Source organism: Paenibacillus aurantius (genome assembly GCF_032268605.1).
Classification (GTDB): Bacteria; Bacillota; Bacilli; order Paenibacillales; family NBRC-103111; genus Paenibacillus_AO; species Paenibacillus_AO aurantius.
In genome coordinates this window covers 5782501-5895891 of the sequence record NZ_CP130318.1, presented here as the reverse complement: position 1 = coordinate 5895891, position 113391 = coordinate 5782501, and the positions used below count along the sequence as shown (strand labels likewise).

The window sequence follows — 113391 nt, the reverse complement described above, 5'->3', positions numbered from 1 at the left end:
ATTCGTGAAGTTTTTCACAAAGTGGCGGCGGTTCCAGAGTGCACTTCATTTCCCTGGAGTCCTCCCGCCGCAGCCGTTCATACTAAACGCGTGAAGCGTATAAAGACAGGAGGCCTAAAGCCCATGAGCAAAGTCGCCTCATTCCTTAAAGTCACCCGTGCCAACGTCGTGTTCGTGATGATCGTCCCCGTCGCGCTGGCGGCGGTTGGGGCCTTGACCTGGAATCATACCTTTCATCCCTTGTTGTTTCTTCTGACCGTCGTCGGGGCGGCGGCGATCCATCTTTTCTCCAACATGATCAATGACCTGTGGGACTACCGGAACGAAGTGGATACGACAGCCCAGGAGACCGAAGGCTCGATCTCGACGAATTCGGGCTTTCTTACCCAAGGAATATGGTCGGAGAAGAGGTTCGCGGCCGTTACGTGGATCCTGTTCGCCGTCGCGCTCGTGTGCGGCCTTATCCTCGCTTATGCGAGCGGGTACATGATCCTGGTTTACGGCGTGCTGGGGGCTCTCATCGCGTACTATTACGTGGCGCCGCCCATCCGCTTCGGCTACCGCGGCAAAGGCTACAGCGAGGTGGCCATCCTGCTCGCCTTCGGAGTTCTGCCGGTGCTGGGCAGCTATTATGTGCAGACTTCCCAGTACGATAACCGGGCGCTGCTCGTTTCGCTTCCGGTCGGGATCCTGACCACCCTGGTTCTTTTTAACCATCATTTCCTACATTGGAGAGCCGACAAAGCGGCGGGCAAGAACACGCTCGTGGTCGTCTTCGGAGAAAACCGGGCCTTGCGGTTCTCGGCGTTCATGGTCATTCTCGCGTACCTGTCCTTGATTCTGGCGATCTTCTATGGAGCGCTGCCGGTGTACGCCTTGTTCGCTCTGCTTACCGCGTTTCCGCTTATCCGGCTCTACCGGAGCCTGCAGCCCACCAATCCGTCCGAAGCTTATCTTCCGCTGATGGGCGCTTCCGTTAACGCGGCCGTCAGCTGCGGGGCCGTGATGATCCTGGCACTGCTCGTTCAGTGGTGGGTGGAACGGATGTAGGACAGGGATCCGGGCCATAAGAATAACAAAAAGCTGACACCGAGAAGGATCGGGTGTCAGCTTTTCTTTTGGGTGCCGCTCAGAGATCAGAGGGACATACGGTAAATCTCCATGACGTCTTCCTTCGTCAGCTTCTTCAACTGCCCGAGCGTACCGCTCACGCCTTGGTCAATGGCTTTCTCGGCCATTTCCTCTATGCGGGAGCCGTCGATGTCGTAATCCGCCAGGCGGCTCGGGGCTCCGATGGACGTCCAGAAGGCGCGCAGCGCTTCAATGCCCTCAAGCGCCACTTCCCGGTCGTCCCGGCCTTCGGCTTGGATGCCGAATACGCGGACGGCAAAGTTGCGGTAACGCGGAAGGTTCTCCTCGAGCGTATGCTTCATCCAGTTCGGGAAGAGGATAGCCAGCCCGCCTCCGTGAGGAATGTCGTAGATGGCGGAGACGGCGTGCTCGATTCCATGGGTGGCCCAGTCGCCGGTTACGCCCATGGCCAAGGTGCCGTTCAGGGCCATCGTGCCGCTGTACAGTACCGTTTCGCGAAGCTCGTAGTTCTGCAGATCGTTAATAAGCTTAGGCGCCGTATCGATCATCGCGCGGAGGATGGATTCGGCGAAGCCGTCCTGCACGGGAGAGTTCTGCTCCTGGTGGAAATACTGCTCGAACACGTGCGACATGATGTCCACCATCCCGTAGACCGTCTGGTCCTTCGGAACCGTGTACGTGTTCTCGGGATCGAGAATCGAGAAGCGGGGGAAGACGTGGGGGCTGCCCCAGCCGCGTTTCTCGTTCGTCTCCCAGTTCGTAATGACCGAACCGGAGTTCATCTCGGAGCCGGTAGCGGCCAGTGTCAGCACCGTGCCGAACGGCAGGGCCTCCTCCACCGCCGCCTGGCGGGTGACGATGTCCCAGAAGCTGCCGTCGTATTTCGCGGAAGCCGCGATGGCCTTCACCGCATCGATCGTGCTTCCTCCGCCGACGGCGAGAAGAAAATCGATGTTATGCTCACGGCAGAGGCGGGCTCCTTCATGAACGGTGGTCAGCCTCGGGTTGGGCTCGACCCCGCCCATCTCGTGAACCGTGGCTCCGGCTTCCTTCAAGAGGGCCGTCACTTTATCATATAAACCGCTGCGTTTGATGCTTCCGCCCCCGTAGACCAGCAGGACATTGGTGCCGTATTTCCGGACTTCCTGAGGCAGCTGCTTCAGCTGGCCTTTCCCGAAAATCAGACGGGTGGGGTTGTGGTACACGAATGGATTCATCTAACGAACACTCCTTTTGTGGCGAGTATGGATTCTTAGGTGGTAAGGAAGGATCGAAAAGCAAAACCCACCGCAACGCATGACGCAGGTGGGCTTACTTATTTATAGTGTACCACAGCGGCGGGTTCCATCCAAATCGGTCGGCTTAAGCCAAGTCCTCGCTTGAGGTGACGGGGGCGGCGGACAGATCCTGCAGGTTCGCGATGACCGCTCCGCAGCGAAGGTCGTTCTGCAGACGTGTCAGCCCTGTCACGGTAGCGGCGGCCTGGAGCCCGTACCGCGGCTTGAGCTTTCCTTCCTCGACCCTTACAACATTGCCGATGACCCGATTATCCGAGCAGCTGCCCCATAAAGAAATCCCGTCGTAGGTCCCGTTTCCGGTTTGGCCCGGATTCAGGATCCGGTTGTTGGCCAGGTGAACTCCGGTTGAGTTGACCACCCGGACGCCTTCCTGCAGGGAGTCACGGATCAGGTTGCCGGAAATGATTACATGGCGGCTGTCGGTAAGGTAAATCCCATTCTTCTTGGCTCCTTCCAACACATTTCCTTCCACGGTACAGTAGACCCCGCGCAGGCTTATGGAGTGGCCTCCCGTATTCTTGATCACGTTGTGCCCGATGATGATCTTCTCCCCGCTTCCTTCGGGGAACCCTTCCACGTAGATCCCGTTGCTCGTCGCCGTGTCGATGATATTATGCTCGATCACAAGGGAGCTGGCCGGCTGGACCGGATGAACGACGCCGTTGTCGTCCTTCGAGGAGGCGGAGGTGGCGGAAGGCGTAGAAACGAACATTCCCCCGCTGGCCTTCTTGATCTGGTTGCCCGCGATGACGGAATTTCTCCACTTGAAGGGCCGGATGGCCCAATAGGTAGAGTTCTCCATGACGTTATCCCGAACAATGATGTGGTCGAAATAGGCATCGGGATAAGCTCCGTGCGCGCCCACCCCGCACGGCCAGGGAACGGTTCCCGGGGTTCCGCTCGCCCCGAAATAGCAGTTCTGGACCGTCACGTGGTGAGTGGGCGTATGATCGGCGGCTTGGCCCACAAAGCCGGCCTTCAGCGCCGGCTCAAGCTGAATGGCCTCGCAATAATACTGGGACGTATACATGAAGCCGACGAACCGGCACCGGTCGAACAGCACATGCCGGACCCCGGTAAGCTCCGCCCCATGTCCGCTTTGGGTGTCTTTCACCGTGACGTTCCGGAAGGTGATCCATTCCGCGTGGGCGAGGGCGATGCCGTTGCATACGCGCGTATAGTTAACGGCGTTGCTGTCCAATACCCCGCCCTCTATCGTGAGATGCCCGTTCCCCTCATAGCCGTAAAAGACGTCCGTCCGCCGGTAGTTGCGGATGAGGTTGCCGTCATGGCAGCGAAGCAGCACCGTGCCTTCGTCCATCTTCAAGTGCGTATTCCGGAAGAGATACAGCTCGTTCGTCATCTTGTATGTTCCTGCTGGCACCACCACGGTCACGGAAGGGCGCTGCAGGGCCTCGTCCAAGGCCAGCTGAAGAGGTGCCGTGTCGTCAGAGACGCCGTCTCCTTTGGCCCCGTACCATTTGGCGTTGACCTCATGGCCGTTAAGGACCCTTTTGAACCGGGCTCCCGAGGCGGCTGCCAGAACGGTACCGGTGTTGTCGGGGGAGGTGGTATCGGCAGGATCGTACAGAAAAAAGCCCTCCTGGTCCCGGTCGGTCACGAAGTAAACGCTGGAGGAGGGCTGCCCGTTCTGGCGAAGCTCGGCTATGGTGATGGGTACGCAGTAAGAGAGATCGAGGAGCTCGCCGGCATTCCAATTTTTGTTCGAATAAGCGGCTTCCGTGACCGATTGGCCATGGGCCTTCGTCCCGTAGGCGGACAGGGCGAGCCCCACCCCGGTCATGCCCATCCAGGCAAGCATTTTCCGGCGGCTTAAAGGACGGGGGACGGCGTGTTTCGATTCGTTTGTTCCGGGAGTTTCGACCATGGGTAAGGTTCCTCCTCTTGAAATGCGCGAAATGGATTGGGAAAGCTTGCTTGTTTATGCATTAAAATGTATTTCTTTGTTCGTTTGTTGTCAACGAGACTTTAGCCCTAGAAGCTCTTAAGATTTTGTAAAAGCTTGTAGAAAGCGTTTAAATAGCGGGGTTGCCGGAGGCTGTCCCGTTGACAGAACTTCCGACCCTCCCTTACCCTGTAAGGGCGGTTCCCTTGTAAACAAATGGAACCGCCTTGACCGGCACCCGCAGCAGCCAGGCGGCGTGATTATGAGAAGGGAGCACCCCGATGAAGCTGTTCCGCAGACCTCTGTCCATCAAGAAAAACCTGCTTCTTTTTTTTGTTGTCTTGTTTTGTATCCCCTTTCTTGCGTTTTGTTTAATCTGGTATGCCAAATCCGCCGAGATTGTGGAGAACAGCGGCATTTATTACAACGAACAGCTCATCCGGAAGGTCAATGCCCAGCTCGATGAATACTTTTCCGGCGTCCGTGCCGATTCCCTGGCCCTTCCGGGACATCCCCTGATCCAGGAATTCATCAAGGCTGACCCGCTCAACCCCTACGAGATGTACCAGCTCAAGGTCCGTCTTTCGAATGAGCTGGTCCCCAATCTGCGCAAGGACATGTACGGATTCACGGTGATTTCCTCCAAGGGCGGCTATTTCGGAGATTTTGCGACGCTCGAAATGCCGTTGTACGAGGACAATTTCAAAATTCTCGGGATCGGGGAGAAGAATGGAGTCCCGGTTATCCTGGTGTACCGCAAGATCATTGACAACGTGACCTATGCGCCGGCCGGGGCGCTGCTGATGAAGATGTCCCTCAACCAGATGCTGAAGATTGCCGACATCCGGCCGTACGGGAAGAACGGGAACATCGTGATTGCCAACGAAGAAGGGATGATTCTGTATCACACGGAACGGGACAAGTGGGGAACGCGACTTCCCGAAGCTTGGACGGACAAGATGAGCAAGGCTAACGGTCAATTTACGCTGAACGACCCGGAAGGCCGCAAAATGATGGTCTACGGGGTGTCCGAGCAGACTTCGTTCCGTATCGTCTCGGAAATGTCCAAAAGCGAGCAGCTCGCGGGGCTTCTGCATCTGCAGCTTCTCACCCTGTTCATCGGTGCTGTGATTCTGGTCCTGGCGTTCGCCGTCTTCTACCGCATGTTCCGCGAAATCCGGAGGCTGGTCAGCGAAGTCCACGCTACCCGGATGCACGAGAAGGAACTGGAGCTGCGAAACCGGGAGGCGGTGGTGGTGGCCCTGCAGTCCCGGATCAATCCCCACTTTCTCTACAACACGCTTGAGATTATCAACTCGTACGCGCTTCTCTTCAACATCAAGCCGATCAGCCAGATGGCGCTGCATTTGTCGAGTATCTTCCGCTACAGCGTGAGCGATCCCGATCAGGTGGTCAGCCTGCGCAAGGAACTGGATCATACCCTAAGCTATATTCAGATCCAGAAGGAACGCTTCGAGGATTTGGAATTTGTCATGGAGGTGGACGAAAGCATGCTGGATAGCGTGTACTTGCTCCGGCTGACGGTGCAGCCGCTGCTTGAGAATGCGTTTCACCATGCCTACGAAAGGCACGGGTTAACGCCGGGCCGCATTACGATCCGGGGCAGGGCGGAGCAGGGCGTATTCTCCCTCTCGGTCTGCGACGAAGGGCGGGGGATGCCGCCTGCTCTGCTCGCCCAATACAACGAGGCCTTCCGCTCGTGGAAGGAAGGGGATATGGGGCGTCCGGACAAGCAGCCCTTTCGGGGGATCGGGCTGTGGAACGTGCATACCCGACTTCGGCTCGCCTTCGGAGATCCCTACGGCCTAAGCATTGCCCGTTCCGGCGAAACGGGATCGGACATCCGGATGATGCTCCCCTACCTGAAAGGAGTGGTGAACCATGTACAAAGTGCTGATTGCGGATGACGAAAGGATGGTCCGCCTTACCCTGCGGACGCTAATTGAGAGGGAGGCCAAGGGCTTCTCGGTGCTGGCTGAGGCTAAGGACGGGGACCAGGCGTACCGGATATCCCTGGAATCCAAGCCCGATGTGATCATCACGGATATCCGGATGCCGGGGCTCACCGGGCTGGAGCTGATCCGTACGCTTTCGGCACATAAGCTTGAGCCGGAATACCTGGTCGTTTCGGGGCATGACGATTTCGGGTACGCCCAAGCGGCGATCCGCTCCGGGGTGGCGGATTACCTGCTGAAGCCGATTGATCCGGTGTATTTCTCCAACGCACTCGGAAGAATAGCCGCCCGGCTGAATTCCAAGTCGGGCAGACGGGCGAGCCGCGATTGGATGTGGGCGTGGAAAGGGTACGCGGAGCAGGCGGCCGAGGCCATCTGGGAGCTTAACGAAGACGGCCTTGCGGCCGAGACGGCTCGGCTCGGCTCTTACCTGGAGGCCGAGGGCAACCGTCCCGATACCGTTCCGGACGAGCGGCTCGATTACTACCGGATCGTGCTGAACGGAACGCTTCAAGAGCTGAACCGGAGCGGCCTCCCCCTCCCGGAATGGCGTCTGCCGGAGCAGCCCGCCGGTACTGCTGAGCTGAAGGAGGCCGTTCAGGCCGGGCTCGCAGGCCTGCTGGAGCATGTGAGGATGTCCCGGAACTGGAGCTACAACCGGGTCATCCAGACGGTGAAGGCCTTTCTGGAAGAGCATTACCGGAATCCCGGGCTCTCGCTGAAGGATGCGGCCGCCCACTTGGATCTATCGCCGAATTACTTCGGAGCGGTGTTCAAGCGGGAGCTCGGCCAGTCCTTTACCCAATACCTTACCGCCCTTCGCATGGAAAAGGCCAAGGAGGTCCTCCTGGACCCGAACCGGAAGGTTTACGAGGCGGGGGACGCGGTAGGATATGAAGACTACGCCTATTTCTCCAAAACCTTTAAGAAATATACCGGACTCTCCCCTTCGGACTACCGCAAATCCGCAATGCCCGAAGAGAGGGGCGGCTAAGGAATGCATGGGAAAACTACAAACTTTCGTTGATTATTCCATGGGAAGGGATTCCCTACCGGCCCTATAATGGGGGCAGATCCCCCGGCAGGGGGAGTAAGACGACCAGGAGGGATTGGGATGATAGGCAAACGAAAAAGGCCCGTGCATGCAGCAGTGGCGACCGTGCTGCTCTCCGCCGGTGTGTTGGCTGCCTGCGGAGGCGGGGAAGAGAGCCCTGCGGCAGGCTCCCCTACAGACGCAGCCGGAAAAAGCGGCAGGGAAATCAAGGTGCTGCTCTCCCATAACAACTCCGGATTTGCTTCCAAAGGCCCGGAGGAGAAGAAGCAGAAATACTATGACGAGCTGAGCCGCTTGTCCGGCAGCAAGCTGAACTTCGAGTTCCTCGGCCACGATATTGATTTCCGGCAGCAATTGTCCCTGCGTTTCGCTTCCGGAGAGCTGGCCGATCTGGTCAGAACCGGCAGCGTCGACTGGGAGGTTCACCAGGGAGCCGTGGACAAGGGCGTTTTCCTGGAGCTCGGCCCCTTGATCGATAAATACGCCCCGAACCTGAAGAAGAAGATTCCCGAAGTAGCCTGGAATAGCCCTAAGGTGACGAAGAACGGTAAAATCTACGGTATTCCCGTGCTGACGGGGACCAAAGCGGACCGGGTGATCTTCTACCGGCAAGACATTCTCGATCAGCTCGGCATGCCCGTTCCGAAGACCCTCGACGATTACCTGAAGTTCGCGGAGGGCGTCAAGACGAAAGATGTGAACGGAGACGGCGACCCGAATAATGAATGGGCCCTGTCGCTGACGGACGGCATGTCCTGGAACGATGTCTTTACCGGTTCTTTTGGAGTCAGACCAGGCACCTGGCATGTTCGGGGCGGCAAGCTGGAGCCGGACATCATTCAGCCCCAGATGAAGGAAGCGATCGCTTTCTACAAGAAGCTGTATGACAACGGATACATAGAGAAGGATTTCATTACCAAGAAGCAGGGTGACCGTGGAACGGATATCACCAAGGGGCTGGTGGCTTCCTGGGGTGCGGCTACCTACCAGTATGCGGCGGTGGCGGCCCAGCCTTATCCGAATCAGCCGAAAGCTGCCATTACGATGGCGGTTCCGCCAAAGGGGCCGAGAGGGGACAATTACCTGCAGATCGGAACGGACCAGGTCTACTTCGTCTGGACCATTCCGGCGAACACCAAGAATCCGGAGGACATCATCAAATTCCTCGACTGGGCCTGGAGCAGTCCGGAGGCTGACAAATTCTTTGCCTACGGAATCAAAGATTTCAACTATACCGAGGAGAACGGCCAAGTCAAATTCGATCCGAAAGGGCCTAACAATTCCGAGCTTAACGAGAAGGAATTCTTCCAGCTCTCTATCAACGTTCGCGAGAACGGGTTGAACAACCCCCTGGCTCTCAAAGTGCTCCCGAACAGCGATGTGATTCTGAAAGGCTACCAGGATGCGGAATCGACCATTATGAAGAACGATGCCATGTACATGCCGCCGCTTAAGTCGCTGGACGGACGTCCTGAGCTTAACCCGGCCTTCGTGGCGGGCAGCCTGTTCTACGACTGGTTTGTGAAGCTCGTGGTCGGCAAGGAAGACCTCGACAAAGGCTTCGATTCCTTCGTCGCCGAGTGGAAGAAGCGCGGCGGGGAGGCGGCCATCCAGGAGGCAACCGACTGGTACAACCGCTCCGGCCAGAAATAGAGCGGACCCGGCGCCTCGGGTGTCTTATTTTGGGGGCGGCCGGAGAAAGCAACGAAACAAGCCATTGGCCGCAGACCCTCTGCTTCAGCAGGCGGGGGGTCTTTTTACATCCTGGGTAAAGGGGGAAGTCATCTTGCTGCGCAAAGCCAAGTCGGTCGATTCCTGGGTGCTGCTGCTTATTGCCGTTCCCGGACTTCTGCACTTTCTGATCTTTAAATACATACCGCTTGCGGGGAACTGGATCGCTTTTCAGGATTACAATTTGTTCGCGGGTCTTTTTCACAGCAAGTGGGTGGGGCTCAAGCATTTCCGCTTCATGTTCGAATACCCGGAATTCCTGCTGGTGCTGAAGAATTCCCTGCGCCTAGGGCTGTATTCCATCGTATTCGGATTCCCCGCCCCTCTGATTCTGGCCCTTCTCTTAAACGAAATCCGGCTCAGCTGGTTCAAGCGGACGGCTCAAACCCTGCTGTATTTGCCGCATTTTCTGTCTTGGGTTATCGTAGGCGGGATTTTCACGGAGCTGCTTTCGAATAAGGGACTGGTTAATCAGCTTCTCGTGGGATACGGAGGAGAACCGGTGTCCTTCTTAACGGAGCCCCGGTATTTTCTTGGCATCCTCATCAGCCTCGGCATCTGGAAAGAGGTCGGCTGGTCGATGATCGTTTATCTGGCGGCGATGACGGGGATCAATCCCAACCTCTACGAGGCCGCCATGGTGGACGGGGCGGGGCGGTTCCGGCAAATGTGGAGCATCACCCTGCCATCCCTGCTGCCGGCCATCATCGTTCTGCTTCTTCTGCGGATCGGGCATCTTCTGGATGCTAACGTAGAGCAGGTTCTCTTCTTCCTAAATCCGCTTGTGCGGGAGGTAGGCGAAGTGTTTGATACGTATGTGTACCGGGTCGGTCTGATGGGTGGCCAGTACAGCTATACGACGGCGATCGGGATCTTCAAGGCACTGGTCGGCATCCTTCTGGTTATGGGGCTTAACAAGCTAAGCCGCCGGACAACCGGGGAAAGCATCTATTAGGAGGAGAGAGCATGATGATCACTCGCCGTTCCGACCGGCCGTTTCAATGGGCCAACGCTGCCTTTTTTATCGTTCTGTGCTTCACCATGATCGCCCCGATTCTGCATCTCGTTTCCGTCTCGGTCAGCTCTCCGGTCTATGCCAATAACAAGCTGGTTGTGCTTTGGCCAAAAGGCTTTCAGCTGAGCGTATACGAGACGCTGTTCGGGATGAAGGATATGTGGCGGGCTATGGGCGTAAGCATCTACATTTCGCTCATGGGGACGCTTCTGTGCTTGATCTTGACGTCAACGCTGGCCTACACGCTGACCCGTCCGATGATGCCCGGCCGGAGAATGATCACCCGGCTCATTCTGTTCACCTTCATCTTCCCGGTTCCGCTTATTCCGAGCTACCTGGTTGTCAAAGAGCTCGGCATGATCAATACGCTCTGGGCTCTGATCATCCCGGGAGCCCTCGGAGCGTATAACGTCTTCATCATGAAGACGTTCTTCCAGGGCATCTCCGCAGAGCTTGTCGATGCGATGAAGATTGACGGAAGCGGCGAGCTCGGCGTCTATGCCCGGCTGGTCCTGCCGCTGTCGGCGCCGGTTCTCGCCACCATCGCGCTGTTTCATTCGGTAGGAACATGGAATTCCTATTTCGGGGCGCTGATCTACCTGCGCTCCAAAGATCTGTTTCCGCTTCAGCTTAAGCTGAAGAACATGGTGGCGAGCAGCGGAACGGACTCCGGTCTCGATTCGATTGCCGTCGATTCGGGAATTCTGTCCAGTCCCGAAACGATCAAGGCGGCGGCCATCTTGTTCAGCACCCTTCCGATTCTGCTCGTCTATCCATTCCTTCAGAAATATTTTGTGAAAGGCGTCATGCTCGGCTCTCTTAAAGAATAGGTAAGGACCTCCACCCTTTCGCTTTCTCCTATCTTTTCCTTCTATTATAATGAAGCGAAAGGATAAGGCCAAGGACCTGCTTGAGCGGGAAGCCAGGCGGGAAGAGAGAAAGAGAGGCGGATTTTCGGGTGAAGGGCCGGAAGCTGATCAAGGGCTATATGGATAAAAAAGACAACCGCACCGCTCTCAATAAGCTGGCCGGCCGTGTCTTCGGGCTGTCGTTCGAGGAGTGGTACCAAGCCGGAGGGTGGGACGGACGCTACGTGCCGTATTCCTACCTGGAGGGGAACCGGCTCGCGGCGAATGTCTCGGTAAGCCGGCTGGAGCTGGTGATGAACGGGAAGCGGCACAAGGCCGTCCAGATCGGAACGGTCATGACGGCCCCGGAGTGCCGGGGGCAGGGCTTGGCGGCGGCTCTGATGCGGGAGGTGCTGGCCGACTACGAGACGGAATGCGACGTGTTCTATCTGTTCGCCAACCGGAACGTGCTGGAGTTCTATCCGAGGTTCGGGTTCCGGCCGATGGAGCAGCGGCAGTTCCGGCTTCCGGCGGACCGGACCGCGGCGTCACGCGATTATGCTTCGGGGCCAAGCGGAGCCGGCGAAGGGAGCGGTTTACCTGCCGGTTCCCCAGGGTCAGCTGACCGTCTTGATGGAGAGCCGCCAGGCGGCATGAAAACGGAATGCGGGGCCTGCTTAATATCTTCGCGAGCGGCTGCTCGCAGTCCTGCGGAACCGACAAGCGGGACAAGCCCGAGGAGTGCCGCCCCCGCTTTTTCCCGGGTCCGCAAGCTTGACCTTCGCTCCCCCGCGGATTGGACGCTCCTCAGGGCGTTTGCCCGGGAACGGGTGCCGAACTCCGAGCGGTTCGACACGTCCGGAACCTCCGGGCTGCTGATGTTCTACGGGCTGCTTGTGCTAACGGATCATTTCTACTTCCTGGAGGATCTCGACGTGATTGTCGTGTACGAGCAAAGGGAGGGCGTCACCCACCTCTACGATATCGTCGCCCGGGCTCCTTATGATACGGAGGAGGTACTGGCCTGCATTCCGGGGGCGGGTATGGATATCGTTTTTCATTTCACGCCGAATTTGGAGCCGGGCCGGCTCATCGCAGAGCCTTTCCACGGGACCGAGGTGCTGTTCGTTCGGACCCGGCAGGGAGTGGAGTGGCCCGAGTCGTTCAAGCACCCGATGACTTCCCAGGCTTAGAGGGAACACAGCCGGGACCCTTTAGAGGGTCCCCTGGGTTTCCATTATGACTTCCCACAGATAGCCGGACGCGTCCTTGCGTAGCAGCGTCTTGCTTTTAGAGTTAGCCGGCTCTTCCCTGTAACGAATCCTGGGAAGCTTATTAGATGGTTTTTGGCCCTTTTCGGGGACTAACGAATCCTCTTATCGTTAAAGGGCCTGTTTTTCATGAAAAGGCGCTTCCTGAAAGGGATTAACGATTCTACGATTCGTTAGTTTTGCAGAAGTGCCTATTTTGGGCCGATAACGCTATCCCGATTCGTTACGTTTTAATTCGCCATCAAGATTCGTTCAGCGTAGAGAAATCACATGTTCGCCCGGGTTCTTCAAATGCTAAGTATCCGGATAGGCCTTGAAGGCCGGCTTAGCTGAGAGAAAGCTTGGCGCCCCGGAAACAAGGACATGGCGGGCGGTTGGCGGTTGGAGTTGCCCTTGTAAAAAGGGAAACTCGAGCTTGTGCAAGTCTCTTGAAAAATCCCAAAGCTGCTATCCTAGCACGGCTGAGACCTGCCCATGGTTAGATGAATCGTATAGGCTCGGAAGGGCCCTTCTCCAGGGGTTTCTGTGATAGAATAGAGAACATTACCGTCACTACTAAGAAGAAGGTGCGTCATGGGGTATGTTCTCCTCCTTCTGGCTACGCTGGCATGGAGCTTTGTTGGCATTCTGGTCAAAACCGCGTCGACGATGGTGGACAGCTCCATCATCACCCTGTCGCGGTTTTTCTTTGGCGTTCTCTTTCTTATCCTCTTTCTTCTATGGAGAGACGGCCGCATCGTCATCCGGGTGGGGATGAAATGGATATGGCTCGGCGCCATCGGGAAAAGCTTGAATTACCTGTTGGAGAATTTGGCCCTCTCGATCGGCTACGCGTACGGCAATATTCTCGTGATGCCGGCCCAAACCGTGACCCTGCTGCTGGCGGCAAGATTCCTGTTCGGGGAGAAGGTGACGGCCAAAGGGTGGACCGCCGCGGTCCTTTGCCTGGCCGGCGTTCTGGTCATCGGCTGGAATGGCGAACCTCTGGGGGCGCTGCTGCAGGGCGGCGGCCTGACGACGCTGCTCTTTACGCTGGCCGGTATGGGGGCCGCCGTACATGTGCTGAGCCAGCGGCAATTGGTGAAGGAGATGGACAACGGGAACATGAACCTCTCGGTGTTCTCCTTGAGCACCCTGATCGTGGCCCTGCCGGTTCCGCTGCAGCAGCCGGCGTTCCATGGTCCCGTAACGGTGTGGGCGTGGGGAGCCCTCGTGCTGCTTGGCCTGATAACCGGCCTCAGCTTTTTTTGGCTGGCCGAGGCTCTGAAGCGGGTGCCCTTCATGGCGGCGGCGATCGTGAGCAACAGCTCGGTGCTGTTCAGCATCCTGTGGTCCTACCTGATCTTTCACGAGCCGATCACCCTTTACGTGGTCACCGGCACGCTGGTGTTCCTGGCCGGCTTCCTGCTGCTGAACCTTCCGGGCAGACGGCAGGCCCCTTTGCCCCAAACCGGTAAAGCGGTCCCGGGCAAATGATGTCCGGCGGGCTGGCGGGCCGGGCGGATAAGGCTGGCGAATCACGGAAGCGGATGCTCCTCTAGGTGTTAGGGAAACGGAACCAGGAGGAATCCGCCCGGCAAGGAAGACGCCCTACGGGAACGAAGCGGGGCAGCGCCGCCATGACCGGGATCCGGACCGCCACCATGGGCGTGTAACCCCCGCCGGCTACCCGCTTCCTTCCCCGCGAACAAGGAAACAGGTCCTCTGCAAGCTGCCGCTTGCGGAGGGCCTGTTTCCTTTAGGCGCCGTGGGAGGATACCGTCGCCTCAATCGTCTTTCTTTCCTTTGCCTTTCCCCTTGTCCTTCTTGTCGGGCTTGTCGTCCTTGGCCTCCTTGCCGCTGCCCCGGTCCTCGGGCGGAGGACCGTTTCCGCGAACCTCCCCGTTCCCGTTGTCCGCGGGGCCGGCCGGCTCCGGACGAGGGGAGACCGGGACATAAGGCCCTGCAGGGGGCTCGGACGGAGGCGCCTGGATAGCTCCTCCCGGAGGCTCCGGGAAGGCTTGAACCGGGGTGTTTATAAGCGCCCGGGTCATAATTTCCTTGAACACTTGAGCGGGATAAGCCGAGCCGGACGTGGTGAGGTAGTGGTTCTTGTCCGTGTTCTCATAGCCCATCCAGATGGCCGCCGTCAGCTCCGGGGTGTAGCCGACGAACCAGGCATCCTTCGACACCGCGCCCGAGATGCCGGCGAACTCCGGCGTGTCCGGCAGCTGCGTGGTGCCCGTCTTGCCCGCGGTCGGCCGGTCGAGCCCCGCCTCGGTGCCGGTCCCGACCCGCACGACGTTGCCGAGCAGTCCGGTAATGGTGTACGCCACCCGCGGCGTCGTCACCTTAACGGGCGGCTCCTTCGCTTCGACGAGCACGCTGCCGTCCCTCGTCGTGATCTTCGCAATGGCATGGGCGGGATGCATTTCCCCGAGATTGGGGAAAGCGCTGAACGCCTGCGCCATCTGAAGAGGGGAGACCCCGCGGCTCAGACCGCCCAGGGCGGTGGCGAGCTGGCGGTCCTCCTTCGTCAGCGGGATGCCCGCCCGCTTCGCGAAGGCCAGTCCCTCGTCGATCCCGATCTCGTTCAGCAGCCACACCGCCGGGATGTTCCACGACTTCGTCACCGCCTCGTCGAGCGTCACGTACCCCCGGGTCTGGTTATCCCAGTCCCGGGGCTGGTACCCGCCGATGTCGAGCGGACCGTCGAACAGGATCGACTGCGGGGTGTAGCCCTTCTCGAGAGCCGGGCCGTAGACAGCCAGCGGCTTGAAGGCCGAGCCCGGCTGGCGCACGAGCTGGGTCGCGTAGTTGAACCCGCGCACGACGCCTTCGCCGCGGTGGCCGACCAGGCCCCGGATCGAGCCGTCGTGGTGGTCCACGATGGCGGCTCCGCTCTGGATCAGCTGGTCGGGCTTGCTGGCCGGGAAGAAGGAGTCGGTGCGGTACACCTCCTCGGCCGCCTCCTGAACGACCGGATCCAGCGTGGTGTAGATCTCGAGCCCGCCGTTTCGAATCTGGTCCTCCGTGAAGCCGTAGACCGATTCCGCTTCCCTCAGCACGTAATCGACGAAGGACGGGTATTTGTCCTTCGTCTCTTCCTCAGACGGCTTCCGAACGGCGATGGGCATCGCCTGGGCTTTGGCGTATGCTTCCCCGGTGATGAAGTTCTGGTCCTTCATCAGGGAGAGGACCACGTTCCGCCGCTCCAGAGCCGCCGCCCGGTCCCGGTAAGGAGAGTAGCGGGAAGGGGCCTTCGGAAGGGCCGCCAGCATGGCGCACTCCTCGAGCGTCAGGTCCTCGACCTTTTTGTTGAAATAAACCTTGGCCGCGCCCTGCACGCCCCACGTTCCTTCTCCGAAATAGATGCTGTTCAGGTATAGCTCGAGAATTTCATCCTTGTCGTAGGTCAGGTCAATCTTGAGCGCATACCCCGCTTCCTTGAATTTTCGCGAAAGGGTTTTATCCGACTGGAGAAAAAGGTTTTTGGCCAGCTGCTGGGTGATCGTGCTCCCGCCTTCGGCGAAGCTCTGGGACCGCACATCCCGCCACAGCGCCCGCATAAGGGACTGGACATCCACCCCGGAGTGCTCATAGAACCTCCGGTCCTCCGTGGCAATGACGGCGTTCCGCAAGTCGAGCGGGATGCGGTCGAGAGCGACGGGCTCCACCTTGGAGGAGGAGAATTGGGCCACCGCCTTGCCGTTGCGGTCATAGACATTTGTCGGGTCGGGCAGCGGGTAGCCGGCTTTGGTTACATCCAGCTTGGACACGGCCATGGCGGCCAGTCCTCCGGTTACCAGCAATAGAAGAAGCACACCGGCGGAAAGAGACAGCCAGAGGCGTTTGGTTTTCCACAGAGGAACACGCTTGCGGGTTCCCGGTACAACAATCGTCCGAAGCTTTGGCCTTTGACGGCGGGCCGGACGCTTAACGGTTCGGGGGAGGTTCATGCCCATTCCTCGTTTCTTATGATTTAATCGGGGGGTCCCGTTATATATTCTTCGTAAGGCCCTTTCCATAAGAGGCCGCACAGCGGCATCGGGGCAGCCAAGGCTTCCGCTCTAAAATTAGGTAGTTATGAGTAAATAAACGCAATGCCGGGGCGATGAATCGACAAAAGAGGAGCCGCCGCTCGTTGGCATTAGGAAGAAACTACCAGAATCGCGGTTCAGCTGCCGGCTAACCGGGTAAAGATAGCCCATAGAGAAAGAGATTCACACCGAGGAAGGGGGACGAGAGGCATGAAGCGATTCGACAGAGACCCAAAGGTGGAAAAAAAGAAGCCTTTGACCATGGACCGGCTTCTCCAGGATCACCCTGAGCTGAGCTCGGTAGAACGGGAAGTGTACCAAGTCGTCGCCCACGGTCTGGCTCATTCCCGGGACATTGCTGAAATTGCCAGAAGGACCCAGCTGAGCGAACTGCAGGCAGGAGTAGCAGTCCAGCTGCTAACCTATAAAAATCTGCTCTGACCTTTACGGGAGGAGCAAACGAGAATCACAAAGGAATGAGCCAGGAACCGGTTCCCACTCCAAAAAGCCCTGCCGCCCGGCGGGGCTTTTTCTCTATCCGGCGGAGCAGGAAGGGCAGGGGAAGAGGGGGCGGAATTCCGGGCGGGAGGCAGGAGGACCTTAGGCTTCCGCCAGGAAGCGCCACAGCAAGTCCTTTCCTTTGGAAATGCCGATGCGTTCCGTACAGCGGTACGGAAGCGGCTCCCCGCGCCATAAGGTCATTTCCTGAAGGGGGTCGGCGAGGAGATCATAGCCGTTCAGCTCCCGGGTAACGCCTAGAGCCTGGCACAGCTTTCCCGGTCCGTTCATCAGCGTCTTGTCCGGGACCCCGGGACGCAGCGAGCGGATCGACTCCAGCCCGCTGACCGGACGGGCGGCCCTCAGAAGAACGGCACCGGGCGTGCCCGCTCCGTTCGTCACCACGTTCATGCAGCTGTGCATGCCGTAGATCAGGTAGACGTACAGCCGCCCCGGTTCCCCGAACATAAGCGAATTGCGCGGCGTCACCCCGCGGTGGGCATGGCTCGCCGGATCGTCGCCTCCGCGGTAAGCCTCCGTTTCCGTCAACTGCACCACGATCTCCTCTCCTCCCATGCGCCGCACCAGATAGCACCCGAGAAGCTCCCGGGCCACCTCCACGACATCCCTTTCGACAAAATCCTTTCCCAGCTTCTCCAAGTTCGATCCCTCCATCGGCAGGCAAGGCCAAAGTACTATTCGTATCCTAATCGGTTCGGTCCGAAGATGCAAATCGGCGAAGCGAGGAGGGTTCCCTCTCTTTTTGTCGAAAAAGGTACCCATGCCTTATCCGGGCTACCCCCATTAACGGAAGCTTCGTCATCAACCGATAAAATCTTCTATAGAAGTACGGCAAAGAGGGACCCCCTGCCGATCAACTGGGAATGGAGGGAAGCCATGAGCTATCCCCGGGTCAAAGGATCCGTCCTTAACATCGCCGCCGTGGCGCTTCTGCTGCTGGTCAGCCTGATCAGCTATGCGGCTTTTACCAATATGGAGAAAGAGACCGACCGGATCATGCTGGATACGATCCCCGTCACCAATGCCGTCCAGAGCCTGCTGACGGACGTGCTGAACGAGGAGACGGGAGTCCGCGCCTACGTCGCGCGCAACAACCGCTCGTTCCTGGACCCCTACTACCTGGGTCAAATCTCGCTTAACCGGAACGTGGAGTATTTGACGAACAACGCCGACCGCATCTCTCCGAACCTGGGGCCGATCCTCGAGAGGAAGCTGGTTCCTTCCCTGGAGGTGCTGAAGCGGTACTTCGAGGACCAGATCGCCCTTGTCGACTCCGGCAAAATCGAGGACGCCCGCGGCCGTATCAATGCGGGCAAAACCGACATGGACCAGTTCCGCAGCATTCATAATGAACTCTTGCTGCTGATTGGGGAAGACACACGAAGCGCGGGAAGCCAGATGAAGAAGGCGGCCGACCAGACCCGGCTTATTATTATGGTGAGCGGTCTTCTCGCCATCGCCGTAGGCGTCGTCTCCATCATCGTGTTCGGACGAGCCGGTCGGGCGGAGGCTGCCTTGCGGGTTAGCGAGGAAAAGTACCGGCTGACGGCCGAGACGCTCGAAGCGCATAACGAGGAAATTCTCGCCCAGCAGGAGGAGCAGGAGGCGACTCTCCTCAAGTTGACGGAGCGGGAGCAGGAGCTCGAATGGATCACCTCCTACCAGGAGAAGCTGACCGGATTCATGCAGCTCGAGCCGTTTCTCCGCGGCACCGTGCCGGCTCTTCTGGAAGCGCTGGAGCTGGATGCCGCACTGGTGCTGCTGCGCGAACCGGAGGAAGACGGCTTCCGCGTGGTGTACTCGATCGGGTATCCGTCCAATGCCTATCCGCGGCTAGAGCGGGAGCTTTACGGCTCCGCCGGGCGGGCTCTGGAGACACGGGAGCCGCTTAGAGTCCGGCGAACTCTGACGGAGCGTGAGAAGGGACTCCATGCCTCCTTCGAGCAAGCGACCGACTGGTATGTCCCGCTTCTTGACGACAAGCAGGAGATGATAGGCTTTCTGCTGCTGACCCTTTATGGAGCCGGCGAGCTTCACGACGCCCTGAAGGAGCGGCTTCTTTGGGGGTTAACCCGCCAATTCGGACTCGCTTTCTTCGCCCAGCTCGTGAACGAGGAAAGGCACAAGCAGTCGGAGCGGCTGAAGGAGCTGAACGCCGAGCTCGGCAACGAGAAGGAGCTGATCCGCGGCATCGTCGAATCGAGCCATGAGGGCATCCTGATGGCCGGTCTGGACGGCACCGCCCTCGTGGCGAACAGCCGGATCGGAGATTACTTCGGCTGGGAGAACACGCTCGGAACGGGCATGCTCCGCCTGTTCCGGCAGCTGGAGCAAGGGGCCGGCACCCCGCTGTCTCTGGTCGAGCCCGTCAAGGAATTCCTCGCCGGGGAGACGGACAGCGTTTCCCTGCGCTTCCCCTTCCGCCGCGCCGAGGGGCTGCGTTATTTGGAGCTGTATGCCACTCCGGTCCGGGGAAGGGACGGCGGCGTCCGGGGCTATCTCTTTGTCTTCCGCGACCGTTCGGAGGAAGAGCGCGTCGATGAGATGAAGAATGAGTTCATCAGCATTGTTTCTCATGAGCTCCGTACCCCGCTCGCCAGCGTTCTCGGCTTTGTGGAGATTCTGCTGAATCGGGAGGTGGCGCCGGATAAGCGGAAGCGTTACCTTCAGACGATTTATGACGAAGCCAACCGGCTGTCCACGTTGATTAACGATTTTCTCGATCTTCAGCGGATGGAGTCGGGGCAGCAGGTGTACCATTACGAGCCGGTCGAATGGAACGCCTTGGTCCGCGAAGTGGCGGAGCAGTGGAAGGGCAGGCCGACTCACGAGATCCGGCTGCATGTCCCGGGAGATAGCCTCGTGGTCCGGGGGGACCCCGACCGGCTTCGCCAGCTGCTGCATAATGTCATCAGCAACGCCGTGAAGTATTCCCCGGGAGCCGACCGTGTGGATTTGTATCTGGAGCGGGAGGGGGACCATGCGGTGCTTCGCGTCCAGGATTACGGCCTCGGCATTCCCGAGGAGGCGAAGGACAAGATGTTCACCAAATTTTACCGGGTGGACAACACGGACCGCCGCCAGATCGGAGGCACCGGCCTTGGGCTCGCCATCTGCAAGGAAATCGCCGAGGCGCATGACGGGTCCCTCCGCTTCGAATCGGAAATGGGGGCTGGAACCACGTTCTTCCTCGACCTGCCCTTGTACCGGGAGGAGGGGGTAGGGGGCAGCCTCGTTATTCTCGAGGACGACGTCAACCTGTCCCACCTGATGGCCGAGGCGGTCGGACGGCTGGGCCTTCCGGTCGTCAAGTTCCGGGCAGCGGAAGAGGCGCTCCGGGCCCTTTCCGCCCAAGGGGGAGCCCCCGCCCGCCTCTGGATCGTCGACATCATGCTGGAAGGCAAAAAAAGCGGCTGGGACTTTCTCGCCGCCCTCTCCCGCCATCCGCGTCACGGCGCGACACCGGTCATCGTGTCGACCGCGCTTGATCAGCCCGCGCACTATTACGAGACGGAAGCCGAGCGCTACCTGAAGAAGCCTTTTACGATGGAACGGCTGCTTGAGGTCGTCCGCGAGCTGCTGGAGAAAGAGCCGAAGGAAACGATCGTCTTCCCGGCCCGCAACGAGCAGGAAGTCGTCCGGATTCTTCGGGAGAACGGCATCGGCTTCGAGGAGCTGAAGGCCGGAGAAGACACCGTGGAGGTCAAGCTGAAGCGTACGGAGCCGGAGGAGGGGTGACAGAAGGGCAAAAGTCTCACACCTAGAGGTGAATGAGTAAACGATTAAAGGCATGGCAGGAGAGGCTCTGGTGAGGGGGCAGGCGGTAGCCCCTGGCAAGCGTAGAGATAGAGCGGTGGAATCAGCTGGGGCTGAGTTCGCTTAGTAAGGCTCCGGGACTGGCGGAAGGGGATCCTGCAAGAGGTGTCGCCTGGCCAAGCCTGGCGGAGTACGATAACCGGGAGGGATGGAAGTGTTTCGGTATACCATTTGTTTCATTCGCCGGGGTAACCGGATTTTGCTGCTGAACCGGAATGCCCCCGCCTGGATGGGGGCGTGGAACGGGGTAGGCGGCAAGCTGGAGCCGGGAGAAGCACCTCTTGCCTCCGTTCAGCGGGAGGTGCAGGAGGAGACCGGGCTGGTGCTCCCATTGGAGGCATTTCAGGACAAAGGCTGCGTGACCTGGACGGTGGATGGGGCATCCCGCGGAGGGATGTATCTTTTTCTGGTGGAGGTGGAGGAGGACCTGCCCTACGCCACTCCGCTCGGTACGGCAGAAGGCATTCTCGACTGGAAGGACATCGCCTGGATTCTCCATCCGGAGAACAAGGGCATTGCCCATAATGTTCCTTATTTCCTGCCCTTTCTTCTGGAGGAGGAGGCCGCCTACGAGCACTGCTGTTATTTCACCGGCGACTCGCTGACGGAGGTGGTATCCTCCCGGCTGGAGCCCGCCGCCGGCCAATAGACCGGTTAGGCGGAAGGCTGGCGGAGGGCCAGCAGTTGAAGTTGCAGGGGCGGGCGCAGGGGGAGCTGCCATTTGGGTTTCCGGCATGGCCTCCTCCCGGGTGACGCGCGCTCTTCTATCGCCCAACCCTCTTCTGTCCCCCGCCCCCGCCGGCCTGCCCTCTGCCGTCCGCCAGCCGTATCCCACCGGTCCCCGCCGTCGCGGCTGGCCAGCCGTTAGGAAGAAGGTAAGCATTCGAAGGGGGAAGACCGAGGCGGTTGGGTTGGGCAAGGATGCCCGAACCTCATCCCTTTCCCGCCCCCGCCGGATAGAGGAACACGGATCCTCTATTGGGTGGTTTTTAACGGGTTCCTCCCCATTAGAGGAACGCAGGTGCGTTATTTAGCGGCAAAAAGGCCGAAACCCGCCTTTTGGGCTCTGTTTTGAATAAAATAAGGAACCTGAGTTCCGCTAATTTTTTGGGCGACGCCCAAAAAGGGAGGATAGCGAACCTGGGTTCCTTTATTTTTGTCGCTCGCCAGAGCCAACTCGCTTGATCGGCGATTGAGTGGCTCTGGGGAGGGAGCTCGCGTGCGGGAAGAGGGATGGGAGTGCCTCGCGCAAGGCCGACACGTTCGATCGGTGGTTGAGTGGCTCCAGAAGGGATGCCCGCATGCTGGTAGTGGATCCGGAGCCGCCCACCGCCCGTCTTACGGCAGCGGGAAGGGAGACGGCGGCGGAATCGCCTTAGAGCATGGCTGGAATCGCTTATAGCGGCCGGTGCGTGGACGCAGGTGCCGTCGACAGCCTGCTCAGCCGCAACCACGCGGAGGCTCGGCAGACCGAGGAGCTGCTCATCCGCCGGGATCTGGCCCATACGCTCGCCAGCATCCTCGGCAAAATCCCGGAGACCACGGACAGCTCGCAGCAAGCCCCCGGCAAGCCCCCGGCAGGCCGCCGGCCTTAGCCCGTGGCCCACTCCCGCCGGAGCACGAACAGCTCGCGAAGCTCATCCGTGGACAGCTCCGTGATCCAGTGCTCGCCGGTTCCGACGATCTGCTGGCTCAGGTCGAGCTTGCGCTCGATCATCTCGTCGATCCGCTCCTCGAGCGTGCCGAGCGTGACGAACTTGTGCACCTGCACGTCGCGGGTTTGCCCGATCCGGTAGGCGCGGTCGGTGGCCTGGTTCTCCACCGCGGGGTTCCACCAGCGGTCGAAGTGGAAAACATGGTTCGCCGCGGTCAGGTTAAGCCCGGTTCCTCCTGCTTTAAGGGAGAGCAGGAAGATGCCGCACCGCTCCTCCTCCGGCAGCCCGTCGTCCTGGAAGCGGGCGATCATCGCATCCCGGGTCGCCTTCGGCGTACCGCCGTGGAGGAACTGGACCTTCTCGCCCAGTTCCTCCTCCAGCGCGTGCTGCAGAAGATGGCCCGTCTCGACGAACTGGGTGAACACCAGGCAGCGGTCGCCTTCCTGCCTCAGCTCCGTCACCATGTCGAGCAGCCGCTCGACCTTGTTGGAGCGGCTGCGCCAGTGTGCGTGCCCTTCCTTCAGAAGCAGGGCCGGGTGGTTGCACACCTGCTTCAGCTTCGTCAGGGCGGCGAGGATGAGGCCCCTCCGTTCCATGACGGTAAGCTTCTCCAGCCGCTCGAACATGTCGCGGATGTAATTCTCGTAGAGCGAGGCCTGCTCCGGCGTGAGCGAGATGTAGGTCTTGGCCTCGTTCTTGTCCGGCAGCTCGAGCTGGATGGCGGGATCCTTCTTCACCCGCCGGAGCAGGAAAGGCCGGATCAGCCGCTGCACCTGGGCGACCGCTTCGGGGTCCTTGGTCCGCTCGATCAGCGCGACGAACCGGTGGTTGAATTCGCGCAGGGTGCCCAGGTAACCGGGGTTGAGAAAGTCGAAAATCGACCACAGCTCGGTCAGCCGGTTCTCGATCGGCGTTCCGGTGAGGGCAATCCGGTGGTCTCCGTTCAGCCTCCGGATGGCCGCCGCCTGCTTGGTGTAGGCGTTCTTGATATTCTGCGCCTCATCGAGGCAGATGGCGCCCCACTGGACGCGTCCCAGCTCCTCCTCATCAAGATGAGAGAGCGTGTAGGAGGTGAGCAGAAGGTCGCATTCGGCGGCCGTCTCCTCGAACTCCGAGCCCTTCAGGCGCTGCGGACCGTAGTGCAGATGGACCTTGAGGTCAGGCGCGAAGCGCTGCAGCTCCTTTTGCCAGTTGCCGAGCACCGAGGTCGGGCAGATGAGCAGGGAAGGCGCCGGACGGGCCTCCTGTTCCTTCACGCCGAGCAGGTAAGTGATGAACTGGATGGTCTTCCCGAGCCCCATGTCGTCGGCCAGACAGCCTCCAAGGCCGAAGCGGCGCAGAAACAGCATCCAGGAGACCCCGTCCGTCTGGTAAGGCCGCAGCGAGCCGCGGAAGCCTTCGGGCGGAGCCATTCGAGGAATCTCCGCGCTGTGCTCCAGCTGGTGGATCAGCCCGCGGAGATGGTCGTTCAGCTCGACCTCCATCATGAGGCGCTCTTCGTTATCCGCTCCATCGAGGTTCTCTCCGGCCGGCACTCCTCCCAGCATGTGCATTTCGAGCACATCCCGGAAAGAAAGGCCGTCCTTGCCCCCGATCCGCTTCATGGCCCGCCGGATCTGCTCGAGCTGGTCCGGATCGAGCACGATCCATTCGCCGCGGAACTGGACGAGCCGGCGCTTCTCTTCGATGAGCTCGCGGAATTCGTCCTCGGTCAGCTCCATGTCCCCGACGGCGAGCCGCCAGTCGAACTGCATGAGCTGCCCGAGCCCGAACAGCGAGCCGCCGTCCGCCGCGCCGACGGACGACTTCAGCTTCGCCCGCAGGCGCGGCTTCACCCGGCGCACGCGCTGCCACCACGCGGGCAGCAGCACGGCGCTGCCGGCCTCCGCGAGCCGCAGGCTGCCCTGCGCGAGGAACTCCCACGCCTCATCGGCGGAGAGTTCCCCGCGCAGCCGCTCCGGCTCGCCCTCGTCGCGCAGCCACGGCAGGATGTGCAGCCAGCGCTGCACATCGCGCGGCACGCGGGCGAGGTCGTCCGCCCAAGCGGGCGGCAGCTCCTCGCCGGGGGCGGGCTCGCCTGCCGGGCTCACCGCGACGAGCGTGTCGGGCCGGCGGCGGTCCTGCAGCGCGACCTCGAGCCGCCAGCCGCCCGCGGGGCTGCGGCCGTCCCGGGCGGCTGGCGGCTCGACGAGCCGGAGGCAGGTGCGGAACGGGCTGGGATCCTGAACCCAGCCGATCGCGACCAGCCAATCCTCCTCGTCGAGCCACAGGTCCGCGCCCTCGGCCGGCGGCGCCGCGGTTTCGAGCCGGCGCAGCGCCTGGCGCAGCTCGGGCTGCTCGGCCGCCCACTCGGCCGCCAGCGCATCCGCCCACCGGCGGACGAGCGCCGCCGCCTCGGGCGCATCGGGCAGCCCGAGCTTCCAGCGGAGCCGGCCCTGCTTCCACTGCTCGTAGTCCGGCACGAACCGGCCCGCCTCCAGCGCCTCCAGCACCATCGGAGCCATCGCCTTCAGGCTGGCGAGCTCCCGGCCCGGCTTGGCTTCCGCGTGCCGGAGCGCCGGCGTGTCGCAGAAGTAGCGCAGCGCCTCCAGCGCCGGCAGGGCGACGCCGTCGCGGTCCTCGTGCTCGGCCGTGTCAATGAACGTGCCGTAGAAGGAAGGCTCGTGATAGGCGAAGAGATGGTTTTTCAGCTCCTCGGGGTCGAGAATTCCCCCGCCCGCCCGCACCCCCCAGAGAAAGAGGGCTCCTTCGGGGAGCCAGTCGGCATGAACCGTATAAGGACTCGGTGTGATCATGACAGCCATTTTCCTTTCTCCAGCTCCTCCTGAAAGGCGCGCAGCCTCGAGTATTTGTCCGCCAGCCGGTGAATGTACTCCTCCCAGCGGTCGAGACGCTTCAGCTTTTTGTAGCACGCATGAAGCTTTCTCAGCTGCCGCACGGCCGTGGTGTAGGACGCGCGGTTCTTTTCCTGGATGGAGCGTTCCACCGCCTGGGTGTAGAGGGGAAGCAGGAGGGCCGGATCATGGGCCTCCACGACCTTAAGATCGGCCGAATAGAGGTTGACCGGCAGCACCCGGTTGGACAGCTGCAGGTCGACCCACTGCCGGAAACGCTCCGTTTTCATCAGGTAGTCCGTGTAGTAGTAATAGCTGCGCGGCAGAAGGGTAAGCATGACCCGGATCCATTCCTCGTCCGTGGGCTGATGCTTGACCGCCTCCATCCAGAAGGCGCAGATGCGGTTGAAATCGTCCTGTTTGGCTTTCGGCATCACAGGCAGCAGCCAACGCAGCCAGCCGAGCAGCCTTTCCCACCGCTCCTCCTGCGAAAGCCGCTGAAGAACGGAGTAGAAATCGCCGGCATGCCGGGCATGCAGCCCTTCCATCTCGCGCATCGCTTGCTCGTCATCGCCTTCCATAATGGCAAAATGCGCGGAAGCGAGAAGAAGCACATCCCTCTTCCGGGGGGAAAGCCCTCCCTGGGCGAGCAGCGAGGCCAGCTTCTGCCGCTCCTTCGCCTGGGCCGATCCGTCGGCGAAGACGTCCCACCACAGAAGCCGGTAAATGTCGAGCCAGTCGATGCCGCCGGGGGCCATGCCGGTCAGGGACTGCCGGACCATATCGACCGTTTCCTTCCACGGCTTGGGATAGGCCTTCCCGGCTTTCTTCAGGGCAGGCGAGGCGGCCAGCTTGGCGAGCCGGGTCCGGCAGCTGTCCGTCACCGACTGGAAGCCCGCCTCATGATAATACGAATGGTAGGCGGAATGATTCGCTTCCCGGAACCGGTCCGCTCTTCGCAGAATGAAGAGGGTCACATGCAGCCGGTACAGCTCCCTAAGCGGCGGCTCCCAATCCGAGGCAAGCCCATCCAGGGTCTGAACGGCCGCCTGGTAGAAGCCCTCGATGGAGTTCTGGTGCGAGAGGGAGTAGCCGTGGAACTTCCGGTCGAAGAACGCCTGCCATTCCGCCGGAGAATCAGTAGGGGACAGATCGGTCTTGTAGGGCCGCTTCTCCGTTTTGGAGGGGCTTTTTGCGCTTCTCCGCTTGGACTCGATCGTTCTCTGCAGCTGAACGAGCAGCAGCTCCGGCCTCCCATGGGGCGCGTACACCTGAAACAGCACGGCTGCCATGTGCTTGCACCAGCCGTCATAAGGGCAGGTGCAGCGGCTTCGGCCGAACTGCTCGAGGTCGAGGGTGACCTCGTACCGCTTGCTTCCCGCCACCTGGGCGTGCAGCTCCGTTCCGCCGGCCAGCTCCGCCGGCGTGATGCGGCCCTGGTGGAAGTAGTCCCAGCCCCGCGCGAGAACAGCCGGCTGAAACCGCGATTCCGCCTCCCGGATCAGGTACTCTATTCGGTTTTTGGGGATTTTAATCGACGGCATAGGTAACCTCCGTACAGCTGAAAAGGCATTCTTTAATCATACCAGATTTTGCATGCCTTTGCCCATCCTCTAGTATGTATCCGGGCCCTCGGGGACATACCGGAACCCCCAGTTTTGCCAAATGGCGATGGCCGGGAGCGGAGGCCTGTGTTAAAATTTACCTGAACCTCGGATTCATTCCGGGGAATTCGATCGGATCGGCGGCCAGCCGCCGGAAGGGGAAGAACGGCCATGATGGGGAAACGTCCTAAGCATACGAAACGAAACAAGAGGATCTTCCGCTCCGCGGGAACGGCACTGCTCCTCGCAGCGGTAGGGGGAGGAGGAGTGGCCTCGGCTTTTCCGGGGCCTTATCATGCGCCTTATGCGGCTAATCCCATAGGAGCCATTCACCTCCTTTCAGAGGAGGAGAAGAGAATCGATCTGACCGGCGTGTTCGCCGACCTGGACGGGGATATCGACTGGGGGTCTTTCACGGTGGAAGGCGGAGGCTCGATGGCTGGCGTGGACCAGTCGGATCCGGCGCATCCCGAGCTCGTTCTCCGGGCTCCTTATGAGGGGATAGACGCCGTCCGCCTGTGGTTGAGGGGCCGGGATAAGGCCGGGCATGAAGCGGCGGAGGAGATTTATGTAGGGTACGGGGAGCTGACGGCTAAGCCAGGGGCGGGCGTGCTTGGCTTCCCGGCAGGCGGGATGGCCCCGTACCGGGTGGAGATGAGCAGGCTGTTCCAAAGCCTGGCCGGGCCGGAGATCACGCTAACGGCCGTTGACGGGGAGACGGTGACGCGCGCCACGTATTATGAGCTCGCACCGAGCGGCACCGCCGGCTTCCGGAAGGTCACGCTGACGGCGGCCGATCCGCTTGACCGGGAGGCGGTAGTCGAGCTGACGGCCCGCTTCGGCTCTGCGCCTTCGGCGGCCGGCTCCATCCCGGACCAGCTCATCGGGGAGCAGGGGGTGACCCTGCCTCTTTCCGAATGGTTCACCGATGCGGATCTGGCGGATCCAACTCTAGAAGACAGGCTGACCTATTCCGCCGAGCTTGTGGGCCGGGAGGAGGACCTGTACGGCTATAAGCCGGTTCCCGTGCAGCTGGAGGTGAACGGGGAAACCGGGCTGCTGGAGATGAGCGGAAGGTTCCCGGGAACCTCTCTGGTCCGGGTTACGGCGACGGACCAGGCGGGCTGGTCGGCATCCCTGCTCTTTACCGCCACCGTACCGCCGCTAACCGTTTACCGGGGGGATCGGCTGGAGTCCTCCGAGCTGCCCATGGGAACCGTCTATGTTGTTCCCGATGACGCGGTGGCGGACACCCCTCTGACGGAAGCCGATCTGATCCGCTGGCAGGTGGGCCGCTTGGAGGTGGAGGGCTGGGGAACCGTCCAGAGCTTCGATACGGGAGGACTCGCGGACGGCTTGTACCGCGCTTACCATGTTTATAACGGGACGATGCTTTCGAACCCGTATTATTTCCGGGTCCTCGAACTGAAGGACGACCCGGCCGCCGCCCCTGTCGATATTGAGGATGTCCTTACTTATTACAGCGCCCGGCAGGACGTAAACGGCGATCATCGGCCCACCCGGGAAGACCTGGCACTGCTCATGACCTATATCGGGATGGGGGAACGGGAGCCCAGGGTCTGGCAGGTCTACATTCCCGCGAATGTCACGAGCTGAGGATGGGGCTTGCGGCCAGACGGCCGCTTCCTCCTCCGGGAGCCTTTCCAACTTAAGAAGACCGGATAGGGTGTGGGCCCTTCCGGTCTTCCTTATTGGGGCCGCCTAAGGGGCCCGTCCAACCGGCAATTCGGCCGGGGGCAAAACTAGACCAAGGTCGGAATTCAAACGATCCTCCATCGTTTACCATGAAGACAAGGAATTTCTAGGGAAAGAGGGTAAACGCGTAATGACACTTAACAAGAACAGCGGGTTCGGCATTCTGTTTCTCCTGCTCGGGGCCGTGCTGCTCAGCACCAAATTCGGATTTCTGGAAGGCTTCTCCCTCCTGGATTCGGGGACGATTATCAGCTTGTTCTGGGCCTCGATCTTCATTCTTCCGCTCGGAATCGGCTTCCATCTGCTGTATTTCCTGACCGGACGCAAGTACCCCGGCCTGTTCATTCCGGGAGGCATCCTGCTCGTGGTGGCGGCGGTGTGCCAGCTGTCGACGCTGTTCGACGCCTGGGGGACGCTGTGGCCGGGCTTTCCGATGGCGGTGGCCTTCGGCCTGCTGGAGTTCTACCTGTTCGGAGGACGCAACAAATACATCCTGATCCCGGTCTTCATCCTGGGCAGCATCTCCGTTATTTTCTTCTCGATCTTTTCGGTCGGAACGCTGTTTCAGCTTCATATCGGACGGGTGAACGCCGCGATCCTCTTCCTCTTCATCGGAGCGATTCTGCTTCTCGACCGGAAACCCCGCCGGGCCTAAACGGCCTCCCCTTCCTCATACACCATGCAGTAAAAGTCAGCCGGCCCCGTCGGAGTCAGGCGCTCATAGGCGTCGGTCCGGCGGAAGCCGGCTTTTACGTATGCCCTCTGGGCCCGCTCGTTCCACACAAGCACCTCCAGGTCGATCTCATGCCCGGGGTTCAGGCGGACCGCTTCCCGGGCGATTGCCCGCACGAAAGCCGTCCCGCTCCCGCTTCCGCAGAGCTGGGGCTTCATCCCAAGCCCCAGACGGGTGACGCCAACCATCGGAAAGAACTGCGCGAATCCCGCCAGCTGCCCGTGCTCATCCAGTACCGCCCGGTACTGCTCCTTGCGGATGAACGGATCGGCGAATTCCTCCCCGTTCTCTTGCATCTCCTCCCATGCTTTCCAGTTATACAGATCATACGGCGGGTCATAGTGCCAGGTGCAGATCTCCCTTGCGTGCTCCTCTTCCATCGGGACCAGCCGAAAGGGTACCCCTGCTTTCATGAATGCTCCTCCTATCGGTTCGTCCCCCTATCCTACCATGCCGGAAAGGCTGCTTCCATCCGGAAAAAAAGTCGCCCCAACCTGTAAAAATTATGGTAAAGTAAGGTTTTGGAAAAGAAGGTTCAGCCATTCACCGTCATTTTATGGAAACCGTTGCCGGATTTCCTCGTAATAGTGTCCTGCCCGGCGACTAAACAGAAATTCAAGCCCGTGAAAGGACCGGATAAGCCCATGGCCTACCGGCCGGAAACAGCGAAGGAGGAAACCAGACATGGCACGAATGGAATACCGCAAGTTAGAAGACGGTTTTCCGGTGCTTTACCACTATGCTTCCATCACCCCCGATGAAATTTCGCTGCGGTTCGTCTGCGATTATTTGGTGAAGGAAGGCAAGGTTTACGAGAAAACGTCCTGCGCGGCGGAAGACGGCTGCTACGTGGTTTATGTGAAGGAGTCTACGGAAGAAAAAGCCATTCCGGGAGCTTCCTCCCGGCCGTCCTGGAGAGGGATTCGGGTAGAGCTTAGAAAATTCGATGAGTTCGCCCGCCATTATCCCGTCCTTCATCATTGGGATTTTGACCGGTTCGAAGAAGCGCTTCTTCAGCTCCAGAGCAATTATGTCTATTGGGGAGACAAGGAATGGGAACGAACCTCCACGGAGGTTGACGAGGACCGAAAGCTTTATGTCATCTATGCACAGGAGGCGACACCGTATGAAGGACAGCGATACTAGAACGGAGCAGCGGCCTGAAGGAAAGGCTCATCCGGCAGGGGGAGGGCGTACGGGTAAGCTAGCTGCCTTATTCCTTTCCGCAGCGCTGACGGTGGGGACGGTCGGATGCTCCAACAGCAGAGACTGCATGGATGAGAACCGGGACGGCTACTGCGACAATTCGTCGGGAAGCCACAGCAGCTATTATTACGGCGGCTCCGGTGGTTCTTCCAAGAGCGGTACGGTGGGCTCCGGCTCCTCAGACAGCGTCGGCTCCTCCAATGGGGTGACGTCGGGATCGCGCGGAGGGCTGGGAAGCTCGTCGAAGTCAAGCAGCAGCTAGTCCGGTGTCTCTATTGGTGGACAGTGGCCAGGAACGCGCGAGAATGAAAGGATAAGCAGAACTTCCTTCGCGGATAAGTTGCTGCCGGGAAGGCTGACGGGAGGTGTCGCAGATGAATTACCAAGCCATCCGTAATGACCTGTATGGGGCGATGCGCAAGGAAGGAATCTTTACGTGGGACTACATGTATGAGCAAGAATATGCCCTGGCCGGCGTCAAAAAAGTTTCCCGGGAAATATTTGTCGAACTGGCGGAGGCCACGGAGCGTCTCGGCGGCGTCTTTCAACGGGCGGTTGAAGTGCTTTCCCAGGCGGATGACGAGCTACTTCTCGGGCTGGGCATTCCGGAGTGTGCCCTGCGTGCGGTGAGGGTGCGCGTGCTGGAAGGGCTGCCGACGGCGATCGGGCGCTTTGATTTTGCCCAAACCACCGAAGGGATGAAAATGCTCGAATTGAACAGCGACACCCCTACGGGAATTGTCGAAGCGTATCATGTTAACGGCCGGGTCTGCTCCTATTACGGGCTCCAGGACCCGAACGAGGGCATGCGTGTGCATATCGCGGACGCCTTCCGGCAGGTGGTGGAGGCTTACCGGCGCCAAGGCTATCCGACCGAGCGAGTTTATTTCAGCTCTCTCGACTGGCACGAGGAGGATGCGGCCACGACCCGCTATCTGCTCGCCCAATCGGGGCTATCGGGGGAGTTCGTAGCTCTATCCGATCTCCGGGTGTACGAAGACCGTCTTCATGTATGGGAGAACGGGGAGCACAAGCCCGTCGACCTGCTGTACCGGCTGCACGCGCTGGAGAAGCTGGCGGAAGACCGGGACACGGACGGGTACGAGACGGGAGCGCACGTGCTGGACCTTATCGCCCGGCGGAGGCTGGGCATCATTAACCCGCCGTCCGCCTTTCTCGCTCAGACCAAAGCCCTTCAGGCCGTCATCTGGAGCCTCCATGAATCGGGAGCTTTCTTCGAACCGGAGGAACAGGAGGCGATCGAGAGGTTTATGCTGCCGACTTACCTGGAGAACCGGTTCGAAGGAACCGGCATCCCCTATGTAAGCAAACCTATCCTGGGAAGGGAAGGCGGAGGGGTCACCCTCTATAACGACAAGGGAGAGCTGTGGGAGAGGGACGGCGAGGAGTTTTATTGGGAGCAGCCCATGGTGTACCAGAAGGCCGTCGAGCTGCCCGAATGGACGGTGGATACAATCAACGGTCCGTACCGGGGGCGGCTGCTGTGGGGATCCTTCTGGATGGGAGGCCGGGCCTCCGCCGTTGTAGCCCGGATCGGAGAAAGAATTACCGGCAATCTGTCCTGCTACCTGCCGGTGGCGGTTGCCGAATAAGGCGGAAGAATAAGACGCGACTGCCCATAGAGCGGCGGAAGCGACGGGAACGGGCCGGCTTCCAGCTATAAGAACAGCCGGTACATAAGGATAGAGCTTAACTCTACCTTTAGAGATAAGCTCTTTAATACAGGAGGCATAGTATGGGTTCGCAATGGGAGTTAATCGTTAATTTTCTGCAATACCTTGGGGTGACGATCCCTCTGTTGCTGGTAGGATTACTGGTCTTTATCTTTACAACGCCTTATAACGAATTCCGCATTATTCAGAACGGCAAGGAAGCCGGTGACCCGCAGAAGGTGGCCGCCGCCAAAGCCGTCGCCTATGACCTGGGGGGAAAGCTGACCGGTCTTGCTCTCGTCATCGCGTCAGCCGTCTACCATTCGGTCGGGCTCATGGATTTGGTGATTTGGGGAGCGGTGGGCATTCTTTTTCAGGTTCTGGTGTTTTATTTTTTTGAGCTGGTCACCCCCTTCCGCGTCATCCGTGAAATCCCCGAAGGAAATGTGGCGGTCGGGATCTTTACTTCCCGGCTGAGCCTGGCTGCAGGCCTGTTGATGGCCGCACTGATCAGCTATTAATGGTCCTTCCGAAGCCAAAAAACAGCCGAAAGTCAAGCAAGCAGGCACTTGGGATTTTTTTGGTTGCTAGCGTTTAACTCCATTTTGGCCGGGGTAAATATACCGTGCGCCGGTACAAAGGCGACTTACCACAAACCCAAAAGGAGTGATTCATAATGGCACGCAGCAATCAAGACCGCATGAGCCGTGAAGAAGCAGGACGTATGGGTGGAGAAGCTACCGCTAAGAACCATGATAAAGATTTTTATCAGGAGATCGGTCGCAAAGGTGGAGAAGCTACTTCCGACAGCCATGACCGGGAGTTCTATCAGGAGATCGGACGCAAAGGCGGAGAAGCCACCTCTGACAACCATGATAAGAACTTCTACCAGGAAATTGGACGTAAGGGCGGCGAGTCCCGGTCCGATTCAAACAATAGCGGCAGAGGAAAAATGAGCCGTGAAGAGGCCGGACGCATGGGCGGCGAGGCCCGCTCCCGTCAACGGGACTAAGGACGACGACAACAACCAAACCAATAGCATAACCCAAGCAGAAAGAAGTCCGCCGGCTCCGGCGGGCTTCTTTCTTTATGTCCTCATGAGCCGGAATTGACATAACCGGCTGGTCCTCCTTTAACCGGAGGCGTCCGGCGGTCCTGCCAGCCGCGCCTTCTCGTCCATCTCCGCATCGCAGACGGACAAGGGCCGTCTCCTTTTTCTATCGTCTTTTCATAGAATAAGGCAGATCGATAGAGAGGGGAGAACCATGAAAGGAACAGAAGGGGTCACCATTGTGACGTGTACGAACCGTCCGGATTTCTTTTCTAACATTCTGGAGAACTACCGGTCGCAGCTGCACAAGAAGAAGGAATTGATCATTGTCCTTAACAAAGACAGCATGAAGCTGGCCGAGTACCGCCGGAAGGCCGCCGCTTACCGGAATGTGGCCGTATACCGGATGCCGGAGAAGGCTACCCTCGGGCAGTGCCTGAATTTTGGCTTCAGCAAGATGAAGTATGCCTATGCGGCCAAATTTGACGACGACGATTATTACTCTCCCTACTATTTAACCGGGCAGATGCAGGCCATGAAGGATTCGGGGGCGGATCTTGTGGGGAAACGGGCCTACCTGGCTTACCTCGAGAGCCGGAAGCTGCTCATCCTAAGATTTCCGCGGGAGCAGAACACGGTGGTCCGAAGAGTGGCCGGGGGAACCCTTCTCTTCCGCAAACGGGTGTTGGACAAGGTTCGCTTCGGCTCTCTTACCGTTGGGGAAGATGTCGATTTTCTGAACCGCTGCCGGAAAGCAGGATTCCGACTCTATGCCCCGGGGCCTTATAATTACGTTCAGATCCGCCGGGGGGATAAAAGCGGGCATACCTGGAGGGCCGGGGACCGTCGGCTGATGAAGGGGAGCCGTACGATTGCCCGAACCCGGGATTACCGGCGTTGGGCGGCGCACCGCTCGCCTTACGAGATGCTGTGAGCTTCCGGATCAGGGGCCGAGGGTCTCGCCGAAAGCCTCTCTATGTCCTATAATGAGGAGGAATCCAGGACAAGAAGAGAGGGAGGGATGGAACCTGCCGGATGTAGTGGTAAGAAAGGCGCAGGCCGTGGATCTGGTCCCGCTCGGCGGGCTGATGCGCGAATATATTACGGATTTCTATGGCTGTCCCGAGCCTCCCGAGGAGCGGCTCGAGGAATTGATGCGATTGCTTCTAGACGGAAAGCAGGGCATCCAATGGGTGGCGGAAGAAGACGGCTTGCTGTCGGGCTTCGCTACCCTGTATTTTACCTACAGTACGCTTCGGGCCCGCCCCGCCGTTATCTTGAATGACCTGTACGTCGTCGAGAAGAGCCGGGGAACCGGCGCGGCGGCGGCTTTGTTCGAGGCTTGTACCGCTTATGCGAGGGAAAACGGCTACGCGGCCATGAGCTGGGAAACGGCCCCCGACAATGAGCGGGCACAGCGCTTCTATGCCAAGATGGGCGGAACGCGAGGGGATTGGCTCAGCTACTCGATCGAACTATAAGAAGAGGGAGCGTGTGGACATGTCATCTGTCGTGAGCATGGAATGGGTGAAGGAGAACCTGGGGAAGGCGGATGTGGCGGTCGCCGATTGCCGGTTCGCTCTCGGCCACGGGGAATCCGGCCGTCAAGCCTACCGGGAAGGGCATCTGCCCGGAGCGGTGTATTTTCATCTGGAGGAGGATTTGTCGGCCCCGATCGGCGAGCACGGGGGAAGACACCCTCTGCCGGACACGGGAGAACTGTCCCGTAAGCTGGGCGAAGCGGGGATCGGACCGGGGACGACGGTGATCGCGTATGACGACCAAGGCGGGGCGATGGCTTCGCGGTTCTGGTGGCTTCTGCGCTACCTGGGCCATGAGCAGGTCTATCTCATGGACGGTGGTTACTCCGCCTGGAAGGCGGAAGGCTATCCGGTGACGCAGGAGGTCCCGCAGCCGGAAGGCCGCGCGTTCATTCCTCATGTACATAACGAGATGGTGGTAGGCGTCGAGGAAGTTAAAGCCGGGCTGGGCCGCCCGGACCGGGTGCTGATCGACTCCCGGGAAGCCCGCCGCTACCAGGGGCTGGAGGAAGCGATCGATCCGGTGGCCGGGCATATCCCGGGAGCGGTCAACCGCTTCTGGAAAGACGCCCTGGACGAGAACGGCCGCTGGAAGGACGCCGAGGCCATGAAGGAGCGCTTCCGCGATCTCCCGTCCGATAAGGAGATCGTCGTGTACTGCGGCTCCGGCGTGACGGCCTGCCCGAACATACTTGCGCTGCAGCAGGCCGGCTTCCCCAAGGTGAAGCTGTACGCGGGCAGCTGGAGCGATTGGGTGAGCTACCCGGACAACCCCGTGGCCACGGGGGAGGAGTAAGGGCGGAAACGCGCACGGCCGTAAGTTAACTTAAGCAGAGCAGCGTGGGATCATCGCCGTTCTGCATTTTTTTTGGAGAAGGGGTGTCACATGAAGACGATCCGTAACCCGTGGTTGAAGCTCAGAGAGGGAATCGGTCAAGCAGACTATGACTTGATTAACAGACTTCAGGAACGGTGCATTCGCGAAGATCAGACGACGCTGAAGCTGGAGTTGGACTACAAGCTTGGCGTATCTTCAGGGACAGACAGTGCGGGGATCCGCCAAATCAATGAATTCCTGTATTTCGATGAGCAGGAGTTGATTGGCTATATGGGGATTTGCGAATTTGGCGGCGCCGATACACCATTGGAAGCGAATGGCATGGTGCACCCGGAATACAGGCGCCAAGGAGTATTTGGGACATTAAGCAGGTTGGCTATAGCAGAGTGGAAGCGCCGATCTCCCAAAAGTATGCTTCTCTTAAGCGATCGGAAGTCAGAAGCCGGGCAAGCGTTTATTCAAGGAACCGGGGCAAGATACCATCATTCGGAGCATGAGATGTATCTTCGGGGGAATCGGCCGGCGATACCCAATGACTTAGAGAGCCTTATCTTCCGGAAGGCGACGAATGCCGATGCGCGGGAGATTCACCGGCAGAATGCGATATACTTTGGCGACCAGCCGGGGGAAGAGGAGACAAGCGATCCAACGGAAGGGATGATCCTGCCTGAGGAGGAAGAGAAGAGGGGCATGACCATCTATCTGGCAGAGGCTGACCAGCAGGTCATCGGGAAAGTCCATATCCAGCGGTCCCCCGGGATAGGGGGCATCTATGGTCTGGGAGTTCTGCCCGGGCATCGTGGCAAGGGATATGGAAGAGCGATTCTCCTGAAGGCGATAGATAAGTTGAAGGAAGCGGACGCAGGGGATATTATGCTGCAAGTGGCCGTGGAGAACGCGAACGCCCTTCGGCTTTATCAATCCTGCGGCTTCGTGGAGACCTCAACGATGGATTATTATGAGCTAAAATAACTTTCCCATAGGAAGCAGCGGACCATCCCCTAACGGATGGTCCGTTTTTCTTTGTAAAGCCTGCCCTTGCAGCCAGTGTAGAATGAGAGAGCCGTACCTAATAGGGATCTGATTTTGTTTGTAAAATAAGATTGACACGATGTAAAAAATATATTACATTATGTACATATTAAGCGACTTCATGTCAAGAATAATGGACAGGTGGTGCAGGGAATGACTTATCAGGAAAAGAAAAGCATCGTCACGTTAATCAGCGCCTTTCTCATTTTTGGAATTTATTGTGGGTACCGGTATACCCAGTATCCCGAAGGAACGTTGGAGCCGGCAGAGGCCTTTCGTTATTGGGGTTCGTTTGTCCTGGTTCTGACGTTGGTTTCCATCCTTGCGCATATCGTAATCAGTATTGTCTTTAACATCGTGTTCCGACTATCGACCGGAGAAAAGGAACCGGCCTTCCAGGATGAGCTGGACCGGCTCATTGAATTGAAAGCATTCCGCAATTCGTTTTTCGTGTTTGTCCTCGGTTTTCTTCTTGCTATGGGAGCCTTGACTATCAATCAGCCCTCGCAGGTAATGTTCCTGATCCTGATTTCTGCGGGTTTCCTTTCGGATGTAACCGGCTCGTTTACGAAGCTTTATCACTACCGGAGAGGAGTCTGACATGGGCAAAAATCTTGTCGGCAATCATATTCGAAAATTGCGCTTTAACCACAAGGAAATGACCCAGCAGCAGTTGGCTGACAAGGCGGGAGTAACCCGGCAAACCATTGTAGCTTTGGAAAAGGGGAGTTACTCCCCGTCTCTGGAACTGGCTTTTCGTATTGCGCAAGCCTTTGAAGTGCCGCTAGAAGAGGTGTTTTTTTATGGGGAGAACCGAGAGGAGAGGTAAGGGAATGAATTTCTCAACCAAAGCAGCTTCCAAAATAGTAGGTGTCTTGTTTATCTTAGCGGCGGTTTCAGCGGTAGTCGGCCTGATTTTATACGACCCCCTGCTAAACGGCCCGGATTACTTGATTCAAGGTTCCGCCCACTCCAACGAAGTGGTGCTTGGGGCGCTTATGGAGTTACTTCTTGTCGTTTCCGCGGTAGGAACGGCCACCACCATGTTTCCCATCTTAAGAAAATACAATGAGACGATAGCTCTTTGGCATCTTTGCTTCCGGTTTATGGAGGCTGTTGTGATCATGGTTGGGATCGTCAGCGTCTTGGCTCTATTGAGCTTAAGCCGGGAATATACAGCAGCGGGAGCACCGGATCTCGCCGCCTTTCAAGCCTCGGGCACCTTGCTGAAAGCCCTTCATGACTGGACCTTTTTGCTTGGCCCCAACTTCTTTCTGGGCATGAATACGATAATGTACAGCTACATCTTCTATAGATCGGGACTCGTCCCGAGGTTCATCCCTATCCTGGGAATGACAGGATCTGCCCTTATTGTTCTTTGTGCCCTTCTGGTCATGTTCGGAGTGATCGAGCAGCTATCCACTTGGGGAGGCCTTTTGGCGGTTCCGGTAGCCGCGAATGAAATGATCCTTGCCGTGTGGCTTCTAGCAAAAGGATTCCGTGTCTCTGCCAGTAAATAGAGCAGCCGCGAGTCATCCAATGGGAGGGGTGCTGAACCAGTCGGATGATTAAGTTTCCCCGTTTCCGGGTATAAACAAGGATGAACGTTCTGCGATCATGAAGCGAAAGGGTGAACAACCTTGTCGAATCCGAATACGGAATACCAGGAAGCTTTGGAGAAAGTTCGGGACTTAATCAAAGGCATCGAAACGGCCATGCTCACCACCGTGACCCCGGAAGGGCTGGTGTCGCGTCCTATGAAGACCCAGGAAGTCGAGTTCGACGGCGACCTGTGGTTCCTGACGATGAAGGACACGGATAAATTTCTGGAGCTGCGGCATAACCCCAACGTCAACGTCTCCTATGTGGGCAAGTCCTATGTATCGATCCGCGGGAAGGCGGAGCTGGTGGAGGACCGTGGGAAAATCAAGGAGTTCTGGAATCCGGCCTATGCTGCTTTTCTGGACACGACCAGCGACGATCCAAACCTGGTTTTGATCCGGGTGGAGGCCGAAGCAGCCGAGTATTGGGAGACCGGGAATAAAGCCAAACTGATGAAACGCATGCTTGCCAGGCTGACGGGCCACGACGCCTCCCATTCGGAGGTCAACCAAACCTTGGACCTGGAGCAGGAAAAAACCGAATAGACGGTAAGCCAAAACCATTCCGCTTGGCGGAGTGGTTTTTTGTTTGTGCCGAACAACCCTAGGAGGCTTTACTCAGGTGCGTTTGATTATGGGGGCGTCCTCATTGGCCCCAATATCGTTTATAATGGATGAATCCCTTGGGAGAAACCGTGAAGAGATTGATGAAGTAAGTCAGTAGTTTTGATGAAAATCGAGAGAGAAGGGTGTTAACGAATTGAAATTCTATGTGGCTTCCAGCTTTAAAAATATGGAGAGTGTTCAAGAAGTAGCAAGGCGGTTACAGGATAGAGGGTATAGGCAAACGTACGATTGGACAGTAAATCAAGACGTGACCACCATTGAACAACTCAAGGATATAGGAGAAAAAGAGAAAAATGCTGTCATGGAATCGGATTTTATTGTTGTTATCATCCCGGCAGGAAAGGGAAGCCATGTAGAACTGGGCATTGCTTTAGGATTAGGCAAGAAGGTCTATCTATATTCCCCGAATCATGAGGTCAACGATTTGGACACCACAAGTACGTTCTACCATCTTTCGGAAGTAGTGAAGTGTTGTGGAGGGATGGATGAACTAGTTAGCAGAATAGTATCGGAAAACCAGTAAACAGGAGGGGATTCAAATGATCCATTCGATGACGTTATTTGAAAGGCCATTCCACTCGATCAAAAGCGGAAGGAAAGTGGTTGAGGTCCGATTGAATGATGAACGAAGAAGAAAGGTCAAGATTGGCGATGTTATCGAATTTGCCAAATTACCCGATAAGAAAGAAACGATAAGGGCGGAAGTTTTAGAGTTAAGGGAATATAACACCTTTGAGGAAATGTACGAGGACATTCCCTTCCAGGACTTTGACTGTGAAAGCTGGACGATGGAAGAAATGATAGAAGCGACTTATAAAATATATACAAGAGAGCAAGAACAACAATGGGGGACTTTAGCTATCAAGATAAAAGAATTGGCCTAGAGCTGTCTGGGCTTCTTCCCGGATAAGCGCTTGGTCTACCCGCTTCCTAATGAGCTTGGAACCATTAGAAAGCAGTTGACGACGATTTTCGACAATGATATACTCCACTTAATTCATCGGAATAATATGAATAGGATCGACCGGACAACCGGAGATGCACGATTCATTCCTGCCAAGGCCATGGGAAGGCTTAAGGCATGGGGAATGGAGGTGTTTCCGGTTGTTTTCTTTTTTTACACGCAGACAAGGGGGCAAAGAGAGATGGAGTACAGATGGCTGGGAAGAACGGGCGTCCGGGTATCGGAGGTCAGCCTGGGCACGATGGCTTTCGGGAGATGGATAGATGAGGCGGCTTCGGCCGCCGTGCTGGACCAGGCGCTGGAGACAGGGGTCAACCTGATCGACACCGCCGATGTGTACGGCCGAGGCATGGACAACGGCGAGGTGTCCCAGCTCGGGGAATCGGAGCAGATTCTGGGGAGGCTGCTAAAGGCAAGACGCCAGAACATCCTGCTGGCTACGAAGCTGCACAACCCGATCGGGCCCGGCGTGAATGACCAGGGACAGAGCCGCTACCACCTGTACCGTGCCCTGGAAGGGAGCCTGCGCCGGCTGCAGACCGACTATATCGATCTGTACCAGGTGCACCGGTTTGATCCGCATACGCCGCTTGAGGAAACGCTTGAGGCGTTGAACGATCTGGTGCGGGAAGGGAAGATCCGCTACATCGGCTGCTCCAACTATGCGGCATGGCAGCTTGCCAAGGCTCACGGAATGAGCGCGCTTCATGGGCTTCGGCGGTTCGAGACGGTGCAGCCGGAGTACAGCCTCCTCACCCGCGATATCGAGCAGGAGCTGATTCCTTATGCCTTGTCGGAGCAGGTAGGGGTTATCGTCTACAGCCCGCTGGGGCGGGGAATCCTGACCGGCAAATACCGGGAGGGTGAGGCGCCGCCTTCCGGCTCCCGGCTTGCGGCAGGGGAACAGCGGCTGCAGGCCCTGCTCACCCGAAACCATCCGCTCCCGCTGGTGGAGGCTTTGCGGCCCTTGGCGGAACGCCGCGGATGGACGCTGCCGCAGTTCGCCTTGAGCTGGGTGCTCAGCCGTCCCGGCATCACTACGGCGATTGTGGGAGCGTCCAAGCCGGAGCATTTTCGGGAGACCACCCGGTTTGCATCAGAGCGGCTGAGCCCGGAGGAGCTGGCCGACATAGACCGGATTCAGGATGAACTATACCAATAGAAAGGGGATTATCACATGAAGGCACAACGGAGACAGCTTCATCTTGGTTTGTTTTTATTCGGGACGGGGTATCATCCGGCGGGATGGAGGCTCCCGGAAGGGCGGACGGACGGCGCCTATGATCCTCAATTCCTGAAGGAAACGGCGCAGAAGCTGGAGAAAGCCCATTTCGATTTCTTCTTCCTCGGGGACCGGCTGGCCACCAGCGTGGACATGCAGCACTTGTTCCCCTCGCAGATGACACGGCTCGAGCCGTTTACGATGCTGTCTTATCTGGCGGCGGCTACGGAGAAGATCGGGCTGATCGCCACGGTAAATACCACCTACGCCGAGCCTTACCATATTGCCCGCATGACGGCTTCGCTGGATCATCTGAGCAAGGGACGGGCGTCCTGGAACGTGGTCACGGGGTCGGATACGCGGGCGGCGCTTAACTTCAGCCGTGAGAAGCACTGGGATAACGCCAAGCGGTACGATTACGCCGAGGAGTTCATCGAGGTCGTCAGCGGCCTGTGGGATACGTGGGAAGATGAGTCGCTCCCGCGGGATAAGGCAGCCGGGCGCTTTGCCGATCCCGACCGGGTCCATGACTTGAACCACCACGGGGAACATTTCTCCGTAGCCGGTCCGCTGAACGTGGCCCGGCCGGTCCAGGGCCAGCTTCCGCTCATCACGGCGGGGACCTCGGCGAGGAGTCAGGGGCTTGCCGCGAAATATTCGGATATGGTCTTCACCGGCACGAACGTGAAAGAGACCGCTCAAGCTTTCTACCGGGAGGTGAAGGGGAGGCTGAAGGAGCATGGCCGCCAGCCTTCCGATTTGAAGGTGCTGCCCGGGCTCGTTCCGGTCGTGGGAAGAACGGAGGAGGAAGCCAGGGCGAAGTACAACGAGCTGAACGCGCTCGTGGTGACGGATTTCAACCTTCAGCCGTTGTCCGACAAGCTGGGCATCGATTTGACGGGCTATGAGCTGGATGCGCCGCTGCCCGACCTGTCCGCTTCGCAGACGGCGCTGCATTGGGCGGAGCTGGCCCGGAAAGCGAACGGCCGGGAAGACCTGACCGTCCGGGACTTGTTCTACTTCTTCACCGTGACGGTACGGGGGCACCTGCTCATCGTGGGCAGTGCCGGGCAGGTGGCGGACGTCATCGAAGAGTGGTTCGAGGACGAGGCGGCCGACGGCTTCAATGTGTGCCCGCCTTACATGCCGGGCGGGCTGGATCTGTTCCTGGAGCTCGTCGTGCCGGAGCTGCAGCGGAGAGGGATTTTCCGTACCGCCTATGACGGAAGCACCTTCCGCGACCATCTGGGGCTGGCTAAGCCGGCTAACCGCTTCGCGCTCCAGCTGAAGGGGTGACGGCCATGAGCAAGGCGAAACAGCCGGGGAAGTCCTCGGGGACCCTGCGGCTTGGTCAGCTGGGCCTGCTTGTTCTTTTGCTGGGCGTCTGCGAGGCTCTGGTCCGATCGGGCACGGTAAGCAGCCTCTACCTCCCGGCTCCGGTTCAAGTGATGAAGGAGCTCGGCAGGCTGTTCGCGGACGGCGGCCTATTCAAGGCGATTGGCGTTACGCTTGGCGAATTCCTGGCCGGCTACGGCCTGGCGGCGGCCGGGGGGATGGCGGTCGGGCTGTTCCTGGTGCTTGTGCCCTGGGCGGAAGCGTTCTTCCGGCCGTATCTTTCGGCCCTGATGGCCATTCCGAAGGTGACCATCATCCCGCTTCTCGCGCTCTGGCTCGGGATTGGGATGACGCATAAAATTTCGATTGTGTTCTTGTTTTGTTTCTTTACGATAGCCATCAATACGATGACGGGTGTGAAGCAGACGGCGGACCAGCATCTGAAGGTCGCCCGAGTATTTGAGGCGAGCCGAGCCCAGACGATTGTCAAGGTCATTCTCCCCTCGGCGGCCCCGACGATCTTTGCCGGTCTGCGCCTCTCGGCGGCCACGGGGCTTGTCGGGGCGCTTTTCGGGGAAATGCTGGGCTCCAAGGACGGCCTTGGCAACATTCTCGTCAAAGCGACGTCCCTCTACAATACCCCGCAGGCCTTCGGGATCGTGGTGCTGGTCACGCTGGTGTCAGTGCTCTTGATCGGGCTGATCGATTGGCTGGAGCGCAAAGTGTTTTTGAAGTGGAAATCCACCTACTAGTGCCTTATCCGGTAACTTTGTTGGAGAGAAAACATCTGTAGGCGCGCGGAAATCATTAGGGAAGCAGAACTTCCTTTGCGGATAAGGCACTAGAAGATTTTATGAAGAAGGTTTCAAGAAGGGAGAACAACTCTATGCCAATCACCAACCTACGCCGCATGGCCGCTTCCTTAGCGTTCCTCGCCCTTCTGGCGGGATGTGCCAACGGGGAGGCGGCAACCGAGAAGGCGGCTTCCTCCAAGGCGGCGGGAGAAACGCCGAAGCTGGAGAAGATCCGATACGCTCCGCTCTCCGGAGTCAGCGGCTTGGCGGTATCGTTCGGCGCGGAAAAAGGATTTTTCAAGGAGGAGGGGCTGGACGTCGAATTCATCTCGACCAAGGACCCAATCGCCGGGCTAACGAGTAAAGATATTGACGTGGTCGATGTCGCAACGACGACGGCCATCGTAGCCGCAGGCAAGGGGGCGCCGATCAAAATTGTTTCCTCGATGTTCCGCACCAAGGGACCGTTCTATCTGATCGCCTCCCCGAACATCAAGAGCATAGAAGACCTCAAAGGGAAAAAGGTCGGCGTGGGCGTATTCGGCAGCGGCCTCGACGTCTATACGAGGGTTATCCTCCAGAAGCACGGGCTGACCGACAAGGATGTGACGCTCGTGGCTAACGGGGCCCAGCAGGCGGCCTATGCCAGCCTCGAAACGAAGCAGGTAGACGCCACGATTATCCATGAGCCTTTCGCTTCCCTCGTAGAGAAAGAAGGCAAAGGCAAGCTTCTCGCAACGGGGTGGGACTACCTGCCTACGTTCCATACCGGCGTGCTCGCCGCACGGAACGGAATCCTGGAGGAGAAGCCGGAGCTCGTCAAGAAGCTGATCCGGGCGTACTTCAAGTCCCAGGAATACGCGAAAAGCCATCCCGAAGAATACAAGGCCTATTACCTGAAGAACAGCCCCATCGATCCCGAGGTGCTGGACAAGGCCTTGAAGCGGGAGGAAGGGCTGTGGGAGAACAAGCCGGATGTGGACATCCAGTCGCTCCAGGACACCCAGAAGATCCAGAAGGAATTGGGCTTCCAGGATCAGATCTATGACCTGGACAAAATTCTCGATCTCCGGTTCCTGCCTGCCAAATAGCTTATCGAGGAGGGATAGAGTATGGCCGGTTTTGCTGTTCGCGGCGTATCCAAAATCTATGAAGGACCCGAGCCGACGGTCACGCTTCAGGACATTCACCTGACGATCGAGCCAGGCGAATTTGTCTGTCTCCTCGGGCCGAGCGGCTGCGGCAAAAGCACCCTGCTGGAGCTGCTCGCCGGGCTGCAAGCTCCTACGGAGGGCGAGGTGCTGCTGGACGGGACCAAGCTTCAGGGGCCGAGCCGCAAGCTGGGAGTGGTTTTCCAGGATCCGTCCCTGTTTCCGTGGCGCACCATCGAGCAGAATGTCGGCCTCGGCTTGGAGCTGGCGGGCGTGGGCAAGGCCGAACGAAAGGAACGCGTTCAGGCGTTCCTGGAGATGGTGGGGCTGCAGGGCTTCGGTGGCAAATACCCGCATCAGCTGTCCGGCGGCATGAAGCAGCGCGCGGGAATTGCCCGGGCCCTGGTCGGCAGCCCGGAAATTCTCTTGATGGACGAGCCGTTCGGGGCGGTCGACCATCTGACCCGGCTCCAGCTGCAGAGCGACCTGCTCCGCATCTGGCAGGAAGCGAAGAAGACGGTCGTGTTCGTCACGCACGATGTCTCGGAGGCGGTGTTCCTCGCCGACCGCATCGTCCTGCTTTCCCCGCGTCCCGGACGCATCCAGCGCATCTTCCCGATCACGCTTCCGCGTCCGCGCAAACTGGACGACCTGAACCTGCTCAAGATTCAGAACGACATCTATTCCGCCATCTACGACGTAAAGACCGAGGAGGATCTCGAATTTACGATCTGATGCGCTTACGAATATTGGCTTAAAGGAGGCTTCGCGATGGCTATATCATCCAATCGGGTAAGCCGGGAATGGGTCGTCCGGCAGCTGAACCAGAACGCCGGAGGGTTCTCCATAGCGGATGTCCGCTTTCATCCGGATGATCCCGACTATGGACATAGGGTTTATAGGGAGAATCACCTGCCGGGGGCCGTCTTTGTGGACTTGAAACGAGACTTGACGGACCCGGCGGGAACGCATGGGGGACGAAGTCCCCTGCCTTCAGTGGAGCGGCTCGCGGACTTATTCGGCCGGCTCGGATTCGAGCGCAGCAAGCCGATCGTCGTCTATGACGACGACCTGCGGCCGGAGGCGGCCCGTTTGTGGTGGATTCTCCGCTATCTGGGCCACGAACAGGTCTATATTCTAGAAGGCGGCTACAGCGGCTGGGCGGCGGCGGGCCTGCCGGTCACGGAAGCGGAGACTAACCCGGCTCCCGCGAGCTTCGTGCCGGAGGTCCAAGCCGAACGGCTGGCCGACGTCGAAACGGTAAGAACGGCCGTAGCCCGCGGCACCGCCGCCCTCGTGGATTCCAGGGACCGCCGGCAGTTTCTCGGAGAGGCGGCGCCCTATGATCCCGTGGCGGGCCGCATCCCCGGCGCGGTACACGCCTTTTGGAAGGATGGGGTCAACGAAGAGGGCGGGTGGAAGTCTCCCGAGGCACAGCGGCTGCGCTTCTCGCTGCTGGACCAGGAGCAGGACGTGATCGTCTATTGCGGCTCCGGGTTATCTGCTTGTCCGAACGTACTGGCTCTGGAGGAAGCGGGCTTCCGCCGCGTAAAGCTGTACGCCGGAAGCTGGAGCGACTGGATCTCCTACGCGGACCATCCGGTTGCGACGGGAGAAGAGTAAGAACCGAGAGGCCGCGTCGGACGCGGAATAAAGGGCTGGGACAGCTGCCGGAAGGCAGGTTGTTGCGGCCCTTTTTTGCATTCAACGGTTTGTCCGCCTAGCACCTAAGGCCGACGCATGCTTGTCCGTCATGACCGATCGGATGCGAGCTTCTGGGAAAGCCCGTCAAGCAGGACGCGGAATCCAAAATCGAATTCCTGCTGCCAATCGGTGTTCACCGTGTAAGGGGCCAATCGGATGAGATGCGGGAACTGCTCGGGGGAGAGGCGGCTGTAGAACTCGTTATACTGCTCACTGAGCTGATCGGGGGTGGAGGCGCTGTCGGTGGCGGCAGTGGCAAACCGCGTTTCCTCGGCCACGAAGCCCAGCACATAGCTTTTCAGCATAGAGGCGATCCAGGGGATCTGCGGGTCCGGAAATCCCGCTTCCGCCAGCATATGATACAGCTTCTCGATCTGAGTAAGCCGGTGGTAGCCGAGTCCGATGGTGGCTTGAAAAAGCTCCGCGGCATCCCGGTACCGCCCGAGCACTTGCCGAAACTGCTCTCCCCAGCTCAGGAGCTGTACTTTCCACGGCAAGGAGGGATCCGGCCAATCCATTTCGGAGCTTATTTTATCGGTCAGCAGCTGGAGCAGCTGGTCTTTTCCTTGAACATGGTAATACAGAGAAGCGGTTTGAACCGATAAGGCATCCGCTACTTTCCGCATGCTTAACTCCTTCAGCCCCCGCTCATTCAATAACTGAAGGGCGGCTTGCGTAATCCTTGCCCGGCTTAACGGGGTATGCAGGCCTTCGTTGTCTTCCGGGCCGATCAGCTCGAGCGGCGGCCGGGTTCGTTTTCTCGCCATGTTATTTCACCGTCCTTGGTTGACAGTATAACACGATTAGAATAATCTAATGATGTTAGATTAAATGGATTTCGGTTAGTTTTGGTTCCATAAAAGGAGGAGCGTTCATGAGGCTTAATCATTTGAATTTATGCGTCGGCCATCTGGAGGAGGCTAGGGACTTTTTTGGCAAGGTGTTCCATTTCCAGCTGGTGGACCAGAAGGGGGATGCGGTGGCGGTGATGAAGGATGAGCAGGAGTTTACGCTTGTGCTGAGCAATCCCGTCGCTTTCGGAGGCGAACTTCCCGTATACCCTAAAGATTTTCATGTCGGGTTCTATGTCGAGACGACCGAGGAGGTGGATCGGCTGTGTGACCGTCTCGAAGAGGCCGGACTGGTGAAGGGAGAGCGGCCCAAACGGATAAGGGACGGGTATACGCTGTACTTTACGGCCCTCGGCGGCATTCTGTTTGAGGTGACCTGTTTTATACGGTAGAGGGGGGCAGTCTTGTTAAACTTGAAATGACCCTTAGAAGGCTTACACTTGTGGAAGATGGAGTGAGCCTTTTTTTATGCGGAAAATGAATAATAGCGCAGCAAACTTTGTAACGAATCTCCCTTATGTAAGTCTTATTTCTAAAGGAGGTGAGAATGTGACCGATTTTGAAACGATATACAATCAATATTTCAAGGATGTTTACCGATTTGTTTTTTCGTTAAGCAGAGATGCGGCCATCGCGGAAGAGGTAACGCAGGAAACTTTTTTTAAAGCATTAAGCAGCATTCATCAATTCAAGGGTCATTGCAAGATCCAGGTGTGGCTTTGCCAAATTGCCAAAAATACATACTTCTCCTATATGAATAAGCAAAAGCGGTTTGTGGTTCATGATACAACCGAAGCATCAAACGTGAACAGGATCGAAGAAACGCTGCTAGATAAGGAAGATGCTTTCAGAATCCATAAAGCCTTGCACGGTTTAGAGGAGCCTTACAAAGAAGTGTTCACTTTGAGGGTGTTTGGAGAACTTTCGTTTGCCCAGATCAGCCAAATCTTTGAGAGGACAGAAAGTTGGTCAAGGGTTACATTCCACCGCGCCAAACGAAAAGTACAAGATCTGCTGAGGGAGGATGAGTAGGATGGAAGAAAGAGCGTGTGAAATTATTAAAGACTTGATGCCCTTGTATTATGATAAGGTGTGCAGCTTGGAAAGCTCCAAGTGGGTGGAAGAGCATCTTGCCGAATGCCGGAGCTGCCGCCTGGAAATGGATAAAATCAAATTAGCTATCCGCTTGCCACAAGAAGTGATAGAACAAAATGATAGAGAGGGAGAGGCCTTAAAAGGGATAGCCGTTCTTTGGAATCGCTCCAAAGCCAAAGCGTTCGCCATCGGACTGCTCGGAGCCGCGCTTCTGTTTGGAGGATATGTGGGTCTGTTTCAATGGGAGGTCAGAAAAGTATCTGCTGGTGTGATTGAGCTTTCCGAGGTGAGTCAATTACCGGACGGCCGAATTGCTTACCATGCCAAATTAACCGACGGGTACAGCGTAAACCGGATAAAATATGAGATGGACAAGGACGGGAACTTTTATTTAACCCCCCTTCGGCCCATCATCAAAACGAAGCCTATATCGGAAACCTTTCTAAATCTGATTGATACCCTTGACCATGAAAAACTGGTCTATAAAGAGAAATACGGCGATAAGGCGGAGATCCAGGCGGTCTATTTCAGAACGTCAGATGAAGATATTCTAATCTGGAAAAAAGGAATGGAATTGAAGGCGGCTAGTGATGAACTAGAAGCAAAGCTCCGTCAATAGAAGAGAGGAATGGTTACATGGCAACGATTGATGATTTAATGAAACTGGATATTCGGGTGGGAACGATTAGGAAAGCGGAGTTTTTCGCAAAAGCCAAAGTACCGGCAATCAAACTTGAGATTGATTTTGGCCAAGAAATCGGAGTCAAAACGTCCAGTGCCCAAATTACAAAAAGATACACAGCTGAAGAGATTATAGGGCGGCAAGTAATCGGGGTAGTCAATTTTCCCCCGCGCCGGATAGCCGGGTTTGATTCCGAGGTGTTGGTGCTTGGGGGAGTTCCGGAGAAGGGCGATGTCGTTTTACTAAAGCCTGATTTACAGTTGCCCGATGGCACACCGATAGCGTAATCGGTAGGGGTTAAGAATATGGTACCATGGAAATAGCAGGAAACCCCTGCGTGACAAATTCAAACGAGGTGTGAAGAGGATATGGTCAAAGCAGTGGACGGTCCCTCCTAAAATCAAACCATTTTAGGAGGGGTAAACATGAATTTTCATCCGATCGATCTCGATACCTGGGCCCGAAAACCTTATTATGAGCACTATGGGAACCGCGTAAGATGCACCTACAGCATGACCGCCGATCTGGACATCACTCGGCTGCAGAGCGAACGGAAAAGCAGGGGAATCCGGCTGTATCCCGCTCTGATCTACATGATCGCGAAGGTCGTTAACCGCCACCGCGAATTTCGAACCTGCTTGGATGCGGAGGGAAGGCTGGGCGTCTGGGAGCAGATGTCTCCCGGCTTCACCATCTTCCATGAGGACGATAAGACTTTCTCCAGTATTTGGACTCCGTTCCACGAGGAGTTTGGACCATTCTACGAGGGTTACCTTCGACAGATGGAAGCGTACCGAAAGGCGAAGGGCCTCTTCCCGGATCCGGCCGAGCCGCCGAATACGTTTCCCATTTCCAGCATCCCTTGGGTGAGCTTCACGGGATTTAACCTGAATATTTACAATGAGGGAGCTTATCTGCTGCCCATCTTTACCGTTGGTCAGTTCCGCAGGCAGGACGACCGGATTAGGCTGCCTGTATCGGTGCAGTTCCATCATGCCGTTTGCGACGGCTACCATGCCGGGGTGTGCTTTCAGGAGCTTCAAGAATTAGCCGAGGGCTGTCCGAGCTGGCTGGCCGGTCCGTCCTCCCTGTAATAACGGCTAAAAGCTTTAAAGACAGTCAGGCGGCGTAAGCGCGCCGGACGCGGATTAGGGCTGCGATTCCTGCCGGGAGGCGGGGTTGCGGCCTTTTTGCTTTGTTTCTTTTATGGAGCTCTCCACTATGCGCCCTTCCGGGAAAACGTGTCATGCTTTCCATGTAAGAGGCAGGTAGGATGAGCCTGTGAAGAGTGCTGAGGCCATCCTTTTTTTCTTTTTGCAGGGATTGACTTGGAGTGGACTCCAGCGTTTACATTGGGAAGGAGAGGAGGTGGGGAAGGTGTATACGATCCGTCAGGCGGCGGAAATGACGGGGTTCAGCCCCGACACCTTGAGGTATTACGAGAAGATCGGGTTGGTGGAGTCTCCGGAAAGAGGGCCGGGCGGGGTGCGTTCCTACAGCTCCCATCAAGTTCAGCGGCTGGCCTCCCTGCACTGTCTTAAGAAGACCGGACTTTCTCTGGAGGAGATGAAGGAGTTTCTGGAGGAAGGTCAATGTCTCGCCAACCGCAGGTCGGGATGGAGCGAGGACGAGATTCGGTTGATACGCAGCCGCAGCCGAATTTTGGCTAAGCATTTGCGGAGCATGGAGAAGCAGCGGGAAGAGATGAATACGATCATCGAGCAAACGAAAGAGAAGCTGCGCTTCTATGAAGAGCGATTACCAACCGAACAAGAGGAAGAAAGAGAGGGATCCCTATGAAGATTGCCATCATCGGATCAGGCCGGATGGGAGGAACCTTGGGGAGAAAATGGGCGGAGCACGGCCATGCCGTCATGTTCGGCTCCCGCGATCCGGAAAGCGAAAGAGTCCTTTCCCTGCTGAAATCGGCACCTCGGGCGAAGGCCGGAACGGTCCAGGAAGCCGCTTCCTTCGGGGATGTCCTCGTACTGGCCGTTCCGCCGGAAGAGGTAGAGCGCACCCTCGGGTTGGCGGGGGATCTCAAGGATAAAATCCTGATCAATCTCACCAATCGGTACGACGGCCTGTCGGCTGACTCCGAGGTAATCCGGCTGGCTCCGAAAGCGCGGGTGGTCCGGGCTTTCCATACTCTCCCCTGGGAGGTGCTGGCCAACCCGCAATTCGGAGCCGCGGAAGCGACGGCTTTCCTGAGCGGTGAGGATTCCGAGGCGAAGGAAGTGGCAGCCTGTCTGGCACGGGATATCGGCCTCGATCCGGTGGATATCGGGGGGGCTGCCGAGATGAAGGAGCTCGAAGCTGTCAACGCCCGCCTGTGGGGGCTTCTTTCTCCGCGGTATGGGCGTGATTATGGTCTGCGAATCCTGCGGCGCCATGCGGAGGGGAACTGACCCTCAGGAAAAACTGGCTTCCTTAACATAATCCTGTGGGGATTTGCCGATCATGGCCTTGAAGTCCTTGCTGAAATGGGCCTGGTCGTAATACCCGAGGTCGAGGGACAAACGAGCCCAGTCCGGGGAGGTTCCCTTCTCCATGAGCTCGGCCGCCTCCTGGAGCCGGTACCGCTGGATGACCCACTTCGGGGTCACCCCTACGTACCGGTGGAACAGCCTCTGCAGCGACCGCGTGCTGAGCCCGAAGCCGGCCGCCATGTCCTCGACCCGCACCATGCTCCGGTTCTCGATGACCCTCTGCAGGACCGCCTGCACGAGCTCCATGTCCGGGTCCGCGGCCGGCAGGCGGTCCAGCAGGAATTGCTCGGCGGCCCGGACCCGGGCTTCCTCGCTGTCGAGCGCAAACAAGCGCTCGGCCAGCCCGCGTGCCTCCTCCCCGAACACCGCCTCCAAGGGGACGATCTCGCCCGTAAGCAGAGAGACCGGCTTCTCCCAGAACGGGTAGAAGCCGCCCGGGCGGAATTTCATCCCGAGGACCTGCCCTTCTCCTTCCAGGTGCCGCGTATAGGTGGCCTTCGGGATGCCGTAGAGGCCCGCGAACGTTCCGCCCTTCTCCCGCTCAAAGGACAAGTTCACGTTCGGGTAAGAAAGGATGGTCTGCCGGTACGGGGCTTGTCCCCGCAAATCCCAGCGGACGACCCAATAATGCTCGAGGAAAGAAGAGAGACGCGCATCCGGCTCAAACCGGGCCAGCGCAAAATGCTTAAAGCCTTCCTCGGCTTTCAGGATGCCTTTGTCGGACGGTTGGTTAAGAGGCTGCAAGACGATTCCCTCCCGAACGGGTGTTTGTTTTTGTCGCGTTTTTACAAGCCAATGCGGCTGGGGTGCTTTATAGTAAAGACTAGCGGCAGGAGGATGGATGTGCAAGACCCATTCGATAGAGCCGATGCTTATTTTTGCGGAGGAGGCTGTCTATTATGGAAGATCTCAAGTATGTGATGTATATCGGGGCTAAGCCTGAGAAGGTATGGGAAGCCTTCGTTTCGCCGGAAGGAGTCAAAGCGCTGTTCTTTGGCTGCCGGCTCGAATCCACCTTCGAGGTGGGGGCTCCGTACCGGTATGTCGGGCCTGGGAATGACGGGGACGAGACCGTTCATGTGTATGGCGAGGTGCTGGCCTTCGAGCCGGGGCGGATCATGAGCTATACGGAGCATGCGGGACCGTCCTACCGGGAGAATCATGCCGAGCTGGAGACACGGGTGACGCTGACCTTGGAAGAGGTTGGTGGCTGCACGAAGCTTACGCTCGTGAACGACCGGTGGCCGGACAGCCATCCTTCCTACGAGAACACGAAAGAAAGCTGGCCCATGATTCTGAGCAACGCCAAATCCTATGTGGAAACCGGCAAGACGCTCGATTTTGGCTGGTAGGAAGAGGCCATTCCCGTTCCGTTGGGGATTGAAAATGATTTTGGCACGGCCAGTGGGTTCCCTGTAGGGACCTTACTGGCTTTTTCTTGGTTTTAATAGGACATAAGACACCGCGGAAAGAATTGTGCCATAACTTGTTGACAAGACACCGAAAGGTGTCCTATACTAAAAGTGTCACCAGATGGTGTCCAATACTCAAACATCTTTGTTAAAACTTACGTTACACAAATAGGAGAGGGTGTTGTGAGCGAGAACAACCGGCTGCGGGATGTATTTGACGCGATTGCGGATCCGACCAGGCGCCGGCTGATTCGTCTGTTGGCCGAGGCGAAGGAGCTCCCGCTCCATGAGCTGACGGAACAGTTTCCGATGGGCCGCACGGCGGTATCCAAGCATTTGACCATTCTGAAAGAGGCCGGCCTGGTCGTAGACCGTAAGGTCGGCAGAGAAACGCGGTTCCGGCTGAACGCCGCGCCGCTCCGGGAAATCCAAGATTGGGTAAGTTTCTACAGCCAGTTCTGGAATGCGAATCTGCTGCGCTTAAACCAGTTATTAGAGGAGGAAGAAGAATGAGTATGACCTTGACCTTGGATTTTCAGTATAAAACCTCAATGGAGAAGCTGTGGACCGCTTTAACGGATTCCAGCAAGCTTGCCAAGTGGGTGTGCAACATTCATACCGGCCAGGCCATGGAGAATAATTTTGAACCTGTCGTGGGACACCGGTTTCAGTTCCGTACCGAGCCGAACCAATGGTGGGACGGCGTAGTGGAGGGAGAAGTGCTGATCGTGGAGGCGCCAAACCGGCTGTCCTATACGTGGGCGAGCGGGGGAGAGAAGCACACGGTCACCTGGACGCTTCAGGAGCTGGAGGACGGCAAGGTTAACCTTCATCTGGAGCAGGCCGGCCTTTCGAACGAGCAGGCCCTTCAGGGAGCCAAGTTTGGCTGGACCAAATGGTGCGGCGAGCTGGAGAAGGTAGTGGAAGCTTAACCGATTCCCTGGCGGGGAGTCATGGAGAGAGAAGGAGAGATGGACATGTCCTATGTCGTTGATTTCAAAAACGTGTCTACAGCTGGTTTGGAGTCTTCCCCTGTAGCCGAAGCGCTCGCGGGGCTGCGTGCTAACGAGGCCCGTTACTTTATGAACAAGTACAAGCATGAATTTACGGTCGTACCCGCTGACGAAAGCCAGGAGACCCTGGATTATGTGAACCGGATTCTGAAGGAAGAGCGGGGGCTGGAGTTTGCGGCCAAGCCTTTGGAAACGTCGTCTTTGCAAGTGGAAAATATTAAATGGACCTTCGTTTTTTATGAGGATGGCCTTGCGGTCAACGTCCTTTATACGGTGGATGACCCTAAGAAGCGGGCCGTCGGGTTTAAGCTTTCGGAGGGGATGGAGGTTCCCCAAGAGCTGGAAGGGAAGTTCAAGTTCGCCCGGCAGAAGTCCAAGCTGGCTGGAACGATCCGGGGTTCGTTTTTTGTCATTAAGGGTGAATATTAAAAGCAGGCGCATACGCAAGCGCGCGGCAGTCGGGACTATTATTCGGTCCAGGGCTGCCGTTTTTGCTGTGAGACGAGCCTGTCGAAGCCTAACCGGAAAAAGAAGCAAGAGCTAGTTGACTCTCCCCTTAGAGGAGGGTCTACACTGGGAACAGAATCGGAACCGACGGACTTAAGTAAGAAGCCGGAGCGGTGCCCGTTCAGGAAAGGAGGAGAGGATAATGCCCTACACCGTCAAGGAAGTCTCGGAGCTGTCCGGGGTGACGGTCAAAGCCTTGCACCATTACCATCGAATCGGGCTGCTGCTTCCGTCCGGGACGACGGAGGCGGGCTACCGGTTGTATGGAACCCCCGAGCTGGAGCGCCTGCAGCAGATTCTGTTCTACCGCGAGCTGGATTTTCCGCTCCCGGAGATCGGCCGGCTGCTGGAGGGCCAGCCGGAACGGGAAGGGATTCTGACCCGGCAGAGGAAGCTGCTGCTGGAACGAAAGAGCCGGCTGGAGCGGCTGATCGGCACGCTGGAGGCCACTCTCGCGTCCGCCAAGAAAGGAGAGTCTATGGAGAACCGTAACTTATTTGCAGGCTTTGAGAAGAAGGAGCAGTGGGAGGAAGCGCTTCAAGACCAGGTTTCCCACTTGAAGGAGACGTACGGCTACGACATGCTGGAGGAGAACCCGATCGACGTGGAGGAGATGAACGCCCAGGCGGCGGAAGCCGTCCGCTACATGAACGCCATGGCTGAGCTACTGCGGGAAGGCAGCCGCCACGACAGCGGGGAGGCCCGGGAGCTGATCCGCGGGCATCTAGCTTTTTTGGCCGATCACGGGCATGCCCTCACCCCGGCCGATTATGCGGCCCAGTGCCGGTTCTTCCTCGGAGACGATTTTCACCGGAGCATGCTCGAGGCCCAGCAGACCGGGCTTGCTTATTACCTCAGCGCGGCAGCCGAAGCTTATGCGGCCGCTTAACCGGATGGTTAGGGGCATCACCCCACGACGAGAAACCGCCTGCTTCGCAGGCGGTTTTTTGCATTCGCGAATATAAAGTGGGGCCAACTAAGCCTTGTCATCCGGCTTCTCCTGGCCGTTCGCCTGAAGCTCGCGGAGGTAATCGTCCAGCTGGTCGAAGCGGTCCTCCCAAAGGCGGCGGTAGGACTCCAGCCACGAATTCAGCTCGCTGAAGGGCTGCGGCTGCAGCCGGTAAATCCGGCGGTTGGCGCTTGGCTGCACGCCTACCAGGCCGGAGTCGCTCAGCACCCGCAGGTGCTTGGAGACTTGCGGCTGCTGCAGGCCCAGCTTATCGGTAATTTCCCCAACCGTGAGGGGGCCGTCTCGAAGGAGCTCCACAATGTGCAGTCGGTTGGGCTCGGCTAGCGCACTCAAGGTTGTCATTTTCACGCCCATGCTCTTCGTCTCCTTTCTGACGTGTCCAGGTTGGACTTGCGGGCAAACGCAGGAATTAAGTCGTGACGTGGGTCGGTCCCAGCATATGCAGGCGTTTCAATTGGGTCGCCATGTACTTGGGGGTATAAGGCATATCCGTTTCCAGCCACTGCATGATAATGCCGAGGTGGGCGGAGGTGGTGTAGCGGATAATCATCTCCCGCGGCACCTTCAGCCGGCTGTCGTTCGGAACGGCCAAGGTCGAGCGTTGGTAGAGCGCTTCGCGGATAACCTCCTCAAGCCGTCCGGCAAAACCGGGCAGGCCATTCGGGCCGAGCATAACCTTGTAGAAGCGGGACTGCTCCGCCATCACCTCGAACTGCCGGATAAAGGAAGGGGGAGGGGCGTCGGCATCCAGATTGAGATCGGCCCCGCCGAAGGACGGAGGAAGCTGCACCGCTTCACGGAATTCCTGCAGCCTCTCGTCCACGAGCTTCTCCAGGAGATCGTATTTGTCCTGGTAATGAAGGTAGAAGGTGGCCCGGTTGATCTGGGCCCGCCCGGTAATGTCACGGACAGAGGTTTGATCAAAGCCCTTCTCGTCGATCAGCGAGAGGAGGGCGTCTTTGATAACGGATAGGGTACGCTTCATTCTCGGGTCAATCGGTTTAATCGTTGGGGACATAAGGAGCTCCTTTGTCTAATAAATAAGCTTTGTTCGGCGCCGGGAGCATCAATTGTCGAGTATGCGACACTTCGAAGGAAAGTGACGGTTGCCGCTCTCCTCTCTTTCTTCTATTGTATACAACACGGCATTGCTTTTGCAACAGGATGTCGATTAAAAGGAGAAGGAGCGAAGGGAATGATGAAGGGGGAGTCAAAGCTCCGTCTGACGGGAGCCGGCCTGCTGACCGGGATGATGCTGGCCACACTGGACCAGACGATTGTGACCACCGCTATGCCGACCATTGTTCAAGAATGGGGAGGAGGGGACCGGTACAGCTGGGTGTTCGCCGTTTATATGCTGGCTTCCACCTCTTCCATTCCATTGTACGGGAAGCTTGCCGACCTGTTCGGGAGAAAAAGGATGTATCTCCTCGGGATGCTGCTCTTCCTAATCGGGTCCTGCCTGTGCGCCGCGGCGGATTCGATGACGGGCCTCATCGTCTTCCGGGCGGTTCAGGGACTGGGAGCCGGGGCGATTATGCCCGTTACGATCACCATTGCGGCGGATATTTATTCCCCGGAGGGCCGGGGGAGGTTCATGGGGTTGTTCGGGACACTTTTTGCCGTGTCCAGCCTGGCAGGCCCGACGGTAGGCGGCTTGATCGCCGATTACGGGCATTGGAGCTGGATTTTCCTGATTAACCTGCCGTTTGGCGCAGCCGCTATGGCCATGGTGGCGGCGGGGCTGAAGGAAAATGTACGCAGCGGGCACAAACCTTCCATCGACTGGTCCGGCGCCTTGACGGGGACAGCCGGGATCGTCTCCCTGCTGCTTGGGCTGGTCCGGAGCGGGGGCTCGGCGCCTTGGGGGTCTCCCGAGGTTATCGGGCTTCTGGCAGCGGGCATTCTCCTGCTGGGTCTCTTCGTCTGGAGCGAAAGCCGAGCGAAGGAGCCGATCCTTCCCCTCTCCCTGTTCCGAAACCGGGTCATTGCCTTCGGAAGCCTCACCGGCTTCTGGATGAGTGCCGCCATGTTCGGCGCCATCGCTTACCTTCCGCTGTTCGTTCAGGAGGTCATCGGGGTAAGCCCTTCGATGACCGGCTACATCCTCGTTCCCCTGATGCTGGCCTCGGTGGTCACCTCCACCCGGAGCGGGAGCCTAATGAGCCGGTTCTCTTACCGCACCATTCTGGTTGGCAGCCTCCTCGTGATGATGACCGGCCTGGTTCTGCTCGGAACCATGGGGACCGGAACGGCGAAGGCGCAGGTGATCGCCTTCATGATCGTCACCGGCCTCGGCATGGGCGCCGTCTACCCGGTACTCGGCACCTCGGCCGCCGGCGCGGTCGGCTGGGAGCAGCGGGGAGCGGCTTCCTCTTCCTCGCAGTTCTTCCGCTCCATCGGGGGCACGGTCGGGGTCAGCGTGCTCGGGAGCCTGCTGCCCGCCGGCATGGGAGGGGCCGAGGGGGCGGCCGGCGTGGACAAGGCCGTCTTGAGCGAGGCGTTGACCGGGATCTTCCAGCTGGGAGCGGTTTTCGCGGCGGCGGCCATGGCCGCTGCCCTGCTGATCGGCGGAGCACGGCTGGTCCCTTCCGGCGGCCGTACGGCGGTGGAGAAAGCGGAAGGGGGCCGACATAGTGAACCCGGCGGAACAGGGGTATAATGGAAAAATAAGCCGAAAGGAGAAGAGTCATGGAATGGAACTACTATAATACCTTCATTACCGTCTCGGCGGACTGTCCGGCGGAAGCGGGCACCGTTCCGGCCGGGAAGAAGGCGGGCCGGACCAAGCCGGAGATCGAATTCGAGCTGCTTTCCGCCGAGCCGTACCGGTACACGCAGGAGGAACTGCTGTATGAGGTTCATGTCCGGCACAAGGAGATTCCGGAAGAGGAGCAGGCCGCCCACGGGACCCGGCTCCGCGACGAGTTCTACCAGAAGCCTCAGCCCTGCCTCCGGGCCTCCATGCTTCCGAAGAAGTACGGGTGGGGGCTTCATTTCGATGGGGAGGGGCGGATTTCCCTGTATCCGGTGGAGTCGCCCGACTACCGGCAATTTGTCGAAGGGAAGAGGGGGACGGTACGGCTGCTTGCCGCTATGCGCAACAGCAGGAAATAGCGGGAAGGCTTGCCCCGGGCCAACTTAGTTAGCCCCCTCAAACGGTCTGGCGCCCAAGGAAAAAAGCTACGGACAGGCAAAACTGTTTCTCTAGACCCACCCGGACGCGGCTTTGTATAATGACACGGTACCGCCAAACCGAAGGGGGATCATCTTTATGGAGAAGCAGGAAGCCGGGCGCCTGGCCGAAACCGGTGCCTGGATCGGCACAGCGGCTTATCTCATTCTTTCCATATTTAAATTGACGGTAGGCTACGGGGGCCGGTCCGAGGCCCTTACGGCGGACGGTCTTAACAATACGACGGATATTATAGCCATGCTGGCGGTGATCATCGGTCTGAGAATCGCCCGGAAGCCGGCTGACCGCGACCACCGGTACGGGCATTCCCGGGCGGAGACGATCGCCTCGCTGGTCGCTTCCTTCATCATGGCCGCCGTGGGGATCGAGGTGCTGATTGGTGCCGTTTCGAAGCTGGCGGGCGGGGAAGTGGAGACGCCGGGCTGGACCGCGGCCTGGGTGGCGCTGCTCTGCGCGGGCGTCATGCTGGCCGTTTACCGCTTCAACCTCCTCCTGGCCCGCCGCACGAACAGCCATGCTTTGAAGGCGGCCGCCAAGGACAACCTGTCGGATGCCTGGGTCAGCCTGGGGACGGTGGCGGGGATTGCGGGTGCGGCTCTCGGCCTGCCTTGGCTCGACGGGGTTACCGCCGTTCTGGTCGGTCTGCTCATTTGCTGGACGGCGTGGACCATCTTCAAGGAGGCCTCTCACATGCTGAGCGACGGCTTCGACGAGACGGAACTCGAGAAGCTGAAGTCGACCGTGCTCGGGACGGACGGCGTGGAGAGGGTCAAGGACATCAAGGGGCGGATTCACGGCAACGAGGTGCTGGTCGATTTGGTGATCGAGGTGGACAAGGAAATGAGCGTGTGGGACAGCCACCTCATCACGGAGAAGGTCGAGCAGGTGCTGCAGGAGGAGCATAAGGTCAAGCAGGCTCATGTGCACATCGAGCCGCATTAAAGGCGGGGATACCTAACGCAGGTTTAGGGGCAGCGGGGGAAGATAAAGCACAGGACAGGACCGTTCCGGGGTGGAGCGGTTTTTCTTTTGCCCATTAAGAAAAATCGGGGTTGAGCCGTTGACAAAAAGGTGAATTGGTCATATAGTTAATTACATGAGTAACTAACCAGTTAGGTGGTGGGAAAATGGCCTCGTTGATGGAGGAGGGCCGCCCGATTTTTATGCAGATTGCCGAACGGATCGAAGATGACATCATACAGGGCGGACTGCCCGAGGAGTCGCAGGTTCCTTCCACGAATCAATTCGCCGCTTTTTACCAGATCAACCCGGCTACGGCGGCGAAGGGCGTTAATTTGCTGGTGGACGAAGGCATATTGTACAAGAAGAGAGGGATCGGCATGTTCGTGGCGGAGGGCGCGCGCTCGAAGCTAATCGAGAAGAGGAAGGACCAGTTCTACGAGCAGTATGTGGTCGCGATGATGAAGGAGGCGGAAAAGCTCGGCATTTCGGGCGAGCAGCTCGCCGATATGATTCTGAGAGGAGAGAGAAGCCGATGAACCCGGTCGTGGAAGTACGCCATCTAACCAAAACCTATGGGAAGATAGACGCGGTGAAGGATGTCAGCTTTAAACTCGAAGAGGGCAAGATTTATGGTCTGCTCGGCCGCAACGGAGCGGGCAAAACGACGATCATGCACATGCTCACCGCCCAGCTGTTTGCGACAAGCGGGGAGCTGAAGGTGTTCGGGCAGGCCCCGTACGAGAACGAGGAGGTGCTCCGGCGCCTGTGCTTCATCAAGGAAAGCCAGCGCTATCCGGACATCTTCCGCATTGTCGATGTGCTGGAGAGCGCGGCATCCTTCTTCCCGAACTGGGACCGGGCGTACGCCTATGCGCTGGTGGAGGATTTCCGGTTGCCGCTCGACCGCTGGATGAAGAAGCTCTCACGCGGGATGCTTTCCGCCGTCGGGGTCATCATCGGCCTGGCGAGCCGGGCCCCGCTTACGTTCTTCGACGAGCCGTATCTCGGCCTAGATGCCGTCACCCGCGCTTTGTTCTACGACCGGCTGCGCGAGGATTACACCGAGCATCCGCGGACCATCGTGCTCTCCACTCACCTGATCGACGAGGTCAGTCCGCTGCTTGAGCATGTGCTCGTGATCCGGGACGGCCGGCTGATTGTTGACGAAGACGCGGATAACCTCCGGGGACGGGCGGTTACGGTCATGGGGCCGGCTGCCGGGGTAGAAGCCTTTGCGACCGGCAAGGAAGTAATGGACCGCCAAGCGTTCGGCGGCATGCTCACGATGACGGTGATGGCCCCGGGCGGAGAAGCCGTCCGCCGGCAGGCCAAGGAGCTCGGTCTCGAGCTGTCTCCGGTTTCCCTTCAGCAGCTGATTGTCCGATTGACGGAATCCCCCACTCCAGCGAAGGCGGTGAAAACCCTATGAACCGGATGAACAGTGTGTTGCGGATGCATGCCCGGGACAAATGGTCGTGGATTTACATCCCGTGGCTTATTCTCATGAGCAGCTTTGTGATCAACCTGATCATCAGCTCCCTCGTTCAAGTGGAAGGCGGGATTACAACGGGAGGACTCGCCTCGATTTTCTGCTATATGCTGGTGGCGGGGATTATGACCATTAACAATACGTTTCCCTTCGCCCTCGGCATGAACGTCAGAAGGACGGATTATCTAATAGGCACCGCCGCCATGGCGCTGCTGGTCAGCGCAGGGACCGCTCTCGCGATCTTTCTGCTTGCTTATGTCGAAGGAAGGCTGATCCCCGGCTGGGGCGTTTCGCTGCACTTCTTCAGCCTGCCGTTTCTCGAAAGCCTGAGCCCCTTTACCCGTCTCGCCATTTTCTTCGTGCTGGTTCTCTATATGTTCTTCCAGGGCTTTGCCATTGCGAGCGTGCACCGGCGGTTCGGACGCAGCGGCATGATGGTTCTGTTCGGCGGGCTGCTGGCAGCCGGTACTCTCTTCTCGTACCTGGCTTCGGCTAACGGCTGGTGGGTGTCCATCGGAGGGTGGCTCGTTGACCATCACAGGGAATTGTTCTGGTGGACATTGCCGGTGACGATGCTGTATATGCTTGTCTCTTACGGGCTGCTTCGGCGGTCTACGGTGTAGAGCCTGGATCGGAACGGAGCTCGTCTCTAACAAGCGGTCTTTCTATAGACGGCTTGTTTTCTTTCTTGCAGGGGATGGGCCTGCATGGTACAAAAGGAAGACAAGCGGCCTCGAAGCGGCAAAAAAAAGAGAAAGCTCCTCTCCAACCCTGACATAAGGCTGTCAGGGTTCCCGGGTTAAGATGTAGAAGTAAAGCTTAACCAACTAACCAACTATTTTGAGGAGGCCTTTCCCATGACAACCGTTCCTTCCAATCGTACCGCAGCTGAAGCTGAAATCCGCCCATTCCGAGTAGACATTCCCCAGTCGGAGCTTGACGATCTCCGCCTGCGCCTGTCCTTGACCCGCTGGCCCGAAGCCCCGAAGGATGCCGGCTGGAAATATGGCGTCTCGCGGGACTATGTTAAAGAATTGGCCGCTTATTGGGAGCGCGGCTGAATGAATTCCCTCAATTCCTCACGACCCTGGACGGGGCGAACGTTCACTTTCTGCATGTCCGTTCCCCCGAGCCCCATGCGCTGCCTCTGCTGTTGATGCACGGATGGCCCAGCTCGGTAGTGGAGTTTCTCGAGATGATCGGGCCGCTCACCAACCCGCGGGCCTACGGCGGGAACCCGGAGGATGCCTTTCATGTGGTCATCCCCTCCGTACCCGGCTTCGGCTTCTCGGGACCGGAGGTCGAAGCCGGCTGGACGATTACCCGGATTGCCCGGGCATGGGATGAGCTGATGAGGCGCCTTGGGTATGAGCAGTACGGGGCTCATGGGAGCGACTGCGGAGCGCTGGTCGCCCGTGAGCTCGGAATCCTTAAGCCGGAGGGACTGCTCGGCATTCATGTGCTGCAGCTGTTCTCCTTTCCGTCCGGGGATCCGGCCGAAATGGCTGGTCTATCGGAAGAAGACCACAAACGGCTGCAATTTCTCGGAGCCTTTCAGGAAAGGGCCGGGTTCAACGCCATTCAGCAATCCCGGCCGCTTACGCTGTCCTACGGTTTGGCGGATTCCCCGGCCGGTCAGCTTGCCTGGATCGCCGATCTGTTCAACGGCTTCGGGGATCATGTCGATTTCATCGGCCGGGATGCCTTTCTGACGAACGTGATGCTGTACTGGCTCACCAATACGGCAGAGTCCTCGTCCCGCTTGTACTATGAGAATGCGCGCAATCCGGAAGCGGGGCAAGGGCCGAATACGGCTCCGACCGGTGTGGCGGTGTTCGGTCACGATTTCAAGACCATCCGGCCGTTTGCGGAGCGGGACAACCTCAACATCGTGCATTGGTCGGAGTTCGAGCGGGGAACCCACTTCGCGGCAATGGACGCTCCCGACCTGCTGGCGCCTGATATTCGCAAGTTTTACCGGCGCTTCCGCTAAAGGGCTGCTCTCCGCAATCCTATCCACTAAAAGGAGGCCTACGCATGAGCCGCGCTAAACCCGTCCGCCCTCAGGCGCATGAGAGTCCGAGCCTTAACCGGAAGGTCATGAGCCGCCGAGCCTTGAACCGCGCGCTGCTTGCCCGGCAGCTGCTGCTGGACCGTTCCCCGCTTTCCGCCCTGGAAGCGGTTGAACACTTGGCCGGGCTGCAGGCGCAGTCTCCGACCGCGCCGTATTATGCGCTTTGGGCAAGACTGCAGAACTTCCGCCACGAGGAGTTGAGCGGGCTTATCCAGGAGAGGAAGGCGGTCCGCCTCGCCCTGATGCGCTCCACCCTTCACCTGGTGTCCGCTGCGGACGCCAGGGAGCTGCGCCCCTGGGTGCAGGCCGCGCTGGACCGCGGCCTGAAGGGAAGCCAGCACAGCCGGTACCTCGAAGGGCTGGAGCGCGAGGAACTGGCCCGGGAGGGACGCCGCCGGGTCGAGGAGGAGCCGCTTTCCTTCCAGGAGCTGGGCAAGCGGCTCCAGGACCGGTGGCCCGGCCGGGATGCGGCCGCCCTCTGCGCGGCGGTGCGTACCTTCGTGCCGCTCGTTCAGCTCCCGCCGCGCGGCCTCTGGGGCCGGAGCGGCCAGGCCGTGCACACGTCCGCCGAATCGTGGCTGGGCAGGCCGCTTGCCGACGTACCGGACCCGGCCAGGTGGATTCTCCGGTACCTGGCGGCCTTCGGCCCAGCCTCCGTTAAGGATGTGCAGGCCTGGTCGGGTCTTGCCCGGCTCGGTCCGGAAATGGAGAAGCTGCGTCCGAGGCTGTCGGTCTTCCTGGATGAGAACGGCGTAGAGCTGTTCGACCTCCCGGACGCCCCTCGGCCGGAAGAGGATACGCCGGTTCCCGTCCGGTTTATGGGAGAGTTCGACAATAGTCTGCTTTCCCACGCCGACCGTTCGCGGATTATCGGGGAAGAGGAACGCAAGCGGGTGATTACCCGTAATGGACTCGTGCACTCCACCTTTCTGGTGGACGGGTTCGTTGCCGGAACGTGGCGGATTGAACGGGCCAAAGGAAAAGCCCTTCTCACCGTGGAGCCCTTCACTCCTCTCTGTTCAGGGCAGCGGGAGGCGATCGAAAGCGAGGGGCGCCGGCTGCTCGGTTGGGCAGCTGAGGAAGAAGCGCCGGAGTTCCTTTTGGCCAATCCCGTAAAGGAATAAACAACAGAACCCAATCCATACGTAAGGAGAAAGCCGCATGAAGCTAGACCGGCTGCTTGCCATCACGATGACTTTATTGAATAAGACCCGTGTGAGCGCTGCCGAGCTGGCCGAGCGCTTCGAAGTGACCCCTCGCACCATCTACCGGGATATGGAGGCGATTAACCTCGCGGGCATTCCGATTGTGTCGTTTGCCGGTTCGGACGGAGGCTATGAGATTATGCCGGGGTACCGCCTCGACAAGCAGCTCTTGTCCATGGACGACTTCTCCTCCATCATCAGCGCCCTTCGCGGAGCCCGGTCCGCGACCGAAAGCACCGAGCTCGACCGCCTGCTGGAGCGGATAGGAGCCCTGGCTTCGGGAGAAGGGGGCTCCGGCAAAGCGGGCAACGTGGATTTGGATTTTACCCCGGTTCCGAACGACAAGGAGAAGATAGGTCCGCTCCGGAAGGCGATGAAGGAGCTGCGTCTCGTGAGGTTCGGCTATTGGGATAACCGGGGAGCGGAAACGGTCCGCACGATGGAGCCGATGGGGCTTTTTCTGAAGGGCTACATCTGGTATCTGTACGGATACTGCCGGAGCCGCTCCGATTATCGGGTCTTCCGGCTGTCTCGGATGACGAACCTGGAGGTCCTGTCCGAAGCCTTCGTCCGCCGCGATTACACCCTGGAGGATGTCGAGAGGCAGTTTATGGCCAAGGCTGACTTCGCCAGGGTGAAGGCGGAGCTTCATTTTCATCCCTCTGTGAGAACCCGGGTCCGGGACGAGTTCGGTTATGATCCGGTGACCAGCCATCCGGACGGCTCCGTGTCGGTGAACGCGAGCTATTCTTCCCTGGACAAAGCGGTCCGGAGCATTCTCAGCTATAGTTCCTTGGTGACGGTGTTGGGACCGCCGGAGGTGCGGGAGGAAGTGCGCCGGCACGTGGCGGAGCTGGCGAAGTTGTATGAAGTGTGAATTTAAAATAATAACCCGAACGCTTCCACCAGGAGGCAATCGGGTTATGCAAGGTTATGGCGGCTTGGGGAGGCGTCCGGCTGGAAGGAACCCGAACCCGGACTGCCGGTGATCGGAGGAGCGCCGTCCCTTCGGCGTCTCTCCCACCTCCGCCGGCAGCCTATTCGGCGGGCCGCTCGAGCAGGCTGTCGAGATGCAGCGTGACCGCAGCCAGCATGTCCTCGGAGGTAACCCGCTCCGGAGCCGCCGCATGGTGAAGGACGAGCCCGTCGACCAGGGCATGAAGCCGCTTCGTCTCCGTCTCGAGGCGGAGACCCGGCTTCGCGAGCCCTACGGCGGCCAGTCCCTCCAGCATCCGGCGGAAGCCGGCGTACAGCTGCTCGTGCACCTCGCGGTACAGCTCTCCGATCGCCGGATCCGAGACGGCCTTGGCCGCGAACGCGAGCCACACCTCGGCTTCCTCCCGGCGCACCTCGTCGAGGGGCAGCAGCTCCGCGATGATCAGGAGAATGTCCGCCCGCGGCTCGCCGGTGTAGGGGAGGCCTTCGATGCGCCGGGTCGCCTGCTCGGAGACGAGCCGCATGGAGAAGGCGAGCAGCTCCGCCTGGCTGCCAAAGTAATGGCGCAGGGAGCCAAGCGACATCCCGGCCTCCTCGGCCACGGTCCGAACGGACAAGCCGTCGAGGCCGGCTCTTCTTATGACGCGCCAGGCCGCCTGGGCCAGGAGCTCTCTTCGTTTGCGGTGATCCACTAGTTTCGGCATGGCTTTATTGTAGCCTATTGTTTTTTAATACGGAAGTGCTATAATAAACCATGGCTTTTAATAATACGATTGTACTAAAAAGGAGGAAGCCCCTTGATTCCCGTTCTCCTGATTGGAAGTGAGATCGCCTTCTGGGTGTTCGTCGCCGCGGGTCTGGCCTGCCGGTACCTGCTCCGCCGCCCGAAGCTCGGGGTAGTGCTTCTCGCCTGCACCCCGGTTATCGACCTGGTTATTCTTCTTACGGCTTACGCCGATCTTCGGAACGGAGGAACCGCCGGCTGGGCACACGGGCTTTCGGCCGTCTATATCGGCGGGTCGCTTGCCTTCGGCAGCCGGATGATCCGCTGGGCCGACCTTCGCTTCGCGCACTGGTTCGCCGGCGGTCCCGCTCCCGTCAAGAAATACGGCGCGGAGCACGCCCGGTACGAAAGATCCGGGTGGCTGCTTCATGCGGCCGCCTGGATCATCGGCTGCGGCCTGCTGTACGGCATGATGCTCCTCGCCGATGAAGGCTCCACCGAATCTCTTCTGAAGGTGATCCGCATCTGGACCCTTGTGCTCGGTCTCGACTTCCTGATCTCTTTCAGCTACAGCCTGTGGCCGCGCCAGCCTAAGCCTAAAGCCGGCACCGGTAGGGTCTAATCCTTGTCGGAAGCCCTCCCCGCCGGAAGCAGTCCGTTTCCTCCTGGCCCTAATCTTGTTTATAGGAAAGCTCCTCCGTAAGGGTTGTTCACCCTGGCTTTACCGATTGACTCCATCCTCCCGCAGTCTCTACAATAAAGACAGGAAAGCGCCCGCGCTTTGCCTGTCTTTCTTTTTTTGCTTGTTCGGGGTAAACGCTTACGTCCGCCATCCGCCGGATGGTTAGGGGAAGAAGGGAGGAGCCGGATGCAGGGGCTTCGGTTTTCGTTCAACAAACGCAGTATCGTGCTGACCTGGTTCCTGTCCTACGCCGTTATTCTGCTTCTTCCCGTGATTATCGGGATCCTCGTCTATTTCGAATCCAGCCGGACGCTGAAGGAAGAGATTGACTCGGCGAACGAATCGCTGCTCAAGCAGGTACGCGAGGTCATGGACAACCAATTCCAGACGATGGAGCGGCTTAACCTCGAGATGACCTGGAACCTGAAGGTGCAGGAAGTGCTTTTTTCCAACAAATATGAGGTGTTCCCGAAGGATTACGAATACGACCTCTACCAGATTTCCCAGGAGCTTAAAGTCTACAAAACGTCTTACTCCTTCATCGACCTGTTCTATCTATACTTGAATGGGGACGACAAGGTCATTCTCCCGGGCACGGTCCGGGGAGGGGCGTTCGCCTATGCAACCCTCCATAAGACCGAAGGGTTTCCCTTTAGCGCTTGGAGCTCCCTGCTTAAGCGGACGAACAACCGGGGCTTCGTGCCCATGTACCGGATCACCGATGACGGCAAGCTGGAAAAAACGGTCGCCTATGTCAGCTCATATCCAATGGAGAAGGACGGGCCCTCGGCCTCCAATGTCATCATGATCGACCAGGCCCGTATTCTCGGGGCGATCCGCAACGTCGAGCTTTTTAACAAGGGCCATGTCTTTATTCTCAACCAAGAAAACCAGGTGCTCGTGTCGAACTCCGATACCGCCGGCGACAGCTGGCCGATCGACGCCTTGGCCGATTCTTCGAAGCTGCTGTATAAGAGTCCCGAAGGGGAAGAATTCGAGGTCATGAAGATCGGCTCGGCACGCTCCGGTCTCCAATATGTCTCGATGGTCCCGCGCAGCCTGTATTGGAGCAAGGCCGAGCATGTCCGCAGGCTGACGTTCATGAGCATGGCGGTCAGCCTGCTCGGGGGCGGTCTCCTCATGACCGTGTTCCTGAGGATGAACTATCATCCGGTGCGCCGGCTCGTTCAGGCCTTTTCCCGGCAGAGCGCATCCCAATCCACGCAGCCGTATAACGAATTCCGCTTTCTGCAGGAGGCGGTGGACCGTACGCTGCTCGAGGTGGATCAGATCCGGATGAGGATGGAGCAGCAGCGTCATGTGCTCCGGTCGAATTTCATCACCCGCCTTCTGCGCGGGAGGCCGGGGAGCGAGATTCCGGTCGCGGAGGCGCTGACAACCTTCGGCATGAAATTCGAATCCGGCGATTTCGGCGTCCTGCTCCTGGTCGTCGAGGAAAGCGCTGCTTTCTTCGAGCGCTTCCCGGACAGCGACGAAGGGAACCGGTGGAAGCTGCTGCATTTTATCGTGATGAACGTCATGGAGGAGTTGGCTAACCAGAACAATGCGGGCTATGCCGCCGAGGTGGACGAAATGCTCGCCTGCCTTGTGAATTTGACCATGGAGGACCGGAGCAAGCAACAGGAGGAGCTGCTCCGCATCGCCCGGGAAGCCCAGGCTTTCCTGGCGGCCCAGTACCACATTCACCTGACCGTCTCGATCAGCGGGATTCACAGCGGGCTGGCGGGCATAGCCCGCGCCTTCGGCGAAGCGGTGGATGCGATGGAATACAAGCTGGTGATGGGGCGCAAGGAGATCCTCTCCTATGGGGAGATCCGCCCCAACCGGACGCGCGAGACGGAGAACGGCTACTATTATCCCCTGCAGGTCGAGCGGCAGCTGATGGGCCATGTGAAGCTTGGGGAAACGGAGAAGGCGGAGGCCTTGCTCCATGACATCATTGAGCGCAACGTAAAGCGGCCGGGAGTCTCCGTTCTCCTTGCCCGGCTGCTCATGATGGACCTCGTCAGCACGATGCTGAAGACGATCGGCGAGACCGGAGAGCAGGGAGAGAGCTTCCTGCAGCGGGGGCCGAAGCCGCTGGAACCGCTTCTTACGGGCGGGACCGTGGGCGAAATGCACGAGGGGCTGACTCTGCTTCTGCGGGAGGTTTGCGAATTTACCGGAGAAAGACGGAGACAAGCGCTCCAGCAGTCCCGCCAGAAGGGCTTGAGCGAGCTGATTGAGGAAGTGAAGGCGTTTATCGAGGGCCATTACCGTGATCCGAACCTGAACGTGACGATGATCGGCCAGCAGTTCGACCGCAAGCCGACCTACCTGTCCAAGCTGTTCAAGGATGGAACGGGGGAGGGCCTCCTCGATTACATCAACAAGGTCCGGGTGGAGCAGGCGAAGGTGTTGATGAAGACCAAGAGCGTGGGGGAAGCCGCTTCCTGTGTCGGCTTCAACGACACGAACGCCTTCATCCGCGCCTTCAAAAAAACCGAGGGCCTTACCCCGGGGAAATACAAGGAGGCGCTGGAGTCCTACCACCATACGAAGGAATAGACGGGTGACGAGGCTGCATGGAAAGCGGCAAGAGGCCAGAGCGGCAGCAGAACCGAAAGGGCCGGAGAACCGCGGTGAGGCCGCGGTTTTTTTGGCGGTATTGCCGATGGAATTGGATATTTTGAAGAGGGGACCGGGAGATTTTTAAGACGGAATTGGCGAAATCGGCGATGGAATTTACGTAAGCGCTATCATAAAGTGGAGGCATGGGGGAGATCCCCGGACAACCGGTCCATCCCGGAACTACAGGAGGTCATAGAGATGAAGTCCAACCGACGCAAGCTCTTATCCATGCTTGTCCTCACTACCCTGACAGGTAGTCTGGCGGCCGCCTGCTCTTCTACCAAAAGCGCAGATCCTGCTCCTTCAACGGGTCCCGACAACAGCTCCGCACCGGCGGGCGCCACCAGCTATCCCTTGAAATCGGCCAAAACCCTCACCTACTGGAGCGAGCTCGCCGGCAACCTGACCGGGGTGAAATCGGCCCATGCCGACGTTCCATTCTTCCAAGACTGGCAGAAGAAGACCGGCGTTCCCCTGAAATTCTCGGCACCGCCGACGAACCAGGCGAAGGAAGCGCTGAACGTGCTGCTGGCGTCGGGCGAGCTTCCCGATATGATCGAATACGACTGGCTGGGGGCGTTCCCCGGAGGGCCGGAGAAGGCCATCAAGGACGGCTACATTCTCAAGCTGAACGATGTAATCGACAAGTACGCCCCCAACCTGAAAAAATATTTGAAGGAGCATCCCGAGATCGACAAGCAGGTCAAGACGGACAACGGCAGCTACTATGCGTTTCCTTTTATCCGCGGCGACGATTACCTGAGGGTGTACCAGGGGCCGATTCTCCGCAAGGACTGGCTGGATGAGCTCGGTCTTCCGATTCCGCAGACGATCGACGACTGGTACACCACCCTGAAGGCTTTCAAGGAGAAAAAAGGTGCGGCGGCCGCCTTCTCCGTCATCAGCGCGCCGCGCCCGTTCAATGAGCTGGGCAACGGGGCCTTTGCCGGGGCGTTCGGCGTCACCCGCGATTTCTATCTGGACAACGGCGCGATCAAGTTCGGGCCGGCGGAGAAGGGGTACAAGGAGTTCCTCGCGACCTTCCGCAAATGGTACGAGGAAGGCTTGATCGACAAGAACTTCGCCACGGTGGACCAGAAGGCTCTCGACGCCAACATATCGTCCGGCGCGACCGGCGCGACGGTTAACAATGCGGGCGGGGGCATCGGCAAATGGATGCCGATTCTCACAGCCAAGGACCCTAAAGCACTGCTCGTGGGAGCCCCTTATCCGGTGGTGAAGAAGGGGGATACCCCGTTCTACGGACAGAAGGACGCCGCCTACTCGCCGGGCGGCCAGGTGGCGATCACGGCCACCTCGAAGAACGCCGAGCTCGCCGCGAGAATGCTCGATTACGGCTATACCGAGGAAGGCCACATGTTCTTCAACTTCGGAACCGAAGGAACCTCCTACAAGATGGAGAACGGCTATCCGAAATATACCGATCTGCTTCTGAAGAATCCGGATAAGCTGGCTCCGGCCCAGGCGATGTCCCTCTATATCCGAGGCAACTACAATGGTCCGTTCGTGCAGGATAAACGGTACATTGAGCAGTATCTGGGCCTGCCTTCCCAACGGGAAGCGATCACCCAGTGGCAGAAGACCGACGTCGACAAGCATAAGCTGCCGGCCATCACCGCCACGCCGGAAGAGAGCACGGAGCTCGGCAAGATCATGACCGACCTGAACACACTGGTCGATGAAATGACGCTCAAGATCATCCTTGGCACCGAGCCGGTCGACGCCTTCGACAAATATGTAGAGAAATTCAAATCCGTTAAGCTGGACCGCGCCATTCAGATCAAGCAGGCCGCTCTGGACCGCTACAACAAACGTTAACAGCCGGAAGGCAGGGGCGGCTTCCGCCCCTTTGCCCCACGGCTGCCGGATAACGGAACGGGATGGGAGGGAGCAGCATGCAGAAGGAACTGAATTGGAATCCGCCGGGCAAGGAAGCCCTCGGCCGGGCCGCCAAGCCGCGCAGCCTGTCCTTCGGCGCCCGGTTCACGCGCGATTTTAAGCTTAACAAGTATTTGTATCTTATGATGATTCCCGTCATCGCCTACTATGTCATCTTCCACTATGCCCCCATGTACGGGGCGGTGATCGCCTTCAAGGAATACACCCCGATCAAGGGGATTATTGGAAGCGAGTGGGTGGGGCTGCGGCATTTTCAGGACTTCTTCGGCAGCTATTATTTCTGGAGGATTCTGAAGAATACGGTCATCATCTCGCTGTACGCACTCTGCTTCGAGTTTCCGATGCCCATCATCCTCGCCATCCTCATCAACGAGCTGAGGAACCGGAAGTTTCAGCGGTTCGTGCAGACGGTGACGTATATGCCGTACTTCATCTCCCTGATCGTCATCTGCGGGATGATCAAGGATTTTACGAACAGCGGCGGGATCATCAATACCTTGTTCACCTACCTCGGGTTCGACGACAAGGCCATGCTGCAGAAGCCGGAAATGTTCCGTTCCATCTACATCCTCTCCGAAATCTGGCAGAAGATCGGCTGGGAATCCATCATCTACATCGCGGCCCTTATGAGCATCGACCAGGAGCAGTACGAAGCCGCCCGCATCGACGGGGCCAGCCGCTGGAAGCAGATCTGGAACATTACCCTTCCGGGCATTCTGCCGACGATCGTCATCATGTTCATCCTCCGCATGGGGAACATGCTGAACGTCGGCTTCGAGAAGATCATTCTGCTCTATAACCCGAGCACCTACGACACGGCGGACGTCATTTCTTCGTTCGTGTACCGCAAAGGGCTTCTGGAGTTCGGCTGGAGCTACAGTTCGGCGGTGGGGCTGTTCAACTCGGTAATCAACCTGACCCTGCTCATTCTGGCCAACAAGATAAGCCGCCGGGTAAGCGAGAACAGCCTATGGTAAAGGGGGAACCGACATGACCACCCGCTACGGAGCCGGAGACTGGATATTCACCATTTTGGTGCACACCGTCCTGATCCTTCTCGTCATTGTCACGTTATATCCGCTTCTGTACGTCATCTTCGCTTCCTTAAGCGACGCCGGACAGCTGATCAGCCACAAGGGGCTTCTTATGAAGCCGCTAGGGTTCTCGCTGGACGCCTACAAGAGCGTGTTCGACAACCCGGCGATTCTGAAGGGCTACCGCAATACCTTGTTCATCCTCGTCTGCGGGGTGACTTTGAATCTGCTGGTGACGTCCCTCGGGGCTTACGTGCTTTCCCGCAAAAACGTCCTATGGAACAAAGTGTTCATCTTCGTCATCGTGCTCACCATGTTCTTCAGCGGAGGGCTGATCCCGCTCTACCTGGTGGTGAAGGGAGTGGGTCTGATCGATTCCTTATGGGCGACGATCATTCCGTTCACCGTGAACACCTTTAACCTGATCATCATGCGCACGGCATTCCAGGCGGTGCCGGAAAGTCTCGAGGAATCCGCCAAAATGGACGGAGCGAACCATTTCACCATTCTGTTCAAAATCATCATTCCGCTGTCCATGCCGGTGATCGCCGTTATGATTCTGTATTACTCGGTCGAGAAGTGGAACGGCTGGTTCTACGCCTCCATCTTCCTCAAGGACCGCGAGCTGTTTCCGCTGCAGCTGATCCTGCGGGAGATTCTGATCGCGAACAATACGGACACCATGTCGTCCGGAGCCGCGGCCGCCGAGCAGTTTCAGATCGGCGAGACGATCAAGTATGCGACGATCATGGTCGCCTCGGTGCCGATCCTCGTGCTGTATCCCTTTGTTCAGAAGTATTTCGTAAAAGGGGTTATGATCGGAGCGGTGAAGGGGTAATGGACGGGGTGGCGGTTGGCCGTGGTTGGACCACCGTCGGTTGATGTCGGACACCGGCCAGGTGACGTGGACAAACCGCTCTGGAAGAGGCGTGCAGCGCGAAACAAGGACTGGACATAGCAAAACCGCGCAAGGCTTGAGCCTTGCGCGGTTTTTTGTATTCGTATGGATCGGTCGCTGCTACAGAACGTTTTCGATCGCGGGCTCGAGCTCGGCCGGGGTGACCGGCGATTCGAAGCGCTTCACGACGTTTCCTTTGCGGTCGACCAGAAACTTCGTGAAGTTCCATTTGATGTCGTTGGTCTTCAACGCTTCGGGCATCCGCTGCTCGAACATGCCCTGCATTTTGCCGCCTCCGGGGGTGCTGACGTCGAAGCCTTCAAAAGGAGCCTCCTCCGTCAAGTAGGCGAACAGCGGATGCTTGTTCTCGCCCAGCACCTCGATCTTCTCGAACATGGGGAAGGTGACGCCGTAATTCACCTGGCAGAAGTCCTCGATCTCTTCGCGGCCGCCCGGCTCCTGTCCGCCGAACTGGTTGCAGGGAAAGCCGAGAATTTCAAGCCCTTGGTCCTTGTATTTCTCGTACAGCTCCTGAAGGCCGCTGTATTGAGGGGTAAAGCCGCACTTGCTCGCCGTGTTCACGATAAGCAGCGCCTTGCCCCGGTAAGCATCAAGCGATACCTCGTCGCCTTTTAGCGACACGGCTTTGTAATCGTACACTCCCATAGGTTATTCCTCCTCGTTGGCAGGGGCGCCCGACGCATCGGCAGCCCCGCGAATAGGTGGAAGCAGCGCCGCAAGCTGCCGGCAAAGCTCCGCTGACTCTTCTGCGTCTATGCCCGAATTTTAACGAATGCGGCTGCAATGGTCAAACGAGAACCGGTGCTCATGCCAAAAACCACGACCTTTCCAAGTCGATCGCGGTTTCAACGGCTGGAGCAGGAACGGGAGGACTTACGGAAATCTATCCCTGTGGCCCTTTTGCGGCCGGAACCCGGGCTTCCCGAACGGGGATGTAGATGTCCATCTGAAGCCGCTCGTGCTTGTCTTGATGGCAGCGTTCGTCATAGAGCTCGAACTCGACGCCCCCGGCGTGCTCGTAGCCCGAGTGGGGGAACCATTCGGAGAAGATGGCTCCCCACGTGCTCTGGATGGACGAGGGAAACTGGTCGTGAGCGACCGGCGGGGTGGTGAAGACGGCGTATTGGGCCGCGGGGAACTCTCGCCCGACCAAGCCCTCGGGAATGTCCTGAAGATGCTCCGCCTCCATTCCGATCAGGTAGGAGAACTGTCCCGTTTCGAGGTCGAAATCCGTACAGACGCCGAGCTCCACGGGGGAATCCTTGTGCACCCGGTTGGGGATGCGGCAGCCGTCGCCGTTCTGCAGATAGGACTGCCAGAAGGCCGGGATCTCCCGGTGGTTGCGGCCGTCCTCGGACGTCGTCCGGAGCTCGTAGCCGATCAGCTGGAATGCGGGCTTGGTTATCATCTTGAAATCCATTTGAATGCCTCCTAAATAAGATGGGATGTAAGGCCGGCTTCCCTGCAGGGCTTGCTGATACCGTTTGGTCTGCAAGCCAAGTCCGGATAAGGCTTTCGCGATGTCCGCCTTCGGATACAGCGGGGGCTGGAAGCCTCTCCTCCGGTAGTCGCCGGGGGTAAGGTGAAACAGCTTTTTGAAGGCTCGGATGAAGGTCTCCTGCGAACGGAAGCCGGAGTCCAGGGCGATGTCGATCAGCTTGTCCCGGGTGTAAGCGATCCGGCAGGCGGCGGTGGCGAGCCTTCTTTTGCGGACGTACTCCATGACGGGGTCTCCGGTTAGCGCCTGGAATACCCGGTGAAAGTGAAACTCCGAGAAGCAGGCCCTTCGCGCGAGCTCCCCAAGCGTCAGCTCCTCCGCCAGACGGCTTTCGATATAATCGACCGAGTCCTGGATAATGGCTCCGTATTCCTTGTTCATGTCGGGTGGCTTCCCTGCCTTTCTGGTACCAGTTTACCGGACAGCCCGGCGTTTCTCTTGACGTTTCTTGCGATAGATAAAGGAACCTCCGGTTGAGTTCCCGGCGGGATTAAATTAAACTATTAAGATAGGCTGAACGGCCAACCAAATACTAGCGAGAAAAGGTGATGTCCATGTCGCTGCTTATAGGGGTTCTTATAGGCATCGTACTGATTCAACTGCTAAACCTGTACAAGAAGAAAGCCGACGCCAAAAAGAAAGTGGAAGGGAGTTCTTCCAACGAGCGCAAACCGATCGAGCCTTACCGCTGGACCCCGGACGGGAACGCGGCTGACGCCCCCTCGGATTTTCAGCTGTCCGGCAATGCCGGCGTGCTGAACGAGGAGGAACGGACCGCCGTGGAAGCGGCCGAGGCGGACGAATGGCCGGATAAGGAGGCCAGACCGGCGGAGGAACCCGCTGCGGCTCCGGCGCAGGCCGAATCCCTGCCGGAAGGGGAACGCATCGATTTCAACCGGGCTTCGGAAGTACTGGGATCGGTCGGTGAAATCCGTTCCATGGCCGAGGCCGGAATGATCCTGCAGCGCATCAGCGGGCAGGCTCCGCTGCCCTACTCGACGATTGATTTCGGAAGAAGACGCTATCCGCAGTGCATTTCTATTATTATAGAAGAAACGGACGCCCTTCGTCTTGTCTATATGCTGCAGCCTCTGCTTACGAACGAGCTTCTGGCCTTCGTCGGAACGAACCAGTGGCTCGGGGAAGAGAAGCATGCGGGAGCGGAGCTCGTGGTCGGCCGGGGGGAGACCCAGTTCGATATCGTCCGGCTCGCCCAGACCGATGCCGCCAATTACGACAGCAGCACGGAGGATATCATTACGGGGCTGAAATCCATCGATGCCCGTTACGGCATTTCGATCAAGGCGGCTTCTTCCGATTCGGTAGGCTTTGCTCTGCTGAACCAGCCGAACGATCTCCATACCTTCTGCGAAGAGCTGTACGCCTTCTGTCCCGATCTCGTCGATCAGGGAGTCGGCTCGCTGGAGGCGCTGGAGCAGCACATTGCGAACACCGGCTATATCGAGCTGTGGTGGGATTGATACGATAAACCGGCACCGGCCGGAGGAGACCAACGCATTTGAACCATACCTGGAATTGGATTACCGGGCCCGAGGGGAGATTATTCTCCTCCGGGCTCACTCTGGTTATTCTCGCGCTTCTGCTGGCGATGACCTACCGGCTGCTCGTGACGCGGCGCCGGAAGGCCTATTTCTCGCTGTCCGTCTCGCTCGGCTTCCTTATGGGGGCGTACGGGCTGCCCATTCTGGCCGAATATGGCTGGACAGGGAGCCGGGACGAGCTCGATTATACGGCGCAGGTGATCGAAACCGGCGCATTCGTTCTGCTTAACCTGGGGCTGCTTCAGCTGTACAAAGCCCCGGGAGGCAGGGAACGAATGCGCTTTTACCTGCTTCTTACGGTAGCTCTCGTCCTTCCCGCCCGGCAGTGGGTGCACGCTTACGAGCTTCCGGCTGACGTCCTGCTTGACCTCTACCGCTGCCTCCTTGCCGTATATTTCTTCTTCTCCGTCGGGCCTTTTATCCGGGAGAACCGCAAATACAAGCTGTTCCTGGGGCTCTTTCTGCTCACGGAGCTTATGCATCTCGACAACACATACGGGCACGAAGTGCCGAAGGCTCTTCCCCTGCTGCTGGAGCGGTTCCTGCCCGTGGCGGGTGCTTTTCTCTTGTTCCTTATTTTCCTGAACCGGCTGGTCGAGATTCTCCAGAGCACCTACCGGTCGGCCATTACGGACGGGCTGACCGGCTTGTACAACCGCCGTCATTTCCTGAACGTTCTGGCCCGTTATTTGAAGCACGGCATTCCGGTGTCGGTGGTGTTCTCGGACATCGACAATTTCAAGAAGCTGAACGATACGAAGGGTCACCAGACCGGAGACGACATGCTGGCCGCGGTGGCCCGGATCCTGCAGGAGGAAAGCGAAGAGGCGGGGCTGGCCGGACGCTACGGGGGAGAAGAGATGGTCGTCCTCCTGGCGGATACGTCGGTCGATGCCGGAGCCCTTGCGGAACGGATCCGGAGCCGCGTCGAGGAAGAGACGCAGGTGACCGTCAGCCTCGGGTACAGCACCTACAGCTCGGGGCTTACGCCCGAGCAGCTGATTAAGCAGGCCGATGCGGCCATGTACCATGCCAAGCAGTCGGGCAAGAACCAGGCCGTTGACTACGAGGCGATGGCCGGGCCGAAGGCCAGGCAGAGGAAGCGGGGGTAGGGGAGGCGGCTGAGTGAACCGAATGACCGGCCAGTAGGCTAACGAGCGGCCGAACCCTTAACCCGGGCGTTGGAGTTGCAGATGAGGCGATCTGCAACTTTTTTCTTTTTCCATTCGTCTAAGGCAGCAACGGGTCTCCTAAACGGAAAGAGGCAGGTGAATCAGAGTGAAATGGATGGGCTATGTCGCCCTTGTGGGTTCCATTTGCTTATTGCTGGCCGCCGCATGTGCCGATAGGAAAGCGTCTATTACGAAAAAGAAGCTCGACGAATATGCCGGGCAAATCACCTCTGACATTAAACAAATGGCCCCATCCGCCTCCTGGAGCTTAAGCAAAGACGAAGAGAACGGGAAGGTAAGGGTAGGCATTGCGGAGCTGTCCGATTCCCAAAGGAACGAATTGCAGGAGAAATACGGCGAATGGCTTGAGATTAAACCGGGTCCCATTCCGGTCCCAGCCCCCGACCAGTCCCGTACTTCCGAGGAAGCAAATCTACACTAGCAAAGGTGCCGTTTCCGCAATCCATAAGAAACCTTGCCTTCCTCCGGGTGCTACAATGAAAAGGGTTATACCGATAAGGGAAAAAGGAAGGATGGATCGCAATGGCCAAGCTTATCCCGTTTATCTTTTCAGAGGATGCCCGGGCTCAAGCGGAATTCTACGCAGGGGCTTTAGGCGGGGAAATTCAATCCGTCATGACGCACGGACAAGCTCCGGAGCCGGTCGAAGGGCATCAGGACAAAGTCATGCATTTGTGCCTGTCCGCTGCAGGAGTAACCTTCTTCATGGCGGATTCGCCGGATGCGCTCAGCCGGGGAAACGGCCTGAGCTTGAACCTCGAGTTCGGAACGGCGGAGGAAGGCCGGGAGGCCTTTACTAACCTGTCGGCAGGGGGCCGGGTAATTCACGAGTACAAGCCGGTCTTCTGGGGCGGGCTGTACGGATGGCTGGAAGACCGGTACGGCGTCCGTTGGATGATCAGCTCCCCTGGGGAAGCGGGTTAATCCGAATAACGGCACAGAGTTAGCCGAAACGGAAAGAGGAATCAAGCAGCCGATGCTCGATTCCTCTTTTTCTATGTTGAGCCAGGCGCTGCGTCCCCGTCATTTCTCTGTCAGATGACGATCCTCTGCGGTGGAAGGGGAGGAAATGACGAGAAACTCCACCTCCGCCTCCGACCGGTTCTTCATCTGGTGCGGCGTTCCGGGAGGGACCTCAAGGCCCTCTCCGCCGACCAAAGTATACTCGGTTCTGTCGAGCTCCAGCACGGCTTCTCCGTTCAGCACATAGAAGAATTGACGGGCCTTCCCGTGGTAGTGGCGCACCTCGAACGTGCCGGGCGGCATGCGTTCCTGGATGACGCTCATTCCGGGCTGCTTCACGAGATGCCACCCGTCGCAGGTTTCCCCCCAGATATAATGCTCGGCGGTTTGGCGGCTTGTTTTCATACGTAGGTCTTCCTCCTTCTTAAGCTATAGCGGACGGCCGATCAAGGCCGGGAGACAAGGGCGTGTTCCGGTGGCAGCCGCCGGTTGGCAGGCGGGGGCCCCGGTGATAGAGCCTTTTCCCCATTATACCCCAGCCCCTGCACAGAAAAAAAACCCGCCGTCCGGGCCAAGCCCGTCCAACCGGTTTCTCTTCTTTCTTTAATTCGAGTCATCCGAGCCGCTTAATTGGCCAATTCGGAGTAAGCCTCGTCGCCCATTATGCGGCGTGCGGTGACGTATCGTTTGGCATAGTAGGAATCGCTAAGACGGTTGATGGATACGCCGTACTTGTTCGCGGAATGGGCGAATTGCCCGCCGCCGATGTAGATGCCTACGTGAGAAATGCCACTTCCGTCGGTATTGAAGAATACCAGGTCTCCCGCGCGGAGGTTGCTTTTGGCCACCCAGCTGCCCTTCGCTGCCTGCCCTTTGGAGGTGTGCGGAAGGTCGTAGCCGAGCTGGTCGAACACATACATCGTAAAGCCCGAGCAGTCAAAGCCTCTGGTAGTGGTGCCGCTGTACTTGTAGGCGGTGCCGAGTAAATCGTCTACCGTGTCGCTGAGGGGCGATGCCGATGCCGTGCCGGCCATGATGCCGAAAGACATTACAAGACTCAATGCAAAACCAACAGCCTTTTTCAAAACCAAGTTCCCCTTCCAGAGTGCCTACGAGGTTAGCTGAGGGTTCGGTTGAAGGTACCCTATGACCCCTTGGTTGCAGGATCAATTCACCCAGAGAATGGTTCCCCCGTTTCCCGATCGGGAATTAGGCATTATGCGATTTTTACAACGAGGATAGGTATTCGCCAAAATGATGGGAAATCCTTCTTATTTTTTGAATAAAGTTCTAAAAACCTGTTTCAATAGCAAAAAAAGGGGTATAGGTTCCAAGATAAGGAAGAAGGCTGTCAGAGCCGGTCGAAGACCCATCCGGCTTATCGACAAGATGGGCGGAAGCGGAATTCCTTGAGGGAGCTGTAACTTAATCTCTTCTCGTGTCGTCTATACCAATAGAAAGATATTTCTTGAGGGGGCCACTGTCATGAACCCGTCCAAAATGTTGTTAGCCGCTGCCCTGCTGGCTGTCTGCACCGCCGGCTGCTCCACGCTGAAGACGGCGTCGGAAGGCCCGCTCGAAGTTCCGCCGGCCGTTGCCGCTCCGGCTCCGTCGGCCCCGGCGCCTACCGCCGTGGCGTCCGCGTCCCCGGCGGCTCCGGCTCCCGCCGCCAGCTCCGGCGCCGAGCCGTCCGCCGAGCCTGTGCCGGCGGCCTCACTGGGCGTAACCCCGGCGCGGGCTGTACCGCCGGCTGCGGCCACGCCCGGCGCCTCGCCGGTCGCCGTGACGCCGGTCCCGCCGGCTCCCGCGCCGTCGGGGACGCCCGCCGGGGAGCCGAGCGCCAAGCCGGCCGAGCCGACGCCTGTCCAGGCTCCGGCCGTCCGGATCTCGCTCGACAGCGAGCCCCGACTTGCGGCTCCGACGGAGCGGGGCTCCGGCTTTATGCGCACGCTTCTGACCTACGCGCCGCAGAGCTATACGCTGGCGTTCCGCGAGTCCATGGACCGCGGCAGCGTGGAGAAGCAGCTCACAGAGCAGACCGAAGAAAAGGATGTTCCTTCGGTCAAGCCGCAGCTGACCTTCGAATGGCAGAGCGATACCGTGCTGAAGGTGTACGCCGAGGTAACGGAGGCCCCCAAGCCGGGCTACTCGTCGGACAGCTACACTCTGAACGTTAACGGAGCCCTTACGGCCCGCGGAGAGAAGCTCGCCGATGCGCCGCAGTTTCACGCGGTGCTTCATGTGCCGGAGCAGGTGTGGATTATGAACACCCGGACCAAGGTGGCCAAGCGGGTTTCCTCTTCCGGGGAGCCGTATTTCTACCACTCCCTTGGAGAGCCCTCCCGTTACCTGCTGGCTACGCGTTTCACCGAGTACTGCGAATGCGACGCCGCCCTTCCCCGGCTGTATGCCCTTTATGACACTGGGGAGCAGAAGCTGTGGAAATCTCCCGTTAAGCTTGCGGTCAGCTATACCGGAGCCGGAGAGCTGACCGCCGATTCCAGGGGATTCGTTTACGCGGGGGCGCCGCTTGATCCTTCCGTGCTTCCGGGCGGAGAGGCCTACCGGATCAAGGTGAACGGCCAGGTGTACGGAACCGGGTTCAGCCGGGACCGGTCGACCCTTTTCCTGATTGTCGGGGCAGAAGGGCAGACGCGGAATTTCGACCTGATCGTCACGACGCTTAAAACCGGCAAGCAGGTCCGGCTGCCGGGGGCGTTTGCCGCCGAGCTTCCCGACAACATGGTAAACGACGGCAAGGTTCCGGTAGACCTGTACGATGACGGGAAGCAGGTTACCTTTGCCGGTGTGTCCTCCGACGGGATCGCCGAAATCCGGTTCGCCTACTCGTGGGAAACCGGGAAGGTGGGTCCCTGGAGCCCGCCGATCGGCGATTCGTGGTCCGGCTATAAAGCCTCGGATGACGGGCAGTACCGGATGTTTGCCAATGGGGGGCTCTACCGCGGCGAGGAGAAGGTTGCCGGCGGGGAGGAGCTTGGCTACGGGGGATTCTGGCTGAAGGAGACCCACCGGTATGTATACATGGGCATCGATCCGGCCTCCGGCAAGGAAGGCGCGCCTTGGCGGACCCAGGTGAGGAGCTTTGACGCCGAAACGGGCAAGGAGGAGGTTCTGCTGTCCGGTCTGGAGCAGGTTCAGCTGGTGGGAGCCGCCCCCGACGGGCAGTCGTTGTACCTATCCGGCCGAGAGGACCTGACCCGCGTGTCTCCGTACAACTAAGTAAGGCTTATGCCGCAAATAGGATCAGGCCGTCGTCTCGGGAACTAGGGATGACTAATTTCACTTAAAAAGCTGCCCCTTCGTAGAGTGATCTGCGAAAGGGCAGCTTTTGTTTATGGCTTTTGAAGAAATATCCTCGAAGCGGCTCATCACCCCGATAAACTCGCCGTTTCGAAAGGTATTCGAAACCGGTTAACGTTGTCGGCGATACTTGTGCTCCGGTCGTTAGCGGTTTGTAGGGACGGGGAAAGGGGAAAGACATAGGGAGAGGGCAGGGGAGAAGACACAGGATAGGGCGTAACGAATCGTAGACACCTTATCGTGCTGAATAAGAGCCCCCTGCCGATCTTACGAATCCTGACATCATTATTTGCACTGCGGAGCTCCGTTTTGATCCGAAATTGGTCAATTAGCGCCCTCACGATTCGTTAGAAGAGAAGAAGGGGCATTACGACCCGAATAAGCTTCGTACGATTCGTTAGCCTGCCTGCTCACGGTTCCCTCTGCCGCCAAATCCGCTACGCCGCCATTCCGCTCCGATTCCTATTCACCGCGCAAATCTTCAAAGGGGAAAGGGGCGGGACTCGCCCTCCGAATCTCCACCTTTAGAGGCTCCGCCGGCCTGCCCTTTAGGAGGTCAGCTTCAAGCCGATGGCCGCTGCCAGCACCATGGTGATAAAAAGAATCCGCCTCACGTCCCGGGATTCCCCGTAGAACAGCATTCCGATAATCGCGCCTCCGGCGGTACCGATTCCCGTCCAGACGGCATAAGCGAGCGCCATCGGCAAGGTTTGCATGGCGAGGGTCAGCAGGCCGAAGCTCATTACGATTCCAGTGATGAAGAGCAGGTAGGAGCGGAACCGCTTGGCCTGGTTAAGCTGATTCATGCCCGCCACCGCCACCACCTCGAAGGAGCCGGCCAGGAGCAAATAAATCCATCCCATCAGGTGACCGCTCCTTCCTTGTCGGGATCCCCGGTAACAAATTTAAGCCCGAATACCCCGGTGAGCAGGAGAAGGATGAAGAACACCTTCAGGAAATGGAGCGGCTCGCCGAACACCAGCCATTCGGCCAGCACCGTCCCGGCCGTCCCGAGCCCGGTGAAGACGGCGTAGACCGTTCCGACGGGCAGCTTGCGCGACGCTTTAATCAGAAGGTGAAAGGAAATATAAATGCCGAGGATGGTGGCGGCCCAGGCCAAAGGGCCTTCGGAGTGCTTCAGCCCGGACACCCACACCACCTCAAAAAACGCTCCAGTCAAAACATAAAGCCAGCTGCGGTTCAATGGTCATCCCTCATTTCTATCAGACGGCTGATTATCGGACGGCTGAAAGCGCAGGCCGCGCCAATAGACCAGCCAGCTTGCTTCCAGCCGGTTCATCGAACGTTCCGGCCCGCCGAACAGCATTTCCACGAACAGGCCGTCGAGCAACGCAGCGAATGCAGCGGCCGCCTGCCGGATGCCGACGGCGGGGCTCACTTTTCCCTGCTCCACGGCTTGCCGGAGAGAAGGGAGGAGGAGAGACTCCAGCGTATCGACGTACTGACAACCCAGCTTGCCGATTTCCTCGTGCAGGTGGGGCGGCGGAAAGAACGAAACCCGCAGGAAGAACTTGGTATGGTCGTCCTGCTCATAGCGTTCCCTGCAGCGCACCAGAAACCGGTACAGGAATTCGTCGACCGGCGGTGGGGCGGGATCCTGAAAGTAACGGGAAGCAAACTCCAGCTCCAATTTATAAATATCCCGGTACAGCTCAAGAAAAAGCTCATCCTTTCCCTTGAAGTGGGTATAGATGGACTGCTTCTTGATCCCGACCTCGCCGGCAATGTCCGCCAGGGAAGCTCCTTCATACCCTTTATGGGCAAAATGGGCAAGAGCGGCTTGTTTGATGCGTGCTGAAGTCATTCGCCATCATCCTTCCGAACGTTCGTCAGGAAAGTGTATCACACTTCCTGTCAGGTTTCAAGCCGCTGAAAACGCCAAAACGCCCGCGGATTCCGCGGGCGGAGGCAAGCAGCGGGCGTAGGCGAAGAGGAAGGCTACGCATGAGACTGGATAAACAACCGGTGCTGGGAAGTGATTCCCCACAGGCTGAGGAAAGTACGAATGAAGCCATAGGCCTGGTAGGCCATGAGGGCCCAGAAGCCGGCCCAGATCATCGTCCCGGCGAACACCAGCCCGGAGAGCAGGGCGGAAACCAATAGGAGCAGGGCAGCCACGCTTAGAACCGGAAGCAGGCCCTTAAGCGGGACGAGCAGGGAAGAGAAGAGAGAAGCCCTTTCGGTTCTGCCGAACTGAAGGTGCATGAAGAACAGATGAAGCAGGAAGCCGTAGAGGACATAGCCGGCCAGCCAGGGCAGCAGCGAGCGGTAGGTTTCCGGCAGGGTGTTATAGTGCTCGAGCAGCTTCGTTACTCGGGGGAGCAAGAAGTAGGCCGGCGCGGCGGTCAGAAGCATCTGGACGAGATAGAGCAGGAAGAAGGACCGTCCCAGCTCCCGGATTCCTTTGAAGAAGCGGTAGCCCATGTTGAGGTGGGGATGGCTCAGGGAATAGTACACCCCGGCATTGAGCAGCGGGGTCACGAACATGCGGGCGAGCATTACCGCGAGAAGCATCCACAGGTAGGAATGGGAGAGATCCGTCTTGGTCAGCTGGAACTCCCCTTCGGCCAGAAACAGCTGCACTTGGCTTTTCGAGATTCCCCCGGCATAGCGGTGCATAAGAGGAACGACGACCGATTGGACCATCCGGTACAGCACGATCCCCCAGACGAGCCGGTAGACAAACAGCAGCACGAGGAGGAAGGGCTGGCGGGCCGCTTCCTTCCAGCCTTCCTTGATATATCCTATCATAGCGGCCCCCTCACCATGCGACCCCGCCTAGCAGAGTCTCGATCAGCTTCGACAAGCCGACGTTCCACCGGATGCTCCATTTCTCGTCGACCTCCGTTTTCATAAAGTTGTTGATGTGCTTGTTCTCGAGGATCAGCCGGTGCTCCGGATCAATCGCCACCCAATCCACCGGGGCGGTATGCTGCAGCTTGTAGAGAACCTCATTCGCCTGGCTGTCCCAATCCTTGACCTGAACCGTGCCGTCGAGGAAGTGAAAATGAATCGGAACCGGGGACACCTGCCCGCCGCGCTTGCGGATCAGCACCTCGCTGACATAACCAGAACCCCCGTCAGGGGCATGCTTCGTCCGAATGGAGTCTACGGAATAGTCGGCCATGAGGCCGTTGTACACATACTGATCGAAGAATTCACCCCAACCCGTCTTGGTCACATCCTCGACGGTTTTCTGGAAATCCTCCGTGGACGGGTGCTTGAATTTCCAGCGCTGGAAATACGTCTTCATGATCCGGTTCATGACCTCCGGGCCGGCCTTCTGCTCGATGGCATAGAGCACCAGCTTGGCGCGGGTGTATACATTGTCCGCATACTCATGGTGGGAGCCGAAATCCCAGGAGAAGAGCTTAAGCGGCTTGGGGGTGGTGACGTAGCCCGCCTCGAGAGGCAGATTGGACTTCACGCCGTATTCCTTCTCCATCACCTTGTCCTCGGCATAAGAAGTGAAGCCTTCGTCGAGCCACGCTTCCTCGAATTCGTTGGAGGCGACCATCCCGTAGAAGAACTGGTGCCCGATCTCGTGGACGACGACGCGCTCCAGCTCCAGCGAGGGCTTCTCGTCCGCCGCACCCCACGCCGTCACGAGCGTCGGGTATTCCATTCCGCCCGCCCCGTTGCCGCTTTCCGGCGGCACGACGATGGAGAGGGTGTCGTAAGGATACTGGCCGTACCATTCGCTGTAGCGGGTGAGGGATTTTTTGGCCGCCTGAAGGTAGCGGTTCTTCAGGTCCTTGTGCTTGGGGTCGAGATACAGCTTGATCCGCACCCCCGGGACGTTCGGGCTCGAGAACGCCTCCTCGTAGTAGACGAAGCGGGGCGAAGCCGCCCAGGCAAAATCATGCACGTCATCCGCATAGAAGCGGTACGTCTTCACCCCGTTCTCCTCGGAGGCCGGCTTGGTCGGAAATCCGGTTGCAGCCACCGTGAAAGCGGCCGGCACCTTGATCTTCACGTCATAGATGCCGAAGTCTGAATAGAACTCCGAGTTGCCGTGGTACTGGTGAAGGTTCCAGCCTTCCTCGCTCCGCCCGCGCGTTCCGGCTGTTTCGTACACCGCAACCTTCGGGAACCATTGGCCGGCCATGTAGAAGTCCTCGGCGTAGCCCATCCGGGCGTAAACGGCGGGCATCCGGACCGTGTAGTCCATGAGCACCGTGATTTTCCCTCCCGGGGGGACCGGCTGAAGCAGGGGGATTTTGACCAGGGTGCGGTCGCTACCATTCCCGTCATCCGGCCTCACATATTCCATGCGGGTGCTGAGGTCTTCCCCTTGGGTGGTTTTGATGCTCGTGAGCTCCATGCTCCCGGTGCTGTCCGCTTTCCGCTCATCCTGCCGCAGCTTGCCTCCGGATTCTTTGTTGAAGGTGGTCTTCGGGGATTCGAAGGCGTTCGGATAGAGATGGAAATAGAGCTCGCTGACCGGCTTCGAGCCGGCATTTTGCCAGGTCAGGCTTTGGGTGCCGAGCAGCCTTTTCTCCTCCGGATGGAGAGCCACCGAGATATGGTATTCCACTACGCGGCTGCTGAGAGCGGGAGGGGCCTTCGGCTCCGGCGGCGGAAGCTCAATGGGGGCGGGCTCCCCCACCGCCGGGATTTTGCGTACGGATGTGGGCTCCGACGGGTTGTTCAGCAGCGAGTAGAGGCCTAGCGTCACCACAAACCCGGCGAGGGCGGTCATGATCCACTGCAGCGTGCGGTTGGCGAGTAACGTTTTCATCTTCTTCCCCCCACAGGATTGTCCGCTTGGTCGGACAACTTCGATACAGCATGTATATGTAGGGGGACAAGGGATTATTTCTTCGGGGGGACAAAATCTTTTGGCCGGTCCGACGAAACAAAAAACGACGAGCAAAAAGCACTAAGTCCCTTATCCAAGGAGGCTTAGTGCTTCTGCAGGAGCGACTAACAGAGGTTTCCTTCCTTATCGCTCCATCGCATAGCGCAGCTGAACGACGCCGCCCCCGAGAGGCTTGCAATCCAGCAGCTGCACCGGTTGGCAGCGGTAGTTCTCTCTGTCTGCTATAAGATTTAACCCTTTTCCTTCTACTACAGGGGTTACATTGAAAATCAATTCGTCAACAAGTCCCTGCTCCAAAAAGGAATTGTGGATATCCGCACCGCCGCTGATGAGAACGGTTTGATGGCCTTTTTGCTGCAGATAGCTCAGGGCTTCCTTAGGCGATCTCACCACGGTTGCGCCCTGAATGTCCGAGGCATGCTTGGAAACCACGACGATATCCAGATCGGCAAAAGGGCCCGGGCCGCCGCTGCCGCGCATCCCTTCGAAAGTCCGGCGCCCGACGACGAAATTTCCGGCAGCTTTGGCTTGTGCCGCAAAATCATCAAGTGCTTCTTTTTTCGGCGGGTTCTCAGGGCTGGATTGCGCGTAATTGCCGTTAGCCGTTAAAGTGGCCCATAAAATAGTTTTCATAATCATAATCCTCCTTGTGTTCTATTCCCTATTTTTCGGATTGAGGCGGTTACCCGATCCGGACGATCTTCCTGCACATAGTGGGAGGCATCTTCCAAGATCTCGGTTTCGTTCATTGGCAAATATTTTTGCCACTTGGCCATCTGTTCGAGCGGGAAGCCGGCGCTGTCTTTCGTTCCCCATAAGATTTGTGCAGGCAAATCGGACAGATGCGGCATATTCGATTCTATGTCGGCAAGCCATGCTCGTGCGTGGCGTATCTGCCTGGGAAACACCCAGGTCGGGATCCTGGATTCCGGGGTCGGGAAGGGGTCCGTATAAGCTTTTCGCAGGCTATCCGTGACTTTTTCGGAATGGTATATCCCGTGGGGAACAATGACTTTTGCAAAAAAATTGTACCGGGTCTGAAGCAAGCGCCCGATCGGCCAACCCCCCATAGCAAGGGAGAACCCTTTCATTGGCCAATGATCCGCAGGCCAAGCCCATGTATTCATCACCACGAGGCCTAGTAGGTTATTCCGGTGTCGTACCGCGTAATTCAGGCCGATCGGCCCTCCCCAATCCTGTACAACCAGTATAAAATTCCTTAGATCCAAGCGGCGAATCAGATCCTTAACGGCTTCCGATTGCTCTTGCGGCGTAAAGCGGTAGTCTTTTGGCGCCTTTGACATTCCAAACCCGGGGTAATCCGGAGCAACAAGACGGAATTCCTGGCGCAGTTCTTTTATAACGTTGCGGTAAAGATAGGACCATGTAGGATTACCGTGGAGGAGCAGTACAGCCGGTCCTTGCCCTTCATCAATATAGTGAATGTGCCCATCACGGTAAGGCAGCCAGCGATCGGCGAAGGGGTACTCCTCCCGATCCACTTCAAACGGTCTTTTCATATCCGGCACCTCCTCTCTTCCACTCCTTTCCTTTTCTTGATTTACATCTTAAGTCACGTGTGATACTTTTGAAAAGTAGTTACATTAATGTGCAATAGTTTCAAAAAATGAACTATGGAGTGAGAAAAATGATGGACCGATCCTGCCCGGGCGTTGTGGAACCTATTCTGGAGCTTTTGGATGGGAAATGGATGCTTCTTCTCTTGTTTGAATTGTTTAACGGGACCCAACGTTTCGGAGAATTACGCCGCAAGCTGCAGCCCATTAGTCCCAAAACGTTGACAGACCGCCTTCGTCTGTTAGAAGAGAAGGGGATCGTCACCCGTACTCTGTACCCTGGCGTCCCCCTGCATGTGGAATATGAACTTACCGAGAGCGGGAAAGGCCTTCAGCCGATATTTGAAGCCATGTGGACATGGACGCAGGAATATGGCGCCTCTCTGCGGAAAGAGGCGGAGGAGGCCGTGGAGTAAGCAGACACAGAGTTCCGGCAGGCTGGCGCATTAAGAGATTAGTAGAACCCTGGAAAGAGCGGGCGACCGAAGAAGGAGGTTCCAGATGGAGCAGTCGGAATGGAATGCCAAAGGGGACTATTTAAGCGCGACGAGAGGCTTGTACTACAACGACGACTATCTCGAGTTTCTCATTCGGCAGGTGTGGAAGGCGGACGGGCCGGTTAACGTCATCGACTTCGGCTGCGGCTACGGGTATCTCGGGACGAAGCTGCTTCCGCTGCTTCCTTCCGGATCATCTTATACGGGGGTGGATACAGCGGATAAGCTGCTGGACCGAGGCAGGGAGCTTTTCCGGGAGGCTCCTTACCGGACGACCTTCCTTCATGCCGATGTGCAGGAGAGGAGCTTCCCCCAGAAATACGATTGGGCGGTGTGCCATGCCCTGCTGTTACATGTACCTAATCCCGAGAACGTCCTGCAGAAGATGCTCGACAGCCTCGTGGACGGAGGACGCATCCTTTGCTTCGAGCCGCACTGGATTTCCACCATGGCCGGCTATTCCCTGGACGGAACGCCCTTGTCGGAAGTGGTAAAGCTCGGAATCCTTCAGAAGCTTTTTGAACAGGGGGCGCAGAGGGGCGGCAAGGACGGCAACATCGGGGGCAAGCTGCCCTTGTATTTAAGCCGGCTCGGGGTGCAGCGGATCGAATGCCGGGTGAGCGATAAGGTGAACCTCCTTACCCCGGAAGGGGAGCCGCAACAGCAGGCTGCGCTGTATAACGCTCTCAAGACGGAGGGCTTCGGCGCGGATCCCGGACCGGAGGAGGCTTTCGTCGAGGGCTTGGTCAGGCGCGGCCTTTCCCCGGAAGAAGCCCGGGCCCAGTATGAAGCCGAACGGCATCTGGCGGGCCTGTTTACCAGGGAGAGTGCCCTCACCTGGGCTCCCGGCATGAAAATCACGACCGGCGTGGTGGAACGGCGCGGAGGGGAGGGGGCTGGGTAATCCGTTAGCCTTCCCTGCAGGTGGGAAAGGCCTCTTCGGGACTTCTGTCGGCTGAGCGGGACACTCCCTTTTGGCTGGGAAGTCTGCTACAATGAAGGAAACCACGACGAGAAACGGATGGTGTCCTGATGGAACTGAACAGCAAGGGGAAGAAGCTCGCCCTTAATATTGTGAGCAGCAATGTCAACCATAAAGGCTTCGGCGCCGGATCGATCGACCTGAGCAATGTCTCGAGCGTCATCATCGACGGCGACGAAGCGTATCTCGATAACGGCGCGCTTCATGCTAAGAGCAAGGTCGAGAAGGGAATCAAGTTCTCCACGAACAAAGAAGATGTCCCGAACGGCCGCAAATGCTGGATCGTCTGGGTGGCCGTAGACCGTTCGGAGGAAGGCCAGTTCTACGGCGGCATCGCCGCCTGTGAGATGCTCGTCGATCCCGAAGCCCGCAAAGGCTGGAAAATTCTCGCCGACCACGTCAACCGGATGGACAAGGCGATGAAGCGTCAGATTCTGGTCGATGGGCTGGACGAACGCGAGAAGGCCGCCCTGCGCCGGTATTTGACCGAGTTCAACCTTGAGTGGTGGGAGCGTTCCTCCGACACGCTCAAAGAAGCGTTGGCCTAAAGCCCTCCGCGGAGGCTCGGCTTTGACGCATGCTCCCCTCCGGTTAAGTCTATAGAAATGCAAGCAAACCGCCTTTGGCTAAAGGCGGTTTTTTGTCGTGGAATGGGGTGGTTCTCCCGCAGCGGCAGGCGTTGGGCTATCATCGGGTGGAAACCAGAGGGAGCGGGTCTGCTGCCGGACGGAAAGACCGGGTCGGGCGTAGGTTCAGCAGGCTACTCTGGATGTTCCACCGGAGGCCCCTATATGCCGGCTCTCACAGCCGAACGCGGTTCATCTTGTTGGCGTAGAGCGCTTCCGGCCCTCCGCCCAGATGGTAGGCACCCACGGCGTCCGTGTCCTTGAGCAGGTGGCCGGTGAGAAGGCAGACGGCCGTCTCCTCCCGGTCGATGATCCCGTGGGACACGAGCCGGCGCAGCCCCGCCACGGCGGCCGCCGAAGCGGGCTCGCATCCGACGCCGCTTGCGTCCACCACCGCCTTGGCGTTCAAGATGTCCTCGTCCGTCACGGCCACGGTGACGCCCTTCGTTTCCTGAAGGACGAGGGCGGCCTTGCGCCAGCTGGGCGGGTGGCCGATGTTCAAGGCGGAGGCCCGGGTCGAGGGCGCCGGCTCCGGAACCAGCTCCGCCGCACCCGCTTCCATCATGCGGTGGAAGGGGCTCGCCCCCTCCGCCTGGACGACAGCCACCCGGGGCAGGCGGGGGATGAAGCCCAGCTCGTACAGGTCCCGCAGTCCTTTGCCCAGGGCCGAAACGTTGCTCAGCGCCCCGCCTGGCAGCACGATCCAGTCCGGCAGCTGCCAGCTCAGATCCTGAGCGGTTTCGTAAATAATGCTTTTCTGGCCCTCAATGCGGAACGGATTGACCGAGTTGCCTACATACAGGCCCAGCTCCCCGGCCTGCTCCCGCAGGAAGCGGATGCCGTCGTCATACGTTCCGGCAAAGCGATGGACCACGGCTCCGTAGGCGAGCGTCTGAAGAACCTTATTCTCCGAAACGGTTCCTTCGGGCACATAGACATGAGCCTCCCCTCCCATAAGGGCGGCGTACATGGCGAGGGAGGAGGACGTGTTGCCGGTGGACGAGCAGGCGAACCTACGGAAGCCGAGGAAACGGCCGTGCGAGACCGCAGCCGTCATTCCGTGGTCCTTGAAGGAGCCGCTCGGGTTCTCACCTAGTGCCTTCAGCCACAGCCGGCGGCAGCCGGCATACGAGGTAACGGCGGGCGGGCTGTACAGGCCGGTATTCCCTTCACCCTTCGTAACCAGCGCCTCCAGCGGAAGCTCGGGGGCGATCAGCTCCTTGTACCTCCATACGCCGCTCGCCAGCGGGGTATGCCTTTCGCCCAGCCGTTTGGCGAACTCCCGCTTGAGCTGCTCCGCATCCACTCCCCGAAAATCCTGCACCAGCTCCAGAAGGCCGCCGCAGCGGCATTCGTACCGGATGCTGTCCATGGAATACCTCGTGCCACATTCCGTGCATCTTGCTTTCATTTTGACGGACCGGGCTGTCCCGAATCCTTCCCTCCCCAGGTTCCCGTTGCTAACGGGACTTCTTACGCTTTACACTAGGGGAACTGGAATCATAAATCCAATACAGGTTTTTTCGTATTTCATAACTTATTTTTATATAAAGGGGTAGACAGATGAATCTGCATGCTTTGAAAATCTTCTGTGAGGTTGCCCGCAGGGGAGGGGTTACCCGGGCGGCGGAAGCCCTCCACATCAGCCAGCCGGCGGTGACGGCCCAGCTTCGGACGCTGGAGCGGGAGCTCGGGTTGACGCTTATCGCTCCGAAAGGGCGGGGAATCCTTCTCACGGAAGCGGGAGAGCTGGTTGCGGAGAAGGCGGAGAGGCTGTTTTCCCTCGAACGCGAGCTGGAACGAGGCCTCTTGGATTATAAGGAGGGGAGAGCGGGCCGGCTTCGTCTGGTCTCGACCTTTTTACCGGCTCATTATTTGCTTCCCCAGGCACTCGCGCGCTTCAAAACCCTCTACCCGCAGGTAAAGGCTTCCCTGCAGACGTTGAACTCGAGAAAAGCGGCGGAAAGCCTGCTTCGGTATGAAGCGGATGCGGCCGTAATCGGCGGAGCGGGCTCATGGGAGGCGGACGGATTGACCGGAGAGCCGCTGCTTGACGATGAGTGGTGGTTTATCGTGCCGGAGCATCACCGGCTGGCAGGAAAACGAACCGGTCTCGCCGAAATGCTGGAGGAAGATTTTGTCATGAGGGAGGCGGGAAGCTCCGGCCGTGAAATGCTGCTGGCGGTAGGCCGGATGTACGGGACGAAAGCCCCCAAGGCGGGGCTTGAGGTGAACGGCCCGGGCGAAGCGATCCGGACGGTCGCGTCGGGCTACGGAGCCCATCTCGTCTCGGCGTTGGAGGCGGCGGGACCGGTAAGCCGGGGGGAAGTGAGCCGGGTTTACGTGGAGGAGGAGCTGCCGGTTAACCCCATCGCCTTGTACACGAGAGAGGGGGAGGACCGGCCTCCGGCTGTGGAGCATTTTATAGGGGTGCTGCGGGAAGTTCTGACCGGACGGCTTGATCGGGAATGAAGAAGCGGGAAAGCCCATACATTAGTGACGAACGAAGGCGGAAAGGGCCTGCGGGAATGCGTAGAAGGAGCGGCGAAGCATGGGTGAGTGGGGAAGAAAAATGGGCTCCACCCTTCGAAATTGGAGCTGGTTCAAAAAAACAATGATGCTTTTCAGCTTGATGCTTTTTCTGAGCACGAGCTTCCTGTATCTGACCCCGGCGGGAGCGAGCCTGCGCGAGTTTTCGGCGGCGACCTTTATCGGGACGCAGCACCGTTCCTGGGCGTGGATCTTTGTAGGCCGGGTGAAGCGGGATTTAATGGTGGCGGAGAAGATGGTGCAGGTTTCGGTGATGGGGGATGAGGAGCAGGAACTGGAGCTGATTACGCTTCCGGCTCCGGCCGAGCCTGTCAGAAGGAGCCGGGATGAGCTGATTCGGGTGGAGGATATCTCGAAGCCCTTCTTCAAAGGAAAAATGATGTGGGTCTATGATCCCAAAAGCATCCGCATGGTCGTCACGGCCAAGGCCCCGATGGGGGAGCGGATTACCGAGATGGTGAAGCGTACCGGTGCGGTGGCGGGCGTGAATGCCGGAGGCTTCGACGACCCCGACGGGCTCGGCAACGGCTTCGCGCCGATCGGCATGATCATGTCGGACTCCGAAATCATGTACGCGGATGTGAAGGGCAAGCAGCCGATCGTGGGCTTCACCGACGAAGGGAAGCTGGTGGTCGGCAATTACACGCTGGATGACCTGAGGGAGCTGAAGGTCAAGGAAGCCGCATCCTTCTATCCGCGCGTCATTCTGGACGGCAAACCGCTCATTACGAACGGCAACGGATCGTCGGGCCGCGATCCCCGGACGGCGGTCGGCCAGAAGGCCGACGGCACGGTGATTTTCATTGTCATCGACGGGCGGCAGCCGACGCACAGCCTCGGGGCTACGCTGAAGGAGGTCCAGGACCTCTTTCTGGAGCAGGGCGTCGTGAACGCCGGCTTCCTGGACGGCGGGGCCTCCGCCGAGATGGTCGTGGACGGCGAGCTCATCACGAAGCCGTCCAGCCGGTACGGCGAGCGCCGGCTCCCTTCGGCGTTCCTGGTCTTCGACCGTCCGCAGGAGGTGGCGGTGACGAGCCCGTGGAAGGGCATCTCCGTCATCGATCCGGGAGGCGCGAAGTCGCATCCCGAGTTTCTAGCGGAGCAGCAGCGGCTGAGGGAGCAGGCGGCCCGCTCGTCAGCGGCGCGGCCGGAGGCCGCCCCGGCCGCCCCGGCGGCGGAGGCACCGCAGGCGACGGCCAAGCCGGCTCCGGCCGGCACGCCGAAGCCCTCGCCGAGCGGGGCTGGCGCTGCGCCAGCCGGCGCGGAGCCTGGGCCGGGCGGCGCGGACGCGGCGGCCAGCATGCAGCCGAAGCCGACGCCCGCGGCGAGCGTGCCCGCAGTGACGGTGCCGCCGGCTGCAACGCCGGCCCCGGCAGCCGGCACGCCAGCCGCGTCCCCCTCGGCGCAGCCGTCCGATCCCGCCGGCTCCTTGGCCGCGGCAGGCTAACCGTATCCTCCCTGATCCGATCGTGCGCTCAAATGAAACGGTTGTGGCACCCGTTTTCCGCGCTCCCCGCCACCTGGTGAAGAAGACCCTTCCAGAAGGAAATTCGGGAGCCGCAGCAATTGTGGCGATTATGTGTCAGCGGTTGAGATTGTTTTCCTGTACAGGTTATACTGTGGAAAGTATATTAACGCAATATACTAGGACAGCAAAGAAGCGAACCCCCCGGTTCGCTTTTTTGTGTTTCTCACCCGAAATCGCTTACAAATATGGTTCAAGCCTCACAAAACACCAAACCGCCCGAGCCTGAACAGGCCCGAGCGGTTCGCTTACTCTATATACTCTCCCGGGAGAGAAACGATCCGGCGTCAATCGTTCCACCAGCGCTTCAGATCGTCCCACCACGATTTGTTCTCTCTGCCTTTGTCCTGGGCACCGGTTCCGGAGCCCCCGGAGCAGTATTCCGTCGGCTCCGTTCCCTGGACGAACGCCTGCAGCTGCGAGTGCGGGCAAGCCTCGTTCGCGAGCTTGCCGCTCTCCGGATCGATGTACACGGTGACCACGCCTTCGGGGACCGTGAACTGTTTCGGCGGAATGGCTTCGAGGGCTCCTTCCGTATATTCGGCAAAGATCGGAGCGGCCTTATGCGATTCCGCCGAGGAAATCACCCGGTCCTTGTCGTAGCCTACCCATACCGCGGTGGACAGCTCGGGGGTATACCCGACCATCCAGGCGTCGGTATTGGTCGTTCCTGTTTTGCCGGCCACGGGGCGCTTCATCAGATCGGAAACGCGGAAGCCGGTTCCGCCCTCCTCGAACACGCTCTCCATCAGATTGGTCATGACATAGGCCTGGGCCGGGTCAATGACCTTTTCCTGTTTGGGCTTGGACCGGTAAAGGATCTTTCCGGCGTTGTCCTCGATGCGGAGGATGGCGTTCGGCTCGGTCCGTACTCCCAGGTTGGCGAACGTTCCGAAAGCCGAGGCCATCTCGTAGGGACTGACCGGGAAGGAGCCGAGCGCCAGGGAAGGCAGGGGCTCCAACCGGCTGGTAACGCCGAGCTGCCGGGCCGTGTCAATTACCTTATCCGTGCCGACATCGAGGATGGTATGAACGGCGTAGATGTTGTTCGATGTCGAGATCGCCCGGCGCATATCGAGCCATTCGTGTGTATATTTGTTATCGAAGTTGTTGGGCTTGTACGTTTTTTTGCCGTCTTCGTAAGAGAATTCCGTCGGGTCGTCCTTGTATTTCTGGAGCGGGGTAAAATGGTTCTTAAGCGCCGTCAGATAGACGATCGGCTTGAACGACGACCCCGGCTGCCGGGTGGTGGCGAAGGCCCGGTTGAATTGATTGGCCCCGTAGCTCCGCCCGCCGACCATGGCTTTGATGGCTCCGTTACGCGGATCCAGGGAGACCAGCGCCGCCTGCAGCTCGGGGGCGTCCTTAAGCTGCTTGCCGATGGCTTCCTCAGCTATTTTCTGGGCCCGCAGGTCGAGCGTCGTGTAGATTTTTAACCCGCCCGAATCGTAGAGGGCTTCGCTGATGTTCAGCTTCTCGGTGACCACGCTGCGGATATAGTCCCGGAAGTAAGGAGCCTCGGCCGGAGGCGTCGGCTGCTGGGGCACGATGGTCAGCTTCTCCTCATAAGCCCGGTCGGCCTCTTCCTTGGTAATGTCGTTGTGCCGGACCATGGCGTCGAGAATAAGCCGCTGCCGGTCCTTCGCATTGTTCATATCCAGATAAGGCGAGTAATAGCGCGGCCCTTTCGGCACGCCGGCGAGAAGGGAGCTTTCCGCCAGATCCAGGTCCTTGGCGTCTTTGTCGAAGAACATGCGGGAGGCGGCCTGGATGCCGTAGGCGGAATGGCCGTAGTAGATTTGGTTCAAGTACTGCTCGAGAATCTGATCCTTGCTCAGCTGCGTCTCCAGCTGCAGGGCGTAGACGGCTTCCTTCATTTTGCGGCTCCACGTGCGTTCGTGGCTGAGGTACAGGTTGCGGGCCAGCTGCTGGGTGATCGTGCTCGCCCCCTGCTCCATGGACAGCGTTTTGATGTCGGTGACGACCGCCCGGGCAAGCCCCTTCGGATCGATGCCGAAATGCTCGTAGAACCGGCTGTCCTCAATGGCGATCGTCGCTTTAACGAGATAAGGGGAAATGTCCTTCAACGCCACCGGCTGACGCTTCTGGCCCCCTTGATAGGCATCGATCAGCTCCCCTTGAGCATCGTAGATTTGAGGGGTAAGGGTCACGCTCGAGACCGGAAGAGCATCGGATCGGAGGTATAGCAGGAAGAGTGCGCCCGCCACGGTTCCGATCACGAGAAGGGAGAGGCCGAGCGCGGCGAGCCTCTTTAGACGGCGGAACCAGAGGAGGACAGGGTCCTCATCCTGGACCCCGGCTTTGCGTTTTTTGCGAGAGTATGGCTCCATGGCCTCTCCTTTCCGGCTGCCCGTCCTGTCCGGGAAAGCCTGATGGGCTCGTTTGCCTGCCTGGCGCATGGGTCTTCCGGTGCCGGCCGGCCATGCTGATCTTATAGCGGTCTTTTCCAGTGTCGGTCTGCTTTCCTATTGATTTTCGTGTGGATCCTGAGGGTTTCCCGCCGACAAAGTTACCGGATAAGGCGCCAGCCCAACGGTTGTTTCTATTAGTATGGAAAAGGTTAGAAATCCCTATACCCGTCCCCCGTGAACTATTTTGCTCCTACTCTCTAAACGGCTGAAAAGGGTGCTTGGTTTCTTGCTTTTTTGCGCTGATTGTCTATAATACAATTGGTATGAGATTGACCGGTGTGCCTGGTAAATCGGGCACTGGGATCGGATTCGAAGCGAATGCAGAGAGCCATAATGAGGCGGTTACAATTGGATTACCCTACCTATACACAGAAAGAAGGAATCGACATGGAACTGTGGTACACCGAGAAACAAACGGACAACTTCGGCATCACGGCTAAGATCAAGGAAACGCTCGTTACGGAGAAAACGGAGTTTCAGGACCTGGCGATCATCGATACGGAAGAGTTCGGACGCATGCTGACCCTGGACGGCATGGTCATGACCACGGTGAAGGATGAGTTCGTTTACCATGAAATGGTCGCGCATCCGGCCCTTTTCACCCATCCCAACCCGGAGCATGTGCTTGTGGTGGGCGGCGGAGACGGCGGCGTCATCCGGGAAGTCATGAAGCACCCGAAGGTGAAGAAAGCCGTTCTCGTCGACATCGACGGAAAAGTCATTACCTACTCGAAGCAATTCCTTCCGGAAATTGCCGGCGAGCTGGACAACCCCCGCGTGGAAGTCATCGTGAACGACGGCTATATGCACATCCATGACCACAAAAACACCTACGACGTCATTATGGTGGATTCCACCGAACCGGTCGGACCGGCGGTCGAGCTGTTCACGAAGGGCTTCTACCAGGGCATCTACGACGCCCTTAAAGAGGAAGGGATTTTCGTAGCCCAAACCGATAACCCTTGGTTCAAGGCGGACCTCATCCGTACGGTCAACCGCGACGTGCGCGAGATCTTCCCGGTTGTCCGCAACTATATCGCGAACATCCCGACTTACCCGAGCGGCCTGTGGACCTTCACGATGGGGAGCAAGAAGCATGATCCCCTGCAGGTGGACGAGACGCAAATTCCCGAGCTCGACACGAAATACTATTCGCCTCGCCTGCATAAGGCGGCTTTCGTTCTTCCTAAATTCGTGGAAGATCTGGTTAAGTAATCCCTTTACTTGTCTATTATACTGACTTGAGCCGGCCTGATCCCGATTTCCGACGGACAGGCTGCGCTTTACAGGAGGCTCCCTAATGCGTTTTGACGATGCTTATTCAGGCAATGTATTTATTGCGAGCTCCCCGGATTACGAGAACGCGAAGGCGGTCATCTACGGCATGCCGATGGACTACACCGTCAGCTTCCGGCCGGGCTCGCGTTTCGGCCCTTCCCGGATCCGTGAGGTTTCGATCGGGCTCGAGGAGTACAGCCCTTACTTGGACAAGGACCTGTCCGAGGCCCGTTATTTCGACGCGGGCGATCTTCCGCTTCCCTTCGGCAACCCGGGCCGTGCCCTCGACATGATCGGCGACTACGTGAAGGGGCTGCTCGATGACGGCAAGTTCCCGCTCGGACTGGGCGGAGAGCACCTGGTATCCTGGCCGGTCATCCGGGAGGTATACAAGAAATACCCTGACCTGGCGCTGATCCACATCGACGCCCACGCCGACCTGCGCGAGCAGTACGAAGGGGAACCGCTGTCCCACTCCACGCCGATCCGCAAAGCGGCGGAGCTGATGGGCGGCCGCAACGTGTACCAGTTCGGCATCCGGTCCGGCACACGAGAGGAGTTCCGCTACGCCCGCGAGAACATCAACTTCTATCCGTTCGACGTGCTGGAGCCGCTTCAGAAGGTGCTTCCGGAGCTCGCGGGACGTCCGGTTTATCTGACGATCGACATCGATGTGCTCGATCCGTCGGCCGCTCCGGGAACGGGAACCGCGGAAGCGGGCGGCATCACGTCGAAGGAGCTGCTCGCTGCGGTTCATGCGCTCGCAGGCGAGGGCATCCATGTTGTCGGAGCCGATGTAGTCGAGGTCGCTCCGGTGTACGACCCTTCGGAGCAGACTCCAATTGTCGCCTCGAAGCTTGTCCGCGAAATTATCCTCGGCCTGGTGAAATAGCACCGCCGAAAGCGATAGCAAAACGCCGCTTCGCCGGAACCCTACGGGTTCGACGGCTCACGAAGCGGCGTTTTTATATGGGCCGGGTCCGTCCCGGTGGCCAGCCGCCGTTCGCCCAAGCGTCATCCTCTCCTTGCCCCCTGTGCGCCCCTCCCATGCCTTGACAATACGCTTCCCGGCCAACCCTACTAGCGGATTTGGCATAGTGCTAAGTGGCCCTCGGCGACGAGCAGTGGACGCGGCGGAAGGTGCTTGGCGTGATGCCTTCCTCCGTGCGGAACAGCTTGATGAAGTAGCTCGGATGCTCGTACCCGACCTTGCGGGCTACCTCCTGCACGGAGAGAGACTGCTCCTTCAGAAGCATCTCCTTCGCCTTGCGGATGCGGAACTTCGTGATGTACTCGAAGGGACGGAGTCCCATCGTCTGCTGAAAGAGCAGGCATGTATACTGGGGCGACAGCTTGAGCTGGCCCGCCAGCTCCCCAAGCGAGATCGGGCGGTCGAAGCGGTCTTCAATATAATGAAGGACCGGCGTCAGCTGCTCGTAATGCTGCTGCTTGGAGCGGACCTCGGACCCGGAGCCGTACGTATACAGATCCAGGATGAGTTGGTAGACAAGCGAGGAGCATTCGAAGCTTCGCATGGGGTCTTTGGAGTGCATCACCACGGCGGCCGCGTGCATTTTGGAAAGCAAGGTATCGGGGTTCGACACATAGAGTACGGAAGTCTCCGTAAAATGCAGCTCCGCCAGAAGATCGGCCGCATGCTTGCCGTTAAACGTCACCCACATGACCTCCCAGGGCTCCCGGATCGCCCGGTATTCGTGAGGGGAGTTCGGAAGCAGCAGCATCCCCTGGCCCTTGCTTACGGTCCAACGCTTGCCGTCCGCCATAAGCTCGCCCTCTCCTCCGAGGCATTGAATCCATTGAAAGTCGCGGTAGCCTTCCTTCCGTTCGATCGGATCCTGGTTGTTCCAGCGTCCCAGGCTCGTTATGTAGAAGGGAAGACGGGAGTCCTCCTCGGTGACCAGCTGAAAAACATTGGGGTTCATGAACATTCCGCCCATCTTAAATTCGTTATATGGCTGACTCGAGATGCTAATCGGTTCGGCCTGATGCGATCCTAGAGGGTCGTCATATTCTTTTATTGTAGCTTCTCTGTAAACCGTTTTCAATCAAAAGGCCTGTCCCATTCGGCGCGGAACGGCCGTCCGTTTGAATTAACGGGGGCGATTGGGTACACTGGGGAAAACCGCAAGACCGGATGCTTGCCGAAAGGAAGATTGGTTTATGCCCGATTCCGTTACTTTACAGATCAACAGCCGGATAGACGGCAAAGAAATCCGGCAGTCGTTCTCCGCGGAACGGTACCGGAAGGGGGATTCCTTCTATTTCCGTTACCGGGAAACGGACCCGGCGATGGGCCGGACCGCCACCATCTTGAAGGTGGCGCCTGGCGAAATCCGGATTCTGCGCCACGGGGACGTCGAATCCGAGCAAACCTTTGTGCCGGACGGCCGCCGGAACGGGTTCTATCAAACCCCGCAGGGGCTTCTCGAGCTCGGGACCGAAACGCGTGAGCTGGCGGTCCGCCTGGTCAATGGAACGGGAACGGTCAGCTGGAGCTATGATTTGTTCGTTTCCGGCGAGCCTTCCGGCACCTGCCGGCTTGAAATCACCGTTACGGAGGGGGCTTAGCCAGGCGGAGCCGGATTTGCGCGAAATGGCCGGGTAAGCCGCCCGGGGCCTTACCCCAACGCGGATTGAACGCTCAGCAGGGCGTTGACCTCCCCGGCGCTCGATGACCTTTTTCCCGAAGGAAGGTCGGTTGCCTGCTTGAGGAGGATTTCCTTTATGGCCCGTGGGGTGAGACCGGGGCGCAGGGAGAGCATGAGCGCAATGACGCCCGACACATGCGAAGTGGCCATGGACGTGCCGCTCATCTCGTGGTATTTGCCGCCGAGCCAGGTGGACACGATCTTGTGGCCGGGGGCATAAAGGTCCACCTTTCGTCCCCGGTTGCTGAAGGGGGCGATTTTTTTCTGCCGGGAGGTGGCCCCTACGGCAATGGTGCAGGGGAACCGCGCCGGAAAGTCGATCTCCCCGAGCTTCCCTTCGTTGCCGGAGGAGGCGACCACAATCGTTCCGGCCCGGTAGGCGGCCTTGACGGCATCCTGCAGCGCTTTGCTCGGGGTCTTCATCCCGAAGCTCATATTGATGATGTTCATCCGGTTGCGCACGCACCAGTCGATCCCGTAAACGATGTCCGAAACGAAAGCCGTGCCGTTATGGTCAAAGGCCTTTACCGCATAAATGTGGGCCCCGGGGGCGACTCCGATAATGCCTAGGCGCTCCGAAGCGGCCGCAATGGTGCCCGCGATGTGGGTTCCGTGCCCGTTGTCGTCGATGGGAGGCAGGTGACGGTGCACCAGATTGACGCCCCCGATTGCCGCTGCCTTCAGATCGGGATGGTTGTAGTCGATTCCGGTATCGATCACGCCGATCCGGACGGCGTTTCCTTTGGAACGGTTCCAGACGGAAGGAGCTTTGATCTCTTTTACTCCCCAGGGAATCCAGTACCGTCCGCTGACGTGCAGGCTTCCGGCGGAGGGCTTGGAGGCGAACTCCGCCAGTCCATGGACGAGCGCGTGTTTCTCATCGGGTTCAATCGTGACTATTCCGCGGCCGCGGGCAAGCTTAGAGGGCGAGATAAGGGGACAGGAGAATCCCCGGATCAGCCCGATGGGCTTCAGCCGGGCAAGCTGGGGCAAGGCCGGCAGGAGCCGGTCTCTTTCGGCCAGGCATTTCCGGTACGTGTCCTCGCTTGCGAAACGGAGCAAATAGCTGGGGGGTGCGGAATCCTCACTGCCGATTTCCTCGCAGATGTGGTGGAGCCATTCGTTCACGTTCAATGGAATTTCCCCTTTTCCGCTGAAAATTCTTTTGTGACATCCTATGTCGGAGCCTCTCTGCCCGCATGGGTAGTCCGCCCTGCCCGAAATATTTAGTCGCCCGCCCGTGTCAAACCAAGGGCATCGACATAGGATGAAGAGAGGGTTGGTATCGGAACCCTTGCTACGGGGATCAAGGCGGATCGGGATAATTCGCGTTTTCCGGGGCGGATACAGTCATGAGCGGGGGGATTCCCCCGCTTTTTCACGTCCCGGGGACCCTTCTTCCTGTTCGGAAGCCTCGCGGTTCGGGCGGGCAAGGGTTGTTGCATTTTTAGATAAAATAGGTTTTACTATATGAAGATAACGGGTAGAATGGAAACAGCTATCGCAAAACCGTGCGAGAGGAAGGGTTTTGAATGAGTAACCAATATACATTGTCCGTACCGGCCGACAAGGCCAAGGAAATGGCGATGGTCGATCTGGCTTTCATGGTGCTGAAGGCCGCGAATACGCCGTTTTATTACCGGGACCTGATGAACGAGATCGCCAAAATCAAAGGCTTTGATGAAGAGAAGATGATGGACGTCATCGCCCAGCTTTATACCGAAATTAATGTGGACGGCCGGTTCGCCTGCGTCGGCAACAACCTGTGGGGATTGAAGCGCTGGTATCCGGTTGACAATAAATCCGACGATGCCGTGGCAAGCGGCAAGCGTCCGCGTATCATCAACGATGACGACGACGATCTGGACGAAGAGGATTACCAAGAGGAAGAGGAAACCTATACGGCCGAAGAGGAAGACTTCGATGCCTTTAATGAGGACAGCGAAGAGGTAGCCGAAGAGGAAGAGGAAGAAGAATTCTTCGAGGAAGAAATCGAGGACGAAGAGGCAGACGAATCCGACATCGATGAGGTCGATGAAGACGCCGAGGACGAGGAAGATTCCGACTTAGACGATGAGGAAGACGCAGACGACAAATAACGATCAATCTCGTCTTGACAGTGCGGACGAAGTCAGAGTAAACTATTGCATGGGCTAAAGATTTACAATTGAATTCCATACTGACATTCCCTAAAGTGCCCCGTCTGTACGGGTGTCACTTTTTTGTTTTTTTGCTTTCTTTTTTCCGTTTTTTTCGTTTCCGTAGGTAAGGAGAGAGAGCGTCTCAGGCTCATTCGGAAGCGTTCCGAAGGCCGCCCGTCTCATGGCGGGAAGTAATAATTTCCGGCCGGGGTGGAAACCTTCCCTATATACCGGACGGGCTTCAAGGCACCATGCTAAAATCCACAGGGGGTAATCAAGTGACGAAATATATTTTTGTAACCGGCGGGGTTGTATCCTCCTTGGGCAAAGGGATTACAGCGGCATCGCTCGGGCGGCTTCTGAAGAACCGCGGCCTTAAGGTAACCATTCAGAAGTTCGATCCTTACATTAACGTAGACCCGGGGACCATGAGTCCGTATCAGCACGGGGAAGTTTTCGTAACCGACGACGGCGCGGAGACGGACCTGGACCTCGGCCACTATGAGCGCTTTATCGATATCAATCTTTCGAAGAACAGCAATGTAACGACCGGTAAGGTTTACTCCTCGGTCATTACCAAGGAACGCAGAGGCGAATACCTCGGCGGCACGGTTCAGGTTATCCCCCATATTACGAACGAGATCAAAGACCGCGTTTTCCGCGCGGGCCGCGAGACTCAAGCCGACGTCGTCATCACGGAGATCGGCGGTACGGTAGGCGACATCGAGAGCCTTCCTTTCCTGGAGGCCATCCGTCAGATCAAGAGCGACATCGGCCGTGAGAATGTTATGTACATTCACGTGACCTTGATTCCTTATCTGAAAGCGGCCGGTGAGCTCAAGACCAAGCCGAGCCAGCACAGCGTAAAAGAGCTCCGCAGCATCGGCATCCAGCCGAACATGATCGTCTGCCGGACGGAGAAGCCTCTATCGGAAGACATGAAGCGCAAGCTCGCCTTGTTCTGTGACATCGACGCTAACGCCGTTATCGAAATGATCGATGCGGATACTCTATATGAAGTTCCTCTGATGATGCGCGATCAAGGGCTGGACGAAATCGTCATCAACCACTTGAAGCTGCAGACCAATGAGCTCGACATGACCGAATGGGAAGCCATGGTGAAGAACGTTAAGGAGCTGAAGCACCAGACCGAAATCGCCATCGTCGGCAAATACGTGGCCCTTCACGACGCGTACCTCAGCATCGTAGAAGCCTTGTCCCATGCCGGTTTTGCGAGCAATACGGAAGTGAAGATCCGCTGGATTAACGCCGAAGAAGTGTACGACCATAATGTGGACGAGCTGCTTCAGGGCGTTCAAGGCATTCTCGTTCCGGGCGGCTTCGGCGACCGCGGCATCGAAGGCAAGGTCATCGCGATCCGGTATGCCCGGGAGAAGAAGGTTCCGTTCTTCGGCATCTGCCTCGGCATGCAGGTGGCGGTCATTGAATATGCCCGCAACGTGCTTAACCTCGAAGGAGCCAACTCCTCCGAGATCAACCCCGCCACGGCGTACCCGGTTATCGACCTGCTTCCGGAGCAGAAGGATATCGAGGATATGGGTGGCACCATGAGGCTCGGCCTTTATCCGTGCAAGCTGGCCCAAGGCTCCCTGGCCATGCAATGCTACGGAGAAGAGCTCGTCTACGAGAGACACCGCCACCGGTACGAATTCAACAACGCGTTCCGCGAGCAGGTGGAGTCGGCCGGCCTGAAGATCACCGGTACTTCCCCGGACGGACGTCTGGTGGAGATGGTCGAGCTTCCCGGACACCCTTGGTTCCTGGCCGTTCAATTCCACCCGGAATTCACGTCGAGACCGAACCGCCCGCAGGCGCTCTTCCGGGAATTCATCAAGGCTGCTTTTCAGAAGGAAGAGAGCGTCAACTAACCTGACAAAAGAAAAATACATTTTTATAAAACAATTGTAAAAAATATCAAAATTTCCTCATTCCCCGGCAGGGATTTGGTTAGATCGCGTCGAATGACTAACGGTAGAGCTGAATTCCTGTGTAAAATTCCTTGACTTCGAGGAGGGCGAACGGTGGAGAAGAAGAAGTTGTTGATCGTCGATGACCAGAACGGAATTCGTGTCCTGTTGGTGGAAGTATTTAACAGCGAAGGGTACCAGACGTTTCAAGCATCGAACGGGAAACTCGCTTTGGAGATCGTCAAGAGAGAATCTCCCGACCTGGTTCTTTTGGATATGAAGATTCCCGGTATGGACGGCTTAGATATTTTGAAGCACATCAAACAGATAGACCCCTCCATGAAAGTCATTATGATGACCGCCTACGGGGAGCTGGACATGATCAAGGAAGCGACGGATTTGGGTGCTCTTATGCATTTCACGAAGCCTTTTGATATTGATGAACTGAGGGTGGAGGTCAACCGCCATTTGGGCCACAAGCCATCCTCCGGTTTTGCCATAGGATCCTGAGAAGGATTCTTTTTTTTGTTTTGGGATGCATTATGGTATAATGGGGCGGTATGACTACATTAGAGCGGATCGGTCCTGCCGTCCGGCAGCGGCTTAGTTCCAGTTTAGGAGGAGTAGCAAATCATGCCATTGGTTTCGATGAATGAATTTCTGCCAAAAGCCAAAGCGAACAAGTTCGCGGTTGGCCAATTCAACATGAACAACCTGGAGTTCGCCCAAGCGATCGTTCAGGCTGCCATGGAACTGAAGTCCCCTTTTATTTACGGGGTTAGCGAAGGCGCTCTTAAGTACATGGGCATCGAGTTTACGGTGGCCATTGCGGAAGCGGCGGCTAAGAAGTCCGGCCTGCCTATCGCCCTGCATCTCGACCATGGAAGCAGCTTTGAAGTGGCCATGAAGTGTATCCGTGCCGGCTTCAGCTCCGTTATGTTCGACGGCTCCCACTATTCGTTCGAAGAGAACATCCGCCTGACCAAAGAGGTCGTTAAAGCGGCTCATGCGATGGGCGTTTCCGTAGAGGGCGAGCTCGGAACAATCGGCGGCGTCGAGGACGACATTTCCGTGGACGAAGAGAATGCCAACCTGGCTAAGCCTGAGGAAGCCATCCGTTTCTACGAAGAGACGGGCGTCGATTGTCTGGCCATCGCGGTCGGAACGGCACACGGCATGTATGCCGGCGAGCCGGACATCAAATTCGATATCATCCAAGAGGTTTCCCGTGCGATTCCGGTACCGGTGGTTCTTCACGGCGGCTCCGGCGTGCCGGACGAAATGATCCGCAAGTCGATCGCTGCCGGCGTTGGCAAAATCAACGTTAACACGGAGAACCAGGTAGCAGCGACGGAAGCCATCCGTGACGTGCTCGGCAAAGACGCTAAGGTCTATGACCCCCGCAAATACCTGACGCCTGCCCGCAATGCGATGGTGGAAGTGGTTAAGTCCAAGATCGAATTGTTCGGAAGCAGCAACCAAGCCTAATTCCCATTGGACAAGCCTTTAAGGAAAAACACCGGTTAGCGGTGTTTTTCCTTCCTATTTTCTTTACTTTTTAGGAGGACAACTCACTCGATGGATAAATTACTGATAGCGGGAGGCCGTCCGCTCCGGGGTACCGTGCAAATCAGCGGAGCCAAGAACAGTGCGGTCGCATTGGTCCCTGCTGCCATTTTGGCTGAGTCTGCTGTCACTTTGGACAATTTGCCGGAATTAAGCGATGTCGCGATATTGACGGAGCTTCTGGTGGAATTGGGGGCAACGGTTGAGCGTAACGGGGATGTCATGAAGATTGACCCGTCATCCTTGAAGTCCGTTCCTATGCCTAACGGAAACATCAAGAAACTGAGAGCGTCTTATTATTTGATGGGCGCCCTGCTGGGAAGATTCGGCGAAGCGGTCATCGGGCTGCCGGGAGGCTGTAATTTTGAACCCCGTCCGATCGATCAGCACATTAAAGGTTTCGAAGCGTTGGGAGCTCACGTCTCGAACGAAGGCGGAGCCATTCACATCCGGGCCAAGGAGCTTCGGGGAGCCAAGATTTATCTGGACGTGGTCAGCGTAGGCGCGACCATTAATATTATGCTGGCGGCCTCACGTGCCAAAGGCGTCACAATTATCGAAAACGCGGCCAAAGAGCCTGAAATAATAGATGTAGCCACCCTGCTCAATTCCATGGGGGCCAAAATCATCGGAGTCGGAACGGAAACCATCCGGATTGAAGGAGTGTCCTCGCTGCATGGCTGCCGGCATTCCATCATACCGGATCGGATCCAGGCCGGTACTTACATGATCGCCGCTGCCGCAACACGGGGCGACGTTGTCGTCGACAACATCATTCCGAAGCACATGGAAGCCGTCACGGCCAAGCTCCAGGAGATGGGAGTGGGCATCGAGGAAATGGATGAGTCGGTGCGCATCATCGGCCGGCCGGAGTACCAGAGCGTCGATGTAAGAGCTTTGGTTTATCCCGGCTTTGCCACGGATATGCAGTCTCCGATGTGCAGCCTGCTGACCCAGGCCAAGGGGACGAGCATCCTGACGGATTACGTATACAGCAGCCGGTTCAAATACATTCCCGAGCTTGTGCGAATGGGAGCCAAAATCAAGCTGGAGGGCCGTTCCGCCATCATTGAAGGAAGCGTGCTGCAGCCGGCCAAGGTGAAGGCGACCGATCTTCGCGGCGGGGCCGCGCTCGTTGTCGCGGGACTTACGGTACCGTCCGGCGGGGTGACCGAGATTACCGGCGTGGAGTACATTGACCGGGGCTATGATCATCTCGTGACCAACCTTTCGAGGCTCGGCGCCGAGATTTGGAGAGAGTAGCCGAAAGCGGGCTTACGATGCCGGACGGCAATCTCTTACGGAGAATAGAAGAGGCAGCGATGGGGAAAGATAGGATCGGTATCTGTCTTTTCCTGTTTGCGGCCCTTTCGTCTAAGGACTACGCGGTTCAAGTGCGTTCCGATGGGTAATGGTTTTAATGGTTAACCAGCCTAAATGCTAGTTTTGAAAATTTAATAGTGTGGTGGTCTAATTAATGGATATGCAATTGTCCCAGCTCGAGGAGCTGAAGCTGACAGAGCTGTATAAGCTTGCCAAAATGCACCAAATCCCGTATTACGGGCAGATGAAGAAGAAAGAACTGATCTTCGCCATCCTTCGGGCTCAGGCCGAGAAGGGCGGCCTCATGTTTATGCAGGGGGTATTGGAAATCCTCCAGGAAGGATTCGGCTTCCTAAGGCCGATCAATTACCTTCCGAGCGCTGAGGATATTTACATTTCGGCGTCCCAGATCCGAAAATTCGATCTCCGCTCCGGAGACTTGGTATCCGGCAAGTGCCGGCCCCCAAAGGAAAATGAACGGTATTTCGGCCTTCTTCAAGTCGAAGCCGTCAACGGCGAGAAGCCGGAAACCGCAGCGGAACGTCTTCACTTCCCTGCCCTCACCCCTCTTTATCCGCAGAAGAAAGTTGTGCTGGAAACCCTCCCTACACAATTATCCACCCGTGTTATGGATCTTCTCAGTCCCGTCGGACTCGGTCAGCGCGGATTGATTGTCGCCCCGCCGAAAGCCGGTAAAACCCTCCTGCTGAAAGAAATCGCCAACAGCATTTCGACCAACTATCCCGAAATCGAATTGTTTGTGCTCTTGATTGATGAAAGGCCGGAAGAGGTTACCGACATGCAGCGCTCCGTTAAAGGAGAAGTGGTGGCGTCCACGTTCGACGAGCTGCCGGAGAATCATATCAAGGTAGCCGAGCTTGTGCTGGAGAGGGCTCAGAGGCTGGTGGAGCATAAGAAGGATGTCGTTATTCTGCTTGACAGCATCACCCGTCTTGCCCGGGCTTATAACCTCGTCATCCCGCCATCCGGACGTACGCTGTCCGGCGGTATCGATCCGGGAGCGTTTCATCGGCCCAAGCGTTTCTTTGGGGCGGCCCGGAACATTGAGGAGGGCGGCAGCTTGACGATCCTGGCGACGGCACTGGTCGAGACGGGCTCGCGGATGGATGACGTCATTTACGAGGAATTCAAGGGGACCGGGAACCTGGAGCTTCACCTGGACCGGAAGCTGGCCGAACGGCGGATCTTCCCGTCCATCGATATCCGGCGCTCGGGAACCCGCCGCGAGGAAATGCTCCTGACCAAAGACGAGCTGGAGAAGATCTGGGCGGTCCGCAAGAGCATGCAGGATTCCTATGAGTATACCGAGGCCTTCCTGAAGAAGCTGAAGGATACGAAAACGAACGAAGAGTTTCTGGCGACGCTGGAAGCGAAGGCTCCGGCGAAAAGGACGACGAAAACCCCTGCCTCCTAAGAACTATCGAGGAGAAACGGATTTCGTTCCAATCCATCATACAAAAAGGTGAATGCAATGAATTTGGTTTATGCCGACCGGGAAGGCAATGTATACGATCATCCGGATTATCTCGCGCTGGCCCGGAGCGCTGACATGGTGACGGAAATTATGGAAGACGAGCTGATTCCTCTTCCTGAGGGGGCGACCTTGGTCAGCCTTCCCTTTACGCGGCCCGTCTATCTTGATCCCCAATCGGGAGAAATGAAGCGTATGGCGGGCGAGTACGAAGCCGTGGGGGCTTTGCTGCCCCAAGGGTTTACCCGTTTGCTCCTGCCGGGCTATCTCAAGACGGACAAAAGCAAGCTGATGCCGCTCTTCGGCTATACCGCGGTCGTCTGGAAGGAGGACGGCTTCTACGTGGCCGCCCGCCAGAGTGACGATCCCGAGCGCTGGAATCCGGTTAACTGCGATGTTCGGGAGCTGGAGCTGCAGGTGGACCGGTTGGCCAAGCAGTATCCGGACAACCGGCTTTATCAGCACTTAACGAAATGCGCCCTGGAATACGAATGCCTCACCGCCTCGAACACGTTCCTCCAAAGATGGGAGGGAGCGGTTCCGGTGTCGTACTCCTGCAATGCCGGATGCCACGGCTGCATCTCGGAACAGCCTGAGGACAGCGGCTTCGTCGCCCCGCAGACCCGCATGAACTTCCGGCCGACGGTCGAGGAGATCGTGCAGGTCATGCTGGAGCATCTGAAGCACCCCGACAGCATCATCAGCTTCGGTCAAGGCTGTGAAGGCGAACCCTCCACCCAGGCCTCGCTGATCATTCCGGCCATCCGGAAAGTGCGGGAGATCACCGATATGGGGTATATCAACATCAATACGAATGCCGGACTTACCGATCATATCCGGGGAATTGTCGATGCCGGCCTTCAGCTTATGCGGGTCAGCACCATCAGTGCGCTTGACGGTCATTATAACGCCTACTACAAGCCGCGTGGATACACCCTGCAGAATGTCGAGAAGTCGCTTCGTTACGCCACCGACAAAGGCGTTCTAACTTCCATCAATTATTTGATCTTTCCGGGGGTAACCGACCGGGAGGAGGAAATCGAAGCGATGATCGGCTTTGTCCGCCGGACCGGGCTTAAGCTTATCCAAATGCGCAATCTTAACATCGACCCGGAAACCTACCTTGAGCTCATTCCCCCGGCTCAGGGAGAGATTCTCGGCATGAAGCAGATGATCGAGATCTTCCAGGAAGAACTGCCCGAGGTGGCGATCGGTTCGTATACGCATTCTCCCTTTGGCTTGGAAAAGAAGAAGGAAGCGGAAGCGGCCGGGTCCTAACCCCAGCTTTGGCGGCTCTTCCCATGGAGATCCGTCTTGTCATCTCCTCGTTTAGGCATTGCCACAGGATATGGCATTGTGCTATAATGAGGTTATGTGTCCATTTAACTCTGGTTCGCGATCATGATCCAGGGCGGAAAGAGGTGAAAGAAATGAAAGAAGCTATCCAGCCTAAATATCACTTGACGAAGGTGACTTGCGCTTGCGGTAACGAGTTCGAAACCGGCTCCGTAAAGCCTAACCTCCGCGTTGAAATTTGCTCCGCTTGCCACCCGTTCTTCACCGGCAAACAGAAGTTTATTGATGCAGGCGGCCGTGTGGACAAGTTCAAGAAGAAATACGGCATCTAATGCCGGCGAGTTCCCTTTAATTAACGGTATAAACAAACCTTCCGGGGTCATTCTAATGACCAAGGGAGGTTTTTTTATGCGCAGATCGAACAGCCGTAAGCCGGGAGCCGCGTGGGCTAGCCCTCAGGCATGGTCTTCCTTTGCTGCCTTGGCGGCGCTGGCCGTTACCGTGACCGCTTGCTCCGGAGCGGGCCCCAATCAAACCAAAACGAATTCGTACTCGAGGGACGGAATGCTGGGGGCGACTCAGGCCAATCCCAATATGATTCACAGCCAGACCTACCATCATTACAAGGACGACAAAGCCCTCATGCAATCGACCCTTTCCAAAGTCAAAGGAGTGGTGGATGCCACCATTTTGACGAATGGTCCGGATGCTTATGTTACCCTTAAGGTCCCTCCGGGGATGAAGGTCGCCGATGCCGATCAGGTGCTGGCTAACGCCCAAAAAGCCCTGAGCGAGAATATGCCCCGGTACCGGATGCATGTGAAATTGGCCAAGCGTTCTTCGCGATAACCGGATGAGGTAGCCGGCGGCTGATGCCGAGTAAGCCGTGACATTTTCGGCTCTCCCCGTGCCAAATTCCGCCGGTTGATCTTTGATCCGGGATCTTGTATACTAGAGCTTACCGTGCTAGATGGGGAGGTAGCGGTGCCCTGTAACCTGCAATCCGCTGTAGCAGGATTGAATTCCTATTAGAGGTCTTGTCGATGTAAGGTCTGGCGTCTCCACGTGGTGTTGACAGCCGGGTCCTTCGCAATGAATACTTGTGAACCCGGTCAGGTCCGGAAGGAAGCAGCCGTAAGCAAGAGGTTTCATGTGCCGAGGGGTGGCCTAGCTTGAGCTAACGAGAGGCGTACGCTTGGATCGCAACGATCGATAATAGGTGCACGGTACCTACTTACCGTATAGGCAACACCTTAATGCTTAGCCGCATTAAGGTGTTTTTATTTTGGAGCAAGTAAAAGCGCGGAACGGACCGCAATCGTTTGAAATAAGGATTCTAACTTTGGATCCGGATTGCAGCGGTTCCCTTCAATGCATAGCGGAAATATAGTATAATAGAGATAATAATTCCTTACCGATGGGGAATGATTAGAGAGGAAATTATGGCGCATATTGCATTATACCGAAGCTGGCGGCCGCAGGCCTTTCGGGATGTAGTCGGCCAGAAGCATATCGTTCAGACGCTGCAGAATTCGTTGAAGGAAGGCCGCTTAAGTCATGCTTACCTGTTTAGCGGTCCGCGGGGAACGGGCAAGACCACCTTGGCTAAGATTGTGGCCAAGGCCGTTAACTGTGAGAACGGCCCCGGCGAAGAGCCTTGCAACGACTGTGAGGCCTGCCGGCGCATTACCGAGGGATCGGTCATCGATGTTATGGAAATCGACGCGGCCTCCAACCGCGGGGTGGAGGAGATTCGCGACCTGCGCGACAAGGTGAAGTATGCCCCTACGGAGGTTCGCCGCAAGGTTTATATCATTGATGAAGTTCACATGCTTACCACAGAGGCGTTCAACGCTCTGCTGAAGACACTGGAAGAGCCCCCGGCTCATGTCATGTTTATTCTGGCTACCACAGAGCCCCACAAGCTTCCGGCGACCATTATTTCCCGCTGCCAACGGTTCGATCTGCGCCGAGTCCCTTTAGAGGAGCAGGTCGAGCGGCTTCAGAAGGTATGCGAGGAAGAGCATTTTACGGCCGACAAGGAAGCCCTTCACTACATTGCAAGACTTTCCGACGGGGGAATGCGGGATGCGCTGAGCCTGCTGGATCAGATCGCCTCCTTCTCCGACAACCGGATTACTTACGAAACCGCTGTTTCGATAACAGGGGGGATTGCCTCCGAGCAGTTCTCCAAGCTGGCCCAATCCATCAGGAACCAAGACATTGGGACCGCTCTAGGGGTAATCGAAGGCTTCATGAGGGAAGGCAAGAGCGCGGACAAATGCATGGAAAGCCTCATTCATTACTTCCGCGACCTTCTGATGATCCGGATGGTTCCGAAAGCCCAAGCCGTTACGGAGCGGATCCTTAATCCAGAGTCGTTCCGCGAAATGGCCGAAGCCTTTGCCCCGGATGATCTGTTCCGGATGATTGAGATCCTTAACCATTACCAAAGTGAAATGAAATTCTCGGCTCAGCCTCAAACGATGTTTGAGGTGGCGGTTATGAAAGCCTGTGCAGCCCTCACGGGCGGCCCCTCCCCGGAGCAGGGACGTTCCTCCACCGGGGAAGCGAGCTCAGAGGAACTCGGCGCTCTTCGGCAGAAGGTCGTTCAACTCGAACAGCAGCTGACCAAGCTGCTTCAGAACGGCGTCGCCGCTGCTTCCCCCGCACCGGCTTCCAAACAGTCGCCTGCCGCTCGAACACCGTCGCCAGCGTCCGCCGCCCGAAGATCGGGCATCAAACTGGACGGGTACGTAAAGCAGCAGGGGAGCGACCTATTCAAGCAGGTGCTCATGAAGTGGAGCCAAGTGCTGGCACAGGTGAAGGATAGGAAAATTACCGTTCATGCCTGGCTGGTGGACGGGGAGCCGGTTTCCATGGATCAGGACAACGTGCTGCTCGCCTTCAAGAGCGCCATGCACCGCGAAACGACCGAGCGCCCTGCCAATAAGCAGCTGATTGAGCAGGTAATATCCGAAATCATGGGCCACCCGATGCAGTTCGTCACGGTTATGCAGAAGGAATGGAAGGAAGCCCAGGAAGGCGCTTCAGAAGAGGCGCCTGAAGAGATGAAGCTTGAGGCCGAAGAGCCGGGCCGGATTAAAGAGGACTGGATTCATGAGGCCATTCAGCTGTTTGGAGAAGATTTGGTCAAAATAAAAGAAGAGTAGGAGTCGATCGCGATGAATAACATGAACCAAATGATGAAACAGGTTAAGAAAATGCAGGAGCAAATGCTTAAGGCCCAGGAGGAGCTCGTCAACAAGACGGTGGAAGGAACAGCCGGAGGCGTGGTAACCGTAACAGCCAATGGACAGAAAAAAATTCTTAGTGTCACCATCAAGCCCGAAGCGGTAGACCCGGATGACGTGGAAATGCTTCAGGATTTGGTTCTGACAGCCGTTAACGACGCCCTGAACCAGGCCGAAGAGCTGGCGAACAAGGACATGGGCAAATTCACCGGAGGAATGAAGATCCCCGGCTTGTTCTAGAGGAAGGTTCCTCTCGG

The 113391-nt window shown here is 58.1% G+C and carries 113 protein-coding genes, 1 other RNA gene, 1 pseudogene and 1 riboswitch; of the genes and pseudogenes, 87 read left to right on the top strand and 28 right to left on the bottom strand.

The window, feature by feature from the left end; all coding sequences use genetic code 11:
* The first annotated feature begins 123 nt into the window (after positions 1–123).
* Positions 124–1050, top strand: a complete 927-nt coding sequence (locus MJA45_RS26705; RefSeq protein ID WP_315604924.1) for a prenyltransferase — start codon at positions 124–126, stop codon at positions 1048–1050.
* Between the two features lie 86 nt (positions 1051–1136).
* On the opposite strand, the gene MJA45_RS26700 is transcribed toward MJA45_RS26705, so the two are convergent.
* The 3 genes from MJA45_RS26700 to MJA45_RS26690 all read right to left on the bottom strand — a co-directional run bounded on the left by MJA45_RS26700 (position 1137) and on the right by MJA45_RS26690 (position 4606).
* Positions 1137–2309: an iron-containing alcohol dehydrogenase gene (locus MJA45_RS26700; protein WP_315604923.1), complete on the bottom strand. Its 1173-nt coding sequence runs from the start codon at positions 2307–2309 to the stop codon at positions 1137–1139.
* A gap of 145 nt (positions 2310–2454) precedes the next feature.
* Positions 2455–4278: a right-handed parallel beta-helix repeat-containing protein gene (locus MJA45_RS26695; RefSeq protein ID WP_315604922.1), complete on the bottom strand. Its 1824-nt coding sequence runs from the start codon at positions 4276–4278 to the stop codon at positions 2455–2457.
* A 202-nt stretch (positions 4279–4480) separates the two neighbouring features.
* Positions 4481–4606, bottom strand: coding sequence for a hypothetical protein (locus tag MJA45_RS26690; RefSeq protein ID WP_315604921.1), 126 nt, complete (start codon positions 4604–4606; stop codon positions 4481–4483).
* Positions 4607–4637: 31 nt separating this feature from the next.
* Here MJA45_RS26690 and MJA45_RS26685 point away from each other — a divergent pair, with 31 nt between their 5' ends.
* The 7 genes from MJA45_RS26685 (at position 4638) to MJA45_RS26655 (ending at position 13667) form a co-directional block, all read left to right on the top strand.
* A complete protein-coding gene (locus MJA45_RS26685; RefSeq protein ID WP_315604920.1) occupies positions 4638–6224 on the top strand; it encodes a sensor histidine kinase in 1587 nt (528 codons plus the stop codon).
* On the top strand, positions 6199–7266 hold the full coding sequence (locus tag MJA45_RS26680) for a response regulator transcription factor (RefSeq protein ID WP_315604919.1): 1068 nt from the start codon (positions 6199–6201) through the stop codon (positions 7264–7266). Before MJA45_RS26685 ends, MJA45_RS26680 begins: the two co-directional genes overlap by 26 nt.
* A gap of 120 nt (positions 7267–7386) precedes the next feature.
* Positions 7387–8979 carry a type 2 periplasmic-binding domain-containing protein gene (locus tag MJA45_RS26675; protein ID WP_315604918.1) on the top strand — a complete coding sequence of 531 codons (1593 nt, stop codon included), beginning with the start codon at positions 7387–7389 and terminating at the stop codon, positions 8977–8979.
* A 133-nt stretch (positions 8980–9112) separates the two neighbouring features.
* Positions 9113–10012 (top strand): ABC transporter permease, encoded by a 900-nt coding sequence (locus MJA45_RS26670; RefSeq protein WP_315604917.1) that lies wholly within the window; start codon positions 9113–9115, stop codon positions 10010–10012.
* 11 nt (positions 10013–10023) lie between these two features.
* Positions 10024–10902, top strand: coding sequence for a carbohydrate ABC transporter permease (locus MJA45_RS26665; protein ID WP_315604916.1), 879 nt, complete (start codon positions 10024–10026; stop codon positions 10900–10902).
* 128 nt (positions 10903–11030) lie between these two features.
* On the top strand, positions 11031–12113 hold the full coding sequence (locus tag MJA45_RS26660; protein ID WP_315604915.1) for a GNAT family N-acetyltransferase: 1083 nt from the start codon (positions 11031–11033) through the stop codon (positions 12111–12113).
* A 651-nt stretch (positions 12114–12764) separates the two neighbouring features.
* Positions 12765–13667, top strand: coding sequence for a DMT family transporter (locus MJA45_RS26655; protein ID WP_315604914.1), 903 nt, complete (start codon positions 12765–12767; stop codon positions 13665–13667).
* Between the two features lie 290 nt (positions 13668–13957).
* On the opposite strand, the gene MJA45_RS26650 is transcribed toward MJA45_RS26655, so the two are convergent.
* Positions 13958–16129, bottom strand: coding sequence for a transglycosylase domain-containing protein (locus MJA45_RS26650; RefSeq protein ID WP_315604913.1), 2172 nt, complete (start codon positions 16127–16129; stop codon positions 13958–13960).
* Between the two features lie 291 nt (positions 16130–16420).
* On the opposite strand from MJA45_RS26650, the gene MJA45_RS26645 reads away from it, so the two are divergent.
* Complete coding sequence (locus MJA45_RS26645; RefSeq protein ID WP_315604912.1) at positions 16421–16651, top strand: hypothetical protein; 231 nt, start codon at positions 16421–16423, stop codon at positions 16649–16651.
* Between the two features lie 159 nt (positions 16652–16810).
* On the opposite strand, the gene MJA45_RS26640 is transcribed toward MJA45_RS26645, so the two are convergent.
* A complete protein-coding gene (locus MJA45_RS26640) occupies positions 16811–17368 on the bottom strand; it encodes a DNA-3-methyladenine glycosylase (protein WP_315604911.1) in 558 nt (185 codons plus the stop codon).
* A 237-nt stretch (positions 17369–17605) separates the two neighbouring features.
* On the opposite strand from MJA45_RS26640, the gene MJA45_RS26635 reads away from it, so the two are divergent.
* From MJA45_RS26635 to MJA45_RS26625, 3 genes are all read left to right on the top strand, one after another.
* A complete protein-coding gene (locus tag MJA45_RS26635) occupies positions 17606–20467 on the top strand; it encodes an ATP-binding protein (protein ID WP_315604910.1) in 2862 nt (953 codons plus the stop codon).
* A gap of 232 nt (positions 20468–20699) precedes the next feature.
* The gene (locus tag MJA45_RS26630; protein ID WP_315604909.1) at positions 20700–21194 is read left to right on the top strand and encodes an NUDIX hydrolase; all 495 of its coding nucleotides are present in this window, start codon (positions 20700–20702) and stop codon (positions 21192–21194) included.
* Between the two features lie 733 nt (positions 21195–21927).
* Positions 21928–22140, top strand: coding sequence for a hypothetical protein (locus MJA45_RS26625; protein ID WP_315604908.1), 213 nt, complete (start codon positions 21928–21930; stop codon positions 22138–22140).
* On the opposite strand, the gene MJA45_RS26620 is transcribed toward MJA45_RS26625, so the two are convergent.
* Positions 22137–24995, bottom strand: a complete 2859-nt coding sequence (locus MJA45_RS26620) for a DEAD/DEAH box helicase (protein WP_407083176.1) — start codon at positions 24993–24995, stop codon at positions 22137–22139. The two genes, MJA45_RS26625 and MJA45_RS26620, sit on opposite strands and share 4 nt — an antisense overlap.
* Complete coding sequence (locus tag MJA45_RS26615; RefSeq protein WP_315604906.1) at positions 24992–26578, bottom strand: SWIM zinc finger family protein; 1587 nt, start codon at positions 26576–26578, stop codon at positions 24992–24994. The genes MJA45_RS26620 and MJA45_RS26615 overlap by 4 nt, the downstream gene beginning before the upstream one ends.
* Before the next feature lie 231 nt (positions 26579–26809).
* Between MJA45_RS26615 and MJA45_RS26610 the strand changes: the two genes are divergently transcribed.
* Positions 26810–28255 (top strand): hypothetical protein, encoded by a 1446-nt coding sequence (locus MJA45_RS26610; protein WP_315604905.1) that lies wholly within the window; start codon positions 26810–26812, stop codon positions 28253–28255.
* Between the two features lie 229 nt (positions 28256–28484).
* Positions 28485–29009 carry a hypothetical protein gene (locus MJA45_RS26605; RefSeq protein WP_315604904.1) on the top strand — a complete coding sequence of 175 codons (525 nt, stop codon included), beginning with the start codon at positions 28485–28487 and terminating at the stop codon, positions 29007–29009.
* Here MJA45_RS26605 and MJA45_RS26600 read toward each other — a convergent pair.
* Positions 29006–29500, bottom strand: coding sequence for a GNAT family N-acetyltransferase (locus MJA45_RS26600; protein WP_315604903.1), 495 nt, complete (start codon positions 29498–29500; stop codon positions 29006–29008). The genes MJA45_RS26605 and MJA45_RS26600 overlap by 4 nt on opposite strands.
* A 271-nt stretch (positions 29501–29771) precedes the next feature.
* Between MJA45_RS26600 and MJA45_RS26595 the strand changes: the two genes are divergently transcribed.
* From MJA45_RS26595 to MJA45_RS26495, 21 genes are all read left to right on the top strand, one after another.
* Complete coding sequence (locus MJA45_RS26595; RefSeq protein ID WP_315604902.1) at positions 29772–30233, top strand: hypothetical protein; 462 nt, start codon at positions 29772–29774, stop codon at positions 30231–30233.
* Entirely contained in the window at positions 30214–30555 is a 342-nt protein-coding gene (locus tag MJA45_RS26590) for a hypothetical protein (protein WP_315604901.1), read from the top strand. The genes MJA45_RS26595 and MJA45_RS26590 overlap by 20 nt, the downstream gene beginning before the upstream one ends.
* A 112-nt stretch (positions 30556–30667) precedes the next feature.
* Positions 30668–31906: a glutathionylspermidine synthase family protein gene (locus tag MJA45_RS26585; protein WP_315604900.1), complete on the top strand. Its 1239-nt coding sequence runs from the start codon at positions 30668–30670 to the stop codon at positions 31904–31906.
* A 143-nt stretch (positions 31907–32049) separates the two neighbouring features.
* Positions 32050–32487: a DUF350 domain-containing protein gene (locus MJA45_RS26580; protein ID WP_315604899.1), complete on the top strand. Its 438-nt coding sequence runs from the start codon at positions 32050–32052 to the stop codon at positions 32485–32487.
* Between the two features lie 155 nt (positions 32488–32642).
* Entirely contained in the window at positions 32643–32978 is a 336-nt protein-coding gene (locus MJA45_RS26575; RefSeq protein WP_315604898.1) for a general stress protein, read from the top strand.
* Positions 32979–33231: 253 nt separating this feature from the next.
* Positions 33232–33951 (top strand): glycosyltransferase family 2 protein, encoded by a 720-nt coding sequence (locus MJA45_RS26570; protein WP_315604897.1) that lies wholly within the window; start codon positions 33232–33234, stop codon positions 33949–33951.
* A 52-nt stretch (positions 33952–34003) separates the two neighbouring features.
* Positions 34004–34498: a GNAT family N-acetyltransferase gene (locus tag MJA45_RS26565; protein ID WP_315604896.1), complete on the top strand. Its 495-nt coding sequence runs from the start codon at positions 34004–34006 to the stop codon at positions 34496–34498.
* A gap of 19 nt (positions 34499–34517) precedes the next feature.
* A complete protein-coding gene (locus tag MJA45_RS26560; protein WP_315604895.1) occupies positions 34518–35354 on the top strand; it encodes a sulfurtransferase in 837 nt (278 codons plus the stop codon).
* A gap of 90 nt (positions 35355–35444) precedes the next feature.
* Positions 35445–36368 carry a GNAT family N-acetyltransferase gene (locus MJA45_RS26555; protein ID WP_315604894.1) on the top strand — a complete coding sequence of 308 codons (924 nt, stop codon included), beginning with the start codon at positions 35445–35447 and terminating at the stop codon, positions 36366–36368.
* Between the two features lie 213 nt (positions 36369–36581).
* Positions 36582–37028, top strand: a complete 447-nt coding sequence (locus tag MJA45_RS26550) for a hypothetical protein (protein ID WP_315604893.1) — start codon at positions 36582–36584, stop codon at positions 37026–37028.
* A 1-nt stretch (position 37029) separates the two neighbouring features.
* Positions 37030–37257: a helix-turn-helix transcriptional regulator gene (locus MJA45_RS26545; RefSeq protein ID WP_315604892.1), complete on the top strand. Its 228-nt coding sequence runs from the start codon at positions 37030–37032 to the stop codon at positions 37255–37257.
* 4 nt (positions 37258–37261) lie between these two features.
* Positions 37262–37948 (top strand): DUF4386 domain-containing protein, encoded by a 687-nt coding sequence (locus MJA45_RS26540; protein WP_315604891.1) that lies wholly within the window; start codon positions 37262–37264, stop codon positions 37946–37948.
* Positions 37949–38068: 120 nt separating this feature from the next.
* On the top strand, positions 38069–38575 hold the full coding sequence (locus MJA45_RS26535) for a pyridoxamine 5'-phosphate oxidase family protein (protein WP_315604890.1): 507 nt from the start codon (positions 38069–38071) through the stop codon (positions 38573–38575).
* Positions 38576–38789: 214 nt separating this feature from the next.
* Positions 38790–39179 (top strand): nucleoside 2-deoxyribosyltransferase, encoded by a 390-nt coding sequence (locus MJA45_RS26530; RefSeq protein ID WP_315604889.1) that lies wholly within the window; start codon positions 38790–38792, stop codon positions 39177–39179.
* A 16-nt stretch (positions 39180–39195) separates the two neighbouring features.
* The gene (locus MJA45_RS26525; RefSeq protein WP_315604888.1) at positions 39196–39540 is read left to right on the top strand and encodes an ASCH domain-containing protein; all 345 of its coding nucleotides are present in this window, start codon (positions 39196–39198) and stop codon (positions 39538–39540) included.
* Positions 39541–39801: 261 nt separating this feature from the next.
* Complete coding sequence (locus MJA45_RS26520; protein WP_315604887.1) at positions 39802–40782, top strand: aldo/keto reductase; 981 nt, start codon at positions 39802–39804, stop codon at positions 40780–40782.
* 15 nt (positions 40783–40797) lie between these two features.
* The gene (locus MJA45_RS26515) at positions 40798–42138 is read left to right on the top strand and encodes an LLM class flavin-dependent oxidoreductase (protein WP_315604886.1); all 1341 of its coding nucleotides are present in this window, start codon (positions 40798–40800) and stop codon (positions 42136–42138) included.
* A gap of 5 nt (positions 42139–42143) precedes the next feature.
* Positions 42144–42929, top strand: coding sequence for an ABC transporter permease (locus MJA45_RS26510; RefSeq protein ID WP_315604885.1), 786 nt, complete (start codon positions 42144–42146; stop codon positions 42927–42929).
* 134 nt (positions 42930–43063) lie between these two features.
* The gene (locus tag MJA45_RS26505) at positions 43064–44062 is read left to right on the top strand and encodes an ABC transporter substrate-binding protein (protein ID WP_315604884.1); all 999 of its coding nucleotides are present in this window, start codon (positions 43064–43066) and stop codon (positions 44060–44062) included.
* Between the two features lie 21 nt (positions 44063–44083).
* Positions 44084–44857 carry an ABC transporter ATP-binding protein gene (locus MJA45_RS26500; protein WP_315604883.1) on the top strand — a complete coding sequence of 258 codons (774 nt, stop codon included), beginning with the start codon at positions 44084–44086 and terminating at the stop codon, positions 44855–44857.
* A 36-nt stretch (positions 44858–44893) separates the two neighbouring features.
* Entirely contained in the window at positions 44894–45745 is an 852-nt protein-coding gene (locus MJA45_RS26495; protein WP_315604882.1) for a sulfurtransferase, read from the top strand.
* Positions 45746–45873: 128 nt separating this feature from the next.
* Here MJA45_RS26495 and MJA45_RS26490 read toward each other — a convergent pair whose 3' ends face one another.
* On the bottom strand, positions 45874–46593 hold the full coding sequence (locus MJA45_RS26490) for a TetR/AcrR family transcriptional regulator (protein WP_315604881.1): 720 nt from the start codon (positions 46591–46593) through the stop codon (positions 45874–45876).
* Between the two features lie 107 nt (positions 46594–46700).
* Between MJA45_RS26490 and MJA45_RS26485 the strand changes: the two genes are divergently transcribed.
* From MJA45_RS26485 to MJA45_RS26455, 7 genes are all read left to right on the top strand, one after another.
* The gene (locus tag MJA45_RS26485; RefSeq protein ID WP_315604880.1) at positions 46701–47069 is read left to right on the top strand and encodes a VOC family protein; all 369 of its coding nucleotides are present in this window, start codon (positions 46701–46703) and stop codon (positions 47067–47069) included.
* A 157-nt stretch (positions 47070–47226) separates the two neighbouring features.
* A complete protein-coding gene (locus tag MJA45_RS26480; protein ID WP_315604879.1) occupies positions 47227–47709 on the top strand; it encodes an RNA polymerase sigma factor in 483 nt (160 codons plus the stop codon).
* 1 nt (position 47710) lies between these two features.
* Positions 47711–48391: a zf-HC2 domain-containing protein gene (locus MJA45_RS26475; RefSeq protein WP_315604878.1), complete on the top strand. Its 681-nt coding sequence runs from the start codon at positions 47711–47713 to the stop codon at positions 48389–48391.
* Positions 48392–48408: 17 nt separating this feature from the next.
* Positions 48409–48741 (top strand): chaperone CsaA, encoded by a 333-nt coding sequence (gene csaA, locus MJA45_RS26470; protein ID WP_315604877.1) that lies wholly within the window; start codon positions 48409–48411, stop codon positions 48739–48741.
* Between the two features lie 138 nt (positions 48742–48879).
* A complete protein-coding gene (gene catA, locus MJA45_RS26465) occupies positions 48880–49548 on the top strand; it encodes a type A chloramphenicol O-acetyltransferase (protein WP_315604876.1) in 669 nt (222 codons plus the stop codon).
* A 283-nt stretch (positions 49549–49831) separates the two neighbouring features.
* Positions 49832–50254, top strand: a complete 423-nt coding sequence (locus tag MJA45_RS26460) for a MerR family transcriptional regulator (RefSeq protein WP_315604875.1) — start codon at positions 49832–49834, stop codon at positions 50252–50254.
* Positions 50251–50862, top strand: coding sequence for an NADPH-dependent F420 reductase (locus tag MJA45_RS26455; RefSeq protein ID WP_315604874.1), 612 nt, complete (start codon positions 50251–50253; stop codon positions 50860–50862). Before MJA45_RS26460 ends, MJA45_RS26455 begins: the two co-directional genes overlap by 4 nt.
* Before the next feature lie 3 nt (positions 50863–50865).
* Here the strand turns inward: MJA45_RS26455 and MJA45_RS26450 are convergent, their stop codons facing one another.
* Positions 50866–51687, bottom strand: a complete 822-nt coding sequence (locus MJA45_RS26450; RefSeq protein WP_315604873.1) for a helix-turn-helix domain-containing protein — start codon at positions 51685–51687, stop codon at positions 50866–50868.
* Positions 51688–51842: 155 nt separating this feature from the next.
* Here MJA45_RS26450 and MJA45_RS26445 point away from each other — a divergent pair, with 155 nt between their 5' ends.
* From MJA45_RS26445 to MJA45_RS26425, 5 genes are all read left to right on the top strand, one after another.
* Complete coding sequence (locus MJA45_RS26445; protein ID WP_315604872.1) at positions 51843–52295, top strand: SRPBCC family protein; 453 nt, start codon at positions 51843–51845, stop codon at positions 52293–52295.
* A gap of 243 nt (positions 52296–52538) precedes the next feature.
* A complete protein-coding gene (locus MJA45_RS26440; RefSeq protein WP_315604871.1) occupies positions 52539–52868 on the top strand; it encodes an ArsR/SmtB family transcription factor in 330 nt (109 codons plus the stop codon).
* Positions 52865–53287 (top strand): SRPBCC family protein, encoded by a 423-nt coding sequence (locus tag MJA45_RS26435; protein ID WP_315604870.1) that lies wholly within the window; start codon positions 52865–52867, stop codon positions 53285–53287. The genes MJA45_RS26440 and MJA45_RS26435 overlap by 4 nt, the downstream gene beginning before the upstream one ends.
* A gap of 45 nt (positions 53288–53332) precedes the next feature.
* Positions 53333–53797, top strand: coding sequence for a phage tail protein (locus MJA45_RS26430; protein WP_315608111.1), 465 nt, complete (start codon positions 53333–53335; stop codon positions 53795–53797).
* Positions 53798–54017: 220 nt separating this feature from the next.
* On the top strand, positions 54018–54764 hold the full coding sequence (locus tag MJA45_RS26425; protein ID WP_315604869.1) for a MerR family transcriptional regulator: 747 nt from the start codon (positions 54018–54020) through the stop codon (positions 54762–54764).
* An 87-nt stretch (positions 54765–54851) separates the two neighbouring features.
* Here the strand turns inward: MJA45_RS26425 and MJA45_RS26420 are convergent, their stop codons facing one another.
* Together MJA45_RS26420 and MJA45_RS26415 are read right to left on the bottom strand one after the other, a co-directional pair.
* Positions 54852–55199: an ArsR/SmtB family transcription factor gene (locus MJA45_RS26420; protein ID WP_315604868.1), complete on the bottom strand. Its 348-nt coding sequence runs from the start codon at positions 55197–55199 to the stop codon at positions 54852–54854.
* A 55-nt stretch (positions 55200–55254) separates the two neighbouring features.
* Positions 55255–55863, bottom strand: coding sequence for a TetR/AcrR family transcriptional regulator (locus MJA45_RS26415; RefSeq protein ID WP_315604867.1), 609 nt, complete (start codon positions 55861–55863; stop codon positions 55255–55257).
* A 180-nt stretch (positions 55864–56043) separates the two neighbouring features.
* Between MJA45_RS26415 and MJA45_RS26410 the strand changes: the two genes are divergently transcribed.
* The 10 genes and pseudogenes from MJA45_RS26410 to MJA45_RS26365 all read left to right on the top strand — a co-directional run bounded on the left by MJA45_RS26410 (position 56044) and on the right by MJA45_RS26365 (position 64649).
* Entirely contained in the window at positions 56044–57507 is a 1464-nt protein-coding gene (locus MJA45_RS26410) for an MDR family MFS transporter (protein WP_315604866.1), read from the top strand.
* 29 nt (positions 57508–57536) lie between these two features.
* Positions 57537–57962, top strand: coding sequence for a DUF6157 family protein (locus MJA45_RS26405; RefSeq protein WP_315604865.1), 426 nt, complete (start codon positions 57537–57539; stop codon positions 57960–57962).
* A 157-nt stretch (positions 57963–58119) separates the two neighbouring features.
* Positions 58120–58983 carry a cation diffusion facilitator family transporter gene (locus MJA45_RS26400; protein WP_315604864.1) on the top strand — a complete coding sequence of 288 codons (864 nt, stop codon included), beginning with the start codon at positions 58120–58122 and terminating at the stop codon, positions 58981–58983.
* A gap of 185 nt (positions 58984–59168) precedes the next feature.
* Positions 59169–59540, top strand: coding sequence for a GntR family transcriptional regulator (locus MJA45_RS26395; RefSeq protein WP_315604863.1), 372 nt, complete (start codon positions 59169–59171; stop codon positions 59538–59540).
* Positions 59537–60433, top strand: a complete 897-nt coding sequence (locus MJA45_RS26390) for an ABC transporter ATP-binding protein (protein WP_315604862.1) — start codon at positions 59537–59539, stop codon at positions 60431–60433. Before MJA45_RS26395 ends, MJA45_RS26390 begins: the two co-directional genes overlap by 4 nt.
* Positions 60434–60438: 5 nt before the next feature.
* Positions 60439–61116: a hypothetical protein gene (locus tag MJA45_RS26385; protein ID WP_315604861.1), complete on the top strand. Its 678-nt coding sequence runs from the start codon at positions 60439–60441 to the stop codon at positions 61114–61116.
* Between the two features lie 234 nt (positions 61117–61350).
* Positions 61351–61622: pseudogene (locus MJA45_RS26380) on the top strand (epoxide hydrolase N-terminal domain-containing protein); the annotation flags it as partial.
* A gap of 27 nt (positions 61623–61649) precedes the next feature.
* Positions 61650–62486, top strand: coding sequence for an alpha/beta fold hydrolase (locus MJA45_RS26375; RefSeq protein WP_315608110.1), 837 nt, complete (start codon positions 61650–61652; stop codon positions 62484–62486).
* A 44-nt stretch (positions 62487–62530) separates the two neighbouring features.
* Positions 62531–63691: a winged helix DNA-binding domain-containing protein gene (locus MJA45_RS26370; protein ID WP_315604860.1), complete on the top strand. Its 1161-nt coding sequence runs from the start codon at positions 62531–62533 to the stop codon at positions 63689–63691.
* Positions 63692–63728: 37 nt separating this feature from the next.
* Positions 63729–64649 carry a helix-turn-helix transcriptional regulator gene (locus tag MJA45_RS26365; protein ID WP_315604859.1) on the top strand — a complete coding sequence of 307 codons (921 nt, stop codon included), beginning with the start codon at positions 63729–63731 and terminating at the stop codon, positions 64647–64649.
* Positions 64650–64809: 160 nt separating this feature from the next.
* On the opposite strand, the gene MJA45_RS26360 is transcribed toward MJA45_RS26365, so the two are convergent.
* On the bottom strand, positions 64810–65412 hold the full coding sequence (locus MJA45_RS26360; protein ID WP_315604858.1) for a TetR/AcrR family transcriptional regulator: 603 nt from the start codon (positions 65410–65412) through the stop codon (positions 64810–64812).
* 93 nt (positions 65413–65505) lie between these two features.
* Between MJA45_RS26360 and MJA45_RS26355 the strand changes: the two genes are divergently transcribed.
* The 5 genes from MJA45_RS26355 to MJA45_RS26335 all read left to right on the top strand — a co-directional run bounded on the left by MJA45_RS26355 (position 65506) and on the right by MJA45_RS26335 (position 72537).
* Complete coding sequence (locus MJA45_RS26355) at positions 65506–66054, top strand: hypothetical protein (protein WP_315604857.1); 549 nt, start codon at positions 65506–65508, stop codon at positions 66052–66054.
* 246 nt (positions 66055–66300) lie between these two features.
* Entirely contained in the window at positions 66301–68682 is a 2382-nt protein-coding gene (locus MJA45_RS26350; protein WP_315604856.1) for a helix-turn-helix domain-containing protein, read from the top strand.
* 261 nt (positions 68683–68943) lie between these two features.
* The gene (locus MJA45_RS26345; RefSeq protein ID WP_315604855.1) at positions 68944–70584 is read left to right on the top strand and encodes an extracellular solute-binding protein; all 1641 of its coding nucleotides are present in this window, start codon (positions 68944–68946) and stop codon (positions 70582–70584) included.
* Between the two features lie 203 nt (positions 70585–70787).
* Positions 70788–71642, top strand: a complete 855-nt coding sequence (locus MJA45_RS26340; protein WP_315608109.1) for an ABC transporter permease — start codon at positions 70788–70790, stop codon at positions 71640–71642.
* Positions 71643–71655: 13 nt separating this feature from the next.
* Positions 71656–72537 (top strand): carbohydrate ABC transporter permease, encoded by an 882-nt coding sequence (locus tag MJA45_RS26335; protein ID WP_315604854.1) that lies wholly within the window; start codon positions 71656–71658, stop codon positions 72535–72537.
* A gap of 180 nt (positions 72538–72717) precedes the next feature.
* Here MJA45_RS26335 and MJA45_RS26330 read toward each other — a convergent pair whose 3' ends face one another.
* Both MJA45_RS26330 and MJA45_RS26325 read right to left on the bottom strand, forming a co-directional pair.
* A complete protein-coding gene (locus tag MJA45_RS26330) occupies positions 72718–73263 on the bottom strand; it encodes a glutathione peroxidase (protein WP_315604853.1) in 546 nt (181 codons plus the stop codon).
* Between the two features lie 238 nt (positions 73264–73501).
* Complete coding sequence (locus tag MJA45_RS26325) at positions 73502–74497, bottom strand: AraC family transcriptional regulator (protein WP_315604852.1); 996 nt, start codon at positions 74495–74497, stop codon at positions 73502–73504.
* Between the two features lie 173 nt (positions 74498–74670).
* On the opposite strand from MJA45_RS26325, the gene MJA45_RS26320 reads away from it, so the two are divergent.
* The 4 genes from MJA45_RS26320 to MJA45_RS26305 all read left to right on the top strand — a co-directional run bounded on the left by MJA45_RS26320 (position 74671) and on the right by MJA45_RS26305 (position 77795).
* Positions 74671–75597, top strand: a complete 927-nt coding sequence (locus MJA45_RS26320) for a DUF4253 domain-containing protein (RefSeq protein WP_315604851.1) — start codon at positions 74671–74673, stop codon at positions 75595–75597.
* A gap of 38 nt (positions 75598–75635) precedes the next feature.
* Entirely contained in the window at positions 75636–76790 is a 1155-nt protein-coding gene (locus MJA45_RS26315) for a GGDEF domain-containing protein (RefSeq protein ID WP_315604850.1), read from the top strand.
* Between the two features lie 166 nt (positions 76791–76956).
* The gene (locus MJA45_RS26310) at positions 76957–77292 is read left to right on the top strand and encodes a hypothetical protein (RefSeq protein WP_315604849.1); all 336 of its coding nucleotides are present in this window, start codon (positions 76957–76959) and stop codon (positions 77290–77292) included.
* Between the two features lie 101 nt (positions 77293–77393).
* Positions 77394–77795 (top strand): VOC family protein, encoded by a 402-nt coding sequence (locus tag MJA45_RS26305; RefSeq protein WP_315604848.1) that lies wholly within the window; start codon positions 77394–77396, stop codon positions 77793–77795.
* A 99-nt stretch (positions 77796–77894) separates the two neighbouring features.
* Here the strand turns inward: MJA45_RS26305 and MJA45_RS26300 are convergent, their stop codons facing one another.
* Positions 77895–78239 carry a cupin domain-containing protein gene (locus MJA45_RS26300; RefSeq protein WP_315604847.1) on the bottom strand — a complete coding sequence of 115 codons (345 nt, stop codon included), beginning with the start codon at positions 78237–78239 and terminating at the stop codon, positions 77895–77897.
* 221 nt (positions 78240–78460) lie between these two features.
* Positions 78461–78919, bottom strand: coding sequence for a C40 family peptidase (locus MJA45_RS26295; protein WP_407083086.1), 459 nt, complete (start codon positions 78917–78919; stop codon positions 78461–78463).
* A 6-nt stretch (positions 78920–78925) separates the two neighbouring features.
* A riboswitch (cyclic di-AMP (ydaO/yuaA leader) is annotated at positions 78926–79060 on the bottom strand.
* A gap of 259 nt (positions 79061–79319) precedes the next feature.
* Here MJA45_RS26295 and MJA45_RS26290 point away from each other — a divergent pair.
* On the top strand, positions 79320–81074 hold the full coding sequence (locus tag MJA45_RS26290) for a hypothetical protein (protein ID WP_315604846.1): 1755 nt from the start codon (positions 79320–79322) through the stop codon (positions 81072–81074).
* Positions 81075–81703: 629 nt separating this feature from the next.
* Here the strand turns inward: MJA45_RS26290 and MJA45_RS26285 are convergent.
* From MJA45_RS26285 to MJA45_RS26255, 7 genes are all read right to left on the bottom strand, one after another.
* Complete coding sequence (locus MJA45_RS26285) at positions 81704–82018, bottom strand: DMT family transporter (protein ID WP_315604845.1); 315 nt, start codon at positions 82016–82018, stop codon at positions 81704–81706.
* Entirely contained in the window at positions 82018–82359 is a 342-nt protein-coding gene (locus MJA45_RS26280) for a DMT family transporter (protein WP_315604844.1), read from the bottom strand. The genes MJA45_RS26285 and MJA45_RS26280 overlap by 1 nt, the downstream gene beginning before the upstream one ends.
* Before the next feature lie 3 nt (positions 82360–82362).
* Complete coding sequence (locus MJA45_RS26275) at positions 82363–82980, bottom strand: TetR/AcrR family transcriptional regulator (protein ID WP_315604843.1); 618 nt, start codon at positions 82978–82980, stop codon at positions 82363–82365.
* Positions 82981–83114: 134 nt separating this feature from the next.
* A complete protein-coding gene (locus MJA45_RS26270) occupies positions 83115–83927 on the bottom strand; it encodes a hypothetical protein (protein ID WP_315604842.1) in 813 nt (270 codons plus the stop codon).
* 10 nt (positions 83928–83937) lie between these two features.
* Positions 83938–85917 carry a M1 family metallopeptidase gene (locus MJA45_RS26265; protein WP_315604841.1) on the bottom strand — a complete coding sequence of 660 codons (1980 nt, stop codon included), beginning with the start codon at positions 85915–85917 and terminating at the stop codon, positions 83938–83940.
* 204 nt (positions 85918–86121) lie between these two features.
* On the bottom strand, positions 86122–86631 hold the full coding sequence (locus tag MJA45_RS26260) for a dihydrofolate reductase family protein (RefSeq protein ID WP_315604840.1): 510 nt from the start codon (positions 86629–86631) through the stop codon (positions 86122–86124).
* Positions 86632–86633: 2 nt separating this feature from the next.
* Complete coding sequence (locus MJA45_RS26255; RefSeq protein ID WP_315604839.1) at positions 86634–87518, bottom strand: alpha/beta fold hydrolase; 885 nt, start codon at positions 87516–87518, stop codon at positions 86634–86636.
* Between the two features lie 155 nt (positions 87519–87673).
* Between MJA45_RS26255 and MJA45_RS26250 the strand changes: the two genes are divergently transcribed.
* The 3 genes from MJA45_RS26250 (at position 87674) to MJA45_RS26240 (ending at position 89602) form a co-directional block, all read left to right on the top strand.
* Complete coding sequence (locus tag MJA45_RS26250; protein WP_407083085.1) at positions 87674–87991, top strand: winged helix-turn-helix transcriptional regulator; 318 nt, start codon at positions 87674–87676, stop codon at positions 87989–87991.
* Positions 87992–88076: 85 nt separating this feature from the next.
* Positions 88077–88976: a class I SAM-dependent methyltransferase gene (locus MJA45_RS26245; protein ID WP_315604837.1), complete on the top strand. Its 900-nt coding sequence runs from the start codon at positions 88077–88079 to the stop codon at positions 88974–88976.
* Between the two features lie 128 nt (positions 88977–89104).
* On the top strand, positions 89105–89602 hold the full coding sequence (locus MJA45_RS26240) for a YwhD family protein (RefSeq protein WP_315604836.1): 498 nt from the start codon (positions 89105–89107) through the stop codon (positions 89600–89602).
* A gap of 253 nt (positions 89603–89855) precedes the next feature.
* On the opposite strand, the gene thrC is transcribed toward MJA45_RS26240, so the two are convergent.
* On the bottom strand, positions 89856–91091 hold the full coding sequence (gene thrC / locus MJA45_RS26235; protein ID WP_315604835.1) for a threonine synthase: 1236 nt from the start codon (positions 91089–91091) through the stop codon (positions 89856–89858).
* A gap of 152 nt (positions 91092–91243) precedes the next feature.
* On the opposite strand from thrC, the gene MJA45_RS26230 reads away from it, so the two are divergent.
* Both MJA45_RS26230 and MJA45_RS26225 read left to right on the top strand, forming a co-directional pair.
* Entirely contained in the window at positions 91244–92152 is a 909-nt protein-coding gene (locus tag MJA45_RS26230) for a LysR family transcriptional regulator (RefSeq protein ID WP_315604834.1), read from the top strand.
* Positions 92153–92231: 79 nt separating this feature from the next.
* Positions 92232–93677 carry a phosphodiester glycosidase family protein gene (locus MJA45_RS26225; protein WP_315604833.1) on the top strand — a complete coding sequence of 482 codons (1446 nt, stop codon included), beginning with the start codon at positions 92232–92234 and terminating at the stop codon, positions 93675–93677.
* A 365-nt stretch (positions 93678–94042) separates the two neighbouring features.
* On the opposite strand, the gene MJA45_RS26220 is transcribed toward MJA45_RS26225, so the two are convergent.
* A complete protein-coding gene (locus MJA45_RS26220; RefSeq protein WP_315604832.1) occupies positions 94043–96106 on the bottom strand; it encodes a transglycosylase domain-containing protein in 2064 nt (687 codons plus the stop codon).
* 468 nt (positions 96107–96574) lie between these two features.
* Between MJA45_RS26220 and speE the strand changes: the two genes are divergently transcribed.
* Both speE and speB read left to right on the top strand, forming a co-directional pair.
* On the top strand, positions 96575–97402 hold the full coding sequence (gene speE / locus MJA45_RS26215; RefSeq protein WP_315604831.1) for a polyamine aminopropyltransferase: 828 nt from the start codon (positions 96575–96577) through the stop codon (positions 97400–97402).
* 85 nt (positions 97403–97487) lie between these two features.
* A complete protein-coding gene (gene speB, locus MJA45_RS26210; RefSeq protein WP_315604830.1) occupies positions 97488–98357 on the top strand; it encodes an agmatinase in 870 nt (289 codons plus the stop codon).
* 208 nt (positions 98358–98565) lie between these two features.
* On the opposite strand, the gene MJA45_RS26205 is transcribed toward speB, so the two are convergent.
* Complete coding sequence (locus MJA45_RS26205; RefSeq protein WP_315604829.1) at positions 98566–99408, bottom strand: AraC family transcriptional regulator; 843 nt, start codon at positions 99406–99408, stop codon at positions 98566–98568.
* A gap of 238 nt (positions 99409–99646) precedes the next feature.
* Here MJA45_RS26205 and MJA45_RS26200 point away from each other — a divergent pair, with 238 nt between their 5' ends.
* Positions 99647–100054, top strand: a complete 408-nt coding sequence (locus MJA45_RS26200; RefSeq protein WP_315604828.1) for a YwiB family protein — start codon at positions 99647–99649, stop codon at positions 100052–100054.
* Between the two features lie 50 nt (positions 100055–100104).
* On the opposite strand, the gene MJA45_RS26195 is transcribed toward MJA45_RS26200, so the two are convergent.
* Positions 100105–101262 carry a S8 family peptidase gene (locus MJA45_RS26195; RefSeq protein ID WP_315608107.1) on the bottom strand — a complete coding sequence of 386 codons (1158 nt, stop codon included), beginning with the start codon at positions 101260–101262 and terminating at the stop codon, positions 100105–100107.
* Between the two features lie 404 nt (positions 101263–101666).
* On the opposite strand from MJA45_RS26195, the gene rpoE reads away from it, so the two are divergent.
* From rpoE to MJA45_RS26135, 12 genes are all read left to right on the top strand, one after another.
* Positions 101667–102233, top strand: coding sequence for a DNA-directed RNA polymerase subunit delta (gene rpoE / locus MJA45_RS26190; protein ID WP_315604827.1), 567 nt, complete (start codon positions 101667–101669; stop codon positions 102231–102233).
* Between the two features lie 320 nt (positions 102234–102553).
* Positions 102554–104164 carry a CTP synthase gene (locus tag MJA45_RS26185; protein WP_315604826.1) on the top strand — a complete coding sequence of 537 codons (1611 nt, stop codon included), beginning with the start codon at positions 102554–102556 and terminating at the stop codon, positions 104162–104164.
* Positions 104165–104317: 153 nt separating this feature from the next.
* Entirely contained in the window at positions 104318–104713 is a 396-nt protein-coding gene (locus tag MJA45_RS26180) for a response regulator (protein WP_315604825.1), read from the top strand.
* A 123-nt stretch (positions 104714–104836) separates the two neighbouring features.
* Positions 104837–105691: a class II fructose-1,6-bisphosphate aldolase gene (fba, locus tag MJA45_RS26175; protein ID WP_315604824.1), complete on the top strand. Its 855-nt coding sequence runs from the start codon at positions 104837–104839 to the stop codon at positions 105689–105691.
* A gap of 90 nt (positions 105692–105781) precedes the next feature.
* Positions 105782–107032, top strand: a complete 1251-nt coding sequence (locus MJA45_RS26170) for a UDP-N-acetylglucosamine 1-carboxyvinyltransferase (protein WP_315604823.1) — start codon at positions 105782–105784, stop codon at positions 107030–107032.
* A 214-nt stretch (positions 107033–107246) separates the two neighbouring features.
* Positions 107247–108527 (top strand): transcription termination factor Rho, encoded by a 1281-nt coding sequence (rho, locus tag MJA45_RS26165; RefSeq protein WP_315604822.1) that lies wholly within the window; start codon positions 107247–107249, stop codon positions 108525–108527.
* Between the two features lie 57 nt (positions 108528–108584).
* The gene (locus MJA45_RS26160; protein ID WP_315604821.1) at positions 108585–109862 is read left to right on the top strand and encodes a radical SAM family protein; all 1278 of its coding nucleotides are present in this window, start codon (positions 108585–108587) and stop codon (positions 109860–109862) included.
* A 152-nt stretch (positions 109863–110014) separates the two neighbouring features.
* A complete protein-coding gene (rpmE, locus tag MJA45_RS26155; protein ID WP_315604820.1) occupies positions 110015–110212 on the top strand; it encodes a 50S ribosomal protein L31 in 198 nt (65 codons plus the stop codon).
* Positions 110213–110288: 76 nt separating this feature from the next.
* On the top strand, positions 110289–110729 hold the full coding sequence (locus MJA45_RS26150; RefSeq protein ID WP_315604819.1) for a hypothetical protein: 441 nt from the start codon (positions 110289–110291) through the stop codon (positions 110727–110729).
* Positions 110730–110841: 112 nt separating this feature from the next.
* An RNA gene (gene ffs / locus MJA45_RS26145) (signal recognition particle sRNA large type) lies at positions 110842–111107 on the top strand.
* Positions 111108–111322: 215 nt separating this feature from the next.
* On the top strand, positions 111323–113053 hold the full coding sequence (gene dnaX / locus MJA45_RS26140; RefSeq protein WP_315604818.1) for a DNA polymerase III subunit gamma/tau: 1731 nt from the start codon (positions 111323–111325) through the stop codon (positions 113051–113053).
* 12 nt (positions 113054–113065) lie between these two features.
* On the top strand, positions 113066–113374 hold the full coding sequence (locus MJA45_RS26135) for a YbaB/EbfC family nucleoid-associated protein (protein ID WP_315604817.1): 309 nt from the start codon (positions 113066–113068) through the stop codon (positions 113372–113374).
* Positions 113375–113391: the final 17 nt, after the last annotated feature.

Coding starts and splice junctions, on each gene's coding strand:
- fba (WP_315604824.1), top strand. CDS start 104,837: ATGCCATTGGTTTCGATGAATGAATTTCTGCCAAAAGCCAAAGCGAAC.
- MJA45_RS26240 (WP_315604836.1), top strand. CDS start 89,105: ATGGAACTGAACAGCAAGGGGAAGAAGCTCGCCCTTAATATTGTGAGC.
- MJA45_RS26650 (WP_315604913.1), bottom strand. CDS start 16,129: ATGAACCTCCCCCGAACCGTTAAGCGTCCGGCCCGCCGTCAAAGGCCA.
- MJA45_RS26665 (WP_315604916.1), top strand. CDS start 10,024: ATGATGATCACTCGCCGTTCCGACCGGCCGTTTCAATGGGCCAACGCT.
- MJA45_RS26415 (WP_315604867.1), bottom strand. CDS start 55,863: ATGTCCCCAACGATTAAACCGATTGACCCGAGAATGAAGCGTACCCTA.
- MJA45_RS26300 (WP_315604847.1), bottom strand. CDS start 78,239: ATGAAAACAAGCCGCCAAACCGCCGAGCATTATATCTGGGGGGAAACC.
- MJA45_RS26305 (WP_315604848.1), top strand. CDS start 77,394: ATGGCCAAGCTTATCCCGTTTATCTTTTCAGAGGATGCCCGGGCTCAA.
- MJA45_RS26635 (WP_315604910.1), top strand. CDS start 17,606: ATGAGCTATCCCCGGGTCAAAGGATCCGTCCTTAACATCGCCGCCGTG.
- MJA45_RS26455 (WP_315604874.1), top strand. CDS start 50,251: ATGAAGATTGCCATCATCGGATCAGGCCGGATGGGAGGAACCTTGGGG.
- rho (WP_315604822.1), top strand. CDS start 107,247: ATGGATATGCAATTGTCCCAGCTCGAGGAGCTGAAGCTGACAGAGCTG.
- MJA45_RS26505 (WP_315604884.1), top strand. CDS start 43,064: ATGCCAATCACCAACCTACGCCGCATGGCCGCTTCCTTAGCGTTCCTC.
- MJA45_RS26705 (WP_315604924.1), top strand. CDS start 124: ATGAGCAAAGTCGCCTCATTCCTTAAAGTCACCCGTGCCAACGTCGTG.
- MJA45_RS26615 (WP_315604906.1), bottom strand. CDS start 26,578: ATGCCGTCGATTAAAATCCCCAAAAACCGAATAGAGTACCTGATCCGG.
- dnaX (WP_315604818.1), top strand. CDS start 111,323: ATGGCGCATATTGCATTATACCGAAGCTGGCGGCCGCAGGCCTTTCGG.
- MJA45_RS26570 (WP_315604897.1), top strand. CDS start 33,232: ATGAAAGGAACAGAAGGGGTCACCATTGTGACGTGTACGAACCGTCCG.
- MJA45_RS26325 (WP_315604852.1), bottom strand. CDS start 74,497: ATGAACAAGGAATACGGAGCCATTATCCAGGACTCGGTCGATTATATC.
- MJA45_RS26515 (WP_315604886.1), top strand. CDS start 40,798: ATGAAGGCACAACGGAGACAGCTTCATCTTGGTTTGTTTTTATTCGGG.
- MJA45_RS26425 (WP_315604869.1), top strand. CDS start 54,018: ATGCCCTACACCGTCAAGGAAGTCTCGGAGCTGTCCGGGGTGACGGTC.
- MJA45_RS26365 (WP_315604859.1), top strand. CDS start 63,729: ATGAAGCTAGACCGGCTGCTTGCCATCACGATGACTTTATTGAATAAG.
- MJA45_RS26655 (WP_315604914.1), top strand. CDS start 12,765: ATGGGGTATGTTCTCCTCCTTCTGGCTACGCTGGCATGGAGCTTTGTT.
- MJA45_RS26345 (WP_315604855.1), top strand. CDS start 68,944: ATGAAGTCCAACCGACGCAAGCTCTTATCCATGCTTGTCCTCACTACC.
- MJA45_RS26360 (WP_315604858.1), bottom strand. CDS start 65,412: ATGCCGAAACTAGTGGATCACCGCAAACGAAGAGAGCTCCTGGCCCAG.
- MJA45_RS26545 (WP_315604892.1), top strand. CDS start 37,030: ATGGGCAAAAATCTTGTCGGCAATCATATTCGAAAATTGCGCTTTAAC.
- MJA45_RS26400 (WP_315604864.1), top strand. CDS start 58,120: ATGGAGAAGCAGGAAGCCGGGCGCCTGGCCGAAACCGGTGCCTGGATC.
- MJA45_RS26555 (WP_315604894.1), top strand. CDS start 35,445: ATGAAGACGATCCGTAACCCGTGGTTGAAGCTCAGAGAGGGAATCGGT.
- MJA45_RS26335 (WP_315604854.1), top strand. CDS start 71,656: ATGACCACCCGCTACGGAGCCGGAGACTGGATATTCACCATTTTGGTG.
- csaA (WP_315604877.1), top strand. CDS start 48,409: ATGGCAACGATTGATGATTTAATGAAACTGGATATTCGGGTGGGAACG.
- MJA45_RS26690 (WP_315604921.1), bottom strand. CDS start 4,606: ATGGACAGAGGTCTGCGGAACAGCTTCATCGGGGTGCTCCCTTCTCAT.
- MJA45_RS26390 (WP_315604862.1), top strand. CDS start 59,537: ATGAACCCGGTCGTGGAAGTACGCCATCTAACCAAAACCTATGGGAAG.
- MJA45_RS26585 (WP_315604900.1), top strand. CDS start 30,668: ATGAATTACCAAGCCATCCGTAATGACCTGTATGGGGCGATGCGCAAG.
- MJA45_RS26260 (WP_315604840.1), bottom strand. CDS start 86,631: ATGAAAACTATTTTATGGGCCACTTTAACGGCTAACGGCAATTACGCG.
- MJA45_RS26560 (WP_315604895.1), top strand. CDS start 34,518: ATGTCATCTGTCGTGAGCATGGAATGGGTGAAGGAGAACCTGGGGAAG.
- catA (WP_315604876.1), top strand. CDS start 48,880: ATGAATTTTCATCCGATCGATCTCGATACCTGGGCCCGAAAACCTTAT.
- MJA45_RS26700 (WP_315604923.1), bottom strand. CDS start 2,309: ATGAATCCATTCGTGTACCACAACCCCACCCGTCTGATTTTCGGGAAA.
- MJA45_RS26375 (WP_315608110.1), top strand. CDS start 61,650: ATGCACGGATGGCCCAGCTCGGTAGTGGAGTTTCTCGAGATGATCGGG.
- MJA45_RS26550 (WP_315604893.1), top strand. CDS start 36,582: ATGACTTATCAGGAAAAGAAAAGCATCGTCACGTTAATCAGCGCCTTT.
- MJA45_RS26605 (WP_315604904.1), top strand. CDS start 28,485: ATGACACTTAACAAGAACAGCGGGTTCGGCATTCTGTTTCTCCTGCTC.
- MJA45_RS26675 (WP_315604918.1), top strand. CDS start 7,387: ATGATAGGCAAACGAAAAAGGCCCGTGCATGCAGCAGTGGCGACCGTG.
- MJA45_RS26575 (WP_315604898.1), top strand. CDS start 32,643: ATGGCACGCAGCAATCAAGACCGCATGAGCCGTGAAGAAGCAGGACGT.
- MJA45_RS26445 (WP_315604872.1), top strand. CDS start 51,843: ATGGAAGATCTCAAGTATGTGATGTATATCGGGGCTAAGCCTGAGAAG.
- MJA45_RS26520 (WP_315604887.1), top strand. CDS start 39,802: ATGGAGTACAGATGGCTGGGAAGAACGGGCGTCCGGGTATCGGAGGTC.
- MJA45_RS26135 (WP_315604817.1), top strand. CDS start 113,066: ATGAATAACATGAACCAAATGATGAAACAGGTTAAGAAAATGCAGGAG.
- thrC (WP_315604835.1), bottom strand. CDS start 91,091: ATGAAAGCAAGATGCACGGAATGTGGCACGAGGTATTCCATGGACAGC.
- MJA45_RS26170 (WP_315604823.1), top strand. CDS start 105,782: ATGGATAAATTACTGATAGCGGGAGGCCGTCCGCTCCGGGGTACCGTG.
- MJA45_RS26245 (WP_315604837.1), top strand. CDS start 88,077: ATGGAGCAGTCGGAATGGAATGCCAAAGGGGACTATTTAAGCGCGACG.
- MJA45_RS26595 (WP_315604902.1), top strand. CDS start 29,772: ATGGCACGAATGGAATACCGCAAGTTAGAAGACGGTTTTCCGGTGCTT.
- MJA45_RS26205 (WP_315604829.1), bottom strand. CDS start 99,408: ATGAACCCCAATGTTTTTCAGCTGGTCACCGAGGAGGACTCCCGTCTT.
- MJA45_RS26620 (WP_407083176.1), bottom strand. CDS start 24,995: ATGATCACACCGAGTCCTTATACGGTTCATGCCGACTGGCTCCCCGAA.
- rpmE (WP_315604820.1), top strand. CDS start 110,015: ATGAAAGAAGCTATCCAGCCTAAATATCACTTGACGAAGGTGACTTGC.
- MJA45_RS26500 (WP_315604883.1), top strand. CDS start 44,084: ATGGCCGGTTTTGCTGTTCGCGGCGTATCCAAAATCTATGAAGGACCC.
- MJA45_RS26340 (WP_315608109.1), top strand. CDS start 70,788: ATGATGATTCCCGTCATCGCCTACTATGTCATCTTCCACTATGCCCCC.
- MJA45_RS26430 (WP_315608111.1), top strand. CDS start 53,333: ATGTCCTATGTCGTTGATTTCAAAAACGTGTCTACAGCTGGTTTGGAG.
- MJA45_RS26580 (WP_315604899.1), top strand. CDS start 32,050: ATGGGTTCGCAATGGGAGTTAATCGTTAATTTTCTGCAATACCTTGGG.
- MJA45_RS26150 (WP_315604819.1), top strand. CDS start 110,289: ATGCGCAGATCGAACAGCCGTAAGCCGGGAGCCGCGTGGGCTAGCCCT.
- MJA45_RS26510 (WP_315604885.1), top strand. CDS start 42,144: ATGAGCAAGGCGAAACAGCCGGGGAAGTCCTCGGGGACCCTGCGGCTT.
- speB (WP_315604830.1), top strand. CDS start 97,488: ATGCGTTTTGACGATGCTTATTCAGGCAATGTATTTATTGCGAGCTCC.
- MJA45_RS26320 (WP_315604851.1), top strand. CDS start 74,671: ATGTCGCTGCTTATAGGGGTTCTTATAGGCATCGTACTGATTCAACTG.
- MJA45_RS26255 (WP_315604839.1), bottom strand. CDS start 87,518: ATGAAAAGACCGTTTGAAGTGGATCGGGAGGAGTACCCCTTCGCCGAT.
- MJA45_RS26275 (WP_315604843.1), bottom strand. CDS start 82,980: ATGACTTCAGCACGCATCAAACAAGCCGCTCTTGCCCATTTTGCCCAT.
- MJA45_RS26270 (WP_315604842.1), bottom strand. CDS start 83,927: ATGATAGGATATATCAAGGAAGGCTGGAAGGAAGCGGCCCGCCAGCCC.
- MJA45_RS26525 (WP_315604888.1), top strand. CDS start 39,196: ATGATCCATTCGATGACGTTATTTGAAAGGCCATTCCACTCGATCAAA.
- MJA45_RS26410 (WP_315604866.1), top strand. CDS start 56,044: ATGAAGGGGGAGTCAAAGCTCCGTCTGACGGGAGCCGGCCTGCTGACC.
- MJA45_RS26485 (WP_315604880.1), top strand. CDS start 46,701: ATGAGGCTTAATCATTTGAATTTATGCGTCGGCCATCTGGAGGAGGCT.
- MJA45_RS26385 (WP_315604861.1), top strand. CDS start 60,439: ATGAACAGTGTGTTGCGGATGCATGCCCGGGACAAATGGTCGTGGATT.
- MJA45_RS26645 (WP_315604912.1), top strand. CDS start 16,421: ATGAAGCGATTCGACAGAGACCCAAAGGTGGAAAAAAAGAAGCCTTTG.
- MJA45_RS26160 (WP_315604821.1), top strand. CDS start 108,585: ATGAATTTGGTTTATGCCGACCGGGAAGGCAATGTATACGATCATCCG.
- speE (WP_315604831.1), top strand. CDS start 96,575: ATGGAACTGTGGTACACCGAGAAACAAACGGACAACTTCGGCATCACG.
- MJA45_RS26435 (WP_315604870.1), top strand. CDS start 52,865: ATGAGTATGACCTTGACCTTGGATTTTCAGTATAAAACCTCAATGGAG.
- MJA45_RS26625 (WP_315604908.1), top strand. CDS start 21,928: ATGGCTGGAATCGCTTATAGCGGCCGGTGCGTGGACGCAGGTGCCGTC.
- MJA45_RS26680 (WP_315604919.1), top strand. CDS start 6,199: ATGTACAAAGTGCTGATTGCGGATGACGAAAGGATGGTCCGCCTTACC.
- MJA45_RS26200 (WP_315604828.1), top strand. CDS start 99,647: ATGCCCGATTCCGTTACTTTACAGATCAACAGCCGGATAGACGGCAAA.
- MJA45_RS26330 (WP_315604853.1), bottom strand. CDS start 73,263: ATGGGAGTGTACGATTACAAAGCCGTGTCGCTAAAAGGCGACGAGGTA.
- MJA45_RS26405 (WP_315604865.1), top strand. CDS start 57,537: ATGGAATGGAACTACTATAATACCTTCATTACCGTCTCGGCGGACTGT.
- MJA45_RS26395 (WP_315604863.1), top strand. CDS start 59,169: ATGGCCTCGTTGATGGAGGAGGGCCGCCCGATTTTTATGCAGATTGCC.
- MJA45_RS26350 (WP_315604856.1), top strand. CDS start 66,301: ATGCAGGGGCTTCGGTTTTCGTTCAACAAACGCAGTATCGTGCTGACC.
- MJA45_RS26490 (WP_315604881.1), bottom strand. CDS start 46,593: ATGGCGAGAAAACGAACCCGGCCGCCGCTCGAGCTGATCGGCCCGGAA.
- MJA45_RS26590 (WP_315604901.1), top strand. CDS start 30,214: ATGAAGGACAGCGATACTAGAACGGAGCAGCGGCCTGAAGGAAAGGCT.
- MJA45_RS26695 (WP_315604922.1), bottom strand. CDS start 4,278: ATGGTCGAAACTCCCGGAACAAACGAATCGAAACACGCCGTCCCCCGT.
- MJA45_RS26565 (WP_315604896.1), top strand. CDS start 34,004: ATGAGGAGGAATCCAGGACAAGAAGAGAGGGAGGGATGGAACCTGCCG.
- MJA45_RS26495 (WP_315604882.1), top strand. CDS start 44,894: ATGGCTATATCATCCAATCGGGTAAGCCGGGAATGGGTCGTCCGGCAG.
- MJA45_RS26370 (WP_315604860.1), top strand. CDS start 62,531: ATGAGCCGCGCTAAACCCGTCCGCCCTCAGGCGCATGAGAGTCCGAGC.
- MJA45_RS26610 (WP_315604905.1), top strand. CDS start 26,810: ATGATGGGGAAACGTCCTAAGCATACGAAACGAAACAAGAGGATCTTC.
- rpoE (WP_315604827.1), top strand. CDS start 101,667: ATGAGTAACCAATATACATTGTCCGTACCGGCCGACAAGGCCAAGGAA.
- MJA45_RS26600 (WP_315604903.1), bottom strand. CDS start 29,500: ATGAAAGCAGGGGTACCCTTTCGGCTGGTCCCGATGGAAGAGGAGCAC.
- MJA45_RS26285 (WP_315604845.1), bottom strand. CDS start 82,018: ATGGGATGGATTTATTTGCTCCTGGCCGGCTCCTTCGAGGTGGTGGCG.
- MJA45_RS26420 (WP_315604868.1), bottom strand. CDS start 55,199: ATGGGCGTGAAAATGACAACCTTGAGTGCGCTAGCCGAGCCCAACCGA.
- MJA45_RS26290 (WP_315604846.1), top strand. CDS start 79,320: ATGAACCCGTCCAAAATGTTGTTAGCCGCTGCCCTGCTGGCTGTCTGC.
- MJA45_RS26475 (WP_315604878.1), top strand. CDS start 47,711: ATGGAAGAAAGAGCGTGTGAAATTATTAAAGACTTGATGCCCTTGTAT.
- MJA45_RS26225 (WP_315604833.1), top strand. CDS start 92,232: ATGGGTGAGTGGGGAAGAAAAATGGGCTCCACCCTTCGAAATTGGAGC.
- MJA45_RS26220 (WP_315604832.1), bottom strand. CDS start 96,106: ATGGAGCCATACTCTCGCAAAAAACGCAAAGCCGGGGTCCAGGATGAG.
- MJA45_RS26540 (WP_315604891.1), top strand. CDS start 37,262: ATGAATTTCTCAACCAAAGCAGCTTCCAAAATAGTAGGTGTCTTGTTT.
- MJA45_RS26265 (WP_315604841.1), bottom strand. CDS start 85,917: ATGAAAACGTTACTCGCCAACCGCACGCTGCAGTGGATCATGACCGCC.
- MJA45_RS26230 (WP_315604834.1), top strand. CDS start 91,244: ATGAATCTGCATGCTTTGAAAATCTTCTGTGAGGTTGCCCGCAGGGGA.